Genomic DNA, 113,695 nt, shown 5'->3' on the forward strand with positions numbered 1-113,695 from the left:
GCGCTCGTCGCCGCCGCCGACGTGCGCCGCCTGCGCTCCCTTCTCGCCCAGGCGAGCACGGGGGAGATCCAGGTGGTGCAGGCCGGCGACTGCGCGGAGAACCCGGCCGAGTGCACGCCCGATCACGTACTGCGCAAGGCCGGCCTGCTGGATCTGCTGGCCGGCGCTTTGAAGATCATCACGCAGGCGCCGGTGCTGCGGGTCGGCCGGATGGCCGGCCAGTTCGCCAAGCCGCGCTCGCGGCCCACCGAGATGGTGCACGGCAGGGAACTCCCGGTCTACCGCGGGCACATGGTCAACCGGCCCGAGCCGGACCCGGACAGCCGCCGGCCCGATCCCCGGCACCTGTTGACCGGCTACGCGGCCGCCAGCGAGGCGATGACCCACCTGGGCTGGCTCAACCCGGTCCGCCGGTCCGACATCTGCCCGCAGGTCTGGACGAGCCACGAAGCTCTGCTGCTCGACTACGAGGTGCCGATGTTGCGGCGCGATGAGGACGGCCGCTCGTTCCTCGGTTCGACGCACTGGCCGTGGATCGGCGACCGGACCCGCCAGGTCGACGGCGCGCACGTTGCGATGATGGCTGAGGTCATGAACCCGGTCGCATGCAAGGTCGGCCCCAGCATGACCGCGGACGAGCTCGTCGCGCTCTGCGACCGGCTCGACCCGTGGCGGGAACCGGGACGTCTCACGCTGATCGCACGCATGGGCGTCGACCGCGTCGGTACGCACCTGCCTCCGCTGGTGCGGGCGGTGCGCGCGGCCGGGCACCCGGTCATCTGGCTGTCCGACCCCATGCACGGCAACACGGTGTCGGCGTCGGGTGGTCACAAGACCCGCTACCTGCAATCGGTGATCCGGGAGGTGCGGGAGTTCCAGGTGGCCGTCCGGTCCTCGGGCGGCGTGGCCGGCGGCCTGCACCTGGAGACCACGCCGGACGACGTTCTCGAATGCGTCGCGGACGAGAGCGCCATCGGACTGGTCGGTGACCGGTACACGACCCTGTGCGATCCGCGGCTCAATCCCGAACAGGCCCTCGCGGTCGCCTCCGCCTGGCAGCGGTGAGCGCGCCACCAGCGCGCTGAAGACAGTCCCCCGATCAGAAGCGGAAAGGCTGCCGAAGTTGGAAAACAAGATCGCCATCGTCACGGGAGCGGCCGGCGGCATCGGCGATGCCGTGGTACGGGCGCTGGGTCACCACGATGTCGTGGTGGCCGCGGTGGACCGGGACGCCGGCCAGCTGGCTGAGGCCGGCGCGAAGTGGATCGCCGACGGCGTACGAGTGGAGACCTTCGCCGTCGACGTCTCCGACAGTGTGGCCGTCGACGCCATGGTGGCCGCCGTGGAGGAGCGCCTCGGCCCGGTGGACTACCTGGTCAACGCGGCCGGTGTGCTGCGCCTGGGCGCGGTACGCGACCTGACCGACACCGACTGGCAGGAGACCTTCGCGGTCAACGTGCACGGTGTCTTCCACGTGTCCCGGGCGGTCGTCAACCGCATGGTGCCGCGCAACCGCGGGGCTGTGGTCACCGTGGCGTCCAACGCGGCCAGCGTGCCCCGTGCCGAGATGGCGGCGTACGCCGCGTCCAAGGCGGCCGCGACGCACTTCACGCAGAGCCTCGGCCTGGAGGTCGCCCGGTACGGGATCCGCTGCAACGTCGTGGCACCCGGATCGACCGCCACGCCGATGCTCACCTCGATGTGGCACGACGACAGCGGCCCACGGGGCACTCTCGAGGGCCGTCCCGAGGCGTTCCGGGTGGGCATCCCGCTCGGGAAGATCGCCACGCCGTCCGATGTGGCCGAGGCGGTCACCTTTCTGCTCTCCGACCGCGCCGCACACATCACCCTGCACAGCCTCACCGTCGACGGCGGCGCGTCCCTGGGTGCGTGACGCCCTGTCCCCGCCCCGACGCGGGCGGGGAGATGGCCGCACCGGTTGGTCCCAGCAAGCAGAGGAAGGTCATGGCAGGCATACCCCCCATCACACCGTATTCCATGCCCACCGCGGGCGACCTACCCGCCAACACCGCGACCTGGAGCATCGATCCGGATCGAGCAGTGCTGCTCATCCACGACATGCAGCGGTACTTCGTGGAACCCATTCCGGCTCAGGGCCCCCGGGATGAGCTGGTGCACAACATCGCCGCGGTGCGCCAGTGGTGCGTGGCCGCCGGCATTCCCGTGGCCTACACCGCCCAGCCCGGCGGCATGACCGAGGAGGAACGCGGACTGTTGCGGGACTTCTGGGGACCGGGGATGAAGGTGGACCCGGCCGACCGTGAGATTGTCGACCCGATCGGTCCCGCTCCGGACGACTGGCTGTTGACGAAGTGGCGCTACAGCGCGTTCCATCGCTCGGACCTCCTCGAGCGGATGCGCCGGCATCGCCGCGACCAGCTCATCATCTGCGGCGTGTACGCCCACGTCGGCGTGCAGATGACCGCCATCGACGCGTTCTCGCACGACATCGAGACGTTCCTGGTCGGTGACGCCGTCGCCGACTTCTCAGAAACACACCACCGCCGGACGTTGGAGTACGCGGCTGACCGCTGCGCGGTGGTCCTGACTGCCAAGGAGGTTCTCGCATCATGACCCACGACCTGCTGCGTACCGTCCTGCAGCCGGATCCGCCGCCGTTCGCGTTGCTGCACCGGCCGGAGTTCGGCGGCCGGGACGTGGTGGACGTGCTCATCGGCGAAACGTCGGCCGTGGACCGGCTGGCCGACCTGCCACTGGCCGACGACCCGGCGCCCGGGCACGAACTCCTGGCGCTGGTGCCGTACCGGCAGATCGCCGAGCGTGGCTTCGACAGCCCCGACGACGACACGCCGCTGCTCGCGCTGTCCGTCGTCGAGCAGGGCTCGGTGCCGGTTGCCGAGCTGCGCGCAGGCTTGCCGGACACACCGATTCACCTGGTCGACGGCCACTTCGACGTCCTGGACGACGAGTACGCCGAGACCGTGCGGCAGATCGTGCGCAACGAGATCGGTCAGGGCGAGGGCGCCAACTTCGTGGTCCGGCGCTCGTTCGTGGTCGACATCACCGACTACACCGTGGGCAGCGCGCTCACGCTGTTCCGCCGGCTGTTGGAACGCGAGTCCGGCGCGTACTGGACCTTCATCGTCCACACCGGCGAGCGCACCCTGGTCGGCGCGACCCCGGAGCGGCACATCAGTCTGCACGACGGGGTGGCGGTGATGAACCCGATCAGCGGGACGTATCGCTACCCGGAGTCGGGGCCGACCCTGGACGGGGTGATGGACTTCCTCGCCGACGGCAAGGAGACCGATGAGCTCTACATGGTCGTGGACGAGGAACTGAAGATGATGGCCCGGATCTGCCGGGACGGCGGCCGGGTGTACGGGCCCTACCTCAAGGAGATGGCGAGGCTGGCCCATACCGAATACATCATCAAGGGGCGGTGCGAGGAGGACCCGCGGCAGATCCTCCGCGAGACCATGTTCGCGCCGACGGTCACCGGCAGCCCGCTGGAGAGCGCGGCACGTGTCATCGCCCGCTACGAACCCCAGGGACGCGGCTACTACAGCGGGGTCCTCGCCCTGATCGGCCGGGACGAGCAGGGTGGCCGCACGCTGGACTCCTCGATCCTGATTCGCACCGCCGACATCGACCGGGACGGACGCGTCGGCATCGGCGTCGGCGCCACCCTGGTGCGGCACTCCGATCCGTACTCGGAGGTCGCCGAGACGCGCGCCAAGGTGGCCGGCCTGATCGCGGCGCTGGAGGCGGACGGTCCCACGAACTTCCATGCGCATCCGCAGGTCCGGGCCGCGTTGCAGCAGCGCAACGCCACCATCGCGCGGTTCTGGCTGGCCGATGACGCGGCCGGGCAGGACGAGCGGGAGCAGGTCCGGGCGGCCTTGACCGGCCGTCGGGTGCTCGTGGTCGACGCCGAGGACACGTTCACCTCCATGATCGATCACCAGTTGCGCTCGCTGGACCTGTCGGTCTCCGTCGTCCGGTTCGACGAGCCGTACTCCCTCGAGGGGTACGACCTGGTGGTGATGGGCCCAGGCCCCGGTGACCCGCGCGACATCACGCATCACAAGATCGCTCACCTGCGGCAGACGATCAGTACCCTGCTGGCCCAACGCCGGCCCTTCCTGGCCGTGTGCCTGAGTCACCAGGTGCTCAGCGACCTGCTCGGCTTCCCGCTGGTCCGGCGCGAGGTGCCCAGTCAGGGCGAACAGCGGGAGATCGACCTCTTCGGCCGCCGGGAACGCGTCGGGTTCTACAACACCTTCGCGGCGCATTCCACCGCGTCCGAGCTGGAGCTGCCCGGCGTCGGCACGGTCCAGGTGAGCCGCGATCCGCTGTCGGGTGAGGTGCATGCCCTGCGGGGTCCGCACTTCTGCTCGCTGCAGTTCCATGCCGAGTCGGTGCTGACCCAGGGCGGCGTCCGCCTGGTCGGTGAGCTGATCAGCGAACTGCTCGACGCGCCGGTGGCGAGCACCCGATGAAGGTCGTGGTGGCCTGGTGGGACCTCGACGCCTCGACGCAGACCATCGAGTCGCTGCGGTCCTTCCTGCGCGACGAGGCGGTCGACGCCTGGTCGGGGCTGACCGGGCTGCGGCTGAAGCTGTGGGTCGCGGACCGGCGACGCAACAGGTGGGGCGCCGTGCAGGTCTGGCAGTCCGACGGCGACCTGCAGCAGCCGCTGCCCATGCGGGCCGCGGAGCTGATCGGCTACCCGCCCACACATCGGGAGGTGTTCGACCTCGAGGCCGCCGTCGGCAGCCTCACGGCCGAGAACGCCACCGATTCCGTACGGCCGGTGGCCGCGACCGACATCTGACGAACTATTCCGATTACCTTTGTCGATCCCCCGCCAAACCGCCCACACTGGACCGGTCAATCGGCGGTATCGGGGCCGACAGACCCGTTCACCCACAAGGGAGTACACGACTCGTGACAAACGTCGCCGTCATCTACTACTCGTCCACCGGCAACGTGCACCAGTTGGCCCGCGCCGCAGCCGAAGAGGCCGAGAAGGCCGGCGCCGAGGTGCGCCTGCGCCGCGTCGCGGAGCTCGCGTCGGAGGAGGTCATCGCGACCAACCCGGCATGGGCCGAGCACCGCACCGCCACCGTCGACGTCGAGGAGGCCACGCTGGCCGACCTCGAGTGGGCCGACGCGATCCTGTTCGGGACGCCGACCCGCTTCGGGCTTCCCGCGGCGCAGCTCAAGCAGTTCATCGACGCCACCGGCGGTCTGTGGTTCCAGGGCAAGCTGGTCAACAAGGTGGTCTCGTCGTTCACCTCGACGTCGCAGACCCACGGCGGCCAGGAGAGCACTCTCCTGGCGCTCAACAACACCTTCTACCACTGGGGCGCCATCATCGTGCCGCCGGGCTGGGCCGACCCGGTGCAGTTCTCCGAGCACAACGGCAACCCGTACGGCGTCAGCGGGGTCTCCAAGAACCAGCCGAGCGCGGTGCACGAGGACAACCTCGCCGCGGTGGCGTTCCAGGCGCGCCGGACGGTGGAGATCGCGGACGCCCTCAAGCGGGGTCTGCAGCAGAGCTGAGCCCGCAGCCGGCCAGCTTGACAGTACGGAGGGGATCGCCACTCGGCGGTCCCCTCCGTCGTGTCGCCCTCCGGCCGCGGTGGTCGCCGCGGTCGGCGTGGTGGCCGTCTTCCTGGTGGGTCCCGCCGCGGCACGGACGGGCTGGAGGCGTCATCGTCTGGCCGGGCCGCACGCGTCGTGGACGAGCCGGACACACAGCAGGGCCCGACCGCCGCGGCGGTCGGGCCCTGCTGTGTACGGGTGGTGTCAGTCCCGGATGACGGTCTTGCTCTTCATCAGGAACTCGCCGAGGAAGCCGTCATGCGGCACACCCGGCTCGATCCAGTAGGTCGGGTGGTCCCCCCGGTACACGTTGCTGATCGAAGGTTCGTCGACCAGCGCGTCGAAGAGCGTGTCGTCGCCGGTGAGCGCGGTCAGCACCAGGGTGTTCCGCAGTGCAGCGACGCCGTCCTCGCGCGTCCACGGCGCCACCCAGACGCACGGGAAGGGCAGCTCCACGCCGATCGTGCGCACGTCGAGCCGATCGAGCTGGTGCACGGCGGGGCGCAGTACGGCGCTGCCGTCGCCCAGCTCGTCCACGATGCCGTCCCCACCGGTCCACGCCCGCGTGCCCTCGGTGAACTGGAAGAGGTATTTCTCCAGTCGCCGCGCACCGTCCACGTGCTGGACGGCCAGGCGGGCATCCTCGTGCTCGGGCGGCAGGCTCGGCAACGCGCCCAGGCGCTCGGCCAGCGCCCGAGCGAGCGGGCCGGGGTCGCCCTCGACCAGCACGGCGGTGGTGTTCAGGCAGGCGACACCGCCGTGGTGGGCGATCGAGTCGACGATCGTGTCGAGGTGCCGCCGCCAGTCGGCATCCGCGGTCACCAGGATCTTCGACCGTCCCGGTCCCTGGGTGAGCACCCGGCTGTCCGTGGCGTACTTGCGGACCACGTCGTCGCCGCCGTAGACGATGCTCCGGTCGGCGCCATCGAGCACCTCGTCGGCCGCGTCGTGGTCGGTGGGCAGCAGGAGGACCTGCTCGGCACCGAACCCCGCCGCGCGCAGCGCCCACACCAGCCGGTGTGGGGTGAAGGGTTCCCGGCGCGACGGACGGACGGCGACCCGGTAACCCAGCGCCAGCGCCTCCAACCACAGCTCGTTGGGGCCGGGATGGTTGCCCGCGGCCAGCACGGCGAGCACCTCGCCGCGCCGGGTCCACACCGCCCGGCCCGACCGGGTCGCCGGGTCCCGCCAACCGCCGACAGCGCCATCGGGGCGTGCCCGGTACGCCGCGAACGTGGCCATCCGGGCGGCGTGCGCGATGCCCCGACCGGCCGTGCGTACCGTGGTGACCGGCACGCCGGAGACCCGGCTGACCGCATGGGTGTACTCGGCGAACGTGAGCCCGCCGATGGTGTCCTCGACGAACATGGTCGCGGCGCGTTCGAGCGCTGCCGCGCGTTGCTCCGCCGGCAGCACGGGCGTGCCGCGCAGCGCTGTCATGGACCGGGCGACCAGCAGCTTGGGGGTCAGGCTCAGCTCGGCGAAGGGGACGCCCGCCACGTCCGGGATGACCGCCCTGCGGCGGGCCCGGTAGGAGCCCGTCGCGGTCAGCGCGTCGAGCAGGACCGGCCGCTCGACCATCAGTAGACCCCTTCGATGACGGTCTCGTTGTCGAACTCCTTGACCGGCGCGATGTCGGCGATGGCGTCGCCGAGCAGGCCGGGCAGCGGCTGAATCCGGGTGCCGTAGTCGCGTTCCAGGTTGTTGGGCAGCAGCAGGCTCTTGCCGACGTAGTGCATGATCACGCGTCCCCGCTCGCCGTACGGGACCGGCTGGCCGGTCGCCTCGTCGACAACCTGGTACGTCATGTACGGCGAGAACGGGTCGTACACGCAGGGCTCGTCGTCGCTGAGCCCCGGGCGCTCGGTGACGTGTCCGAGCGTCATGGTGTTGCCGAACCCGCTGACGAAGGTGGCCTCCGGGAAGAGCTCGGTGCGGTACAGGTGCCGGGTGTCCGGATCCAGCTGGGTGCCCACCCACATGATGGCCCGCACCTTCTTGCGCACCAGCTCGACCAGGTCGTCGCGCCGGCTGAGCCGCTCCAGCGTCGGCGGGGTCAGCATCAACACCCCGATGTCCTGCGACTGCAACGCGTACGACAGCTGGTCGACCAGGTGTTCGGTGTATTCCAGCGCCTCCTCCTTGGCGCCGCGGCCGATGAGCTTCTTCACCCACCGCGGGTCGACGTCGACCGTGAACGGCACGCCACCGCGGTGCTTGACGAGCTGGATGAACGTCTCGCCCACCATGTGCGGTCCGGAGGGCACCACCATCAGCCAGTTCACGTCCCGCGGTACGCCGTGCGCGTCAAGCTGGGCGCTGCTGTGCGCGATCAGGACGTCGAGCCACTCCCGCAGCAGGACGACCCGCTTGGGCGCACCGGTGGTGCCGCCGCTGTCGTAGACGCCGACGATGTCCGGCGACGGGCCGTACCCGCGCGGGACGAGATCCTCCGCCCGGACGTCGCGCAGCTGGTTCGCCACGTTGGGAAAGCGCCTCAGATCATCGAAGGTACGTACGTCGGCGATCGGGTCGAAGTCCAGCGATTCGGCCTGGGCCAGCCAGAACCTCGATCCGGTCTCCGGCGAGAAGTGCCACCGCATGGCGGCACGCAGGAACTCCTGCTCGTTGGGCTGCTGATCGAACGGCAGCTCGAGGATGGGGTCTACGACGGGCGGCATGGTGTTCCTCCCAGGAAGGCCGCGAAGTGTTGGTGGTGAGACGGGGACGGCATCGGCCGTCAGACCGGGAGTTCGGTCGACTGCACGGTGTCGAGCAGCCGCAGGTCCTCGTCGGACAGCGCGAGGGAAGCCGCCGCGATGTTCTCCTCGAGGTGCGCGACGGTCGACGTGCCGGGGATGCAGCAGATGTTCGCTGCCCGGTGCAGCAGCCAGGCGAGCGCCACCTGGTACGGCGTCGACCCCAACCGGGCGGCGACCTGGTCGAGGGCCTGCCCGGTCAGCGTGGTGGCCAGCGGGACCTTGGCGTCGGCGCCGGGCTCCTTGTCGTGGAAGAGGGTGAACGTGCCCAGCGGGAAGAACGGCATGAAGGCGATGCCTTCCGCCGCGCAGGTGTCCACCAGATCATCGTGCGCACGACGCATCACGTTGTACTCGTTCTGCACGCAGACGACCGGAGCGATGGAACGCGCCTCCTCGAACTGGGCGACGCTCACGTTGCTCACCCCGAGATGCCGGATGAGTCCCTGCTCCCGCAGCTCGGCGAGAGCTCCGAACGGCTCGGCGATCGAGTCCGCGGGCGACAGGCCGCCGGCCTCCTCGACGATCCGCAGGTTCACCACGTCCAGGTGCTCCCGGCCGAGGTGACGGAGGTTGTCGTGGACGGCCTGGCGGAGCTCGGCGGGCCGCAGCGCCGACGGCCAGGCCGTGTCCGGAGTGCGGCGGGCGCCGACCTTGGTCACGATCACCAGATCGTCGGCGTACGGGTGCAGCGCCTCGCGCAGGATGTGGTTGACCTCGTGCGGACCGTAGTAGTCACTGGTGTCGATGTGGTTGACGCCGAGCTCCACCGCGCGGCGAACCACCGCGACGGCCTTCGCCCGGTCCGCTGGCGGGCCCCACACACCCGGGCCGGCGAGCTGCATGGCGCCGTAGCCCATCCGGCGGATCGGCAGCTCACCACCGAGCAGGAAGGTACCGGCGGCAGCGGCCACGGCGGTGTCGGTTCCGGACGTTGAAGTCATCGTGCTCTCCTCGCGGTTGCGACGCCCTGGCGGGCTCTCGCGACGACTCAATCGGTGCGGTCCCTGCATTGGCAATAGCGAAACGGTGATTCTGTCAGGTAATTCGCGTCGAAGAATTCTTTGTCAGGTCGCTTCACCGTGCGCTCTGGAGAGGACAAAATGGAGCGATGGCACAACACATGACTGATGCAGAATGGCGCGCATTCATTACGCACGGCACACGGACCGGCAAGCTCGCCACCGCCAGCGCCGACGGGGCACCGCACGTGGTTCCGGTGTGGTTCGTCGTGGACGGCGACGACGTGCTCTTCAACACCGGCAGGAATTCCGCCAAGGGACGCCGGATGGCTCGGGACGGGCGGGTGGCCCTGTGCGTCGACGGCGAGGAGCCGCCGTACGCGTTCGTCATGCTGCGCGGACACGCCACCCTCAGCGAGGATCTGACCGAGTCGCGGTACTGGGCGACCCGGATCGGCGCACGTTACATGGGCGAGGAACTCGCCGAACAGTACGGCGCCCGCAACGGCGTACCCGGTGAACTGCTGGTCCGCATGCGCATCGAACGCGTCGTCGCGTACTCGGGAATCTCCGACTGAACGACGCCCCCTCCCGATGCCCGGCATCGGGAGGGGGCGCGGGCACCATCCTTCAGCGGTCTCCCGCGGTTCCCTGTTCGGAACTGACGAGTGCGTCGATGAGACCGAAGAATTCCGCGATTCCCGGCCGGTTGGCGCCTTTGGCGCGCGACTCGGCGAAGTCTTCGGAGCTGGCCCACCAGACGATGTCCAACCATTCCTCGGCGGTCACCTGCACGAGGCGGGCCTCGAGGAAGCCCGTACGATCCGCCCGGAAGTCCGCCAGCATGGCGGGACGAGCGGCGCGCAGCGCCTCTGCCTTCGCGGGATCCACGCGGAACCGGGTCAGCTCCACCACAGCGGTCATGTCATCCTCCTATTCAGCCTGCGCGCGCCGGCGCAGGAACGTCGCGACCAGGACCAGGGCGACCAGCACGATCGCCGCGTCGATGCCCAACGCCAGATGCACCCCGCCGAGGACGGCCTCGGCCGTGGGCAACCGGTCCGCCTCCAGTTGGTGGATCCGGCCGACCGCCACGGCACTCATGACCGGGATGCCGACGGCGAGCGCCACCTGCTGCGTCATCGTCGCCAGCCCGGCCGCGAGCCCCTGCTCCTGGCCCGGCAGACCGGATGTCCCGGTGACCATGTAGGAGACGACCGCGGTCACGTGGCCGAACGCGCCGATCGAGAGCACGACCAGCACGAGCGTGAGGCTGGTTCGTGCGTCGGTGAACAGGAAGAGTCCGGCCGGTCCGACCGCCTGGAGGGCCAATCCGATGACCAGTGACCGGCGATAACCGAAGCGGCCGATGAGCCGCGGTGCGGTGACGCCGCCGAGGAACGCTGCCACGCCGACCACGCCGAAGGCCAGCCCGGTCGTCATCGGTGAGTGACCCGCAACCTCCTGCAGGTAGAGGGTGACCAGGAAGATCACCGCGGTCTGCATGGTGATGGCCGCGAGACCGCCGAGGTTACCCCAGCGCACGGTCGGCTTCCGCATGATCCATACCGAGGCCAGTGGGGCCGCCGACCGCAACTCGATCATCCAGAACGCGACGAGCAACACCACGGCGGCGGCCAGGCAGCCGAGCACGACAGGACTGGCCCAGCCCAGATCGCCGGCGCGCGACACGCCGTACACCAGGGCGACGAGTCCGCCGCAGACGGTCACCGCGCCGGCCACGTCGATCCGGGCGCGTGCCGCGGTCTTGCTCTCGGCCAGGGCGAACGGGGCCAGCAGCAGAATCAGGGCGCCGATCGGCACGTTGATGAGAAAGGCCCAGCGCCAACTCAAGAGGTCGGTGAGGAGCCCGCCGAGAACGGCGCCGACGGTGAATCCGGCGGACACCATCGCCCCGTTGGCACCCAGTGCCCGGGAACGCAACGGACCCTCCGGGAAGGTGATGGTCAACAGGGCCAACGCGGCCGGGGCGGACATCGCCGTCGCCACGCCCTGCCCGACCCGGGCCCAGATGAGCACCGCGGGGTCGTCCGCCAGTCCACCGACCAGAGAGGAGACCGCGAGCAGTGCCATGCCCAGCAGAAACAACAGCCGGCGCCCGAAGAGGTCGGCGATGCGGCCGAAGAACAGCGTGAATCCGGCGGCGGTCAACGCGAACGAGGTGGCGATCCATTGCAGGTTGTCGACCGAGAAACGCAGCTGCTCGCCGATGAGTGGAATGGCCACGTTCAACAGGGAGAGGTCGGCGGCGAGCAGGAACGTGGAGCCGAGCAGCAGCAACAGAGCGGTCCGTTGTCGTGTCGTCATGCGCTCCGCGGGGAGACCGTCGCTGCTCGCACCCGTTACTTGGTTAAGCGCAGACATGGGGAACCTTTCGCTCCGACGCCACGGCGAGGTTCGAGGGGAGTAGCTTGCCAGTGGGTCATCGTCCGGCGCAGGCCAGATGGTCGTCGACCTCATGAGCCATACTTCGTCACCTAGGCCGGACATGAGTTCCGGGGGACCGGCCCGAGGTGACGAAGTCCCAACCGGTCGGTTCCACTGCGGCGACAATTCGTGCCCACAATGCTGTCGCGGTGCCGGCGGCCCCTAACGGTCCCGGTCAAGGCCGCTGCTCTTGCGAGCCGACAATTCGGGGGCCCTTTCTGGTGTCCACCGGTGCCGAGCCGATCTGTACGAACTGCGAGTCAATTTCCTTCTCAGTAACGGAGGCCCAGGACGTGAGTGTCGTTCCCCGCGCCGGGCGGCGTGCCGCGATCATCCAAGGCCTGGGCACCTTCCTGCCGGAGCGTGTCGTCACCAACGCGGCACTGTCCGAGCGCCTCGACACGACCGATGAATGGATTCGTTCGCGCACCGGTATCCGGGAACGCCGGTGGGCGGAATCCGGCACGGCCACCGGGGATCTGGCGGTCGAGGCCGGCGCCCGGGCGCTGAAGGCGGCGAGCATGTCGCACGTGGACGTGGTGGTGCTCGCCACCACCACGCCGGACCACCCCTGCCCGGGCACCGCGCCCGCGGTGGCTGCCCGGCTGGGGCTCGGACACGCCATGGCGTTCGACGTCTCCGCCGTGTGCACGGGCTTCATCTATGCCCTGGCCACCGCGTCCAGCCTGATTGTGGCCGGGCTTGCCGAGAGTGCCCTGGTGATCGGCGCCGAGACCTACTCCACCATCCTGAATCCCGAGGACCGCAGCAGCGCGGTCATCTTCGGCGACGGGGCCGGCGCCGCGGTCCTGACCGCCGGTGACCTGGCAGAACCCGGCGCCCTGCTCGGCTTCGACCTCGGCAGCGACGGCGAACACGCCGACCTGATCACCGTTCCGGCCGGCGGCTCCCGGCAGCGAGCGCAGGACGTCGAGCCCGACCCGGCCGACTTCTACTTCACCATGCGCGGACGCGAAGTGTTCACGCACGCCGTGACCCGCATGGGCCAGTCGTCCAAGGCCCTGCTCGACCGGATCGGCTGGCCGACGGCGTCCGTCGATCACCTGGTAGGGCACCAGGCCAACGTCCGCATCCTGCAGTCGCTGGCCGATTTCCTGGACATCGAGCGGCGCCGGGCGGTGGTGAACCTCGACCGCGTCGGCAACACCTCCGCGGCCTCCATCCCGCTGGCCCTCGCCGACGCCGTACGCCTCGGCACCGTGCAAGCCGGTGACCGGGTGCTGCTGAGTGCCTTCGGCGGCGGTCTCACCTGGGGCTCGACCGCCCTGATCTGGCCGGAGATCGAGTCCTGCTGACCGCGACGTCCGAGGGACGGGCGACGCACCACCAGAGAGGTACGGAAGGAACCGCGATGACGGACATCATTGAATTCATCGTCTTCACCATGGTCGACAGGCTCGAGGTGCCGGCCGAGAAGATCGACCCGACGGCCGAGTTCGAGACGATGGAACTGGATTCACTGGTCCTGGTTCAGCTCGCCGTGGTGCTGGAGAAGGAATACGGCGTCAGCGTCGAGGACAGCGAGATCGCCGCGGTCAAGACCATTGAACAAACCGCGGCGCTGGTGGAGTCCAAGCGCGCACTGGTCTGATCCCGCGACACCTGGGCCCTGCTCCGTCAGAGAAGGGCCGGCATCCGGGCGACGACGGCGACCGCCCGGCAAGGAGAGGAAGTGGTATGGCACGGATCATCATTGCCGGCGGTGGGATCGGCGGACTGGCCGCCGCCCTCACCCTGTCCCGCCGCGGTCACCAGGCGGTTGTTCTCGAGGCGCGCGACTCGTTCACGGAACTCGGTGCGGGAATCCAGCTCGGCCCCAACGCCTTCGCAGCGATGGATCGCATCGGCGTCGGCGATCAGGTACGCGAACGTGCGGTCTTCATCGACGAGCTGCGCTTCATGGACGGCACCACCGACAAACAGATCGCCTCCATGCCGCTGACCGGCGAGTTCCGGCGCAGGTTCGGCAACCCGTACGCGGTGGTGCATCGCATCGACCTGTACGCGCCGCTGCTGGAAGCCTGCCGGGCCTCCGACGCCATCGAGTTGCGCACCGAGGCCGCCGTGGACGGCTACGAGCAGACCGAGGACGGGGTGACCGTCCGTCTGGCTTCCGGCGACAGCGTCACCGGCGCGGCACTCGTCGGTGCGGACGGGATCAATTCCCGGGTGCGGCAGCAGGTCGTCGGCGACGGCCTGCCGCGGATCTCGGGACACACGATCTACCGGTCGGTCATTCCGATGGCGCAGGTGCCCGAGCGGTTGCGGTGGAACACGGTGACGCTGTGGGCGGGGCCGCGATGGCACTTCGTGCACTATCCCATCGCGGGCGGGGAATACTTCAATCTGGCCGCCACCCGCGACGACGGCGCCACCGAGGCGGTCATCGGCGAGCCGGTGGACAAGGCGTACGTGCTGGAGCAGTTCCCGGCGGTGGGCGCGACCGCCCGGCAACTCCTCGACCTCGGTGAGAACTGGAAGTCCTGGGTGCTGTGCGACCGCGACCCGGTGCCGAACTGGGCCGACGGGCGCGTCGTCCTGCTCGGTGACGCCGCCCACCCCATGCTCCAGTACGCGGCCCAGGGCGCCTGCCAGGCATTGGAGGACGCGGTCGTCCTCGGGGATCTGGTGCCCGCCGACGGTACCGACTTCAGCGAGTCCTTCCAGAAGTTCACCGCGGAGCGACGGGACCGGACCCGCGCGATCCAGTTGCTGGCCCGGCGGATGGGTCGCCAGCTCTACCACCCGGCCGGACGGATGGCCGAGCAGCGCAACGCCCGGTTCGCCGCCCGCACGGCCCGTCAGCTGCACGACACGGTCGACTGGCTGTACGCGCCCGACCGGCTCTGACCGCGGTCGCCCGCAACCCGGTCCCGGCTTGGCGGACCGGATGCGGTGAACCGGCCCGGCGCAACGTTTGGATCTGAAAGGAACATCGTGAAATACGACGAGCTCTACATCGCGGGTGTCGGCTCCTGGTATCCCAAGCCGACACCGGTGCAGACGGCGATCGACGCCGGCTGGTATGACGACGCGGTCCAGCGCAAGACCGGTCAGGTGTCGGTGACGGTCGCGGGAGACGACGATTCGCATCCGGAGATGGCCGTACGCGCCGGCAAGCTGGCGGTGCGGCAGGCCGGCCTGCCGACGAGTGACTTCTCCCTGCTCCTGCACGCCACGTCGGGATTCGCCGGGTTGGACGGCTGGAACGTGGCCTCCTACCTGCAGCACCAGATCGTCGACGGCAGCGGCGTCGCGTTCGAGATCCGGCAGCAGTCCAACGGCGCGATGGCCGCGCTCCCGCTGGTGGCCGCACACCTCTCCGCCGGCCCCGAGAACGGCGCCGCGCTGATCACCGCCGCCGACCGGTTCGACCTGCCGGTGTGGGACCGGTGGCGCGCCTACGTGGGACTGGTGCTCGGCGACGGCGCGAGCGCCGCGGTCCTGTCCCGGCGCCCGGGATTCGCCCGGGTGCTGTCGGTGGTCACCGAGAGCCGTGCTGAGCTGGAGGGCGCTCAGCGGGCCAGCCTGCCCTTCCAGACGAATCCCGACCCCGCTGACCCCACGCTGTACCCGATCAGCCTGATCAACCGCATGCAGGAGTTCGCGGCGAGCCAGGGTGGGTTGTCGGCCATCTTCAAGCAGATGAACAAGGCGCTGATTAGCGCGGTCACACTCGCCGCCGAGGAGGCCGGCATGCGACCCGCCGACGCCGACCACATCGTCTTCCCGAACTTCGGCCGCACCATGTTGCAGCAGGAGGTGCTGGATCCCCTGGACCTGACCATCGACCGTACGCTGTGGGAATGGTCCCGGGAGGTGGGTCATGTCGGCGCAACGGACCAGTTCGGAGCGCTGGACCACCTCGCTCGTCAGGGTCTGCTCGAGCCCGGGCAGCGCATCCTGCTGACCGGAATCGGCCTGGGTTTCAACTGGACCTCGGCGGTGGTGGAGATCCTGGAACGCCCCGCCCGCGCGGAGTAGGGCCCGCTCCCGCGACCCGACTCGCGGGTCTTCGACTGCCGGACCGGCATCAGGCGACACCGCCCGCGGCCATCCCCCGTTGGCCGCGGGCGGTGTTCACATACGACGTCAGGAGAGTCACCTACCGTGTTGCGCTGGCTTACCGCAGGTGAATCGCACGGACCGGCGCTCGTCGCGCTGCTGGAGGGTGTTCCCGCCGGGATCGAGGTCACGAGTGCGGACATCACCCGGGACCTCGTGCGCCGCCGCCTGGGCTACGGGCGCGGCGCCCGGATGAAATTCGAGCAGGACGAGGTCGAGGTCATCGGCGGCGTCCGGCACGGGATCACCCTGGGCAGCCCGGTCGCCATCCGGGTCGGCAACACCGAGTGGCCGAAATGGCAGACCGTGATGGCGGCCGACCCGGTCGACCCGGACGTGTTGGCCGCCCAGACCCGCAACGCCCCGCTGACCCGCCCGCGCCCCGGTCACGCCGACCTGGCCGGTATGCAGAAATACGGGCACACCGACGCCCGTCCGATCCTGGAACGCGCCAGCGCCCGGGAGACCGCGGCCCGGGTCGCCGTCGGCGTGGTCGCCAAGAACCTGATCAAACAGGCCCTCGGCATCGACATCGTCTCGCACGTCATCGAGCTGGGCTCGGTCGCCGCCAAGACCGGCGTGATCCCCACCCCCGACGACGCCGACCGCATCGACGCCGACCCGCTGCGCTGCCTCGACCCGGAGGCCAGCGCCCGCATGGTGGCCGAGGTCGACGCCGCCAGGAAGGACGCCGACACCCTCGGCGGCATCGTCGAGGTGCTGGCCTACCACGTGCCGCCGGGCCTCGGCTCGCACGTGCAGTGGGACCGCAAGCTGGACGCCCGCCTCGCCACCGCGTTGATGTCGATCCAGTCGGTCAAGGGCGTCGAGATCGGGGACGGCTTCACCCAGGCCCGCTCGCGCGGTTCGGTGGCGCACGACGAGATCATCCCCGCAACGGGCGGCGTCAAGCGGATCACGGACCGGGCCGGCGGCCTGGAGGGTGGTATCACCAACGGTGAGCCGCTGCGGGTCCGCGCCGCGCTCAAGCCGATCTCGTCGCTGAACCGGGCGCTGCAGACCGTGGACGTCACCACCGGCGAGCCGGCCACCGCGATCAACCAGCGTTCCGACGTCTGCGCGGTGCCGGCCGGCGCGGTGGTGGCCGAGGCGATGGTGGCCCTCGTGCTGGCCGAGGCCGCGACCGAGAAGTTCGGCGGCGACTCGGTGGCCGAGATCCAGCGCAACGTCGCGTCGTACCTCGGCGCGCTGGTGATCCGCTGATGTTTCCGGTCGCGGTCCTGGTCGGCCCGCCCGGCGCCGGCAAGACCACCATCGGGCTCGGGGTCGCCTCGGCGCTCGGTGTCGCCTTCGCCGACACCGACTCGATCATCGAGGAACGGGCCGGCAAGCCGATCCCGGACATCTTCGCCGAGGACGGCGAGCCCGCCTTCCGTGTGCTCGAGCGCGAGGTGGTCGCCTCGTCGCTGGCGTCCTTCGCCGGTGTCCTGGCCCTGGGCGGCGGTGCCGTGCTGGACGAGGCGACCCGCAAGCTGCTTCGGGAGCACACGGTCGTGTTCCTGTCGGTCGGGCTTTCCGACGCTGTCCGGCGGGTCGGTCTCGGTGCCGGCCGCCCACTGCTGGCGACGGACCCGCACGCCACCATGAAGGTCCTGCTGGAACAGCGCCGCCGGCTCTACGTCGAGGTCGCCCGGCACACCGTCACCACCGACGGCCGCGAGCCGGTCGAGATCGCCGCCGAGGTCGTGGCCACGCTGCACCACCGCACACCGTGATCGGGGGCCACCCCGATCTGGCGATGTTGATCCGCGTGTCCGGTTCGGGACGTTGGCCCCGTGATTGCACCGCTGGAGGAGCGAAGCTCAACCCCCTGGCCGCGACCGGCGATAGGTAGGGGGAGCGATGGCGGAGGTGCGGAATGCAGATGTTGGTGGTGGACGACGACGTCGAACTCCGTGACGTGATCGCTGCGTGTCTGCGCAGCCACGGACATTCCGTGCTCCTCGCCGACAGCGCCGACGATGCGATTGCCGCGGTGGACCGGCACGGGATGCCCGAGGCTGTGGTGCTGGAGACCGGCAGCGACGGAGACACCCTGCTGCACCGGCTGCGCCAGCGCGTCCCGAACCTGCCCGCGCTGGTCCTGACGGGGCTGCGGAACCCGGCGGACCTGGCCCGCATCACCAGTGGGCGTGTGGGCTGTCTAGCCAAGCCGTTCACCGGCGCTGAGCTGTTCCGGGCCGTGGGCAAGCTGTCTGCCGCGGTGGCGTAACCCCCGCTTCGCGCTGAAATGTGGTTGCGTCGCGACCATCGCCTTGCAGATCATCACGCGGTGGACCTCCAAGACGCGGCGCGGGCCTGGCAGACCGATGGTTTCGTGATCCTTCCCGGCTTCATTCCGGCCGATGAGCTGAAATCCGCGGTCGGCGAGCTTGATCTGCTGTTCCCGTCGGCCGACGGTTTCCACGACGGCACGGACCCGCGCCGTGAACGCTTCCTCGGCGACGAGTTCGCCGGGATCGACACGTTGCCGTTCGCCAGCACCGAACTCAGCCTGCTGGCCGTGAACCATCGCGTGCTGACGCTCGCCGCGACGCTGCTGGGCACCGACGACATCCACATCTACGCCGCGGAAGCCTGGGCCAAATACACCGGCGCCTGCGACTACGACCAGGACATGCACCGCGACTACCTCAACCACACCGTCCTGGTGCCCAGCACCACGCCGGGCTGCCGGCAGGTGGAGATGTTCGTCTTCCTCAACGACGTACCTGAAGAACTGGGCCCGCCGCACCTGGTCTCCCGCAGGCACACCGCCGACCTGCCCGCCGTGCCCAACTGGTTCCTGCGCCCGGGCCAGGAAGGCACCTCGCGCTTCAGCGACGACTCCGGAAGCCCAGAACTCTACGGAGCCGAGGTCACCGGGGCGGGCCCGGCCGGAACGGTCATCGCCTTCGAGCCGGGGACCTTCCATCGGGGCACCCAGCTGACCGCGCCGCGCGGCGCCCGGTTCAGCATGCACCTGGGATTCCGGCCGTCCACCCTGCACTGGGGGCAGCGCGTGGCCTGGGCCGCGCGGAGCTTCACCAGCGAATGGGTCGACCTCGTGGGCAGTGCTACTGCGCGCCAGCTTCAGGCCTTCGGCTTTCCGCCACCCGGACACCCCTACTGGACGCCGGAGACGCTGGCCGGCATGGCACTGCGCTACCCGAGGCTCGACCTCTCACCGTGGCGCACTGTCGGCTGACGGGCGCTCCGGGGTGCCGTCGTTGCGCCCGGATCAGAGCCGCAGCAGCCGAAGGTTCCGAAACGTGGCAGCTCGGGCATCGAGGTCCAGGTCGGACCTTTTACCGTCGCCGAGCGCCGCGCCGAGCGCGAGCCCGCCTTCCGACTGCGGGGTGGCCTTGTCGCTGTGCAACAGTGGCCGGCCGTCCACCGAGACATCCAGGTGCGGCCCGTTGGCGACGATCAGAACTCGATGCCAGTCCAGCGGATCGTCCAGGATCGGCACCGCGTGGGCGAAATCAGTGGTGTAGACCTGGTCGGGAACGTCGATCCCAGCCGTGATCCGCTCCGGACACAACGTGATCCGGAGGCTTCCTTCCGTGGCGAGCCGCAGCCAGATCGCCGGGCAGTAGGCGGTATCCGTCGGGCGGGCGTCGACCATGATGACCATGTTGCTCCCGGCGAACGGGCCTCGACACAGACGTGTCGACGCCATGCGCGGAACGATCGCGAGGCCGTCCTCCTCGACGTGGCAGCCGGAATCCGGCCGCCAGCCACGCTCTGTGGTGGGTGTGTTGGCGAAGTCCTCGGCGAACCGGTTCGGCGGCTGGGTGATGGTGTCGGCCAGTGCGGGCCCGGCGGAGCGCGTCGGAGACAACCACTGCCGTAGGCCGGGAATCGCCACCACGGCGGTGAGCAGCACCACCGCGCCGAGGGCGAGCAGCGCGGCCGTCCGCCGGGAGCGCGGACGGCTTTCCGGTGGTGGACGGCGCCGCGACGGGGCGACGTCGCCGACCGTCAGCAGGCCGTCCAGCAGTTCGGAGGCGGTCGGCCGGTCGTCCGGCTTCTTCGTCAAGGCGGCGGTGACCAGGTCACGGAGCGGGCCGGTCAGGCCGGTCAGGTCCGGTTCCTGGGTGAGGATCTTGGCGGCGGTGGCGACCGGGGAGTCGGCCGCGAACGGGGTGCGGCCGGTCGCCGCGTACGCGACGAGGACGCCCCACGCGAAGATGTCCGCCGCCGGGCCGTCCGGGCGGCGCTCGTCCCCGGTCGCGAAGCGTTCCGGGGCCATGTAGGAGATCGTGCCGACCATCTGGTCCGGCCGGGTCAACTCGGTGCCGGAGTCCGCCGCACGCGCGATCCCGAAGTCGATCACTTTGGGGGTGCCCAGTGAGAACAGCACGTTGTTCGGCTTGAGGTCGCGGTGGATGACGCCGGCACTGTGGATCGCAGCAAGGGCGGTCGCGACCCCGACGGCCACGCTGTGCAGGCTTCCGCCGCGCAGCGGCCCGTTGCGCCGGACGAGTTGCCCCAGGTCGGCGCCCTCCACGTACTCGACGACCAGATACGGCGTCGGGTGATCCGGGTCGGCGTCGAGCACCGCGGCGGTGCAGAACGGCGGGACCTGGCGGGCCCGGTTCACCTCGCTGCGGAACCGTGCCCGGAACTCGGGATCGGCGCCGAGTTCCGGCCGGATCAGCTTCAGCGCCACCCGCCGCCCGTCGAGATCCTGCGCCAGGTACACCGCCCCCATGCCGCCCTCGCCGAGCCGGGCCAGCACCTCGTAGCCACCGAGCCGGCGCGGATCATCGGGCCGTAGGGGTTTGGTCACGCGCATGCACGCTACAAGCCGCGTCCAGCGCCGCGGGCGACCCTTGGTCCGGGAACGGGGCGGTACCGACGGATTCGCGATTATGTACGGACATCAGCCCATCGCCGCCTACCTCGGCTTTCACCGCTGACAGGGCGATGCAAGCGATCTGAAAGCTCCGCTGACTAGCGTCGATCTTGCACGCGGCGGACATCGGTGACGCAGGTCGATCGACGTCGGCACGTCAGGAGGGCGCTCCGCTCGGCCACAGCCGGTCGGCGGAACGTCACGCAACGGGGGAGGAACCACATGACCGTGCAACGCGAGGAGTCGTCCCGCATCGACGACACGATCGCGGCGCTGTCCACGCTGGCGTTCCAGCGAACGGTCGACCGGTCCACGGTGCACCGGGCGTCGATCTCGGAGGTGTTCATCACCGACGGCCGCAAGGTCTCGGATTCGGCGTACGTCGTCGCGGCGCAGGTGCCGCCGTCGCACGCGTACTACCGGGACCAGCTGCTGGACCGGACCGTGGTCGACCCGACTCTGCTGCTGGAGTGCTGCCGCCAGGCCGAGACGTACGGCGGGCACCTCTTCCAGGACATCGGCCCGGACGAGAAGTTCATCCTCCGGTCGTGGTCGATGCGGTTGCCGGGGCTGCTGGCGGCACCGTCGGCGAACCGGCCCGCCGAACTCGCGATGACGGTCCGCACGCGGGGACGGCAACTCGTCGGACAACGGACGGGCGGGCTGTCGTACGGCATCGGCATGTCGATCGACGGGATCGCGGTCGGCGACGTCACCATCGACGTGGCGTACCTGTCCGCGGAGACCTACACGTACCTGCGCAACCGGGGCAGGCGGGGCGCCGCCCCCTCGTCCGACGACGTCGCCGCGGTCGCGTCGAATGTCATCCCCGCCCGGGTCGGCCGCCGCGATCCGGCGAACGTGCTGCTCCGCGACGCGGTCGTGGACGCCGGGGAGGCCGTCGCCACGGTCCGGCCGGCCGTGGACAATCCGAGCACGTTCGACCATCCGCAGGACCACGTGCCCGGCATGGTCCTCACCGATGCGGCCCGCCAGCTGTGCGTCCTCGCCGGACCGCGCCTCACCGGGGCCGCCCCGGAGCGCACCACCATGGCCGGGTTCGACCTGTCGTTCGCCCGCTACGCGGAGCTGGACTCCCCGGTCGAGGTACGCGTCCACCCGGGCGGTGACCCGGATCCGGTCCTGGCCGCCGCACTTCCCGAGGTGCGCGCGTGGCAGGTGTCCGTCCACCAGCACGATGCCGTCATCGCCGGTGGCGTGCTGTTCACCACGACCCTTCCGCAGGTCGAGCCGCGACTGGCCGGTGCCCGGTGACCCGGGCCGCCGTACTCGCGGGACTCGGGGGCTGGGTGCCGCCGCGCGTCGTGACCAACGACGAACTCGGCCGGGAACTGGACACGTCGGACGCCTGGATCCACAGCCGTACCGGCATCCGCCGGCGGCACGTGGTCGACCCGGGCACGGCGACCTCCGACCTCGCGGTCGAGGCGGCCCGGCGCGCGCTGGCCTCGGCGGGGACGGACCGCGTCGACCTGATCGTCCTGGCCACCAGCACGCCGGACCATCCGTGCCCGGCCACGGCGCCCGCGGTCGCCGACCGCCTCGGCCTCAACGGGGTGGCGGCGTTCGACGTCGCCGCCGTGTGCAGCGGCTTCGTGTACGCGCTGGCCGCCGCCTCGGCGATGATCGGTCAGGGTCTGGCCGGGCGGGCGCTGGTGATCGGAGCGGACACGTTCTCCACGATCCTCGATCCGGCCGACCGGACCACCCGCGCGATCTTCGGGGACGGGGCCGGAGCCGTCGTGCTGCGCGCCGGTGACGACCGGGAACCCGGTGCCGTACTCGGCTTCGACCTGGGCAGCGACGGACAGCACAGCGATCTGATCACCGTCGCCGCCGGCGGGTCGCGTCAGCCCGCGACGGCCGGACCGGTCGAGGACGCCGCGCGGTACTTCCGCATGCGCGGCAAGGAGGTCTTCTTCAACGCGGTCCTGCGGATGAGCGAGTCCGCGCAGACCCTGCTGCGGACCGTCGGCTGGAATCCGGAGGAGATCGACCGGTTCGTCGCCCACCAGGCGAACATCCGGATCCTGTACGCCGTCGCGGACCAGCTCGGCCTCGACCGCCGCACCGTGGTGGCGAACCTCGACCGCGTCGGGAACACGGTCGCGGCGTCCATTCCGCTCGCGTTGCAGGACGCGGCCTGCAGGGGGGACCTCGTACCCGGTCAGCGCGTCGTGCTCACCGGCTTCGGTGGCGGCCTCACCTGGGGTTCCGCGGCGATCCGCTGGCCGGACATCGCGGTCGAACCGCTGCCCACGATCCACCCCGACCTGAACCACTCGAACTGAAGGAAGTGTCATGTCTGTTTCGAAAGACCGTCTGCGTGCCCTGCTCGACGAGCGGTTCGGCGTGCCGGCGGCCGACATCACCGACGAGGCGACGTTCGAGGAGCTGGCGCTCGACTCGCTGATCCTCGTCGAGTTCGCGCTGGTCGTCCGCAAGGAGTTCGGTATCGCACTGGACTCGTGGGAACTGGAGCCGTCCTTCACGGTCAAGGACGCAGCTGAGCTGGTCGATGCCAAGGCGGCACTGGTCTGATGTCACACGACCGACGGGGGCGTGGCGACATCGCGATCAGCGGCATCGGCCTGGTGACCGCAGCCGGGATCGGCGTGACGGCCAACTGGCAGCGGGTCATCGCGGGGACGGCCACGGCGGCGCAGGACGCCGCCCTGGCCGGCCTTGCGACGGACTTCTCCTGCCGGGTACCGGGCTTCGACGGCGACGCCCTGCTCGGTCGGCGACTGGCCTGGCGGCTCGACCGCTTCGTTCAACTGGCAATCGTCGCCGCCCGCGAGGCCATCGCCGACTCCGGACTCGACCCGGCCGCCTGGCCCGGCGAGCGGGTCGGCGTCGTGGTGGGCAACTCGCTGGGCGGCACCGAGACCGTCGAGCGCGCCCACCGGACCTTCTACGCCGGCGACCCGGACGATGTGTCGCCGCTGACCGTCCCGATGGGCATGGTGAACATGGTCGCCGGCTACGTCGCGATGGACTGCGGAGCGCGGGGGCCCGGGCTCGTCACGGCGACCGCGTGTGCCTCCGGCACCACCGCTCTGGGCGTGGCGCGGGACCTGTTGCTGTCCGGGGCGTGCGACATCGTCGTGGCCGGTGGTACGGAGTCCGCCCTCACCCCGGCGACGGTCACCACCCTGGGCCGGATGGGTGCCCTGTCCGTCCGGCGCTCGGACCCCGCCACCGCGTCGCGGCCGTTCGACATCGACCGCGACGGCTTCGTCGCCGCGGAGGGCGCGGGCATGCTCGTGCTCGAACGCGCCGGGGACGCGCGCAGCAGGGGCGCCCGGGTACACGCCCGGATCGCCGGGTACGCCGCCACCGCGGACGCCCACCACGCCACCGCGCCGGAGCCGACCGGAGCGGGCATCGAACGCGCGGTCCGCCTGGCGCTGGCGGACGCCGCGCTGGCCCCCGAGGACATCGACCACGTGAACGCGCACGGCACGTCGACGCCGCTGAACGACGTCGCGGAGGCCGGCGCCCTGCACCGGGTGTTCGGCGACCGCGTCGCGGTGACGTCGACGAAGGGCGTCACCGGCCATGCCCTCGCGGGAGCGGGCGCGATCGAGGCGGCGTACACCGCGCTTGCGCTGCGGGACGGAGTCGTCCCGCCGACCGCCAACCTGCAGCGGATCGACCCGCGGGTCGAGGTCGACGTCGTGGCCGGTGCGGCCCGCCGGGGACCGCTGACCGCAGCGGTGAGCACCTCCATGGGGTTCGGCGGCAACAACGCCGCACTCGTAATCACCCCGGCCTGAGCCGCCGGTCCAGAACAAGGAGAAACCGATGTTGACGAGGAAGCTGGGAAACACGGGGTACGAGGTCGGTGCCGTGGGCCTCGGCTGCATGGGCATGAGCTGGGCGTACCAGGAGTCCAGCCGGGACGACGACCGGTCGGTCGACGTGATCCGGGCCGCCCTCGACCTCGGGGTCGGCTTCCTCGACACCGCCGACATCTACGGCGACGGGCACAACGAACGTCTCGTCGGGCGGGCGATCGCCGGACGGCGTTCCGAGGTGGTGCTCGCTACCAAGGCGGGCCTCGTGGTGGACGACCTGCCGACCAAGGCGATGCACCGCGACGGCTCGCCGGCGCACATCGCGGCCGCCGTCGACGAGAGCCTGCGCCGGTTGGGCACCGACGTGATCGATCTCTACTACCTGCATCGGATCGACCCCGCCGTGCCGCTCGCCGAGACCTGGGGGGCGATGGCGGAGCTGGTTCGGGCCGGGAAGGTCAGGCACCTCGGCATGTCCGAGGTGTCCGTCGCGGAGGCGGAGCAGGCGCATCGCATCCACCCGGTGGCGGCCATCCAGTCGGAACTGTCGCTGTGGACCCGCGACGCGCTGGGCGGCGTGGACACCGCCGTAGCCGGACCGGCCGCGGCGGGCGCCGGTCAGGCGGGGTCCGGGGACGTGGTCCGCTGGTGTGCGGACAACGGGGCCGCGTTCGTGCCGTTCGCTCCGCTCGGACGCGGGTTCCTGACCGGAACGCTGCACAGTGCGACGTTCGAGGGCTCGGACTTCCGGGCGGGGTCGCCGCGCTTCCAGCGCGACGCCCTGGCCGCCAACCTGCGCATCGTGGACGTCATCCGCGCCGTCGCGGACCGGCTGGACGCCACCCCCGCCCAGGTCGCGATCGCCTGGGTGCTGGCCCAGGGCGGGCACGTCATCCCGGTCCCCGGCACCAAGAACACGCGATACCTGCGGGAGAACGCGGCCGCCGTGGACGTGGTGCTCACCGAGGCAGACCTCGCCGCGCTGGCCGATGCCCCGCCCGCCACCGGTAGCCGGTACTGAGCCCCGTCGGAGGACGACATGACTCGACCTTTGCACCTGGACGGCGTGCCCCTCGCGCGCATCGGCGTCGTGGGGTCCGGCCCGGTCGCCGACCGGCTGGCCGCGTCGCTGGCACACCACGGCGCGGACGTCGTCGCGCTGAGCGCCGACGCCGGTGGCTCCGACCCCGGGGCGTTGCGTGACGTGCAGCTCGTCATCGTGGGCGGGCCGGACACCCCTGCGGACACGCGGCGTGGCATCGCGCTCGCCGGACGGTTCGCCGCCCCGGCCGTCCCGGTCGTGACCACGTCGGTGCACACGCCGTACGCAGCCCTGGCGGGCCTGCTCGACCGGCCGGAACGGCTGGTGGTCGCGCGGCTCGGCGAGCCGCGCATCGGCCGGGTCGTGGAACTCGTCGAGGGCGGCGCGGACGCGCGGGTCAGCGACGCGGTCGCCGGGGTGTTCAAGCAACTCGGCCACACCGTGCTGCGCGTACGCGAGACCGGTGGTCTCGTCGTCGACTCCCTCGTGCTGGCGATGCTCGACCGGGCCGCCGGGGTCGTCGAGCGTGGCGAGGCCACGGCGGCCGAGCTCGACGACGCCATGCGGCTGGGCTGTGGGCTGCCCGAGGGTCCGCTGCGGATGCTCGACGGCATCGGCCTCGACGTGGCACTGGCGTCGCTCACGGATCTGTACGCCCGCCGGGGCCCGGCCGCCCCCGCCCCGACCCTGTTGCTGCGCCGCATGGCCGCGGCGGGGTTCACCGGTGAGGGCGGCGGCCGGGGATTCCACCACTATTCCGAGGGCCGTCCACAGGAGACGCCCGGCCGTGCCACGTCCGCCGAGCATGTCGTCCGGCCGGTCCGGCGGGTCGGCGTGGTCGGGGCGGGGACCATGGCGGCGGGGATCGCCGAGGTCTTCCTCCTCGGCGGCCACTCTGTCCGGCTGGTCGGCCGCAGCAGCCGGCGGGCCGCCGACGCCATCGGGGCCGTCCGCGAGGGACTTCGCCAGCGCCGGATCGCCGACCAGGAGGCCGAGGCGTACCTGTCCCGGTGCGAAGGCACCGCCGACCTCGCCGACCTCGCGGACTGCGACCTGGTCGTGGAGGCCGTCGCCGAGGACCTGACGGTGAAGCGGGAGCTCCTCGCCCGCCTCGGCCGGGTGTGCCGGCCCGGGGCGGTGCTCGCGACCACCACGTCCAGCCTGCCGGTCATCGAGTGCGCGATGGCGACCGGCCGCGCCGCCGACGTCATCGGACTGCACTTCTTCAATCCCGCACCCGCGATGGCCCTCGTCGAGGTCGTTCCCACGCTGCGCACCGCAGCGGACGTCCGCGCGACCGCGCTGGAGCTGTGCCGCCGGCTCGGCAAGCATCCGGTCGTCTGCCCCGACCGGACCGGCTTTCTGGTCAACGCGTTGCTCTTCCCGTACCTGAACGATGCGCTGCGGCTGGTCCAGGACGGCGTGGTGGAGCCCGCCGCGCTCGACACCGCCATGCGGTCCGGCTGCGGCTTCGCCATCGGCCCTCTCCGGCTGGTGGACGTCGTCGGAGCCGACGTCGCGCAGGCGGTCCTGCGGCGGCTGCACGACGAACTGGGCGGGGCCGCACTCGCCCCGGTGCGGCTGCTGGACGAGCTGGTCGCCGCCGGGGACCTGGGGCAGAAGGCGGGCCGTGGCGTACGCGACCACGTCCGGCGGCGGTCGCACGTGCCGAGCGTTGCGGGGCGGGCCGCATGACCACACCCGAGATCCTCTTCGCCGACGTCGACGAAACGCTGATCACGGTCAAGAGCATGCTGCGCTTCCTCGACTTCCATCTCGCCCGCGCGGCGGCCGGGTCACCCACGTACGCCGAGGTCGTCGGCGGGCTCGACCGCCGGGCCGCGGAAGGCGCGCCGAGGTCCGAGCTGAACCGCCTCTACTACGGCGCGTTCGCCGGTGCGCGCGCCGACACGGTGCTCCGGCACGGCCGGGAATGGTTCGACACCGAACTCGCGGCCGGAGGGTTCTTCCACGAGCCCGCGCTGGCGTTCTGCGGGGCGCTCCAGGCCCGCGGATCCCGGCTCGCGCTCGTGTCCGGATCCTTCGAACCCTGCCTGGCTCCGATCGCCCGCCACGTGGACGCCACGTGGACGCTCTGCGGCGGGCCGGTCGTGTCGGACGGCCGGTACACCGATGTCCTGCTGCCCACGGTCATCGGCGAGGGCAAGGCCGACGCGGTCCGCGCACTGACCTCGGCCACGAACGTGGACCCGGCCCGCTGCCTGGCGATCGGCGACCACGCCTCGGACCTTCCGATGCTGTCCGCGGTCGGTGCCGCGGTGGTCGTCGGCGACGACCCGGTCCTCGCGCGGGCCGCCACCCGGTACCGGTGGGACCGCCTGCCCGGTGTGGTCCACCGCGACCGGCCGCTCACCACCCAGACCACGGCCGCCGTCGCGGTCACGGAGGAGACGCTATGAGACTCGGAGCCGGAATCGGCATCCGCGCGGCCCACGCCTGGTTGCCCGGGTCCGCGGAGACGATCGACCGGGCCGTCGCCGAGGGCCGCCTGACCGCGGACGCCGCCGCCGAATCGGGGGTGACCGCGCTGCCCGTGTCCGCCGACGTCGCCGCGCCGGACATGGCGGTACGGGCAGCCGAAGCCGCCCTGGCGGACGCGGGTGTCGCCGCGTCGCGGCTCACGCTCGGCGTGCACGCGTGGATCCACCACCAGGGCCACGACTTCTGGTCGCCCGCCCACTACGTCGTGCGGGGGCTCGGCGCGACGCGGGCCGAGGCGATCGGCGTGCAGACCATGTGCAACGGCGGCGCCACCGGCCTCGGCATCGGCGCCGGGCGCCTGCTCGCCGACCCCGGCACCGACCTGGTGCTGGTCACCACCGCCGACCGGTTCGACGCGGCGTCGTTCGACCGGTGGTCGGCGGATTACGGCGTCTACTACGGCGACGGTGCCACCGCGATGGTGCTGGGCCGCCGCGACGACGCTTCGGACGTGCTCACGCTGGCCGCACTGTCGACCAGCACGCTCGCGGACGCGGAGGAACTGCACCGGGGCGACGATGAGTTCAGCGACGCGCCCCGGCAACACAGCGGCCGCATCGACGTGAAGCGCACCAAGAAGGCGTACCTGGAGCGGCTCGGCGCCGACGGTTTTCACCAGCAGGCGCACGACGCGCTGCGGCACATCGTCACCACCGCGCTGCACGACGCCGGTCTCACCGCGAACGACCCGCGGATCCGGTGGCTGCTGCTGCCCCGGGTCGGCGCCCGGACGCGGCGCGAGACGTACCTGCCCGCGGTCGGGTCGCTGACCCGTGCCGAGATCCTGGACCTCGGCCGGGCCACCGGGCACCTGGGCGCCGGTGACCTCGCCGCCAACTGTGCCGGGCTGGTCAGCGGCGGTCTGCTCGCCCGGGGCGAGGCCGCGCTCGTCATCAGCGCCGGAGCGGGCTTCAGCTTCTCCTGCGCCGTCGTCACCGCGCCGACCGCCGCCGGCTCGGGAGCCCGGCCGTGAGCCGCGCCGAGGTGCTCGTCGTCGGGGCGGGGCCGGTCGGCCTCGTCCTGGCCTGCGAACTCCTCTCGCGTGACGTCGCGGTCCGGCTCGTCGACATGGCGCCCGACAAGCCGACCCATTCGCGGGCCGCGATCATCTGGCCGCGGATCCTCGAGCAGCTCCGCCGGATCTCCGTGACCGGCACGCTGGTCGAGGCCGGGCACCGCGTCGACGCGGTGGCGTTCTACTCCGACCGGCGCCCGCTCGGCGAGGTGTCGATGGCGGAGCTGGGCGGCACGCCGTACCCGTACGGCCTCACCATTCCGCAGGACCGCACCGAGCGGATCCTGACGCAGCGGCTGCACGCGCTGGGTGGGCGGATCGAGCGCGGCGTCACGCTGGAATCGCTGGGCCAGGACGCCGAGTCGGTCCACGGGGTGCTGCGCCACGCGGACTCCTCCACCGAGGAGTTCGTCACCGGCTGGCTCGTCGGTGCGGACGGTGCGCACAGCACCGTACGCAAACTGCTCGGAGTGCCGTTCGACGGCGACGCACCGGAGATCACCTTCGCGGTCGCGGACGCGGCCGTGTCGGGTGGTCATTCCGTGCGCAAGATGCACTACTTCTACTCCCGGGCCGGTGCGTTCGGCCTCGCCCCGCTGGACGACCGGACGTTCCGGATGGCCATCAGCATCCCCCCGCGGCAGCCCGGCGACGGGCCGCCGTCGCGGGAGCTGTTCCAGCAGATGCTCACCGCCCGCGGCTCCGGCGAGGTGCACGACCTGGAGTGGAGCAGCGCGTTCACGCTGCGGTGCCGGACCGCCTCCCAGTTCCGTGCGGGGCGGTGCTTCCTCGCCGGGGACGCCGCGCACATCATGAGCCCGGCCGGCGGCCAGGGCATGAACACCGGCATCCTCGACGCGGTCGACCTGGGGTGGAAGCTCGGCGGGACGATCCGCGGTGCGTTTCGGCCGGACATCCTCGACACGTACGACGCCGACCGGCGGCGGGCGGCCCTGCGCGTCACCGCCACGACGACCCTGCAGACCCGGTGGGGCCTGCTGTCGCGCCCCGCGCAGATCGCGGTCCGGGACACGGCGTACCGGCTCGCCCACCGGACCGGGGTGGTGCAAAGGGTGGCGGCGCCGGTGCTGAGCCAGCTCAGCGTCGGGTACGGGCGTGGACCGTCCGTACGGGAGCTGGTCACCCACCGGCCGCCCGGGCCGGGCGACCGGGTGCCGGCGTTCGTGCCGGACGACGCCGCGGTGCGGACCGGCCCATGGCCGGCCCTCGCCCGAGACGATCTCACCGTCCTGCTGTGGCGGGGACGCGCGAAACGGTCGTCCTGGGCCGCGCGGACCCGGGTGATCCGGGCCACCGCCCCGCCCGGCGTGCCCGTGGTCGACGTCGCGAACGACCCCGCATCCGTGGCCGACTTCGGCCCCGCGCCGCTGGCCCTGCTGGTCCGGCCGGACGGGCACGTCGTCCGGCGCCTCCCGATCGACGACCCCCTCGGACTGCACGGCGCGCTGGCGCCGTGGCATCGCCGCCACCGCTGAGCACCCCTGATCACAGAAGGACATCATGAGTACCCCTGCACGCAACCGTCCACAGGCGATCCTCACGCTGATCGCCGCCTGCCTCGTCGCCGTCCTGCTGCCCACCTCCCTCACCGGCACGTCCGTCGCCCTGCCCGCCATCGGCGCTGACCTGCACAGCGGCGTGGTGGGCCTGCAGTGGGTCATCAACGCGTACAACCTGACGTTCGCCAGCTTCCTGCTCGCGACCGGCTCGCTGTCGGACATCATCGGCCGTCGGCGGCTGTTCATCGGCGGCATGGTGCTGTTCGCCGTGTGCTCCGTCGCGGCCGGCACCGTGTCCAGCACCGCGGTCCTGGACGTCGTGCGAGCCCTCGCCGGGATCGGCGCCGCCGCGGCCGTGACCAGCGGCAGCGCGGCCATCGCCCATTCCTTCGAGGGGCACGCGCTGACCCGGGCGTTCGGCCTGTACGGCACGTGCTTCGGCGTCGGTATCGCGTTCGGCCCGATGATGGCCGGCGCCCTCACCGACAGTCTCGGCTGGCGCTGGTTCTTCCTCGTCCAGGCGATCGTGTCGGTCGTCGTGCTGGCCTTCGCGCTGGCCGTCCGCGAGGGCCGCAACCCCGGTCCCGTCACGGTGGACTGGGCCGGGACGTTCACGTTCACCTCGGCCCTGTTCCTGCTCACCCTCGGACTGATCGAGGCACCGCAGCTCGGCTGGGGGCACCCCCTGGCGGTGGCGGCGTTCGCCGGTTTCGCCGTGCTGCTCGGTGTGTTCGTGGCCGTCGAGCGGGGTCAGCAGCGCCCGATGTTCGACCTGTCGCTGTTCCGCAACCGGCGCTACCTGGCGCTGTGCCTGACGCCGGTCGCGCTGGCGTTCGGTTTCGTCGCCCTGCTGGTCTTCCTGCCGTCGTACTTCATGGCCGTCGACGGGATGCCGGCCCGCCAGGCCGGGCTCGTCCTGCTCCTGCTGACCGCGCCCACCCTGGTCATGCCGTCGGTCGCGGCGGTGGCCGCGAAGCGGCTGTCGACCCGTACGTTGCTGCTCACCTGCCTCGCCCTCGTCGCGGCCGGAACGGCCTGGCTCACCGTCATCCAGCCCGGGCAGGGCATCCTCGGCCTCGCCGGGCCGCTGCTCACGATCGGCATCGGCTTCGGCATCTCGAACGGAATCCTGGACGGCGCGGCGGTCACCTCCGTCGAGCCGGAGCGTGCCGGCATGGCCGCCGGGATGTTCAACACGATGCGGATCACGGGCGAGGTGGTGGCGATCGCCGCGCTCGGGTCGCTGCTGGTGAGCTTCACCCGGTCGGAACTGGCCAGCTCCGTCTCCGGCTCGGGCGCGACGTTCGGTGCCCCGACCGGTGACCTGGCGAACCTGACCGTCCAGGGGAATCTCGACGCGGCGGTGCAGCAGGTGCCGCGGACGCTGCAGGCGCAGTTCGCGTCGCTGGCCGAGGCGGCGTACACCGCCGCCCTGCACCACGTGCTGTGGGTGCTCGCGGCGGTGTGTGTGGTCGCGATCCCCGTCCTCGCCGTGCTGCTGCGGCCGGCCCGCCCCGGTGCGGCGGGCGTCGACGGTGCGGCCCTGCCCGAGACCGCGTCGGCCAACTGACCAGACATTCACCACCATCACGTTAGGAACACGACAATGCTTGCAGCCCGCTTCGACGAGTACGGATCGGCCGACGTCCTCCAGGTACGTGAGGTGCCCACCCCCACCGCCGACCCCGGACGGGTCCTGATCGATGTCAGCCATGCCGGCGTGAACTTCGCCGAGGTGATGTTCCGGCGTGGCCAGTTCCCCGTCGGCGTCCCACACGTCCCCGGCCTCGAGGCGGCCGGCACGGTCCGGGCCCTGGGCGAGGGGGTGACGGGCCTGCGGGTCGGGCAGCCGGTCGCGGCGCTGACCCTGGACGGTGGCGGCAACGCCGAGGTCGTCTCGGCCCGGGCGGAACTCGTGGTTCCCCTGGACGGCGACCTGGCGGGCCTGGACCCGGTGCTGGCCGCGGCGGCGCTGTGCAACGTGACCACGGCGTACGGGATCCTCGACGGGGCGGCCCGGCTGCGGGCCGGTGAGACCGTGGCCATCTACGCCGCGGCGGGCGGTGTCGGTACGGCCGCCGCCCAGCTTGCCCGTTCCATGGGGGCGTCTCTGGTGCTCGGCGCGGTCGGCAGCCCGGACAAGGTCGACTTCGCCATGCGGTACGGCTACGACGCGGTCACGACGTACGCCGACCTGCCGGAGGTGGTCGGCGACAACACCGACGGCGGGGTCGACCTGCTGCTCGACTCGGTGGGTGGTGCCGCCCGCGAGGCGGTCACGCCGATGCTGGCCCCGTTCGGGCGGCATGTCATCTTCGGCGACGCCGCCGCCGCGGACGCGACCTACCAGAGCAACGACGTGTGGTTCTCGAACACGTCGCGGGTCGGCTACAACCTCGGCGGGCTGGCGGGCAGCCGCCCCGCCGTGCTGCGCGCCCACCTGGAGGAGGGGCTGCGGGCGGTCGCGGAGGGTGTGGTGAAGCTCGACGTCACCGAGCTGCCGCTGGCCGAGGTGCGTGTGGCGCACCAGCACCTGGAGTCGAGGGCGTCGACCGGCAAGTTCGTGCTGCGGATCCGCTGAGCGACGCACCACGAGGGAGTACGGCATGGAGCGCTTCGTGACCACCCCGTCCGGTATCCGGCTGTGGGTGGAGACGATCGGCGACCCCGGTGCCCCGCCGCTGCTGCTCATCATGGGCGGTATGGCCCAGGCCATCATGTGGCCGGAGGCGTTCTGCCGGGAGCTGGCCGACGCGGGTCATCTCGTCGTCCGGTACGACCACCGGGACACCGGCAGGTCGTCCACGGTCGACGCGGCGCGCCATCCGTACTCCCTCGCCGATCTGACCGACGACGCGGCCGAGATCATCCGCCAGGTCGGTGGCGGACCGGCACACGTCGTCGGTCAGTCCGTGGGTGGCATGGTCGCGCAGCTGCTCGCGCTGGACTTCGCCGAACTGGTCCGCTCGCTGGTCCTGGTCGGGACGTCGTCCGATTCGTGCAGCGACCTGCGGCGCCCGCCGCGCGGCGGCCTGCCCGGGGTGGCCGACGAGATGATCGCGTTCGCGCGGGCTGTGGAACAGGACCCGCCGGGCACGCCGGAGGCGATGTTCGAGGCGCAGCTCACCAGCTGGCGGGTCCTCGTCGGCCCGCACGCCCCGTTCGACGAGGACGCGTGGCGCGACGTGCTGTGCCGGGCGCAGCGGCGGCGGCAGGGCCCGGACACGGCGGGCAACCACGCGGGAGCGCTGGACGCCAGCCCGTCGCGCGCGCATCGGCTCGGCCGCATCGCCGTGCCGACCCTGGTGGTCCACGGGCGCCGTGACCCGCTGTTTCCGGTCGAGCACGGGCGCGAGCTGGCCCGCGAGATCCCGGGCGCGCGGCTGGCGGAGATCGACGGTCTCGGGCACGTCTTTCCGCCACAGTGGATGCCGGTGTTGCGTGACCTCATCCTCGGCCACACGTCGCCCGGGTCCGGGGCACCACCGGGATCCGCCCCTTATCGCCGAGCTGCGGCAAAGGTCACAATGAACGGCACGTGCTGAGGTCGCGTCGCTGGGTTCATGGACCCTACTCTCGTCAAGCCACGGGAGGAGCGACGCGACCAGCATGGATTCTCAGGGCCCCGTCACCGCCTCGATCCGTGTCCTCGGCCCCCTTGAGGTGCGGGTTCGCGACGCACCCGTGCAGATCACCGCCGGCAAACTCCGCAACCTGCTGGCCTCGCTGCTGGTACGCCCGAACCAGGTCGCGTCCGTCGACCAGCTCGTGCAGTGGATCTGGGACGGCGCGGACGTCGCCAATCCGCGCGGCGCCCTGCACACGTATGTGCGGCGGCTGCGCGACGCGCTGCAGATCCCCGACATCCTGGAAACGGCACCGGGCGGGTACCTGCTGCGGGTCGAGCACGTCCAGCTCGACCTGGTGGAGTTCCGCCGCCTGGCGGCCGCGGCCGACCGTACCGACAATGTCCCGGAGCGGGCCCGTACCCTGCGCAGCGCGCTGGGGTGGTGGCGCGGCCCCGCACTCGCGGACATTCCCTCGGAGACGCTGCGCCGCGACCTGGCCGACAGCCTCGCCGCGGAACGGCTACAGGTCCTGGAGAAGTGCTTCGACGCCGAGCTGAGCCTCGGGCGCCACGACGACCTGGTCCGCGAGATCCGCGAGGCCGCCATCGACAATCCGCTGCACGAGCGCGTGTGGGCGCAGCTCATGCTCGCGCTCTACCGCTGTGGCCGGCAGGCCGAGGCACTCGACGTCTACCAGCAGATCCGTGGACTGCTGATCGAGCGGCTCGGCACCGAGCCCGCCGAACCGCTGCGTGACCTGCACCAGCGCATTCTGGTGGCGGACCCCCGGCTGGTCGAGCCGGTGACCGCGGACCCGGGTCCGGTGGCGGTGCAGGTGCCCTCGCAGCTTCCCGCGGCCACGGTCGGATTCGTCGGGCGCGACCGGGAACGCCACGAGGCGCTGACCGTGCTCGCCCGCGACGGCGAACGGACCGGGGTGCCGATCGTGGTCCTGTCCGGCCCGCCCGGGGTCGGCAAGACCTCACTCGCGGTCCAGGTGGCGCACCAGGTCCGGCACGCCTACCCGGACGGTCAGCTCTACGTCAACCTGCGCGGGTTCGATCTCGGGCCGCCGCAGCTGCCGACGTCCGTGCTGGCGCAGTTCCTGCGGGCGCTCGGGTTGCACCGCACCGCCATCCCGCTCAGCCTGGACGAGCAGATCAACCTCTACCGTTCCCAGCTCGCCGACAAGCGCACCCTGGTGGTGCTCGACAACGCGGCGGACCTCGACCACATCACCCCGCTGCTGCCGGGCGCGCCGGGCTGCGCCGTACTGATCACCAGCCGGCGCCGCCTGGGCGGTCTCGTGGTGACCAACGGCGCGCGGGTGTTGCAGGTCGGCATGCTCGAACCCGGCGAATCCCGGCGGCTGTTCATCGGCATGCTCGCGGCGGCGGACGTCGCCGTCTCGCCTGCCGTCGCCGACGAACTCGCCGAACTCTGCGCGCACCTGCCGCTGGCCATCAGCATCGCGCTGGCGAACCTCGTGATGGTGCCCGGTTCGGACCCCGCCCAGTACCTCGCCGACCTGCGCGAGGGCAACCGGCTCGCGGCCTTCACCCCCGACGACGGGGCCGAAAGCGCCGTGTCGGCCACGTTCGCGCTGTCGTACGAGGCGTTGGAGCCGGCCGAGCGACGGGCCTTCCGGCTGCTGAGTCTCGTGCCCGGGCCGGACTTCACCGCGGACGCGCTCGCCGCCCTGGCGGACCTGACCGTGGCACAGGCCCGGCGCCTGCTGGACCGCATCGCCACGGCCAACCTGCTGCACCAGCACGCGCCGGGCCGGTTCCAGTTCCACGACCTGCTGCGCCGGTACGCCCGGGAGCGGCTGGACGAGCAGGATGTGGCCGCGCCCGCGCTGGAGCGACTCGGCTGGTGGTACCTGTCGATGGTCGACGGGGCCGCCGATCAGTTGCACCGCGAATTCGTCCGGCTGCCGTTCCCGCCGTCCGGACCGACCGGCCTGCCGCGCCCGAGCGACCGGCACCAGGCGATGGCCTGGCTGTTCGCGGAGCGTCCGAACCTGGTCGCCGCGATCAGCCACTTCGCACACACCGAGCTGCGCCACTTCGCGTGGCTGCTGGCCGACGGCCTGCGCGGGTTCTTCTGGACCGGCAACTACCGGACCGACTGGCTGGAGTCCACGCAGACGGCGCTGGCCGCCGCGATCGAGCAGGGCGACGAGGACGGCACCGCGGCGATGCTGCGCAGCCTCGCGAACCTGCACAACACGCTCGGCGACTACGCCCAGGCGATCGACCACCACCACCGGGCCCTGGCCATCCACCGTCGGCAGGGGCGGCAGGAGGAGAGCGCGGCCACGCTGAACAACATCGGCCTGGCGTACCTCAGCACGGGCCGCATCGACGAGCTCGAGGCGGTGTGCCGGGAGGCCCTGGCGATCGAGGAACACCTGGAGTCGCCCCGCTGCGGCTCGACCACGCTGGGCCTGCTCGGGGCCGTGCACTGGTCGCGCGGCGAGATCGGTGCCGCGATCGACATGTTCGGCCGGTCACTGCACGTCGCCCGCGATCTCGGCATCCACCACATCGAGTCGTACGGGCTGCGCAGCCTGGGCCTGGCCCACCAGGCGCTCGGCGAGCCGGACCAGGCGCGGCGGTACCTCGACGAGGCGCTCGAGGTCGCCGCCCGCATCAAGTCGCTGTACGACCGGAGCATCGCGCTGTACGGGCTCGCCCTGACACACCGCGACGAAGGTGACGTCGCGACCGCCCGCGACTACGCCGAACGGGCGTTGCTGGCGTTCGAGGAGTGCGGCGACCGGACGTACGAGGCGGAGACCATCTGCGTGCTCGCGATGCTCGACGGCGACGAGGGCGACTGGACCCGCAGTGTCCAGCGGGCGGAGCAGGCGCTGGCCGCGGGGCAGAAGGTCGCCCACGCCGACGGGATCGCCACGTCGCACGCCTGGCTCTCCGTGGCGAACCACCACACCGGCCGGTCCGGCCCGGCAGCCCGGCACGCCGAGACGGCCCGGCAGATGCTGCTCGACGGCGTGAACCGGGTGACCGAGACGCGGGTCTGGTTGCTGCTGGCCGAATCGGCTCGGCTGGCCGGTGACGAGCGTGCCACCGCGACGTTCGCGCACCGGGCACACGCGCTGGCCCGCCAGACAGGTCAGCGCCGGTTGGCGGAACAGGCGGAGCGGCTCACCGCCGCGACGGTCCTGACGGACTGACCCCCACCGCTCGTCCCCGAAAGATCAGGAGATCGCTGTGACCACGACGGAAACCCTTTCGCCGCGGGCGGATGTGCCGCACCAGCGGCGGCGCTACGGGCTGTTCGCCGCCGCGGTCGGCAACGCCCTGGAGTACTTCGACTGGACGACGTACGCGGTCTTCGCGCTGGTGATCGCGCCGCTGTTCTTCCCCGACCGGGACCCGGCCGCGGCCGTCCTCGCGACACTGGCCATCTTCGCCGTGGGGTTCTTCCTGCGGCCGGTCGGCGGCCTGCTGCTCGGACGGTACGCCGACCGGCACGGGCGGGCACCCGCCCTGGCGCTATCGGTGCTGCTCATGTCCGGCGGGAGCCTGATCATCGGGCTCGCCCCCGACTACGGCCGCGTCCACCTGCTGGCTCCGGTGCTGCTGCTGGTCGCCCGTGCCATGCAGGGTCTGTCCGCGGGCGGTGAGGCCGCCGCGATGACGACGTACATCGTGGAGCGGGCACCGGCGGGGCGGCGGGGCGTGCACGCGAGCGTCATCTACGCCAGCACCACCCTCGGCGTGCTCGCCGCTACGCTGACCGCGCTCGTGCTGCGCCAGACGCTGTCGCCCGCAGACCTGGCGGCCTGGGGCTGGCGGGTGCCGTTCCTGCTCGGCGCGGTGGCCGGTGCGTTCGGCTTCGTCCTGCGCCGGCGCCTCGCGGAGACGCCGGTGTTTCAGGAACAGGCGGACCGGCCCGCGCCGTCGACAGCCGACGCCTGGCGCGGCACCGGCAAGGCCCTGGCGCAGGTCGTCGGTCTGAGCGCCGGCGCGACCGTCACGTTCTACACGTTCTCGGTGTACCTGCCGTCGTACGCCCAGCGGGTGCACCGGGTGCCCGCCGCCGAGGCGCTGTGGGCGTCCGTGGCCGCGCACCTGGTCTTCGTGGCGGCGCTGCCCCTGCTCGGTCTGCTGTCGCGCCGGTGGGGACGCCGGGCCCTGCTGATCACGTTCGGTGTCGGTGCGGCCGTCCTCACGCCGGTGCTGCTGCGCTGCCTGACCTCGTCGGCGTGGTCGCTGTTCCTCGTCATGGCGGTGGCGCTCGTCTTCTTCGGCTGCGGCGCGGTGACGATGCCCGTCGCCATCGTGGACATCCTCCCGGCGGCCGTGCGGTCCACCGCGATCGGGGTGGTGTACTCGCTGACCGTGGCGGTGGCGGGCGGCTCGGCCCCGTACCTGATCGAGTACCTGGCGGCGCACGGGCACGAGGCCTGGTTCGCCGGGTACGCGGCGCTGCTCTGCCTGCTCACCGCGGTGACCGCGGTGACGCTGCGGCGGCCCGCGGGCGGGCCGCCGCAGCACTGATCAGACGCGCAGCGCGGCGATCGACCGGCGCGCCGCCCCGATGGTTCCGGTGGGCCCGTGGCCGGGCAGCAACCGGGTGTCGTCCGGCAGCGGCCGGCAGATCGCGGCGGCCGAGGCCGCCAGGCGGTCGGGGTCACCGATCGGCGGCAGCGCCCGCCCGAGCGCGTCGGCCAGCAGCGTGTCGCCGGTCAGCAGCACCGGCGCGTGCTCGTGTTCGCCCGGATCGGCTGGTGCGGAGCCGACGGCGAACATCACCGAGCCGAACGTGTGGCCCTGCGCCTCGATGACGTCGATCTCCAGCCCGCCGAGGCCGAGGGTCTTGCCGGGGGCCAGTTCCTGCACGTCGGCTGGTTCGGCGCCCGGGTATCCGGCCAGCAGCTCGCGCGGGAAGTCGGCCGGCAGCCCCACCCACGGGTCGGTCAGCATCGGGCGGTCGCGTTCGTGCACGTACACCGGGATCCGGTACTCGGCGCAGACCGGCACCACGTCCCAGGTGTGGTCCATGTGCCCGTGGGTGACCAGGACGGCTACCGGCTCCAGCCGGTGCCGCCGGACCAGGTCGGCGACGCCCGGCGCTGCCTGCTGGCCGGGGTCGACGATCACGCACGGGCCGCCCGCCCCGGCGGCCAGCAGGTAGCAGTTCGTCTCGAACCCGCCCGCGGCGAATCCTTGGATCAGCATGTGTTCCCCCCAGTCGACTACGAGCGCCGATACGCTAGCGCGACCCGGTGTACCGGATGCCGACGCCTAGGACAAATGCGACGGCCGTCGCATCGAACCGGCCGGGTGTCACGCTGAGGGCGGGGCACTTTCTCGACCGGACCGCGCGGCGGGACCTACTCCTCGTCGTTCTTCGGTTTCCGGCTGAGCACGGTCACCGCCGTCCAGATCACGTCGACCACCAGGACGACGGTCCAGATCCTCCCGGCGTTGTAGAACATCTCCGCGCTTCCGGCCAGGGCCGTGTCACGCTCGCCCGACTGCAGGTCGACCGCACCGGTGGCGAGATCGACGAGCCATGACAGACCGAAGACGGCCAGAGCCACCTGCGCGACCAGGTAGAGGGCCGCGTGCTCACCCAGTTTCCCGAACCGCGACCGCGGGTTCCCGGCCTTCTTCATCTCGTCCGGCTTCATCTCGTCCGGCTCAGTCTCGTCCGGCGCAGGAGGATCCGCCTCGGACACCCCGCCCCGATCCGCGAGGGGGGCCTGCGCGGCGACCCTGCCGCTGCGCTCCGCCTCGAGGGCCTGAACCGGCAGGTCACTCGACGATGCCCCGGCCGGTTTGTCGGCGACGCCCAGGGCCCGCAGCGACCAGGGCACGATTGCGGCACCCGAGACGACGACCGCGGCCGCCGCCAGGCAGGCGATCGGCCACGGCGCCACCTCGTACAAGGCGCCGGCGGCGAGGGATCCGGCCATGGACCCGAGCAGGACCGCGGATTCGTACAGGCCCATGCCGCGACCGACCCGGTCACCGGAGGCCTCCGCGATGACGGCCTGCTGAATGGGGATCACGGCCGCCCAGGCGACCCCGCTGAGCACCCACAGCGCCGCGATGACCACCGGGTTCGGCGCCCACGCGAGCCCGGCCGCGAAGGTGGCGCTGGCCAGCGACGCCACCGCCAGGGCGCGGCCCCGGCCGACGCGCAGCACGAACCGGTGCAGGTGCACGGGGAGCACGGCCATCGCCACCGCCCCGGGCAGGAACACGTAGGCGATCTGGACGACCTCCAGGTCGAAGTCGCGTTGCAGGTGCATCAGCAGGAGCAGTCCGATGCCGGCTTCCGCCGCCATGGTCACCGCGACGCCCAGCAGCATGGGCCGCAACCGGCGGACGATGCTGCCCGGCACGGGTGGGGCCGGTGCGGCCACCCGGCGCGGAGCCCCCAGCAACGCGACCGCGGCCAGCAGGCATGCGCCGCCGCACGCCAGGAACACCGTGCGATACCCGGCCGCGCCGAGGAGGGCGAGGCCCGCGACGAAAGCGACCCACGCCCCGGTCTCCTCCGCGGCGGACAGCCGCGGGTACACGGCGGTGTCCTCGGCCAGCCGCTCGCCGATCATCGCGCGGACGGATACCCAGAGGAGGGCGCCGCCAACGCCGCCGAGCGCCGCGGCCACGTACGCGATCGGCAGGCTCGTGGCGACGGCGTACCCGCTGCACGCGAGCGCATACACCAGCGCGCCGGCCGCGGCGATGTAGCGGCGCTCGGCTCTGTCGGCCAGCACCCCCGCCAGCGGGCGGGCCACCACCGACACCGCCAGTTCGACCGCGACGAGCAACCCCACCTGGGCGGGGCTGGCGCCGAGCGCCGCGCCCGCCCACAGCGGCAGGAGGAAGTCGAGCAGTTCGACGGGCCCGTTGGCCAGGGATGCGGCCAGCAGGACGCTTTCTTCGCGGCGCTGTGCAGGGTTGGCGGTCTTCGGCGCCCCGGTCATGTCAGTGACCCATGCCCGTTCCGCCGTCCACGGGCAGGACGGCGCCGGTGACGTATCCGGCCTCGTCGCTGGCGACGAACCGGACGACACTCGCCACCTCGTGCGGCGCCGCCGGGCGCCCCAGCGGCACCATGGCCAGCAGCCGTTCGCGCTGGTTCGGCGCCAGCACCGCGGTCATGTCGGTCTCGACGAAGCCGGGCGACACCACGTTGGCGGTGATGCCGCGGGAGCCCAGCTCGCGGGCGAGTGACCGGCTCAGCCCGATCAGTCCGGCCTTGGCGGCGGCGTAGTTGGACTGGCCGATCGCGCCGCTCGTCGCCACCACCGACGAAATGAAGACGAGGCGGCCCCACCGGGCCCGCAACATTCCGCGGGCGGCACGTTTCGCCAATCGGTACGCACCCGTGAGGTTCGTGTCGACGACGTCGAGAAAGGCCTCCTCGGGCATCTGCAGAATTAGTGAGTCGGCGGCTATCCCGGCATTCGCGACGAGGATTTCCACGGCACCGTCGAATGATTCCTCGACCTGCGCGAAGCATTTCTCGACCGACTCCGCGTCGCGTACGTCGCAGGCCACGGCGAACAGGCCGTCCGGCGGGGGGCCGGTGCGGTACGTGACGGCGACCTGGTCACCCGCGTCCTGGAAAGCCCGGGCCACCGCCAATCCGATGCCACGGTTGCCGCCCGTGACCAGGACCCTGCGGTTCATGTCGCCGTTCCTTTCCCGACCGTCAGCGGTTCGCGGTGCCCGTGCCCCGGGCGGCGAGGAAGATCCCGTAGCCTACCTCGAGGGCACCGATCACCATGAGGACGACGCCCACCTTGGTCAGCGTGAAGACCGGGATCTCGATGTCACCGGCATACCGCCACAGCAGCAGGCCCACCACGAACGTCGCCGAACCAGTCGCCAGGTTCTTGCCCATTGCACTCATCGCTCCGCCTTTCGATCGGCTGGGTCCAGGTGCGCGATCGCGCCTGCATTCGAACCTATCGGGTTCACCGAACAAGCACCTCCGGCCGGGGTTGTACCGGTCGATACTCCGAATGGTGTAGCCCGCGGCCGGGTCTAAATGGCGAGCTGCGCGCGGAGCGCGGCATCGTCCACTTTGCCATTGTTGTTGACCGGGAATTGTGCCAGCACCCGCACCGCATTTGGGTGTTCGTACGCGGCCAGCACGGCGGTCAGCCGATCGCGCCAGTAGTGCGGGGTACGCCCTGCCGGGTCCGCGACGACGAATGTCAGGTTGGCGCCCCGCCTGCCGTTCTCGCTGGCCAGCACCTTGACCGGGGCTCCGCACGCCTCCGCCCTGCGTTCCAGCCCCTCCGGGTAGAGCGTGTATCCGTTGCGGTGCACGGCCTGGCGCCGGCCGTGGACGTGCAGGTTGCCCTCGGCGTCCAGCAGGCCGATGTCCTCGGTGCGGTACCACTCGCCCTCGGCGCTCGGGCGGAAACCGTCGGCGGTGAGGTATCCCGCCATCATCCCCGGGGACCGCACCAGCACCTCGCCGACTACGCCTGCGGGCACCGGCTGACCGTTCCCGTCGGCGATCCGCACCCGGACCCCGGGCAACGGGCGTCCGCAGCCGACCGGGTTGTCCACGGTGGCCAGCGCCACGTTGCCGAGTTCCGTGCTGCCGTAGCCGTCCAGCAGCGGCCGCCCGGTGGCTTCGCGCAAGGATGCGGCGAGCGGCGCGGGCAACGGCGCACCGCCCACACACCACATCCGTACGGATGTCAGCAGTTCGCGCAGCTGCGGGCGGCGCGCCAGCATGCCCGCGAGCAGGTGGTAGGTCGACGGGGTGGCGTCGAGCACCGTGGCGCCGTACCGCACCGCCGTGTCGACGGCGCTGTCGAGCCGCCGGTACGGGGCGACGACCAGGGTGCAGCCGCTGAACCACCAGAGCAGCAGCAGCGACAACCCGTACTGGTGGGAGAAGGACAGCCACGGCGCGAGCACATCGTCGGGGCGGTATCCCAGGGCGGCGCGGGTCCGGTCGGTGTTGTCGCGCAGCGCCGGGCCCGGTTTGACCACGCCCTTGGCCGGCCCCGTCGTCCCCGAGGACCAGAGGACGGCGGCGTCCGCGCGCTGCAGCCAGTCCGCGAAGTCCAGGCCGCCCGGCGGCCGGACGGTGCCGGCCGCCGCGACGATCTCGGCGATGTCCCACGTGGGCGGGATGGCGCCGGAATCCGGCGCGACCTCGTCGGTGAGGGCGACCACGGCGCCCGCGACGTGTGCCGCCGACGCGGTCTCCTCGAGCAGCTGCTGAGGGTCGACCACCACCAGGGAGGCGTCCGCGTGCATGAGGGCCAGCAGGCACACCACGAGCGACGCCGAGTTGTGCCCCTTGACCAGGACGCGGTCACCCGGGCGCAGGCCGCGCCGGCGCAGCTCCGCCGCCACGGCGAGAACCCGGCCGGTGATGTCCGGTCCGATCTGTGGCTCCTGGGGGTCGATCAGCGCGGGCGACGTCGCAGCGCTCACGGCATCTCCCGGGCGGTGGGGGCGAGCAGCGGCAGGAACGGGGTGCCGCCGCACACGCTGGAGACGGCCAGCAGCACGCCCGCCGTGCCGGTGGCCACGTCCATCGAGATCCGCGACAGGCCCTCGCCGGGGAACACCATGCCGCCCTGCCAGCCCAGCGCGTGCCGGTCCAGCAACCGCAGATGCCGCAGGGCATCGGCGGCCGGGTCGAGTCCGGCGCCCCGCAGCAGCTCGGCGGCCGGGCCGCGGCCCAGCTCCGCGAGCACCGCGAGCAGCCCGGCCCGGCCGTTGCCGAGGTGCGGCTCGATGACGAAGTCGGGGCGGCAGGCGCCGGCCAGGGCCGGCAGCGCCTCGGCGACGCGCCGGTCCGCGCCGTGCGGCAGGGCCGCGGCGGCGGCCAGGGCGATCCCCGCACTGCCGATCTCCAGGTACGGCAGGGTACGGAAGCCGCCGCCGACCTGTAGCGTGGCGTCGGCCGCGGGGACACAGAGGTCCAGGTCGCGGTGCAGCGCACGCAGCGCGGCGGTGCGGAACCGGTCGTCGGGCGTCCCGGCCGCGTCCAGCGTCTCGTGCAGACGCAGCAGGAACATCGCGACCCCGGACCAGCCCCGCAGCAGCCCGCCGTTGCTGCCGGCGTCGCTGTGCGCGGCGCCGCCGGGCAGGCGGCGTACGTCCACCCCGTGCGCCCCGTCGCTGTGCACGATCTCCACCAGCCGCTCGCCGATGGCCCGGCACCGCGGGAGATGCCCGCCGTCCGGCTCTCGCCGGGCGAAGTCCAGCAGGGTCAGGCCGAGCCCGGCGAGGCCGCTGAACAGGCTTACGTCGCGCAGGTCGGGCAGCTGCCGCACCGCCCGGTCGAGCACCGCCCGCGATGCGTCCTCGTGACCCAGTTCGGCCAGCACCCAGGCGATGCCGGCGGCCCCGTCGAAGAAGCCGGCGCGCAGGTGGGTCGCCCGCTGCACGCCCGAGAGCAGCCAGCGCTCGTGCTCGGGGCGCCGCCCGGCGCCGGTGACCGCGAGCGCCCAGAGCACCCCCGCGGCGCCGTACCCGAAGCCGAGGCCGTCGAGGACGAACTGCTGCGGATCGCCGGGGAACAGCCGGTCGTCGCGGTCCGCCGTGGCGCTGGCCAGGATGCCGTCGGCCAGGGCGCTACGGATCTGCGGCCAGTCGCGTGGCGCGTCGGCGAGGCGGACCGGCGGGTGCCCGGTCACGGCGGTACGCGTCGCCTTGCGGTCGCCGCCGAGCGCGGCCCGGATGCCGGCGGCGTACCCGGCCGGCAGGTCGAAGCGCTGCGTCACCTCGGCCAGCAGGGATTCCACCTTGTCGGGGGCGAGGCTCAGCAGCGTGGTCAGCGGCAGGAACAGCCACAACCGCAGGACGGCGAGCGCGTGCCGGTCGATCTCCAGACCGCGCTTGCCCCGGCCCACGAAGCCCGGGTACCCGATGACCGCGGTCCGGTTCTCCGCCGCGTCGAACGCGACCTCGAAGTCCACGAGGGACACCCGGTCGTCGTCGGTGACCAGGATGTTGGCCGGGTGCAGGTCCCCGAAGACCATCCCGCGGGCGTGCACCGCGTCGAGCACCTCGGCGACGCGGTCCGCGACGGCGAGCGCGCGGGCGGTGTACCGGTCCCACGCCGCCGGGTCCGGATCCTGCTGCGTGCCGGGATACTCGCGGGCCACCCAGCTCTGCAGGTTGACGCCCGGCATCTGTTCGACCGCGAGGAAGTGGTGCTCCCACAGGGGGAACGACTCGTAGAGTTCGGGTACGCCGGGCACACCGGCGAGCCGCCGCAGGGCACGGGCCTCGTCGTGCAGCCGGGCCACCGCATCGCGGCCGGTGCCGTCCAGACCCGCCAGCGGGCGCCCCTCCTTCAGCACCACCGGCCGCTGGTCGGCGAGGCGTCGGCCCAGGTAGACGCCGCCGCCGTTGGAGAAGTGCAGCGCCTTCTCCACGCGGTACGCCCAGTCCGGCGCGGCGTTGCGGGCGCGCAGGTGGGGTTCGAGGACGTCCGGCAGGCTCACCCAGTCCGGCACCTCGAAGGCCGGGCGGCGCCGGTCGGGCACCAGGGTGCCGTCGGGGCGTTCGATGGCGTACTGGACGATCCCGTCCTCGTCGGTGCAGAACCGGGAGACGAAACCGCCGTAGCGCACGAACAGCGGGCCGTCGCCGTAGCGCAGGTCGCTGAGGATGTACGGCCCGGTCTCCCCGGCGAGGATCCCGGACAGCTGCTCCAGCACCGTGGTCAGCACCGCCTCGTCGGCGGGGTAGATGGCGGCGAGCTTGCCGCTGGACGCGCGCGGCGCGTACTTGAAGCTGGTGGCGCGGTGGGCGTTGCGGGTGCCGAGGAACTTGAACGCCACCCCGGCCTGCACGCAGTAGTCGAACACCTTGTCCAGCACGCGGTCGGCGTTCGGCAGGCCGGCGGAGACGTGCACCTTCCAGCCCTGCGCGGGCAGCGGCCGGTCGGCGGGGCTCATCGAGACCCAGATGTCGCGTTCGGTGCGCCGCCATCCGGGCGGCGTTTCCCGCCGGGTGACCGCGAACTCGCCGTCGTCGGAGTACCACCGGCTCGGCGTGTCGAAGAAGATCGGATCGGCGAGGCCGTACGCCTCGAGTTCGTGTTTCACGATGCCACCGTGGTGCCGTCGGAGACGGGGAACCGGGCGAGGGAGGTGGGCCCGCCCTGGGCCAGGTACTCGGTGAGGGTGCGCCGTGCTTCGGCCTTGTCCGCCGCCGGTACGAGGTCGGGCGCGCCGAACTCGGGGTGGATCGCGGCGGCCCGCCGGACCTCGGCGTAGTACTCGTCGCGCAGCATCGACCAGATCGCCGCGTCGTGGTACTCGCCGTCGAGGAAGTAGTGGTCCCGGAGGATGCCCTCCAGGACGAACGCGGCCCGGGCCACCATGCGCATCGAGTGCTTGTTGAACAGGGCGGTGACGACCTGGATGCGGTGTGCGTTGCAGATGTGGAACAGGTAGTCGACGAGCAGGGCGCTGGCCTCCCCGCCGTACCCCTCGGCCCAGCGCTGCTGGTCGCCGACCGCGCTGCCGATGGAGTAGCCGCCGGGGGCGCCGTGGGGCCGCCAGCTCACCACCCCGATCGGGTCTCCGGAGTGCGTGACCACCATGAGGTGGCGCACCGTTCCGGTGCGGTTGATCTGCTGGATCTCCTCGGCGCTGAGCACCTCGTTGTCACCGGCGAGCACCGCGGCGGCCGACAGTGGCCGCACCCAGCTCGCGATCAGTGCGTAGTCGTCGGTGTCGGTTGGCGGGCGCAACTCGACGAACTTGCCTCGCATGCCGTTCCCCCTTGGTGGGTTGCTCAGTCCTGCCAGCGGCGCAGTACCAGGACCGCGTTGTGGCCGCCGAATCCGAACGAGTTGCTCAGGACGGTGTGCACCGTGCGGGCGCGGGCCGCTCCCGCGACGTAGTCCAGTTCCGGGTCCTCGGGATCGGTGCAGTTGATGGTGGGTGGCACCAGGCCGGTCTGCATCGACCGCACCGCGGCGACGGCCTGCATGGCTCCGGCGGCGCCGATGGTGTGCCCGGTCATCGACTTGATCGCGCTGATCGGGGTCCGCAGCGCGTGCGGGCCCAGGACGGCGCGCAGGGATGCGCTCTCCATGGTGTCGTTGAGCTTGGTGCCGGTGCCGTGCGCGTACACGTGGTCGATCTCTTCGGGTGCCGCGCCCGCGTCCGCCAGGGCGAGGTGCATGGCGCGGCGGGCGCCGAGCCCTTCCGGATGCGGGGCGGTGAGGTGGTGTACGTCCGTCGTCGCGCCGTATCCGGCGACCTCGGCCAGGATCGGGGCGCCGCGATCGCGGGCATGCTGCGCCGATTCCAGGACCACCACCGCGGCCCCGGCGCCCATGACGAAGCCGGTGCGCTGCCGGTCGAACGGCCGGCTGGCCTGCTCGGGCTCGTCACCGCCGAGGGCGAGCGCGCCCGCGCGGGCGGCCGCACCGATGTCGAGCACGTTGATGGGGTCGTCGGATCCACCGACGATCATGGCGTCGACGGCGCCGCTGCGGATCATGCCGGCGGCGTCGCCGATGGCGGAGGTGCCGGAGGCGCAGGCGGTGGAGACCGAGCCGGACGGGCCGCAGGCCTTCGCGCGCATGGCCACCTGGAAGGCGGCGTTGTCCGGCGAGGCCACCGCGGCGACGTACGGGCTGACCCGGTCGTAGCCCTGCTGCTCGATGATCCGCAGGGCGGACTGGAGTGTTCCGCCCGCACCGTAGCCGCTGCCGATCAGTACGCCGGTGCGCTCGGCGCGCGGGCCGTCGAGGTCGAGTTTCGCTTGCGCCACGGCTTCACCGGCGGCGACCATGGCGAACTGGGCGAAGCGGTCGAGCCGGCGGGCTTCGGCGCGCGACAGGTACGGCCCGGGACCGAAGTCGGCGACGTCGCCCGCGATCCGTACCGGCAGCCCGCCCGCGTCGAAGCGGGTGATCGGGCGGACGCCGCTGCGCCCGGCGAGCAGTGCCGCCCAGAAGCTGGCGGTGTCGTGTCCCACGGGCGAGACCACGCCGCAGCCGGTCACCACGACCCGCGTTCGCTGGGGACGCTGGTGCGTCGAGTTCATGCGCAGCTCCTCCATCGGCCGGACGGCCGGCTCGTCATTCGGGCGGTGGCCGGTCAGCCGCCGCGGGTGGTGGGGTCGGGCTCAAACGGCCGGTGCACGGGTGTCGTGGACACCCGTGCACCGGCTGGTTGCGTCGGCCCGTGGCCTCAGCAGCCGTTGCTGATCGTGCTGCCCGGAAGGGCGGCCTCGGCGGCCGGAACCTCGAGGGTCTGCAGGGCGAGAACCATGTGGATCACCTCCTTCCGTGGGGGCGGGTGTGCGGTGGTCGGCGCGGAGATCAGCAGTTGTTGCTGATCGTGCTGCCGGGGAACGCCGCCTCGGCGGCCGGAACCTCGAGGGTCTGCAGGGCGAGAACCATGTGGATCACCTCCTTCCGTGCTCGATATGAGCCTGTCACAAAGATTTACAACAGTCAACAGTGGAGTCAACTACTATGACTGAGCGGCGGTCATCTCTGTCATGACGCGTCGCGGGCTCAGCGTGACCGTCTCGAATCGGGCCTTCGTGACCCGGCCGAACATGGTGCGCGGTCCCACCACATAGACCCGTCGTGCCCCGCCCGCGGTCAGGCCGTCCGTGATGGTGCTCCACCGCGCCGGGGCCACCCAGCCGTCGAGCAGGTGCACCTTGACCGTCTCCCCGTCCCGCAGCAGCGACCCGTCGATGTCGGAGACCAGCGGGATGCGGCACTCGCGCCACGTGAACCGGTCGTACTCGGCCGACACCAGCTCGCGCAGCGGCGCGACGCTGGGACAGTGCTCCGCCCTGGTCAGGGTGTGGAAGGCGCGTCCGCCACGGTCGGCGACCCAGGTCTTGAGCAGGTCGATGGTCGGCATGGTCGCGGACACCGCCGAGATGCCGTTGTCGAACTCGACGGACAGTTCGACCAGCCGGCCGTCGTCCGCGAACTCGTCGATCATCGTGCTGACCTGGGCGCGGCTCAGGCCGCCGAAGAAGAAGCAGCCCACCGGTACGGGCAGCGACGCGAAGTACGCCACCTCGTGCCGGGTGCTGCGGTGGATCAGTGTGGTGCTGTCCGCGAGGCTGAGCGCACCGGCGTACACCGCGGCGACCAGGCCGCCGAAACTCTGTCCGGCGGTCAGCGCCGCCCGCAGGCCCGACCGCTGTTCGGCCAGGTCGGTCAGGGCCAGATACAGCGCCAGGAACGCCTGCTGGAACACCTCGGAGTCGTTGATGGAGGCGTCGCGGAACGCGGCCACGAGGTCGTACCCGAGGATCTCCCCGACCTCGGCGTAGCGGCGCCGGGCGTACGGCGAGTGCAGGATGAAGTCCGCCACCGAGCCGTAGTTGGCGGGGACCAGACCGGGAAAGAACACCGCGTCACTCATGGCGGGTCCCCAGATGCTCGGCGACCGCGGCCGAGATCAGGATGGGTGCTATCCGCAGCCGGCCCTGGTGCGCCGCGTAGTTGGCCATCGGCCCGAAGCCGCCGAACGGGGCGTTGCCGTCATCGATGCTGGTCAGCGGCGCGTTCACGGTCACGGTGTGGCGTCGGCGCAGACTCTGCGCCAGCTCCGGCGCGTCGCCGTAGACGCTGGCGCCCAGGGCGCGCTCGGCGAAGATGCCGGTGCTGAGGGTGCGCGCCAGCGCGTCGGGATCCGAGTACCGCAGCACCTCGAAGACGGGTGTGAAGAACTCCTCCGCGCCGGTGCGTCCGGTGAGGTCGCCGACCAGCACCGCCGGGTCCAGCCGCCGGCTGCGGAAGTCGACGTTGCCGCCGTGCACGATCCGCTCGCGGTTGCGCGACAGGTAGACCGCGGACGCCTCCAGCGCGTCGGCGTAGTGGATCGTGCCGTAGTCGGCGCCGGGATCGTCGTTCGCGCCGAAGCGCAGCTTGCTGACCTCGTTCACCAGCAGGTCGAGAAAGCGTTCCGCCACGGACCGGTGCACCAGGAACAGGTCCGGCGCCAGGCAGTCCTGCCCGGAGTTCAGCGTACGGATGGCGACCGCGTCCCGGGCCGCCTGCGCCAGGTCGGCCCCGGGCGCCACGATGAACGGGTTGACGCCCGCGCCGAGGAACAGGAAGAGCTGCTCGGCGGCGAGCTGGGGGCGGATGCGCTCGGCGTTCTGGTACGCGCCGGTGAACACCACCACATCGGCCGCGGCCACCGAGTCGTGCAGGTAGACCCGCTGGCTGACCGGCCGGGCCTCGATCGGCGCGCGGTGCAACGGCGCGAGGAGGCGGTGCAGGGCCAGGGTCTCCTCGCGGACGTCGCTGGCGGGACGGAAGTGCAGCTCCTCCGCGAACAGGCTGGGAACCAGCAGGTAGAGCACGTACGAGTAGAGGACCACGTTGGACGGCATGAACGCGGCCAGCCGCCGGACGGTCACCGGGCGGTGGCGCCGTACCTCGTCGAGCGCTCCGGCCAGCGTGCGCACCGCGGCGTCGAGTTCGTACTCCGCGGCGCGGCGCAGGGAGAACCGGCACAGCAACGACAGGACCTCGGCGGGACGCCGCGCGAGGTAGTCGTGGACGGCCCGGAGCCCGTGGAGGCGGTCGGCGAAGACATCGCCGTCGTGGTCGCCGAGGGGCGCGCCCGCAAGCGTGGTGGTCGCGGTCACGAGCTGCCACCCCGCAGGCTCGCGCGCCGGTCGGGCAGCACCGCGTTCGGCGCGTGCCAGGTTGTCTTGCCCATGGTGGACAGCTCCCTCCTGGCGGATCCGTGACTGCATCCAGGGGATCCGCGCTTGACATGACTGCATGTTAGAGGGCAGTCATATCATGTGACAAGCTTGACTGATTCGTGACTCCAGGCTGGACGGTGAAGCGCCGCAGCCCGGGATGCAGCAGTCCCCCGGCGACCAGCACCGCGTAGCAGACGGCCATCCCGACCAACGTGGCGTTCAGGCCCGCCCCCGCCACAGCCACCGACACGGCGCCGACCGCGGCGGGGGCCGCGACGGCGGTCAGCGCGGCACGGGCACCGGCCACCCGGCCGAACGCCGCGGGCGGCACCCGCTCCTGCAGCACCGCCACGCTGACCGCCTCGATCGGGGCGCCCAGGACTCCCGCGACCACGATCGCGCCGAGCAGCACCCCGACCGGCGGTCCCGACGCGAGCAGGGCCAGCAGCGCGATCACCACCAGGTGCCCGGCGAAGAACGCGGCCCGGCGCGGAACGCGGGTGGCGAGCATCCCGTACCCGACCGCCCCCAACAGCGCACCGATGCTGAACGCGCTCACCATCGCCCCGAGGCCGGCCGCCGTGCCGAGCACCTGGTGGCTGTACGCGACCAGCACGATGGTGACCAGGGCGGTGCCGAGGGCGTCGAGCACCGTGCCGTAGGGCACCAGAGCCCGGATCAGCGGATCACCACGGAGCACCGCGATGCCCTCGCGGAGCTGGTTCAGGTAGACGCCCGGGGGCCCGGGCCGGGCCGGGCCGCGCCGGCGCACCCCGGCGAGCAGCACCACCGCCGCCAGCAGGCAGGCGGCCGCGTCCACCAGCAGCAGGGTGTCCGATCCGGATGTGGCCGCGACCAGTCCGCCGAGCGCCGGGCTCACCAGGAAGATCAGGTGCCCGATGCCCTGGAAGGCGGAGTTCGCCGACTCCAGCGGCGTGCCCCGGGCGCGGGCGAGGTCGCCGATCAGTCCGGTGAGGGCGGTGGTGCCCGGCCCGTCGAGCGCGGTGGCCGCCAGCGTCAGGCCCACCAGCAGCGGAAAGCTGAGCGCCGCGCTCGCGTGCAGCACGACGATCGCGCCCATCGCCGTGCCACCCACGACCAGCGAGAGCATGGCGGTGCGCCGCAGGCCGATGCGGTCGACGAGCGGGCCGCCCAGCATCCCGCACACCGCGGAACCGGCGGTGCCCACCGCCGTCACCACGCCGACCTCGACCAGTTCGCCGCCGGTCTGCAGCACGAACCAGGGCAGGCCGATCAGCGTCATGGCCTCGCCGAGCTGACTGATGCCGTAGGCCAGCAGCAGGGCCGGGAATCCGGAGTGCGGCGCGGCGGCACGGTGGCGCCCGCGCGATCGCGCGGGCCGTGCATGCCGGAATCGGGGGCGGGCATCGGCGGCGCCCGCCCTGGGGGACCGTCCGCCGATGGCTCCTCCCGCCGTCAGTGTTCACGCAGTCAGGTATTGCAACTGAGCATGACACATAATTACGATCGGAGTCACAACCATGATCCAGAGGAGTCAACATGTCTGACACCGACGTTCGGACGACGTTCGCCCAGATCCTGGCGGACGTGGTGGAGGTGCCCGCGGAGAGCATCACCGACGACCAGCTGCTCATCGACGATCTCGACGTCGACTCGCTGTCGCTTGTGGAGATCATGATGCTGGTCGAGGAGCAGCTGGGTGTGAAGCTCGACGACGAGAGCGTCGCCGAACTCCGTACGGTCGGCGACGTCGTCGCGCGGGTCGAGTCGTCCCTGGTCCGGGCGTAGCCGGCCCGGCATCGTCATGACCGAGGCGACCGTTGCACCGCTCACCGAATTCATCACCCCGAACGAGCGCATGGCGCGCGTCGACATCCGGGTGATGGCCCACCGGTGCGCCCACGCCCTGCGGACCGCGGTCCGCCGGCCGGACGACCCGCTGACCGAGATCACCGGTGCCTTCAACAAGGGCGCGCTGATGTTCGCGCTGGCCGGAGACGCGGCGGAAGCGGAACACTCGTGCCGACGGCAGATCGCGGTCCTCGGACACGCTCTGACGGACCCCAGGTCGCGGGCGGTCGCGGCGGCCAACATCCTGCGCCCGTGGGTCAACATCGGGCGCCTGCGGGTACGGCAGGGCCGGTGGCGCGAGGCCCTGCCGTACTTCGCCGATGTACGGGCGTTGCTCGACCTCGAGGCCGTCGACGTGGGCGGCGTCAAGGTGTCCCGGCGGCACCTCGCCGAGCTGGCCGACCAGCCGTGGTACGCCGACCTGCGGTACTGGGCCCGCTACGTGCTCGTCCGCGACATCACCGAGGCGCACCTGCGCGGCCACGCATATGCCGAACTCGCCGACATCGTCGCCGGCTGGCGGCACGATCCCGAGCTCGCCGCGATGGCCCTGGCAACCGAGGCGCGCGCCATGGCGGACGCCGCCGGGCACGGCCCGCGGTCCTGGTCGCTGGCCGGGCACGTAGGCGCCCTGCGGCGCGCCGGGGTGCGCTCCGGCGCGGAGCTGGCCCTGGTCGTGCACGACGGTTTCCGCATGCCGTCCGGGCCCTGGGCGAACGGCGACGGCTACGCGGACGCCGACCGGACACTGGCCGAGCGCCTGCCCGCCGACCTCGAGCACGCCGGACTGCTGCTGCGTCTCGGGCAGCTGCTGCACCGCCGCAACCGCCCGGACCTGGCAGCCTGGTACCTGCGGCGGGTGCTGGACATCGCCCGGGCCGCGGGCGACGAGCCGCTGGAGGTCGACGCGGCCACCGCGCTGCTGGCGGGTGATCCGGCGGACCGGGAGGCCCTGCAGGCCAGGATCACCGCGCTTGCGGAGAGCACGCTCTACTTCCCGGTCCGCCGCCGGGCCGGGTCCGCGCCGCTGCGGGCCGCGGACGTGGCGGAGCTGCGTACCCTGCGTGACGCGGAGCTGACCCTGGTCGAGACGTTCGCGGCCCGCACCCGACCCCTGCCGGTGCACTGACCAGGCCGGACTCCCGTACCGGCGACGGCGGGGGAGTCCGGCCGGTCCGTCAGTTGCGGGCCCACGGTTCCGGTTGATCGGTGTGCAGGCGCAGCTCACGGGCCAGCACCGCGGCCTGTACGCGGCTGCGCAGATTCAGCTTGGTGAGGATCCGGCTGACGTGCGTCTTCGTCGTCGTGCTCGCCATGCCGAGCGCCTCGGCGATCTCCCGGTTGGACAGCCCCGCCCCGATGTGCGCCAGCACCTCCCGTTCCCGGGTGGTGAGTTCGTCCAGCCCGTCCGGCGACTCGGTGGTCGGCGGGGCGTACTGGTGGGCGAACGCGTTGATCACGCGACGGGTGACCTCCGGGGCGATCATCCCCTCCCCGCGCGCGATCAGGCGGATCGCCTCGATCAGTGCGTCGGCGTCGGTGTCCTTGAGCAGGAACCCGGCGGCGCCCGCCCGCAGCGCGCCGTAGACGTACTCATCGAGGTCGAAGGTGGTCAGGATGAGCACGTCGGTGAACTCCACCAACTGGCGGGTCGCCGTGATGCCGTCCATCCGCGGCATCCGGATGTCCATCAGCACCACGTCCGGCTGCAGGTGGCGGGCGAGCGTGATGGCCTCCTCGCCGTTGGACGCCTCGCCGACCACCTCGATGTCGGGGGCTGCGCTCAGCACCAGGACCAGGCCGGCGCGGACCGCGCCGTGGTCATCGGCGACCAGCACCTTCGTCGTCACTGACTCTCCTCTCTACGGGCAGGCTGACCCGGACCTGGAACGCGTGCTCGGCCGCCCCGGCGGTGAAGGACCCGCCGAGCAGCGAGGCGCGCTCGCGCATCCCGATCAGTCCCGCTTTCGCGCCCGCCGCCTCGGCCGGGATGCCGGAGGTGGTGCCGATCGGGTTGACGACCGTGAGCACCACCTGATCGGGCTGGTAGTCGACGGTCATGTCGGCCTCGCCGCGACCGTGCTTCACCGCGTTCGTCAGGCTCTCCTGGGCGATCCGGTAGGCGGCCATGTCGACCGCCACCGGCAGCGGACGGGGGGTGCCCACGGTGTGCATCCGAACGGCGAGACCGGCCTGTTCCACCTGCCGCACCAGGCCGGGGACGTCGTCGAGTCCCAACGCGCCCATCGGCGCGCTCGTGTCGTTCATCCGCAGCAGGTGGATCGACTCGCGCAGCTCGGCCAGCCCGCGTACGGCGCTCTCCCGGATCACCGACAGGGCCTGCAGCATCTGCACCGGCCGGTCCTCGCCCAGGGAGAGCGCGCCGGTGGAGTGGATCGCGATGATGCCGAGGTGGTTCGCCACCACGTCGTGCAGTTCCCGTGCCATCCGGGTCCGTTCGGCGGCCACCGCCTGCCGGTTGTCCAACTCGGCGAGGCGGGCCACCTGCTCCGCGTTGCGCCGTTCGGCCTCCGACTGGTCGCGGTGTTCCCGCAGGGTGAGCCCGCTCCACACCGGCAGGACCAGCACGATGGCCAGCAGGACGCCGGTCACCGCGGCGCCCGCCTTCTGGTAGGTCAGCATGGAGCCGATCATCACGCCGACGGTGAGCAGCCCACCGATCCACAACAGCACCCGGGACAGCCGCCGGGGACCGTGCACCGCGGCGTCGTGCAGGATCTGGCTGAAGATCACCACGGTGGCCAGCGACGGACCGATCGCCACGTCGACCGCCGTTGCGGCGGCGCCCAGCGACAGGCCGACGATCGGCATGGTCCGGGTCAGCCCGGCGGCGATACCCGCGATGGTGGCGGTGACGAGCAGCCACCCGGAATGCGGCTCCTTCTCGTTCGCGCCGAGGACCGTGAGTAACGCCGCGCCGCCGATGCAGGCCGCGGCGACCAGGACGTCGCGCCGGCTCAGCCGCATGGGGGTCATCGCATCATCCTGCTCCACGGCCGGACGGTCGGCTGCGATCGTGGCCGGGCCCTGCGCTTCGACCGGGGCCACCACCATACTCAGGCGATCGTGATCGGCAGCTCGGAGAGCCCGCGCAGGGTGAGACGGTCGCGCCGCACGGCGGGACCCGCCTGAGCGATCCGCGGGAAGCGCCGCGCCAGGTCGGCGAAGGCGATTCGGGCCTCCAGCCGGGCCAGGGCGGCGCCGAAACAGAAGTGTGGGCCGGCGCCGAAGCTCAGCGGCTGGTTGTTCGCGCGGGCCGGATCGAAGACCTCCGGCCGGTCGAAGCGGCGCTCGTCCCGGTTGGCGGCGCCCAGCAGGGCGACCACGAGATGGCCGGGAGCCAGCGACACTCCACCCAGCTCGGTCGGTGCGCCCACCACCCGCATGACGAGCTGGACCGGGGATTCAAACCGGAGGACCTCTTCGACGTACGCGGGGCTCAGCCCTGGATCGGCCCGCAGCCGATCCAGCAGCTGCGGCTGTTCCAGCAGCAGAGCCAGCCCGTTGGAGGCCAGGTCGTTGGTGGTGGCGAACCCGTTGACCAGCACCAGCGCGATGTTGGACAGCAGTTCCTCCGGGCTGAGCCGGTCATCGCCGGTGTCGGCGTTGCTGACCTCGATCAGGCCACTGATCAGGTCGTCGGCGGGGGCACGCCGGCGGTGGGCGATGAGCTCGGTGAAGTAGTCCATCATGGCCGCCGCGGCCGTGTCGGCGCGGTCGAGGTCCTGGCGGGTCTGCGTCAGTTCGAGCGTGGCATCCAGGTCGAAGGCCCACGGCCCGAACTGCGCCCGGTCCTGCTCCGGGACGCCGAACATGTCGCCGATGACACTCATCGGCAGCCGGTAGGCGAACGCGGTGTTGAAGTCGACCGTGCTGCCGTCGGCTCCGGCGTCCGCCAGCTCGTCGAGCAACTGGGTCACCCGTGCCTGCACCGAGGCGTGCATCGCGGCCACCCGCCGTGGCGTGAACGCCCAGCTGACGAGCTTGCGCATCCGTTCATGCCGGGGCGGGTTGGTGAACAGCATCGAGTCCTGGGTGAGCCGGGACGAATCCCGCAGGGCCTCGTCCCCGAACGTCGCCGCGTACCACTCCCGGTCGCCCACCCGGAAGTCGGCATCGCGCACCACCCGGTCGCAGTCCGCATACCTGCTGACCATCACCCAGCCGGTGTCGGTGTCGAGCGCGGGCTCGTGGTCGCGCAGCACCGCGTAGTGCGGATACGGGTCCAGCCGCCCCGGCGTCGTCAGCAGCGCCCGGGAGGCCCGCTTCGCGGCATACGTCAGCACCATCTCGTCGACCTCGCTCATCCCTGTACCGCCGGAAAGTCGCCGGCGAGTTCGTCCAGTCCCGGGGCCACGTCGTCGAGCCGGACGTCGACCACCACCACCGCGGGCCGTCCCCGGCGGCACCACCGCAGGCCCTGCCGCAGCGCCGGCCGCAGCGCGTCGCGGTCGGCGACCCGTACGGTCCACTCGCCCGCGGGCCCGTCCGCTCCGGCGGTGGATCCGGCGACCGGCCGGGGGCGGGTGAAACGGAACCGGCTCCGCCCTCCGCTGTGCTGAGTGAGCTGTTGTTGCAGCCACCCGTAGCCGCCGTTGTCGAGCACCACGTAGAGCACACCGGCGCCCGCTTCGACGGCGGTGGCGAGGTCGCTGCGGAACAGATTGAAGGCGCCGTCGCCGACCAGGGCCACCGTGGTGCGCGCGGGAACGGCCAGCGAGACCCCGACCGCCGCCGCGGCGCCGAAGCCGAGGCTGGTCTGTTCGCTGGGTGCCACGAACGTGCCGCCGGTGTATGCCGGCCAGAAGTACGACCACATGTCCTGCAGGCCGTTCTCCTGCACGAGAATCCGGTCCGGCGCGAGGTCCTGCACGGCGGCCAGGATCTCGACGATGCGCAGGTGCGGACCGGCGGCAGCCTCCGTCAGTCGGTCGGTGTGCTGGGCCAGCGCGGCGCCGCGTACGGATGCCGGACCGGCCACGTGGGGGGTGCCGGGGCCGGCGGGTCCCAGGCCCTCGAGCAGGGCGCTCACCGTACGCCGGACGTCGGCCAGCACGATCGGGCCGGGCCGGTCGTGGACGACGTCGGCCTCGGCCACGTTGATCTGCACCACGGGCGGTGCGGGGCAACGGTGCTCCCAGCCGAACGTGGCGGTCTCCTCCAGGCGGCTGCCGAGGGCCACGACCAGATCGGTCCGCGCCCAGAGGTCGGTCGTGGCGGGGTGCGCGTAGAGACCGGCGAGGCCGCAGAAGTGCGGGTGGTCCTCGTCGACCACCCCGCGCCCGGAGGCGGTGGTGATCATCGGCGCGCCGAGCCGTTCGGCCAGCCGCTCAATGATCCGGTCGGTGTTGCGGTGCCGGGCTCCGCCGCCGATGAGCAGCATTGGACGGTCGGCGCGGCGCACCGCGGCGAGCGCCGCCGCGTACGCGTCCGGGTCCGGGGCCGGACGGTGCGCCGGTGCCCGGCGCCACTCGCGCTCGGGCACCGGGCCGCCTCCGATCTCCTCGGGCAGTTCGAGATAGACCGGGCCGGGGGCGCCGTTGGCGGCGACGAAGAACGCGCGTTCGAGCGCGGCGCCGAGCCGTTGCGGGGTATCCACGCGGTGACACCACTTGACGAGCGGGCGGACGATGCTGAGCTGGTCCAGCTCCTGGAAGGCGCCGGTGCCGCGCCGCTCGGCCGCGGTGCCGGTCGCGAGCAGGACGACCGGGACGCGTGCGGCGTTGGCTTCGAGGAGGCCGGTCACCGTGTTGGTCACCGCGGGTCCCTTGCCCACCACACACACCGCCGTGGTGCCGCCGGCGAGCGCATGGCCGATCGCCATGAACATGGCGTTGCGCTGGTCACGGCTGAGCACCATCCGCATGTCCCGCTCCTCGAGGGCGGCGAGCAGATGGAGATCGTCGGAGGGAAGCCCGAAGAGGGTTTGTACGCCCAGCTGGTGCAGGCCCTCGACCACGGCCTGCCAGCCGGAGCGGTACGACCGGTTCGCATTCACGGGGTGTCCTCGATCTGTCATGCCCGACGTCAATTCGTCGGGGGCCGGGCACGGGTGAGACTTCGGGGGTGCGTGCCAACCTTGACTCACTTTACAAGAGCCTGTCAATATTTGACAGCCGGGTCCCGAGCCCGGTGACCGGTAATGCGAAGTGGGTACTCCGTTTGGGGCTCGACACATCACCCGGCGCGTCCATTTAATGACTGCGTGGTGTGTTATAACGTTCCCTGGTGTTTTTCCGTTCGTTGCCCGGTTCACGGGGCGCCCGTCGCGGCAGCACCGGGCCGCATGACAGCGCGGCTCGCCGCGTCACGGGCCGTCGCCGCGTGACCGGGTCCGTCGGCCGTACCTGGATCGTGCCGGCGCCGCACGGCGCCGCGCCCGTCCGGCCCGGTGCCGTGGCCCTGTACGATCCGGTGGCTGCAGCCGCGGCGGCGCACGCCCGGCCGTGGTGACGGCGCCCCAGCGCGCGGAGGTTGTCGTGATCGTCCAGCCGGCCTTCGGCCAACGTGTCAAGCAGCTGCGCCGGCAGCTCGGCCTCCCGCAGGCCGAGGTCGCCGGGACGGAGATGTCCGCCAGCTACATCTCGCTGGTCGAGAGCGGCCGCCGTACCCCGAGTGACGAGATGGCGCGCATCATCGCCCGCCGGCTCGGTGTCGAGGTGGCGGAACTCGCCGCGCCCCCGGATCCGCCGGTCCGGCCGGGGCGCCGGATGAACCTGGCGAGCCGGTTGGTCGCCGCGGGATCCGTGCGCGCCGGCGGCGATCTGGACTCCGCGCGCTCGCTGGCCGAGGCTCTGGTGGCCGACATCGACAGCCCCGACGATGACGATCTCTCGTGGGAGGCGCGCTGGCTGCTGGCCGAGATCCTCGCCCAGCAGCACGACTTTGCCCGGTACGACGGCGCGCTCGAGCAACTGCGTACGCATCCCTTCACCGCGGACTCGCCCGAGCTGCTCACCCGGGTGGCCGCCGCGACGGCCGAGCATGCGCGCCAGCGCGGCCGTCTCGAGGCGTGCGTCGCCACGGCCGAGACCGCGCTGGTCGTCGCGGAGGGCCTGCCCGTGACGGCCCCGGAACGGCTCCAGCTCGAGACGACCCTGCTGGCCGCGTTCGCGATGGGCGAGGAGGTGCGGCAGGCCGAACCGCTGGCGGCCCACCTCATGGAGGTGCTTCCCGACGTCGCGACCCGGTTCGCCCGCAGCAACATCCTGTGGACAACCGCGGCGGTCCGGTTTCTCGGCGGCGTTCCGGGTGCCGCCGCCGAACTCATCGAGCAGGCGTTGGCCGAGGTCACACCCGCCGCCGACCTGGCCCGGTGGGCGGCGCTGTGCCGGTCGGCCGCCGCGATCCGGTTGGGCGGTGACGGCGGCCTCGACCCGGTGTGGGAGCGTCTGCGGCGCTCCCGGCAGGCGTTCGAGCTGATCGGCGCGCCGGTCGATCTGGCGGAACTGGCCGGGCTGGAGGCGCTGGCGCACCTGAAGGACGCGAACCCCGACGCTGCGGTGCAGAGCATCGACTCGGCGCCGGCCGACCTGGGCGACGCGTCGCCCGTACGCCGTGCCGGGGTGTGCATCGCGGTCGGCCGGGCACGGGCCGGCGCCGGGCAGCAGGGCCAGGCCCTGGCCGCCTACCGTCAGGCTGCGGAATTGTACGAGGAATCGGGCATGTACAAGTCCGCCGTGCGGGTCTGGCGCGAGCTGAACGGTGTCGTCGAGGCGGGCACGTCCATCGAGCCGGCAATGGCGGGCTGGCCGGCCGTCATGCTCCCGTAGTCGATTTGCCACATCCGGACGTGGCATTGATCGTCGGGAGTGGCCACGGCCGCCGTGACCGACGTGGACACCGGGATGTCGCGGACGTACACGGCCTCCTGGGCGGCGGCCCACCGGGTCGTGTTGCACGCGGCGCTCTCCGCCGAACTGGTGTCCAGCGTCCCGGCCAGGCTGATCCGCCGGCCGGTGAGCCGCAGTGCGGCGTCCTTGCGGGACCAGAACTGGGACAGCTGCAGTCGGCGGCGATCCGGCGGCGCCTGCCGAAGTAGTTCCTGTTCCGCCGGGGTGAGCAGGCCCAGCAGGTGGGAGGAGTTCGGAGCCACCCGGCTGACGGCCGCCGACACCCGGCGGTCGCGGGCGACGGCGATCAGGACGTGTTCCCCGTCGCGGCTCACATCCATGCAGATCCCGCCGGGCAGGGTGAGCGGACGGCCCAACGTGCGGGAGTCGAGGTGCACCCGCAGGGCGGGGAAACCGGCCAGCGTCAGCACCCGGTCCATGAGGTCGCGGACCGACGCGCCTCGTGAGCCGTCCGGTGCATCCGCGGCAGACCCGTCATCCCTCAGGGTGCTGCAGAAGACATTAATCTCCTGTGCGCACAACGAAATACATGCAAGGCTTTCCGCACTCAACACGCGACCCCCCGTAATGGTCTTGGTTCAGTGATTCTCTGCATTATTAAAGGATGTTCACGCTACTCGGCGTGTATCGATGCGCCGAGGACTATACCTGAACGGTCAACAGGTGCGCGACGAGGGGAATGGCCCGCCCGTATCTGCAAAATGCGGATGGTTGACCGCATGACAACCCGTCATGGGACCGCCCGCCGCTCCGGTCCGACGCCTGTCTGATGGGGACGGTCGGGTCCGGTCGTCCGCGCGGCGAACGCGGCGCCGCCGATGGCGGGAACCCGCTCGCGACGGGGGACGTCCGGACCGCCGCCCCGGGTGCGGACCGTTTGCTGGGGATAGGGGCGTATTCCGATCACCGATACCTTCACGATGTGACGCGCCTGTGGCATCGCCACGGTACGAGCCGCGGTCGGCCTCCGCATCGGACAAAGGATGTACGTCCCCATGCTTCCGGAGGGTGACTTCGCGGCGCCGCCGGATGTACGCGCTGGACGCAAGCGGTCCTGCCGGGCGGCGCACGGAGTAGGCGCAACCGCGTACTCCGGCATATCGAAGAGGGACCGACGCGCGTCATCATCGAGTGCGCAGTTGGATTTCTCTTGACTCATCTTGACTCGCCTCAGTCAAGATGGCACGATGCCGTCACCCCAATACTTGGAGTTCCCGACCATGCGCCTTCTCGACGGCAAGAACGTATTAGTCTCCGGCCTGCTCACCGAGTCATCCATCGCATTCCACGTGGCGCGGGCGGCACAGGAACACGGGGCAACCGTCGTGACCACCGGATACGGTCGGCTGAGCCTGGTCCGCCGGGTCGCCAACCGGCTTCCGCGGCCCGTACCCGTCATCGAGCTGGACGTCACCGACGAGACGCAGCTCGCCGGGCTGGCCGGTGCGGTGCGTGAGCACGTTGCCGAGCTGCACGGTGTCGTCCACTCCATCGCCTACGCACCGTCTGCCGCGCTGGGCGGAGGCTTCCTCACCACCGGGTGGACGGACGTCGCGGCTGCGCTGCAGGTGTCCACCCACTCCCTGGTGTCCCTGACCGGAGCGGTCCGTGACCTGCTGAATCCCGGCGCCGCCGTCGTCGGCCTCGACTTCGACGCCACGGTCGCCTGGCCGGGTTACGACTGGATGGGCGTGGCCAAGGCGGGCCTGGAGTCGGCCGCCCGCTATCTCGCCCTCTACCTGGGAGACGCGGGTATCCGTACCAATCTGGTCGCGGCGGGGCCGCTGCACACCGTGGCGGCCAACAGCATCGGCCGCGCCAGGGACAACGAGGACTTCGGGCAGCGCTGGAGCGAGCGCGCACCCCTGGGCTGGAACACCAAGGATCCGGAACCGGTGGCGCGTACCTGTGTCGCCCTGCTCTCCGACCTCATGCCGGCGACCACCGGCCAGATCGTGCACGTCGACGGCGGGGCACACGCCGTCGGCCACCCCTGAGTCGCCGCCGTGGCGCCCATCGCCCGATTCACCGGGATCGACGATCTGGTCGGCCGGGACCTGCTCGGCACGAGTGACTGGGTTCTCGTGGACCAGCAGCTCATCGACCGCTTCGCCGACGTCACCGGCGATCGGCAGTGGATCCATGTGGATCCGGAGCGTGCCCGCCGGGACGGCCCGTTCGGATCGACTATCGCCCACGGCGCGCTCACGCTGTCGCTCTGCGTGACGTTCCTGGAGGAGATCTTCAGCGTGGACGGCGTGACGTACATGATCAACGGCGGCTTCGACCGGGTCCGGTTCCAGACTCCGGTCCGGGCGGGGTCGCACGTGCGCGGTGTCGTTCACCTGCGGCATACCCGGCGGATGGCCGCCGGGGCGAGGGTGGTCGTGCGGACGACCGCGGAGATCCAAGGCGAGCGGCGACCCGCCTGCGTGGCGGATCACGTGCTGGTTCTGCAGATGTGACTCAGGGCAGGTACCGCCATTCCAACCCCACCCTGCGGCTGGCTGCGATCGGGCCACCTGAATGGTCGTGCGGGCGAGTCCCCCTCACCCGCGTCCGGCATGCACCACGACGAACAACCCCCGTGCGGTGCCGTCCGGCAGCTGCCAGCAACCGGCGACATGGCCGGTCGCGTCCGTGGGAACGACCGCGGCGGGACGCAGGACCCGGAGCAGGCGCAGGGTCGCACCGTGCGGTCCACGCAGCTCGGTGCCGGTGTGGTCGTCGAGCACAGCGGCAGTGAAGTCGGCGCCGACGAGTCCGTCACCCGTGTAGGCGCGAGTGACCTCCCGGTCTGGAGTGTTGCTGGTGCTCTGGTGCTGCGCCTGCGCCCGGCCCTCGATCAGGGACAGCAACTGGGCGACCAGCACCGGGTCGTGGCAGCCGTCGTAGGCCCAGCGCCGCCCGAGGACTCCGTGCTCCATCGTCCCGACGAGGGCGTGCTCGGCCCCGTCGAGCGGGGCGCCGCGATAGGTGAGCGGCACCAGGTAGGCGACCGGCTGAGCGCCGGAGGCGTCCGTGACCACCAGGAATTCGATGCCCACCTCCCCCTCGGGGTCGTCCAGGCGGAAACCACCGGCCTTGGCCAGGTCCGGTTCGCCGTCCCCGATGTACCAGGGCCGGGAGGGTAGCCAGGGAGCGAGGAGTTCGAGCTTGGTGGGCGTGAGGGTGGTGGTGTGGTGGATGACGGCCATGCCGACGATTCTGCCCGTGGCGGGAAAGCGACCTCCAGCGAGATTGCGACTCGGGTGCGCGCCTGTCCGCCCCGGACGGGCGATGTGCGGGAAGATGCCGAGCAGGGTGAGGAGGCGAGGCGATGACGGAGGCGTCCCCGGCGGCGATCTCCATTGTCCCGGCCAACGAGGCGACCGGGCACGACCTGGCAGCGATCTTCGGGGTACGCGGGGAGGCGTCGCGCTGCCACTGCCAGTGGTTCAAGATCCGGGATGCCCAGTGGGGCTCGGTCCCGGCCGGGGAGAAGGCGCGGCGCCTGCGGGAGCAGACGCACTGCGGTGATCGTACGGCCGGCGCGACGAGCGGTCTGGTCGCGTACCTCGACGGCGAACCGGCCGGCTGGTGCGCGGTCGAACCGCGAACCGAGTACGTGCGCCTGCTCCGCAGCCGGGTGCCGTGGAGCGGCCGCGACCAGGACCGTACGGATGCCGGGGTGTGGGCCGTGACCTGCTTCGTCACCCGGACCGGGTTCCGCCGTCGCGGGATCAGCCGGGCGCTGGCGGCCGCCGCGGTGGGATTCGCGCGCGAGCGCGGTGCCCGGGCCCTGGAGGGGTACCCGATCATCACCCGGCCGGGCCAGACCTTCGGCTGGGGCGAACTGTACGTCGGCAGCCGCAACATCTTCGCCGCCGCCGGGTTCACCCAGGTCTCCACGCCGACGCCCCGGCGCGCCGTGATGCGGATCGACTTCTGCTAGCGGCGCCCGCGCGCCACCCGATGGTGGTATGCGGTGGTGAAACGCGCCGAACGCCAGGGGACCAGCGTAATGTCGGCACTACGCTGAGGAATCGCGTCGGGAGCGCTCCGATGACCGTACTGCTGCTGGCCGAGGACGACCCCGATCTTCGCGATGGGTTGCAGCGCCTGATGCAGCGGGCCGGCTTCGAGGTCCACGCCGCGGACAACGGCAGCAGTGCGCTGCACCTCGCGGCCGCCGTGTCGCCGGATGTGGTGCTCACCGACCTGGACATGCCGGAACTCGACGGCCTGGCGTTGTGCCAGGCGGTCCGTGGCATGCCCGAGATCGGCGACATCCCCGTCGCGTTGCTGAGCGGCCGGTTGCGCTCGGCGGACACGGATCTGCGCGCCGCCGGTGTCTGCGCCGTCCTGCTCAAGCCGATACCGAACGCAGAGCTGGTCGATGCGGTGCACGCACTCGCGGCGTACGGGCGGCATCCGCACGACACGCCACCGTGCCACCCCGGCCCCGGGCCTGCCGAGGAGGCGGGGCGCCGCGCGGCGGCCGTTCCGGCGGGCGGCGGCCTGCCCCGGCGTGATCGGCGGACCGGGGGCGTGGCCGCGGATCCGCTGGCAGACTCGCGGAATGAGCTCTGACAAGGCCGAGGTGCTCGCACGTACGGGCAGTCATGCGGTCGTGCACCTGCCGGGCCGCGCGTTCCCCGGCATCCACGTGCCCGGGGACGGCTTCGCGGCGCTGCACCTGCACCTTGCCGCGGCCGCGCGGGCGCTGCGCGTGGAGCCGGGAGATCCGGACGCCCTGGGCGAGCTGGATCATGTGGTCGGGGAGGTGGGCGCCGTGCTGGAGGCGTACGAGCGGACGCTGGCCGAGCGGGGCATCCGGCGTCCGTACTGATCTCGTCGTACCCCCGGCCTAGCGTGGCCCCATGATGGAGACCGCCGACGAGCTGGCCGACCTGCAACGGCTGCTCGATGCTTCACACACCACGTCGACCGAGCATCTGCGGGGCATCATCGACGCGGATCGCAGGCTGACGGCACACGATCTTGCCGCGTTGCTCACCGGCATGCGGGTGCTCAGTGTCGCCACCGTGACCGCCGCCGGTGAGCCGCGCATCAGCGCGCTCGACGGCCACTTCCTGCACGCCACGTGGACGTTCAGCACGAGCGCGACGGCCGCCAAGGCCCGCCATCTCCAGGCGCGGCCCGCGGTCAGCGTCGCGCACATCGACGGGGAGGAGATGGCCGTCTTCAGCCACGGCCGGGTCGAGGTCATGTCGCCGCAGGATCCGCGCTGGGGCGAGACCATCGATCATTGGACGGCGCATTACGGCAGCTCACCCCTGTCGTGGGGGGACGAGATCCGGATGTATCGCCTGCGCCCACACTGGATGGTGGGTTACGCCTTCAAGCGCACCGAACTGCTCGCCTCGCGCGGCATCACGGGCTGAGGCCACGAAAGCGATGGACGTTCAAATCTTCGACGCATTTCATTGCGAAGATCGGTGTCGCCCAGGGTGAGCGCGGCGTGGCGCAGGGGAATGAACGGTGCGGCCGCCGCCCGCCGGGGCGGGGTTGAGAGCCGCAGGCTGCGTGTGCAAGGGGGGCCGCAGTCCTGCGCGCGGGGGTGGGGCCGCCCAGCGGTCCCGCCCCTGCACTCGCCGGGGCTAAACTCCGCAGGTGGTCGAGGCGCCGGAGTGGGATGTCGCCGTTGTCGGAGCGGGGCCCGGGGGTCTCGCGGCGGCCTGCGCCGCAGCGTCGGCCGGAGCCCGGACGGTGGTCCTCGAGCGCGCCGCGCACCCGCGCTACAAGACGTGCGGGGGCGGCCTCATCGGCACCTCACTGGGCATCGCCGCGGCCCGGATCGCGGTGCCCGCCCGGGACACGGTCGCCGCGATCACGTTCGCGTGCAACGGGCGGCGGGCGTTCACCCGGCGGGCCGGGGACACTCCGCTGCTGACGATGGTGCGCCGCGACGATTTCGACCTCGCCTGGCATGACGCGGCGCTCGCCGCCGGTGCCAAGGTGCGGCAGAACTGCCAGGCCAGGAGCATCACCCAGGACCAGGCAGCCGCGTCGATCGGGCTGGCGGACGGCTCGACGGTCACCGCGCGGGTGGTGATCGGCGCCGACGGTTCCGCGGGCATCACGTCGCGCCACGTCGGGGTCACGTTCGACCAGCAGGATCTGGGGCTGGAGGTCGAGGTCGTGCCGGATTCCGCCCAGCGCGCCGCCTGGCGGGGCCGGGTGTTGCTGGACTGGGGGCCGGTGCCGGGCTCGTACGGCTGGGTCTTCCCGAAGGACGACGAGCTGACGGTCGGCGTGATCATGGCGAAGGGTCGCGGCGGTGACACGAAGGAGTACCTCGGGCGGTTTCTGCACCGGCTGGGCCTGGCAGACCGCCCCGTCCGGCGCGATTCCGGCCACCTGACCCGGTGCCGCAGCGGGGACGCGCCGTTGCGCCGGGGTCGCGTCCTGGTCGTCGGCGACGCCGCAGGCCTGCTGGAGCCCTGGACCCGTGAGGGGATCAGCTACGCGCTGCGCTCCGGCACGTGGGCGGGACAGGCCGCCGCGACCGCCTGCAGCCGGCCGGCCGAGGCGGGGCCGCTGGGGGAATACGAGCGGCTCGTGGCCGACGAGTTGCAGCCGGAGATGGCGGCCGGGCGCCGGTTGCTGGACGTCTTCGAGCGCCATCCCGGCCTGGTGCACGCGGCGATGGCCACCCCGCTGGGTTGGCGGGCGTTCACGGCGTTCTGCCGCGGCGAGCTGTCCATGGCCCATGTCCTGCGCAGGCCGTCGATCCGGCTGGCGGTGCGCGCTCTGGGTGGCCCGGCCCCGGCGCCTGCCACGGAGGACCGGCGGGCTCGGTGGCCCGCGAATCCGTCAGGGTGATCACCACCCGGTGCGACGTCAGTACAGCGGTGGTGGCTCGGTGGGATCGGCGGCGCGCCGGTTCCAGGGGGCCCACCGGACGGCGGCCGCGTATCCCTCGTGCCGGGCGGCCCGTGCCTGCCGACCCGAGAGTGGCCCGCTGCGCCCCTGGCTGAAGTCCGGACCGACCAGCCGGGTCTCCCACCACGAGCCGTGGAGGCGGCGCCGTACGCCCTCCCACAGCCCGCCCTCGACGTGCGCGTAGATCTCCCGGTGCAGATCGTCGACGAGTTGCTTGGGATCCTCGTCGCAGGTGTCGCAGCCGCACACCGGCAGCGCCAGTTCGTGCCAGCGGCCGAGGCGTACCGTGAGGCCGGGGAAGTCGGTGAACCCGATCGCGACCGGCCCGGCCACGGGGGCACGGGGGATCAGCCGCACGATGCGCACCAGCGGGCCGTCCGCGCGCCCCTCGAAGGGTTCCCTGGTCTCCCGCCGCTCGACGGTGTACCGCTCGGTCAGCTCGTCCAGCAACACTTCGGCCGCGTCGTGGAGCAGGTCGAAGCGCCCCGGATCGGTGACCCGGAGGTACGTCTCGGGCGGCGGGTCGGCGTCCCCCATCTGGGCATTATGCCGCGGCGGCTGAGCCACGCTCAGTCGAACGGGAACCCGGGGCCGCCGTAAACGGCGGCCGAAGGTGCGTGCGATCCGGGGCTGCGGACCGCGCGCACCATGATTACCGGGTCAGTTGAAGGTGAACTCGCCCGCGGTGACGCCGTCGACGAAGGCGATCCACTCCTGTTCCGTGAACGCGAGGGCGGCGGCGCCGGGATTCTTGGAATCGCGGATCAGGTAGGTGTCGTCGACCTTCGCTACCTCGACGCAGGTGCCGTTGCCGCAGCGGGAACTCTTCCGCCACTGGGGTTCGATGCTGTCGCTCATGTGCGCGTCCTTTCAAGGAATCCCCACGGACCAGCGCACGCACCGGCCTGCGGGTCGGTGAGTCTTACTGCTTATTCGGGTCGCCCGGCGGGCTGTGTTCAGCCGCGCGCAGGGCTCTGATCCGGTCACGGACGAAGGCGACGGTGGTCGCCTCGTCCGTGGCCGCGCTCCATACCTTGTCGTACCGGTTGCGGTGCCGTGAGGTGGTGGCGAGGTCCTCCACCAGCTCGTCGGTCAGACCGTTCTCCCGGTACAGCACCGCGTTCTCGGGTACGTCCTCGCCCAGGACCAGTACCTCGAAGGCGGCGTTGTTGGTCATCGGTGTGTCCACGGCGAACGGGATCATCCGCAGGTGGACGTGGCCGCTGGCGGCCAGGTCGACGAGCTGTTCCAACTGCTCGGCCATGACCGCGTTGCCGCCGATCGCCCGCCAGAGCACCGATTCGTCGATGAGGATGTAGATCTGCATGTGGTCGAGCCGCGCGTCCAGGGTCTCGCGGCGGCGCTGGCGCGCCTCGACCCGGTAGCGGATCTGTTCCTGGCTCAGCTCGTCGTCCCACTTGCGCATGAGCGCCTCGGCGTACGCGGGCGTCTGCAGCGGTCCGGGCAGGTGGTAGAAGCAGTAGTACCGGATCGCCGCCATCTCGGCCTCGAACTCGATGAGCCGCCGCAGCGGATCCGTGAGGTGTTCGCGGAATTCCGGGGCCTGCCACCAGAAGCGACGCTGCCGGGTTCGGGCGATCTTGGCGGCCTGTAACAGGTCGTTGATGCGCGCGCGGTCCTTGATGCCGAGGTACGTCAGCAGCGGGCGGAGGTCGTTCGGCGCGATGCTGACCTCGCCGCCCTCGATGCGGATGACCTTGCTGAGTGACCATTCCATCTCGTCGGCGACCTGCTGCTGGGTCAACTCCGCCGCCTCGCGGGCCTCGCGGAGTGCCAGGCGTACGCGCCGCCTGGCCACGGTGGGCGAGTCACCCTCAGCCATGAGTCCTTCATCGTCGATGAGAATCGAGGTTGCCTGCGGCAATCATGCCACCTCGCTGGATGCCAGCTTGCATCCAGCGAGGTCGCGCGTCATCTTACTTACTGTCATATCAGAACGAATCTGGGTGCGCATAAGTTCACCGAAAAGTAACGGACTCACTCGTTGGGGTGGCCGGGCGGCGATCAGGTGACAACCAGGCCGTAGCCGGCCGTCGGTGGCCGAGCAGCCTCCATCGACCGCCGCAGACCGCGACTGACCTGGTTGAACACCCGCAGGTCGGACTGTGCGTACAGGACTACGTCGCGTCCGCGGTAGGTCGCCTGTAGCCGCCAGGTCCGTGATCGCGTCCGGGCGAGGGTCACCGCGAGTGCACCCGCTGTCGCGACGGTCAGCAGGCCCAGCACGAGGGTCGGCGGGTTGGTCAGCGTGGCCCAGCCGGCGGAGGCCAGCAGGACCGCGCCGCCCGCCATGATCGGGTACGCGTGCGTGGCGGGCTGCCTGCTGACCATGACGTGCCGCAGCTCGCGGATCTCGAAGACCCGGGTCGAAGTGGTGCGCCACACGAAGTGCTCGTCCGTGACCACCGCGTCCGGTCCGCGGTAGTAGGTACGTGTGCTCATCGCGAAACTCCTCTCCGCCGCTTCTTGCGAGGGGAGGAGAGCCGAGCCACCATTGGCGCTGAGAGAGTCCCCCGCCTCGCTCGTTACCACCAGGCGTAGCTCCAGAGGCGACAACGGCACCCGGTTGCCGCCGGGTGCCGTTGCGTTGTCTCCCTCCAACTCCGCCCTGTTGCCTGCATCCTCCAGTACAGCACGCCACCCGTCTGATCGCTACACTCCAAGTTGCCATGTCGCAGACTGCGTACAAGCTGAGTGGTGACCACGTCTCGACGGCGCATCCGCCGGCCCGGCGACCTGGGAGAACAGGCGCCGGATCCGGCCTGCGGAAGGCTGCCCGTCCATTGCGGAAGCGTGAGACCATACGCCGAACGAGACCCCGCCACGGCGCCGCGAGAGACAAGAGGAACGCCGCACCGTCGGCGCGACCACCGCCAGCGCCGGCACACGTCAGCGCCACGCCAGGGACCAAAGACTCGTTTCATCGAGAGGCTCGTCGGGTAGACCGGACATCGATACATCCCGCAGCCGCGGCAGGCACAGCGCGGCCCTACCGCCGGACACATCCAGGACACCGCAGCTTGGGGAGGCTGAACAGGGCATGGAGAGTCGACTGCGGATCGGGGGCGAGGCGGTGCAACCGGTGCTCGTCATGTTCCCGCTAGGACTGTTCGCGATGGCCGTCATCTTCGACGTCGCGGATCTGCTCGGCGCCCCGCAGTTCCTCGGCGCTCTGGCGTACTGGAACATCGTCGCGGGCCTGGTCGGCGGCGTACTCGCCACAGTGGCCGGTGCCATCGACGTGGCCTACGTGCCGCACCGCACCGCCGCCAAGCGGGCCGGGGTGCTGCGCATCCTGGGCAGCATGGGCGTACTGATCCTCTTCACGGTCATCCTGATCCTGCGCATGCGGACCCCCGACCGGGTCGCGGGCGGTGGCCTGCTGGCGGTCGAACTGCTGGCCCTCGCCGCGGCCGGTTTCGTCGCCTGGCGCGGCAGCGACCTCGTCGCCCAGCGTCGCGAGCCGGTGCTCGCCCGGGCCCAGCCCCGCCACCGCGGCTACTGAGCGCGGGCCGCCGCGGCCGCGATCCACGCCTCGTCCTCGGCCTTCTTGCGGGCGATCCCGTTCGCGCCGTCGTAGCGGACGAACGCCGGCAGGGCCGCCGCGAGCGCCGCGGTGCCGACCACGCAGAGCACCCCGCCCACCCAGATCGAGCCACCCACGCCCAGCCGGGTTCGCGCCATCATGCCGGAGCGCAGCTGACCCAGCAGCGGGCCGGTGGTGTAGGACAGCATCTCGATCCCGGCCAGCCGTCCCCGCAGGTGGTCCGGGATGGTCTGGCTCCAGATGATCATGCGGAAGATGCCGGAGACCATGTCGGCGGCCCCCGCGAACGCCAGGCAGAACAGGGTGAGCCAGAGCATGTGCGACAGGCCGACGCCGACGATGCCGACCCCCCACAGCGCCGCCGCGATGATCACCATGAGGCCGTGCCGGTGCACCCGGCCGGTCCAGCCGGAGCCGACCGTGGCCAGCAGCGAGCCGACGGCGGGGGCGGCGTACAGCAGGCCGAGCACCTTCGGGCCGCCGAGCTGCATGGCCAGGAACGGATAGAGGGCCTGGGGCATGCCGAAGAACATCGCGTTGATGTCCACCAGATAGGTGCCGAGCAGTTCGGGGCGGTTCTTCGCGTACTTCAGGCCGGTGGCCACCGAGCGGATCGAGGGGCGGTCCGCGTCCGGCGGGGGCGGGACCGCGCGGACCAGCGACAGGCAGATCAGCGAGACCGCGAAGGTGGCCAGGTCGATCGCGTACACCCAGGCCAGGTCGACGGTGGCCAGCAGCACCCCGGCCAGCGCGGGGCCGCCCAGCTGGGCGATCTGCATCCCCAGCGACTGCAGCGCGCTGGTCGCGGGGATCTCTTCGGGCGTCACCAGCCGGGGCAGCATCGCCTCCAGCGCGGGGCGCTGCACGCCGTCGATGGCGGCGGTCGCCGCGGCGACCAGGTACAGCAGCCACAGGTGCGGACGGTCGGACAGGGCGTTGACCAACAGCACCCCGCACAGGGCCGCGAGGGCGAGTTCACCGCCGCGGACCAGCAGGCGGCGGTCCAGGAAGTCGGCCAGCGCGCCGCCCACGAACGCCATCACCAGCAGGGGCACCAACTCGAAGACGCCGAGCAGGCCGACGGCCAGCGGGTCGTGGGTGATGGCCGCGACCTGGAACGGGATCGTGACGTACGTAATGAACGACCCGAAGCCGGACACCGCGCCGCCCGCGAAGACCAGGCGGAAGTCGCGGGAGCTGCGCAGCGGGGTGAGGTCCAGCCCCAGCCGCCGCCGGGGTCGGTCGGTCACGCCCGGGATCGTGTCACGGACCCGGTGTAGTGGCCGAACGATTTTCGCGTTACTTGATGACCATGGTGCCGGTGCGCTGGAAGGCGGCCAGATCCGCGAGCGTCTCCTGGATGACCTTGGACTGCGGGCCCGGCAGCGCGTCCAGCGGGAAGAACCCGGCGTCCACCGACTCGTCCGTCACGGTCTGCAGCTCGCCCTCCCACGCATGGATCCGGAACGACATCATGATCTGCTGGTACGTGTGCCCGTAGTCATTGGTGTACGTGTACCGGCTGTAGAACGCGAACGGGGTCAGCGACGTGGCGCGCAGCCCGGTCTCCTCCCACACCTCCCGGATCGCGCAGTCCTGCATGCTCTCGCCCAGCTCCATCGCGCCCGCCGGGATGGCCCAGCGCCCGTTGTCGGACCGCTGGATCAGCAGCAGCCTGTCCGCGTCATCGAGAATCACCCCGCGCGCGCCCACGAACAGCAGGGTGTCGCCGTCGCCGACACTCGCGCGCACCCGCCCCAGATACGATTCAGCCCACGTCAATGCCACCCGTGCAGCCTAGTCAGGCGGACTTCTTCGCCGCCTTCTTCGCGGTGGTCGTCTTCTTCGCCGGGGCCGCCTTCTTCGCCGTCGCGGCCTTCTTCGCCGTCGCGGTCTTCTTGGCCGCGGTGGTGGTCTTCCCGGCGGTGGTGGTCTTCTTCGCGGCGGTCTTGCCCGGCGCGGCCTTCAGCGGGGTGGCCTCGATCGCCCGTGCCCGGGCCTCCGGGGACTCGCCACGAGCCGCCTTGGCCCGCTCGACGGAGGCCTTGAGCGCCGCCATGAGATCCACCGCGGCGGCCGGTGCCTCCTCGGCCTCCTCCGGCGTGACGACCTCCCGGCCCTCCACCTTGGCGTCGATGACCTCCTGTAGGGCGGCCCGGTAATTGTCCGTGAACTCGTCCGGCTTGAAACTGCCCGCCATCGAGTCGATCAGGGAACTGGCCATGGCCAGCTCGGCGGGGCGGGTCTCGACGTCGTCGTCCAGGAAGCCGAAGTCCGGGGTGCGCACCTCGTCCGGCCAGAGCATCGTGTTCAGCACCAGTACGTCGTCGCGGACCCGCAGCGTGGCCAGCTGCTCGCGCTGGCGCAGCGCCACCTTTACGATGGCGACCCGGTCGGCGTCGGTGAGGGCGTCGCGCAGCAGCACGTACGGCTTGGCGGCCTGGCCCTCGGGCTCCAGGTAGTAGGCCTTCGCGTACATGATCGGGTCGATCTGGTCGGCGGGAACGAAGGCCAGCACGTCGATCGCGTGCGAGGTGGTCAACGGCAGGTCCGCGAAGTCGTCGTCGGTGAGGATCACCATCTCGCCGCCGCCGATGTCGTACCCCTTGGCGATGTCGTCGTAGCTGACCTCTTCGCCGTCCACGGAGCAGACCCGCTTGTACTTGATCCGGCCGCCGTCGGTGCGGTGCACCTGATGGAACCGGATGTCCTTCTCCTCCGTGGCCGAGAAGAGTTTGACCGAGATCGACACGAGGCCGAACGACACCGCGCCCTTCCAGATCGCCCGCATGCCCCGCCCTCCCGCCGTGGCAGCCGTTCCGGTCAGACCCGGGCTGAGCTGCCGGAATCGCGTTGATACCCGATCAGGATCGCATCACCGACACGGCTGCGTAAGGTGTTCGCACCTGCCTATGGTGATCGAATGGCCGGTGCACCGCTGTCCCCGATGCTCGCCACCGCGGGCGTCCTGCCGGCGGGACCGGGGTGGAGCTACGAGTTCAAGTGGGACGGCGTGCGCGTGCTGGCGTCCTTCGCGGGTGGGCCGCCCCGGCTCTGGGCCCGTTCCGGCACGCTGGTCACCGTGGCGTATCCCGAGGTGGCGGGGCTGGACCTGCCCGCCGGGACGTTGCTGGACGGCGAGATGGTGGTGCTCGACACCAGCGGGCGGCCGTCGTTCACGGCGCTCGCGGAGCGGATGCACGTGCGCGACACCGGGCGGGCGGCCCGGCTGGCCGCCGGGCTGCCGGCCACGTACATGATCTTCGATCTGCTCCGGTACGGCGACGAGGCGCTGCTGTCGCTGCCGTACGCGCAGCGCCGCGCCCGGCTGGAGGCACTGGAGCTGGAAGGACCGCACTGGACGGTGCCGCCCGCCTTCCCCGACGGGGCCGCCACCGCGGCCGCCGCCCGGGAACACTCCCTGGAAGGGGTGGTCGCCAAGCGGGTGGACGCGCCGTACGTGCCCGGTGCCCGGTCCGCCGACTGGATCAAGGTCAAGTTCGACCGGACCGGCGACTACGTCATCGGCGGGTGGCGCGCCGGCGTCCGGCGCCTCGGCGGCCTGCTCGTCGGCGTGCCCGGCCCGGACGGCCCGCTGCAGTTCCGTGGCCGGGTGGGCGGGGGCATCGGCGCCGCCGCCGAACAGGAGCTGCTGGCGGCGCTGCGGCCGCTGGCCGCAACGGAGTCACCGTTCGCGCCCGGCGCGGTGCCCCGCGAGGATTCCCGCGGCGCACACTGGGTACGCCCCGAACTGGTGGCCGAGATCCGGTACGGCAACCGCACCCCCGACGGGCGGCTGCGGTTCCCCCGGTTCCTGCGACTGCGCCCGGACAAGACCCCCGGGATGTGTGCGGAAGAGGAGGAGGACGAGCGTGCCTCGTGAGCGCTTCGTCGTGCACATCGACGGGCGCGACCTCGAACTGTCCAACCTCGACAAGGTCCTGTACCCCGCGGCCGGGTTCACCAAGGGTGAGGTCATCGACTACTACACGCGCATCGCCCCGGTGCTGCTGCCGCACCTGGCCGACCGGGCGCTGACCCGGATCCGCTACCCGAACGGGGTCGATGCCGCCCACTTCTTCGAGAAGAACGCCCCCGGCGGCACCCCGGACTGGGTACGCCTGGAGACCCTGCCCGTGCCCGGCTCCACCAAGAGCCGCGAGACGATCGACTTCGTGGTGGTCGACGACCTGGCCACGCTCGTGTGGGTGGCCAACATCGCCTCCCTGGAACTGCACACCCCGCAGTGGCGGATCGGCGCCGACCCCGACCTGATGGTGGTCGACCTGGACCCGGGTGAGCCCGCCGGGCTGCGGGAATGCTGCGCGGTCGCGGTGCTCGTCCGGGACCGGCTGGCCACCGACGGCGTCGCCGCGTATCCGAAGACCTCCGGCAAGAAGGGCATGCAGCTGTGCTGCCCGATCGCGGGCACGCAGTCCGCCGAGCACGTCAGCGGGTACGCCAAGCGGGTCGCCGAGGAACTGTCCACGCAGGTCCCCGGCTCGATCACGGCGCGGATGACGAAGGCGATCCGGCCCGGCAAGGTGTTCATCGACTGGAGTCAGAACGCCGCGGCGAAGACCACCGTGGCGCCGTACTCGCTGCGCGCCCAGCCCACCCCGACCGTGTCGACGCCGCTGACCTGGGCGGAGGTGGAGGCGGTCGCGGTCGGGGACGAACCGGCTCGCCACTTCACCGCCGGGCAGGTCCTGGACCGGGTCGACGAACACGGCGACCTGCTGGTGGACCTGCTCACGCCCGGACCGGCCGTGCCCTGAGCCGCGGTGGCACCGCTCTGGTTTGCTGGCGATCATGCTCGACGCGGCGATCATCCTGAACGTCCTCAGCCAGCCTGACCTGCTGGCGGTCCTCGGCATCACCGTGTTCGCCGCGTGGCCGGTGGGGGCCCGGCTGGCCCGTGCCTGCGGGCGGCCGCGGGCCCTGGGCGTGTGGTTCGTGCTCATCGCCGGTGCCGTACTGGCCGCGACCGCGACCACCGGCGCCTCCCACCCGGCGCCCGATGCCGGGTCCGACGCGCTGCACGCCTATCTCGGCCAGTTCGTGCACCCGAGCGTGCTCGCCGCCGACCTGCGCGGCTTCGCCGGCACGGACGAGAAGCTCGCCAACATCGGGCTGTTCCTGCCGCTGGGACTGCTCGGCACGCTGCTGTGGCGCCGACCGGTCGCGGTGGTGTGCGGCGGGGCGCTCGCCAGCTTCGGCATCGAGCTGTGGCAGGCCCTAATCGGGCGCGGCGGTGACGCCGCCGACGTGCTGCACAACACGGCGGGCGCACTGGCCGGGACGGTGCTCGGCCTGCTCCTGCTCGCCGGCCGCCGCCGGGCCGCCGGCAGCCGGGCCGCCGGCCGCCGGCGCGGCGCCCGTCAGTCGATCTGAGGCAGCGGCGGGCCCAGCACGTCGTCCGCGTCGACGATCGTGTACGCGTACCCCTGCTCGGCCAGGAAGCGCTGCCGGTGCGCGGCGTACTCGGTGTCGATCGTGTCCCGGGACACCACGGTGTAGAAGTGCGCCTGGCGGCCGTCCGCCTTCGGGCGCAGCACCCGGCCCAGCCGCTGCGCCTCCTCCTGCCGGGAGCCGAACGTGCCGGACACCTGGATCGCCACCGCGGCCTCGGGCAGGTCGATGGAGAAGTTGCCGACCTTCGAGACGACCAGCGTGCGCAGCGTTCCGGAACGGAACTCGTCGAACAGCCGTTCCCGCTCCTTGTTGGTGGTGGCGCCCTGCACGATCGGGGCGTCCAGGTATTCGCTCAGCTCGTGCAGCTGATCCAGGTAGCCGCCGATCACCAGGGTCTGCTCGTGCGCGTGCCGGGCCACCAGCGCGCGCACCACGGGCAGCTTCGTCCGGGCGGTCGACGCGACCCGGTAGCGCTCCTCCGCCTCGCTCACCGCGTACGCCATCCGCTCCGCGTCCGTCAGCGTCACCCGGACCTCGACGCACTCGGCGGGGGCGATCCAGCCCTGCGCCTCGATGTCCTTCCACGGCGCGTCGTAGCGCTTCGGCCCGATCAGCGAGAACACGTCGCCCTCGCGGCCGTCCTCGCGGACCAGCGTCGCGGTCAGGCCGAGGCGCCGCCGGGCCTGCAGGTCCGCGGTGAACCGGAAGATCGGCGCGGGCAGCAGGTGCACCTCGTCGTAGATCACCAGACCCCAGTCGCGGGCCCCGAACAGGTCGAGGTGGGTGAACGCGCCGCCCCGCCGCGACGTCAGCACCTGGTACGTGGCGATGGTGACCGGGCGGATCTCCTTGCGCTCCCCGGAGTACTCGCCGATCTCCTCCTCGGTCAGCGACGTCCGGGCGATCAGCTCCCGCTTCCACTGCCGGCCCGCGACCGTGTTGGTCACCAGGATCAGCGTGGTCGCCTTCGCCACGGCCATCGCGGCCGCCCCGACCAGGGTCTTGCCCGCCCCGCACGGCAGCACCACCACCCCGGAACCGCCCGCCCAGAACCCGTCCACCGCCTCCTGCTGGTACGACCGCAGCTGCCAGCCGTCCTCCGCGAGCTCGATGTCATGGGCCTCGCCGTCCACGTACCCGGCCAGGTCCTCGGCGGGCCAGCCCAGCTTGAGCAGCGCCTGCTTGAGGCGGCCCCGCTCCGAGCCGTGCACCGCGATGGTCTCGTCGTCGAGGCGGGCGCCCAGCATCCCGGCCAGCTTCTTGCTCTTGGCCACCTCGATCAGCACGATCTTGTCCAGCCCGCGCAGCACCAGCCCGTGCACCGGGTCGTTGAGCAGCTGCAGGCGGCCGTACCGGTCCATCGTGTCGGCCACGTCGACCAGCAGGGCGTGCGGCACCGGGTACCGGGAGAACTTGATCAGCGCGTCGACCACGCTCTCCGCGTCATGACCGGCCGCGCGGGCGTTCCACAACCCCAGCGGCGTCAGCCGGTACGTGTGCACATGCTCCGGGGAACGTTCCAGCTCCGCGAACGGCGCGATCGACATCCGGCAGGACTGCGCGTCGGGGTGATCCACCTCCAGCAGCAGGGTCTTGTCGGACTGCACGATCAGGGGTCCGCCGCTCACCACGTGCCCTTCCACGAACCAGCGATGACCCTCCAGTCTGACACGGCCGCGCCGGGTGAACGCGGCCCGCGGCGACCAGCCGTACCGCCGAGGCTGCTGGCCGCCCTTGACCCGGCGTGCAAAGCTTCAGGCCCGGGCGGATCCCGCCCGGGTGGCAACGGCGGACGACCGCGTGCGCGAAGCCAACGGGGGCGCGCGGTCCGCCGTGCCTTACCGCTGCCCGCCGTTCACCTCCGCTCGTCCTCCTCGGGCACCGCTGCCGTGATCCGGTGCAGCGCGAAGGTGTGCAGCGTCTCCGTCCGGTCGTCCTCGGCGCGCAGGTATCCCGCGCTCAGCGACACCGGCCGCACCAGCCGCGACAGGGTCGCGCCGTGCGAATCCACGTACCCGACCCAGACCCGGGCCTTGTCCCGCACGGCCTGCTGCAGCACCGCCATCGCCTGACCGTGCGCCTGCACCGCGGTCAGCCCGGGCACGCCCTGGCCGTGCGCGGCCCGGACCGTGACCGGCGCGCGCCGCGCCGCCCGGGTCGCGATGTCGCCGCGGCGGATCTGCTCCACCACCCCGGCCAGCCGTGGCCCGGCCAGCTGCGGGGGCCCGGGCTGCTCGGCCACCTTCGCCGCCAGCGGGGTACGCGACGCCGCCCGGCGCACCTTCGGCCGGGTCAGCACCGCCGCGCCCCCCGCATCCTCCGCCACGGGCGCGTATCCCGCCTCCCGCAACGCCCCCAGCAGACGCGCCACCGGGTACGCGGTGACCAGCACGGTCGGCGCGATCCGGCGCAACGCCATCGGGGCCAGCCGCTTGTCCGCCAGCGCCCCGGCCAGCAGCGCCTCGTCGTCGCTGCGCAGGTACGCCCCCGCCGACCCGGTGCGCAGGCCGCCGTGGGTGCGCGCCGCGTCGTCGATCAGGTACGTCAGCGCCTGCGGCACCGGGGTGCGCGAACGCCGCTGGAACAGGGCGTGCAGGTCGGCCGCGCCGTACCCGACGTCGAGGGCGTGCCGGACGCTGGCCGCGGTGACCCGGTGCACGCTGGCCCCGCCGGCGGACTCGTGCTCCGCCACCACGTCGAGCTCGGCGGCGAGTTCCGGCTCGGGCGGTCCCGGCACGACGACGGACAGGTCCGCCTGCACCAGCACGTGATCCACCGGCGCGGGCAGCAGTGCGTCCAGCACCCGGACCACGTCCGACCCGGCCGCCGAGGGCTGCGCGTCGAGCCCCAGCGGGTCCGGGTCGGGCTCGGCCTGGTCGTCCAGCAGCAGCCGGCCGTACGAGGTGATCGCGCCGAGCGCGGCCACGCCGAGGGTGACCGCGCCGGCCAGCGCGTCCCGGTGCGCGGCCTCCCGGCCCCGCGCCCGCCGGGGCGCCTGCCAGGCCAGCTGGCCCAGTACCGCGTCGACGCTCGGGGCGGTGCCCGCCGGTAGGGCGGTCAGGACCCGCAGCGCCTCCCGGCGGGCCTGCGGCGCGCCCGCCCGTTCCGCGTCCGGTGACAGCGGGGTGATCGGGCGGTCCCGTTCGTCGCGCTGCCCGATCAGGCTCGGCTGGCGGGTCATGGCCAGCCAGGACCGGGCCAGTGTCTCCCAGCGCTGCGCGATGCCGGTGGCCCGCCACAGGTCGTACGTGCCGGTCGGCAGGAAGATCTCCTCGACGCCGCCCGCCCGGCTGACGTACACGCCGCGCGGAGCGCCGGAGGCGTCCGCCTCGCCGAGCAGCCCGGCCGCGTACGCGACCTCGAGCAGCATGGCCGTGGACGCCTCGTCCTGGCCGGTGGCGCGGGCGAGGCGCTTGAGGTCGCGGACGCCGAGCCCGCCGGTCTTGAGCACGGGTGCGGGCTCGGCCCCCAGCGTCTCCAGGATCGTCTCGGTGATCCGCACCGCCTCCATGACCTGCCCGGCCCCGGCAGAGTCCACCGACTTGGCCTCGCGCACCGCCGACGGGGGCGTCGGGGCGGTCGGGCGCAGCGGTCCCAGCGGGCCGGTGTCGCGGCGCAGCAGCAGGCCGATCTCGCGGGGCAGCTCCACCAGCTCCCCGTCCGGGCGTGGGGCGCGACCCGCCTCGCCGACCGGCACCAGCACGTGATGCTCGACCAGCCAGCGCACCGGCTCGGCCATCGCCGCCGCGTTCAGCGCGCCGATCGGCGGGCCCGCGGCCAGCCGCTCCAGCACGGCCCGGGCCGCCGGGGGCGCGGCCAGCACGGTACGGCGCAGCTTCGCCCGGTCGGCGCACAGCGCCGCGGCCAGCGGGTCCAGGTAGTCCGCGGGCCGCCCCAGCCCTGCCGGGTACGGCGAGGTCACCTCGTCCACGGCGCCGATGACCTGGAGTTCGTGCTCCGGCCCGTGCAGCAGGAAGCGGGCGCGCAGCCGGTCCACGGCCGCCCGTACGTCGTCGGCGGGGGCCGCCGCGGCCAGCTCGGTGATCGCCTCCACCGAGGTCAGGATGGTGTCGGGATCCCGGCTGAGCCGGGCCGCGTCGAGGATCTGCAGGGTGAATTCGTCGAGCGCGTCCAGGCAGCGGGCGACGGAGCCACGGGACTGTGCCCGCACAGCCAGCGCCGAGATGTCGGCGGGCAGGGGCACGACGAGGTCGGGACGCAGCTGGATCAGCGCCCCGAGCGCCACGTCCGGTAGCGAGCGCAGCTGGTCGGCGAAGGTGGTGGCCATCGCGTTCCACGCTAGCCGCCATGGGACGATGGTGACGGGCCCAGGGCGTGGGCTCGGACGCATTGAGGAGGGACGTAAGGTGGCAGAGGCGAAGGTAGCGGGCACCGCGGTGACCGACGGTGGGGCTCCGGGCAGCCGGGCCCGCACGCCGAAGGACGGGCACCTGGCGGTGTCCGAGCTGGTGTCGGACCGGGCCGCCGCGCCGTCCCCGTTCGGCGACGATCAGAGCTTTCCGCTGCCGGTGGAGCGGCTGACGTACACGCCTTCGACCACCTCGTGAGTCTCGCGGTCGGCTTCGACCTGGACATGACGCTGATCGACTCGCGGCCGGGCATCCGGGCGACGTACCGCGCGTTGACCGCGGCGACCGGGGTGCACGTCGACGCTGACCTCGCGGTGACCCGGCTGGGGCCGCCGCTGCGGCAGGAGCTCGGCGAGTGGTTCCCGCCGGAGGACATCGAGCACGCCGTCGCCACGTTCCGGGCGTTGTATCCGGACCACGCGGTCGCCCCGACCGTGCCGATGCCCGGCGCGGTCGAGGCGCTGGCCGCGGTCCGCGAGCTCGGCCTGCGGACCGTCGTCGTGACCTCGAAGCTGGGACGGCTGGCCGGACTGCACCTGGCGCACCTCGGCCTGCATGCCGACGTGGTCGCCGGTGACCTGTTCGCGGAGGGCAAGGCGGCCGCGCTGGTCGAGCACGCGGTCCGCTGGTACGTCGGGGACCACGTCGCCGACATGGTGGCCGCCACCACCGCCGGGATACCGGGGGTCGGTGTGGCCACGGGTCCGTGCAGTGTCGACGAACTGCGCGCCGCCGGCGCCAGTCACGCGCTGCCCGACCTCATGGATTTCCCCCCGCTGCTGCGGGAGATTGCGGTTGGGTCCGGCCGCGCGGCTGGATAGCCTTGCCGTGAGCGCATGTGTCCATTGAGTGAAGTTGAGGTCAGCGGTGCCCACGGGTCGAGTGAAGTGGTACGACGCGGCGAAGGGATTCGGCTTCGTCACCAGCGATGAGGGTGGCGACGTCTTCCTGCCCAAGGGGTCGCTGCCCGCCGGCGTGGCCGAGCTGCGTGCGGGTCAGCGCATCGAGTTCGGCGTCGTCGACAGCCGCAAGGGCGCCCAGGCGCTGGCCGTGAAGGTGCTGGACGCGCCGCCGTCGGTGGCGGAGCTGCGCCGCCGGCCGGCCGAGGAGCTGCACGGCCTCGTCGAAGACATGATCAAGGTGCTGGAGGCGAAGGTGCAGCCGGACCTGCGCCGGGGCCGCTTCCCGGACAAGAAGACGGCGCAGAAGGTCGCCCAGCTGGTCCACGCGGTCGCCCGCGAGCTGGAGGTCTAAACGGTCAGCGGCTCGATCAGGGGGATGACCCCGACCGCCGCCGCGCGTTCCAGCAGTGCGTCGGCGGCGGCGAGCCCCTCCGCGCCCAGGTCCAGGGTGTACTCGTTGACGTACAGGTCGATGTGCTGGCGCACCACGTCCAGCTCCATCTCCTGGGCGTGCTCGAGGACGAAGTCCCGGCTGGCGTCCGGGTTCGCCCACGCCATGCTGACCGAGGTGCGGATCCACTCGGCGGCCTCGTGCGGGTCGACGGCGCCCTTGCGGGCCAGGATGGCGCCGAGCGGGATGGGCATGCCGGTGTCCTTCTCCCACCACTCGCCGAGGTCGACCAGTTTGGTGAGGTCGTACTGGTGGTAGGTGAAGCGGGCCTCGTGGATCACCAGCCCGGCGTCGAACCGGCCGGTGGCCACGCCGGGCATGATCTCGTGGAACGGCACGGCGGCGATCCGGGCCGGGGCGCGCCAACCGGTCCACAGCCGGAACATCAGGTACGCGGTGGTGCGGTCACCCGGCACCGCCACGGTGGCGCCGCGCAGGTCGCCGTCGGCCCAGCGGTCGTCCCCGTTGGTCAGCACGAGCGGTCCGCAGCCGCGCCCGAGCGCGCCGCCGCACGGCAGCAGGTGGTACTTGTCGAGCAGCCAGGGCAGCGCCGCGTAGCTGACCTTGACGAGGTCGAACTCCCCCTTCTCGGCGGCCCGGTTGGTCACGTCCACGTCCGCGAACGTCATGTCGATCGCGGGCGCCCCCGGCACGAGGCCGTGCACCAACGCATGGAAGACGAATGTGTCGTTGGGACACGGCGAAGCCGCCAGGGAGAGCGCCACGCATCCGACCGTAACCCGCCCACGGTCCCGGGCGCCTCAGCAGGCGCATGTCTGCCCCGCCACACCACACTCCGGACGTGCGGGACCCGGGTCGGGTGGTCAGGCCGGCAGCCCGGACAGCGCCCGGGCGGCCCGGGTCAGCGCGGCCAGTGCCTCGGGGATCCGCCACGCCTGGCGGTCCCGGGGACCGACCGCGTTCGAGATCGCCCGCAGTTCCGCGAACGGCGTCGCGGCCCCGGCCGCCGCGCAGGCGACACCGTAGCCCTCCATCGCCTCGGCGGCGGCGTCCGGAAACCGGGCGGCCAGGGCTGCCGCGGTCGCGGCCGTGCCGGTGACCGTGCCCAGCGTGAGCACGTCGCCGGGCACCGCCTCGGGCAGGACGGCCGCCAGCGCCTTGACCAGGGTCTCGTCCGCGACGATCGCGCTCGTGCCGAAGCCGAGCTGCTCGACCGGCAGGAACCCGTCGGCAGTCTCGGCGCCCAGGTCAGCGGCGATCGCGCGGACGCCGAGCACGGTCGCACCGACCGCGGCGCGGCCGGGAAAGCCGCCGCCGATCCCCGCGCTGAGCACCGCCCGGTACGGCGTGTCCGCCGCTTCGGCGAGGGCCAGCAGCCGGGCCGCCCCCGCGGCGGCGGCTCCGGGTCCCACCCCGACCGGCTCGACCCGGATCCGGGCCGGGTCGGCACCGGCGCGTACGGCGTCCGCCTCCGCCGCCACGGCCGTGACGACGAGCAGGTCCGGCGTGCTCACCGCTCGGCCTGACCGGCATCGGCGTCGCTGGCGCCCGTGGTGCCGTCGCGGCGCGCGGCCGACGACGGCCGGTAGACGTGATAGCCGGGCGGCGCGAGCCCCGCGCCGGCCGCCTCGGCGGACTCGCTGGTGCGGGACGCGGGCGCCTGCGGCGAGGCGTTCTCGGTGGTGGTGGCGGTCGGGTCGGCCGGGCGCCGGCCCGGCGGCACGACCTCGGAGGTGTCCGGCTCCGACCGGGCTGCGCGCCGCCGCCAGCGGCCCCGTCGGCGGCCTCGCGCGTCGCCGGACGGGTCCGGGTCTCCGGCCGGGAGCGTGCCCGGCGACGCCGCCCGGATCCGGGACCCGTTCGGTGCGGGTGGGTTCGCGGCGGCCGGGCCGGCGCGTGACTCATCGGCGCATGACTCATCGGCGCGTGACTCATCGGCACCGTGCACAGGAGAGTCATCGCTGGGCGCCGCCGGGTCCGGGCCGATCGTGGCGGTGTCGTCGACGGTGGCGTCGGGGCGGCCGAGCAGGTGGTCACCGTGCAATCGGCCCGCCACCACGGCCGCACGGATCGCCGCGGCCACCGCGAACGAGGCGGCGACGATCATGCCGACCCGGCCGTCCATCGGGATGATGCCGACCGCGCCGCCGACCACCCACGCCAGCATCAGTACGGTCTCGGAGTGCGCGAACGCGCTGGCGCGCAGCCGTTCCGGCACGCGTTCCTGGATGCTGGCGTCCACGGCCAGTTTCGAGATGCCGCTGAAGATCGCGGTGACCAGCGCCAGCAGCGCCACCATCACCAGCCCGTAGAAGATCGTGGCGAGCACCGCGACCCCGGCCGTGATGGTGAGCCCGCTGGACTGTAGTGCGGTGGGGCGCCGGATGTGCAGCTTGGTGCCGACCGCGGTGGACAGGAACGTGCCGACGGCCAGCGCGCCACCGATCACCGCCACCGCGCCCTGGCTGCCCACGTCCCGGCCGAACAGTGTGGTGTCGAGCTGTCCCGCCTTGACCGCGAACGCGAAGTAGAGCAGCAGGAAGCCGTACAGGCAGCGCAGCGTGGCGCTGCCGACCAGGGTGGCGATGACCAGCCGGCCCGACAGCGGGCGGTCCGGGCCCCGGCGCAGCCGCAGCGCCGTACGGATCGGGCGGGGGACCTCCTCGGGCGGGTCGGAGTCGGCGCGCGGGGGCAGCCGCAACGCGACCACCATGCCGACCAGGAACAGGATCGACGACACCCGCAGCGGCCACTGCGGACCGAACCAGAACGCGCCCAGCCCCAGCGGGGCCACCATCGCCCCGGCGAACGTGCCGTACACGCTGGCGCGCGCCCCGACCTGGGACAGCCCGATCCCGTCGGGCAACAGCCGGGGTACGGCGGCGGAGCGGGCCACCCCGTACGCGCGGGACAGCGCGAGCACCCCGAACGCTGCGGGATACAACCCGAGGCCGTGCAGGTGGTCGGAGATCAGCCAGGCGAGGAACGCGCGGCCGAGCATCGTGGCGGCCAGCGCCCACCGGCGGCCGTGCCGGAAGTGGTCGAGCAACGGTCCGATCACCGGCGCCAGCAGGGCGAACGGCACCATCGTCACGAGCAGGTAGATGGCCACCTTGCTGCGGGCCTCGCCCAGCGGCACGTTGAAGAAGATCGTGCCGGCCAGCCCGATCGCGATCAGGGTGTCCCCGGCGCAGGACAGCGCGTGCAGGTCGAACAGGCGCACCATGCCGATCTCGTGCGCGGCCCCCCGCGCCCGGGCGTCGCCGACCCGGCGGGTCGCCCACCGGCCACTGCGTACGGAGCCGCGGACCAGCAGCCGCCCGGCCTTGAAGCCGGTGCCGAAGGCCCGTCCTATGCTGGTTAGCAGTGGCATTGCCTCATCCTGACTGATGGCGGCGACAGGTGTCGCGTGCCAATGGTCCGTGATCTGGGGGAGTCGCTGTAGCGACCCGCCACCGATAGGGGACAATGATCGGGTGACCAGGAGTACCGCCGCCCGCGCCGCCCGCCTCGACCAGGTCTGCGCCGATGCCGTCGGAGTGGCCCGCGGGGCCATCACCGACGTGGATGCCGCCGACGTCGGCGAGCATCTCGAGGCGGTGCCCGAAGGGGACCGGGTCGTCACGCATTTCTTCGAAAGTCACCTGGCCGGGTATCGCGGCTGGCGGTGGGCGGTCACGGTGACCCGGGTGCCGCGCAGCCGGCATGTCACGGTCTGCGAGACCGTGCTGCTGCCCGGCCCGGACGCGCTGCTGGCCCCGGGCTGGGTGCCGTGGCACGAGCGGGTGCAGCCGGGCGACCTCGGGGTCGGCGACCTCATGCCGACCGCACCGGACGACGAGCGTCTCGCCCCGGGATACGTGCTCAGCGACGACCCCGCGGTCGAGGAGGTCTCCTGGGAGGCGGGCCTGGGCCGGGCCCGGGTGATGTCCCGGGAGGGCCGGGTCGAGGCCGCCCAGCGCTGGTATGACGGCGACGCCGGGCCGGAGGCGCCGATCTCGACGGCCGCCCCGCGCACCGCCCGCTGCGGCACGTGCGGCTTCTACCTGCCGCTGGCCGGAACGATGCGGCAGATGTTCGGGGTCTGCGGCAACCTGTACGCCCCGGACGACGGCAAGGCGGTCAGCGCCGACCACGGCTGCGGCGCCCATTCCGAGGCGCTGCTGGGCTCGTCCGAGCAGCCGGTCGACGAGCTGCCGACGGTGTACGACGACAGCGAGGTCGAGCCGGTCGCGGTGAGCCGGGGCCCGGGTTCGGTCGAAGCGGGCGAGCCCGCCGAGCCGTACGGGCATTCCTAGCCCGGGTCGGTCACGCGGAATTCGGGGTGGCTCAGGGCGCGCCGACGACGCCGGTTCGCGTCGTGTCGCAGCATCGTGAGAAGGCCAGGAATGCCCAGCAGGAAGCCGGCGATGCTGATCCACAGCCAGTCGGTGTGACCGTGGGCCTTCAGCCAGTCGTGGTTGAGCAGCAGCACGAGACTGGCCACCGCGAACGCCGCAATCCCGGCGAGGGCGAACGGCACCATCGGCGGGTCGAGCGGCTCGATCCGCGGCTTCTCGCTGGTCACTCACCCTTTGTAACACAGCTGATCTTCCATCGACCCGTAGCGCACTGACACGATCATCTGCATCGATCCCCACACCGGGAGGACGCCCTGTGTCTGCGAATCGTTTCGACCGGTTCTTCGAGATCTCCGCGCGGGGTTCCACGCCGGAGCGGGAACTGCGCGGCGGCCTGGTCACCTTCTTCACGATGGCGTACATCGTCGTGCTCAACCCCCTGATTCTCGCTGCCGGGGTGGACGCGGACGGCGCGAAACTGCCGGTCGCGGCGCTGGCCGCGGGTACGGCGCTGGTGGCGGGCGTGATGACGCTCGTGATGGGGGTTTTCGCCCGGTTCCCGCTGGCGCTGGCGGCGGGCCTCGGGGTGAACGCGCTCGTGGCGTACGAGATCGCACCGGAGATGACCTGGGCGGACGCGATGGGGCTGGTGGTCATCGAGGGGGTGGTGATCGCGGTCCTGGTGCTGACCGGCCTGCGCACCGCGGTGTTCCGGGCCGTGCCCACGCAGCTGAAGACCGCGATCGGGGTCGGCATCGGCCTGTTCCTGATGCTGATCGGGCTGGTGGACGCGGGTCTCGTCCGGCGCGTCCCGGACGTGGCGAACTCCGTGGTCCCGGTCGAGCTGGGCGTGAGCGGCCGGCTGACCAGTTGGCCGGAACTGGTCTTCGTGCTCGGGGTGCTGCTGACCCTGATCCTGTTCGTACGCCGGGTCCGCGGGGCGATCCTGATCGGCATCCTGGCCACGACCGGGCTGGCGATCCTCGTGGAGGCGGTCGTGCACGTGGGCCCGGCGTTCGTGGACGGCGCACCCAATCCTGGCGGGTGGCGGCTCAACGTGCCGAAGCTGCCCGAGACGATCGTCAGCACCCCGGACCTGTCGCTGCTCGGGAAATTCGACGTGCTGGGTTCGTGGAGCCGGGCGGGCTGGCTGGTCGCGCTGATGTTCGTCTTCACGCTGCTGATCACGGACTTCTTCGACACGATGGGCTCGATGGTGGCGGTCGCGCAGGAGGGCGATCTGCTGGACGCCGAGGGCATGCCGCCGCGTACCCGGGAGATCCTGCTGGTCGATTCGATCGCCGCGGCGGCGGGCGGCGCGGCCAGCGTGTCCAGCAACACCTCGTACGTGGAGAGCGCGTCCGGCGTGGCCGAGGGTGCCCGGACCGGGGTGGCCAGCCTGGTCACCGGGGCGTTGTTCCTGCTGGCCATGTTCCTGGCCCCGCTGGTGGTCGTGGTGCCGTTCGAGGCGGCGTCGACCGCGCTGGTGGTGGTGGGCTTCCTGATGCTGGCGGCGGTCCGGCAGATCGACTGGACGGACTACGAGATCGCGGTCCCGGCGTTCCTGACCATCACGCTGATGCCGTTCACGTACTCGATCTCCAACGGGATCGGCGCCGGGGTGATCTCGTATGTCGTGCTGAAGGTGGCCGTGGGCCGGGCCCGTCAGATCCACCCGATCCTGTACGGGATCGCTGCGCTGTTCGTCCTGTACTTCCTGCGGGGTCCGTTGGAGGCCGCGCTGCTGTAGGTGCGTTAACGTGCCCGGTGACGGTGGTCATACGCAAATTCGGATGTCGTTAGCCAAGCTCATTAGCTAGGCTAACCAATGTGATGGGGCGGTCTGTGGCGGCGGAACGGGAGACACCAGAGCAGCTGGCCAAAACGCTGCGCGAGGCGATCACCCGGCTCAACCGGCGCGTCCGCCAGGCCCGTCCGGTCGGTGACCTCACGTTCAGTCAGCTCTCCGCGCTGACCAGCCTCCAGCTGGCCGGTGCGCTGACCCCCCGGGAACTCGCCGACACCGAACGGGTCCAGCCCCCGACGATGACCAAGATCGTCGGGAAGCTGGAGGAGCAGGGACTCGTGGCGCGTACGCCACACCCTACGGATCGTCGTCAGGTCATCCTGGCCCCGACCGAACAGGGTAGGGCGGTGTACGCGCAGTTCGAGCGGGCCCGCAACGAGTGGCTGGCCACCCAGCTGGCCGAGCTCGCCCCGGACGAACGCGACACCCTGGAACGCGCGGCGCGGATCCTGCAGCAGGTCGCCCGCGGCTGAGGTCGCCGCCTCCGGTCGTCCCGTCACACGACGATGACGCGTACGACCCGACAGGAGGCGCACCCGAGTGCGGGCAGTGCTGAGCACGACCTTCCGGTCCCTGCAGGTTCGCAACTACCGGTACTTCGCCACCGGGCAGCTGATCAAGCTGGTCGGGGTGTGGATGATGTTCACCGCCCAGGACTGGCTCGTGCTGGACCTGTCCGGGAACTCGCCCGGCGCCCTCGGCGTCGTCGCGGCGCTGCAGTTCCTCCCCGTGCTGGTGCTCACCCTGTGGGGTGGCACCCTGGCCGACCGGTACGACAAGCGCACGCTGCTGATCCTCGCCAACGCCGTGTTCGCGGTCACCGCGATGGTCTTCGCGGTGCTGGTCGCCGCCGGGGTGGTGGCGCTGTGGCACGTGTTCCTGTTCGCCGCGTTGCTCGGGGTCGCGAACGCCATCGAGACCCCGGTCCGGCAGGCGTTCGTCTCCGAGCTGGTCGAGCTGCCACTGCTGCCCAATGCGCTCGCGCTGTCCGCGGCGACGTTCAACTCCGCCCGCATCGCGGGCCCGGCGCTGGCCGGGATCGCGCTGGCCACTCTGCACACGGGCCCGGTCTTCCTGATCGCCACGGCGCTGTCGATCGCGCCGGTGTTCAGCTACCGCCGGATGCGCACCGCCGAGCTGTACCGCGAGGAGCGCGGCCGCAAGGCCGGGCAGGCCGGATTGCTGGACGGCCTGCGGTATGTGCGCGACCGGCCGGACCTGGTGCTGCCGATCGCCCTGATGGCCGTGGTCGGCATGATCGGCTTCAACTTCCCGGTCACGCTCGCGGCCCTATCGAAGATCAACTTCCACGCGGGTCCGTCGTCGTTCGGGCTGCTCAGCACCGGCCTCGCCGTGGGCGCGCTCGGTGGGGCACTGGCGGGCAGCGCTCGGCGGGCCCGGCCCAGCATGTACGTCGTCCTGGGCGCCGCGCTCGCGTTCGGGCTGCTGGAGTTCGCGCTCGGCTTCGCGCCCACCTTCGCGGTCGCGGTGCTGCTGCTCGTCCCGACCGGATTCTGCTCGATGTACCTCGCCCAGGCCGCCAACCACCGGGTGCAGATGGGGGTCGACGCGGCGTACCGGGGCCGGGTGATGGCGCTGTACGTGCTGGTGTTCCTCGGCTCCACGCCGATCGGGGCGTCGCTGGCCGGGTGGTGGGGCGAGCACTTCGGGGTGCCCGCCAGCATCTGGCTCGCCGGGCTGATCTGCTTCGTCGCGGCGCTGGGCGCACTGGCCTGGCAGTTGATCTCCAGCGGCGAGCGGCTCCGGCTGCGGGTCAGGCCCCGCCCACGGCTCACCCTGGTCCACCCGGCGCCCACCGCCGAGGCGGACGTGGCCTCCGCCGAGTCAGCCCCGTCCGCCGAGTGTTCTCGCCCGGCGGCCGCGGCTTGACGAGGAGCCGGGTAACCGGCTCGTCCGGACAGCTTCCTCAGTCGGTGGTTACCAGGTCAGGCGTCAGGGCGCCGGTCCATGACAGGGTGTGCAGCCAGCGCTCCAGCGTGGCGATCGCCTCGTAGATGTCCTTGCTCGTCCACGTTGCGGTTTGATGATCCCAATCGGGATCCAGCAAGGACAGCCGGTAGCAACCGTCCCAGCTGGGCGTGCCGATAATCGCGCCCTCGCCATTGCTGCCGTAGCAGCCCAGGTCGACCTGGAGTTTCCGCCACGGCGATTCCGGGTCCGTCTCGTAGGGCTTGCCGTCCGGGGGCGGGCTCTTGACCAGCCAGAGCAGGTCTTCGCTGTCGCTGAACTCGCACTCACCGGACGACAGGCGGCGGGCAACCAGGCCGTTGTGCCTGACCTCCCATCCGCTGGGGATGCGGAGCGGGACGGTTGTCCATTCCTCGGTCAGGATCGCGCGCAGTGCTTCCGGCGCAGTCGGCGAGGGTTCGTAGACCATGATCGATACTGTATGCAAGCCTGGCCGGAGCCGCGGTCGGTCAGGAACTCTCGCGGGCCGCGGGGCCGCCGCCGAACAGGACATCATCCCAGCTCGGGAGGCGCTTGCGCGGCTTGTTCTCGTCGCCGTCGCCACCCGACTGACCACCCTGGCCGGCCGCCCGCCGCGGACGCAGCACCGCCAGCGACGGCACCGCCGGGACCTCCTTGGGCAGGTCGGCATCGTCGTCGAACGCGGACCCCGCACCGCCACCGAGCAGTGCGGCGGCGCCACCCGCCACGGGTCGGCGGGGCTCGGGGTGCGTCGCCGGCTCAAGACCGCGGCCGGTGCCGAGCGGGCGGTCCAAAGAGGCCAGCAGGGCGTCGCGGCCCGCGCGGATCGGGTCACGCCCGGGGCGGATCGGGTCGCGGGCGGGCCGGGGCGTATCGACGGCCGGGCCACTGGGCAGGCCGTGACCGCCGCGGGTGGGCTCCGCCGCCCGCGCCGGGCCGGGCAGGCCGTGGCCGCCGCGCTCCGGGGCCGGGTCCTGGCCGAGGATCTGGGTCGGCCGTTCCGCGCACAGATACTGCGCCATGTCGTCGTGCGGGGACACCAGCTGGCGGCTCTTGTCGAGGTCCCACACCGCCTGCGCGGTCGCCTTGCCGGACGGCCAGGTGGCGACGATGCGCCAGGTGCCGTCGTCGCGCCGGTACGCGTCCCAGGAGATCTTCTCGGTGTCGATGCCGTGCTGGGCCAGCCGGGTGTCCACCACCTCCGCCAGCGCAGCGCCGGAGTCGGAGGTCTTCAGCCTGGTCCGCCGGGCATGCTGGGCCAGCATGGCCCGCTCCTGCAGCACCGGGCCCGCGTAGCGCAGCACCCGGTCGACCGGGACGCCCGCGATCCGGGCGACGTCCTCCGCGGACTCGCCGGAGCGGATGCGGGACTGGATGTCGCGCGGGGACAGCGACGGCGTCGTCTCGGTGGTGACCACCGCGACGGCCGACCCGACCGGGGCGGGCGCGTGATGGTGGCCGTCGGTGTGCAGCGCGCCCGCGATCCGGTCGTCGAGCGGGAGCGCCAGGAGCCGTCCGACCTCGTCGGCGAGCACCAGGGCCTGACCGTCCTCGGAAAGGGCGACGAAGCGTACCGGCCGCATGCGTTGCCTCCGTCCCGTCGCTGGCCTTGCCTACCGGCGCCGACCGGCTCGGCGCCTGTGCTCCCGAGACTCAGTTACCCGGGCGCGTTTCGCCAACACCGTACGCCGACCGGTCACCCAATGGGAGTAAGCCACGCCGGGGACTCGTTGACCTGCGTTGATGATCTTCGGCTCTCCCGCGTCACAGTCGGGGCACGACGTAGTCTATGCATGCGGTCAGCGCCTCCACATCGGCCGGGTCCACCGTGGGGTACAGCGCGATCCGCAGCTGGTTGCGCCCCAGCTTGCGGTACGGCTCCGTGTCCACGATGTCGTTCGCCCGCAGGATCTTGGCCAGCCCGGCCGCGTCCACCCCGTCCGCGAAGTCGATCGTGGCGACCGCGTTCGAACGCAGCGCGGGATCGGTGACGAACGGGGTGGCGTAGTCGCTGCGGTCGGCCCAGCCGTACAGCGCGGCGGCGCTCTCGGCGCTGCGCTTGGCCGCCCAGCCGAGGCCGCCCTGGGAGTTCATCCAATCCAGTTGCTCGGCCGCCAGGAACACCGTGGCCAGCGCCGGAGTGTTGTACGTCTGCTCCAGCCGGGACTGCTCGATCGCGGTGACCAGGTCCAGGAACTGCGGGATGTAGCGTCCCGTGCCCTTGATCTCGAAGGCCCGCTCGATGGCGGCCGGGGACATCAGCGCCAGCCAGATGCCGCCGTCGGAACCCAGCGCCTTCTGCGGGGCGAGGTAGTACACGTCCGTCTCGGACACGTCGACGTCCAGGCTGCCGCCGCCCGACGTGGCGTCCGTGAGCAGCAGGGCACCCGGGTCCGCACCGGCGACCCGGCGCACCGGCACCGCCACGCCGGTCGAGGTCTCGTTGTGCACACTGGCGTACGCGTCGACGCCCGCCTCGGCGCGCAGGTAGGCCGCCTGGCCACCCGGGGCCCGGTGCACGGTCGGCTCGGCCAGGAACGGCGCGTCCGCGACCGCCTTGGCGAACTTCGCGCCGAACTCGCCGAACTCCGCGAACTGCGCCTTGTCCCGGACCAGCCCGAACGTGGCGGTCTCCCAGAATGCGCTCGTGCCGCCGTTGGAGAGGATCACCTCGTAGCCCGCGGGCGCGGAGAAGAACTCCGCCACCCCGCGGCGCAGCCGCGCCACCTGGTCCTTCACGGTCCGCTGCCGGTGCGAGGTGCCCAGGTACGTGCGGGAGACCGCGGCCAGCGCCTCGGCGCCCTCGGGGCGGACCTTGCTCGGCCCGGAGCCGAACCGCCCGTCCACCGGCTTGAGTTCGTCGGGAATCCGGATGCCGTCAGCCACGAGTCCTCCCAGAGAGGCGTTGATCAAGGGCGCCGTTGCAGACGCCCATCCTCCCATCGCGAGTTGATCAGGCGTTGTGCGGTACCGCGTCCCACCCCTCGACGTCCTGCGGCTTGCGGGTGCCGGGGCCGACGTAGAGGGCGCTGGGGCGCACGATCCGGCCGAGCTTCTTCTGCTCCAGGATGTGCGCGCTCCACCCGGCCACCCGGGCGCACGTGAACATCGAGGTGAACATGTGCGACGGCACCTCGGCGAAGTCCAGCACCACCGCGGACCAGAACTCCACGTTGGTGGCGAGCACCCGGTCGGGCTTGCGGGCCTGCAACTCGGCCAGCGCGGCGCGTTCCAGGGCCTCGGCCACCTCGTACCGGGGTGCGCCCAGCTCGCGGGCGGTGCGGCGCAGCACGCGGGCGCGCGGGTCCTCGGCGCGGTAGACGCGGTGGCCGAAGCCCATCAGCCGCTCGCCGCGGTCGAGCACGCCCTTCACGTACCCTTCGGCGTCGCCGCTGCGCTCCACGGCCTCGATCATGTGCAGCACCCGGGAGGGCGCGCCGCCGTGCAGCGGGCCCGACAGGGCCCCGATGCCCGAGGAGATGCAGGCGGCCGCGTCCGCACCGGTGGAGGCCACGATGCGGGCGGTGAACGTGGACGCGTTGAGCCCGTGCTCCGCGGCCGAGATGAAGTACGCGTCGACCGCCTTGACGTGCCGGGGGTCCGGCTCGCCGCGCCAGCGCTTCATGAACCGTTCGACGATCGTCGTCGCCTTGTCGATGTCCTTCTGCGGCACGGCGGGCAGGCCCAGCCCGCGGGCGGCCTGGGCCACGAACGACAGCGCGGTGACCGACACCCGGGCCAGGTCGGAGCGGGTCTGCTCGTCGTCGATGTCGAGCAGCTGGTTGAGCCCCCAGTACGGGGCGAGCATGGCGACCGCGGACTGCACGTCGACGCGGATGTCGCCGGAGTGCACCGGCACCGGGAACGGCTCGGCGGGCGGCAGGCCCGGGCCGAACCGCCCGTCCACCAGCAACGCCCACACGTTGCCGAAGGACACCTGACCGATGAGATCCTCGATGTCGACGCCCCGGTAGCGCAGCGCGCCACCGGCCTTGTCGGGCTCGGCGATCTCGGTCTCGAAGGCGATGACGCCTTCCAGTCCCGGTTTGAAGTCGGACACGTCGCCTCCTGGAAATGGCCCCGTGAAGCCGTGGGTGTTTCATCTTGCCCGCGCTGACCCGGCCGGTCGAGCGGCGGGGAATGTGCCGTCTGCGACACCTAGTCTCGCCGAGGAGACGCGGCGGCGGTGGCGACTTAGGTTCGATGGGGAAATTGTCGAAGGGGACCAGGTGACACGCGAACCACCAGCGCCAGCCGTGATGCGGCGCGACTACACCGAACGGGGACCGCTGCGCAGGCACGACCTGGCGGCGGACTGGCGGGTCCAGTTCGGCCGCTGGTTCGCCGAGGCGGTCGCGGCGGGACTGCCGGAACCGAACGCCATGGTGCTGGCCACGGCCTCCCGCGGGGGGCGGCCGTCGGCCCGGACGGTGCTGCTCAAGGGGTACGACGACCACGGTTTCGTGTTCTTCACCAACTACACGTCCCGCAAGGGGTCCGAGGCCGCGGAGAACCCGTACGCGAGCCTGGTCTTCCCGTGGTTCCCGATGCAGCGGCAGGTGATCGTGGTCGGGGCGGTGGAGCGGGTGGGGCGGGCGGAGACCGACGCGTACTTCGCCGAGCGGCCGCGCGGATCGCAGCTGGGCGCGTGGGCCAGCCCGCAGTCGCGGGTGGTGCCGGACCGTGCCGCGCTGGAGGCGGAGCTGGCCGCGGCCCGGGACCGGTTCGGGGACACCGGGGCCGTGCCCGCCCCGCCGCACTGGGGTGGGCTGCGGGTGGTGCCGGAGACCGTGGAGTTCTGGCAGGGTCGCGCCGACCGCCTGCACGACCGGCTGCGCTACCGGCACACGGGCGCGGCCTGGGTGGTCGAACGGCTGGCGCCGTGACCCAGGAGGCGGTGACCGAGCCGGGCGTGACCGGGCAGCGCGTACCCCGGCAGGGTGGGAAGCCGGACGTGGAGATGGACCGGAAGCGGCGCCGGTGGGTGATCGACACCCGGCCGCTCGGGGTGGCGCCGTACCGGCGGATGTGGGCGGGCAACGGGGTCTCGTTCTTCGGCTACCAGTTCACCGCGGTGGCCGTGCCGGTGCAGATGTTCGCGATCACGAACTCGTCGGCGTGGGTGGGACTGCTGGGCGTGGCCGCCCTCGTACCCCTGTTGATCTTCGGGTTGTGGGGTGGGGCCGCGGCCGACGTGGTGGACCGGCGGCTCCTGCTGCTGGCCAGCTCGACGCTGGCCTGGCTGGCCACGCTCGCCCTGCTGGCGCAGGCGCTGCTGCGCCTCGACAGCGCCTGGCTGCTGCTGGCGATCACCGCGGTGCAGTCGGTCGGTTTCGCGGTCAGCTCGCCCGCCCGGCAGGCGATAATCCCGCGGATCGTGCCGGGCGAGCTGGTCCCGGCCGCGAACACACTGGCCTACACCACGACCACGGTGGGCGGGGTGCTGGGCCCGCTGGCCGCGGGCCTGATCTTCGGGACCTTCGCCACGGGTACGGGCGTGACGGTCGCGTACGCGGTCGACGCGCTGCTGTTCACCATCGCCTTCTGGGCGGCCTGGCGGCTGCCCCCGATCCCGCCGCTGGCCGGACCGGCCGATGAGCCGCGCCCCAGCGCCGGGCTGCGCGGGATCGCCGACGGCCTGCGCTTCCTGGTGACCAAGCCGGTGCTGCTGCTGTCGTTCGCGGTGGACATCGTGGCGATGGTGTTCGCGATGCCCCGGGCGCTGTTCCCCGAAGTGGCCGCGGAGCGGTTCGGGGGCGGCGCGGCGGTCGGCTGGCTGTTCAGCGCGATCGCCCTGGGTTCGGTCGTGGGCGGACTGACCTCCGGCTGGATCGGGCGGATCCGCCGCCAGGGCTTCGCCCTGGTGGTGGCCGTGGTCGGCTGGGGGGTGGCGGTCGCGCTGTCCGGGCTGGCCCGCAGCCTGTGGCTGATGGTGTTGCTGCTGGCCGTGGCCGGGGCCGCGGACCTGGTCAGCGCGGTGTACCGGCAGTCCATCCTGCAGACGTACGCCCCGGACCGGTTGCGCGGACGGCTCCAGGGGGTGTTCACGGTCGTGGTGGCCGGTGGCCCCCGGCTGGGTGATCTGCGGGCGGGCGCGACCGCTGGCGTGGTCGGCCCGACCGCGTCCTGGGTGGGCGGTGGTCTGCTGGCAGCGGGCCTGGCGGTGGTGCTGGCGCTCGTTTTCCCGGCGCTGCATCGCTACCGCCCGCCACCTGGCGACGACGGTGGGACCCGATAGTGTCCAGTCATGACGAGCGTCGTTCCGGCGAAATCTGGGTTGCAGTGGACGATCGAATCAGGTGAGCACCGGGCGACCCTCGCGGAGGTCGGCGGCGTGCTGCGGGCATATGAGGTGGGCGATCGGGAGGTCGTCGACGGGTTCACCGAGCAGGAGCTGTCGCCCGCGTCCGCGGGGCAGGTGCTGGCGCCGTGGCCCAACCGGATCCGCGACGGCCGCTACACGTTCCACGGGGTGACCCACCAGCTGCCCCTCACCGAGCCGTCCCGGAACACCGCCATTCACGGACTGGTGAACTGGGTGCGCTGGCGCCTGGCCGAGCAGGCCCCGGACGCGGTGACGCTGGAGTGCGACCTGGCCGCCCAGGCGGGCTACCCGTGGTCGCTGGCGCTGCGCACCCGGTGGAGCGTGGGCCCCGGCGGGCTGCGCTGCGACCAGGAGGTCACCAATACGAGTGACACCGAGGCGCCGTGGGGCTACTCGGCCCACCCGTACCTGCGGCTGCCCGGGGTGGCCGTGGACGACATCATGCTGCGGGTGCCGGCGCGGACCAGGATCCTGGCCGACGGTCGCCTGCTGCCGATCGGGGCCGTGAAGATCGCCGGCTCGGAGTACGACTTCACCGCGCCGCGCCGGATCGGCGACCTCATCCTGGACACCACGTTCGGTGACCTCGCGTACGACGCGGACGGCGGCTCGTCGGTGACGATCGCGGCACCGGCGGGCGACGCCCAGGTCACGATCTGGGGGGACCGCCACTTCGCGTGGTGGCAGGTCTTCACCTCGGACACGCTGGGCGGCGAGCGGTTCCGCCGGTCCGTGGCGATCGAGCCGATGACCTGCCCGCCGGACGCGTTCCGCTCCGGCCGGGATCTGATCGTGCTCGGCCCGGGGGAGGGCTGGGCGGCGTCATGGGGGGTGCGACCGTAGTCATGGACTTCGACGAGGTGATCCGCAAGCGGCGGATGGTGCGTACGTACGACCCGGACCGGGCGGTGCCGCCGGAGCTGGTCGACAAGATCGTCAAGCACGCGCTGCGGGCGCCGTCGGCCGGGTTCTCCCAGGGCTGGGGCTTCCTGGTGCTGACCAAGGCCGAGGACCGGGCGCGGTACTGGCAGGTGACCACGGAGGGCCGCCTCGGCGACGCCCCGGCCGACGAGGGCTGGCACGGCTCGTGGCTGGACCGGATGCGCGCGGCCACCCTGATCGTCATCCCGATGTCCAACAAGTCCGCGTACCTGGAGCGGTACGCCCAGCCGGACAAGGGCTGGACGGATCGGGACGAGTCGCACTGGCCCGCGCCGTACTGGCACATCGACACCGGCTTCGCGGCGCTGCTCATGCACCTGACCGCGGTCAACGAGGGGCTGGGCTCCTGCTTCATCGGACTGCCCGCCGCCCGGGTCGAGGCGTTCAAGGAGGCGTTCGGGGTGCCGGCCGAATTCACCCCGATCGGGGCGCTCACGGTGGGTTACCAGCTGCCCGATAAGAGGTCCCCGTCACTACGCAGGGGGCATCGCCCGGTGGACGATGTGGTGCATCATGGCCGGTGGGCTGGGTAGAGGACGGGCCGGAAACGGAAGGGGCGTGCCGTCGTGATCTTCAAAGCGGTGCGGGACGGTGCCCCGTACCCCGACCACCACACCACGCTGAAGATGTGGGCGGAGATCCCGCCGCGCCCGATCCGGCTGGCCGACCTCATCACCACCAAGCGGGAGCTGGCGCTCGACAAGCTGCTGGCCGAGGACTCGACGTTCTACGGCGACCTGTTCCCGCACGTGGTGGAGTACCAGGGCGCCCTCTACCTGGAGGACGGGCTGCACCGGGCGCTGCGCGCGGCGCTGCAGCAGCGCAACCAGATTCACGCCCGGGTCCTCGTCCTCTGACGTCGGCTAACGTCAGCGGCATGGCCGTCTCCGCGTTCGACCTCCTCGACCTCGACTCCCTGCTCACCGACGAGGAGCGCGACGTCCGCGCGCTCGTACGCCGGGTCGCCGACGACCGGGTCCGCCCGTACGTGGCGGACTGGTACGAACGCGGCGAGGTCCCCGTCCGCGACCTGGCCCTGGAATTCGGCAAGCTCGGCCTGCTCGGCATGCACCTGAAGGGGTACGGCTGCGCCGGCTCCTCCGCGGTCTCGTACGGGCTGGCCTGCCTGGAGTTGGAGGCGGCCGACTCCGGGGTGCGCTCGCTGATCTCGGTGCAGGGCTCCCTGGCCATGTACGCGATCTGGCGCTACGGCTCCGAGGAGCAGAAGCAGCGCTGGCTGCCCGGGATGGCCGCGGGCGAGCTGATCGGCTGCTTCGGGCTGACCGAGCCGGACCACGGCTCCGACCCGGCGGGAATGGCGACCCGGGCCCGCCGCGACGGCGCGGACTGGATCCTCACCGGCGGCAAGATGTGGATCACCAACGCCCCCGTCGCGGACGTGGCGGTGATCTGGGCCCGCGCCGAGGAAGGGGTGGTCGGTTTCGCGGTGCCGACCGACACCCCGGGCTTCGCGGCCCGCGAGGTGCGGCACAAGATGTCGCTGCGCGCCTCGGCCACCGGCGAGATCACCCTGGACGAGGTCCGGCTGCCCGAGGCGGCCCGGCTGCCCGACGCGCGCGGGCTCAAGGCCCCGCTGTCCTGCCTGACCGAGGCCCGGTTCGGCATCGTGTGGGGTGCGCTCGGCGCGGCCCGCGACTGCCTGGACACCACGCTGGCGTACGCGAGCAGCCGCGAGCAGTTCGGGCGCCCGATCGCGGGTTTCCAGCTGACCCAGGCGAAGTTCGCGGACATGGCCCTGGAACTGCAGAAGGGCTTCCTGCTGGCGATGCACCTGGGCCGCCGCCACGACGCGGTGGGGCTGCGCCCGGAGCAGGTCAGCGCCGGCAAGCTGAACAACGTCCGCGAGGCGATCGCGATCGCGCGGGAGTGCCGCACGATCCTCGGCGCGAACGGGATCAGCGGCGAGTACCCGATCATGCGGCACGCGAACAACCTGGAGAGCGTGCTGACCTACGAGGGCACCTCGGAAATCCACCAGCTGGTGCTCGGCCAGCAGTTGACCGGGCTGAGCGCGTTCGCGGGCTGAGCGGCGCCAGCCGGGCGGGTGAACAGTGGCCGTCGGTGCGAGGGCCCGGGTTTCGCCTCATCCGTACCTTGGGTAGCAACACCAGGGGGTGAGGGCGATGGCCGAGCGCCGAGACATCGACGACCCGACGAGGGAATATCCCGCCTACGAGCCGGGCCGCGCCGAGCCGCCCGGCCCGGATCAGGCCCGTCCCACCGGCGCCGGGCCGGACCCGGCTGAGCCAGGGCCGGGCGTTGCTGGGCCCGCGGGGTCCGGTGCCGCCTGGCCCGACCCGGCGCCGGTGGGACGGTCCGGCTTCGCCAAGCTGCTGATCTTCACGGGCGCGGTCTTCGCCGTGCTGGTCGCGGCGTGCCTGGGCCTGCGGGCGGCGCACGTGCTGCCGAGCTTCGACAACCCGTTCTCGGACCGGACGACCGACCGCAGCCAGCCGGTGCTGCTGCAGTCCATGCGCGACCTGAGCCGGTTCGTCGCCGCCGACGGCACCTTTCAGGTGATCGTCGACCTGCAGGAGAGCAAGGAGAACGTCCCGGACTTCCTGCTGAACCAGCGCACGCTGTTCGTCGGCTCCGGCTCGGTCGAGGCGTACGTCGACTTCGGCTCCCTCGGCGGCGACGCGCTCCAGGTCGACAACGACGACCATTCCGTACGCGTCACGCTGCCGGCCCCGCAACTGTCGTCGGCCGCGCTCGACCTGGACCGCAGTTACGTGGTGGCCCAGGAGCGGGGCCTGCTCAACCGGATCGGCGACGTGTTCCGCGACGACCCGGACGCCCAGCACCGGGTGTACGCCGAGGCGCAGCGGCGGATCACCGAGGCGGCCCAGGGCAGTGGGCTGGACCGACGGGCGCGGGAGAACACCGAGAAGATGCTGACCAGCCTGTTCGCCCGGCTCGGTTACACCTCCGTCACGGTCACGTACGCGAACCCGTGATCACTCGGTGGGCATGAGCACCCAGAGCACCACGTAGATCAGGAACTGCGGGCCCGGCAGCAGGCAGGACAGGACGAAGGCCAGGCGGACCAGGCTGGGCGAGATGCCGAAGCGGTGGGCCAGGCCGGAGCAGACCCCGGCGATCCACCGGTCGTTGCGGGGCCGGGTCAGGCGGTTCACGGCATGTCCTCCTTCTGTGGTGGTCCGGCGGGCGCCGCGACCACCGTCGACGGTAAGCACCCCGCGGGAGCCGTCCCTCAGCCCGCGGGTGGAGATCTGGCGGACACCTCCCGTAAGGGGGACCCGTACCCGCTGCCACTCGTTGTTAACGTGGGGGTCGGCTACGACGTCCATGAGGAGGCGCGCGGTGATGCAGCGGTGACCCAGGCCGTGCTCTGCGGCAGCACGGGCAACGACCTCGACCCGGACGCGGCGGCCCGCCTTGCCGACAGCCTGACCGCCGCCCTGCTCGAGGCCGGCGCGACCGTGCTGGTGTCACCCGCGAGCGCCGAGGACGTGCCGGCCCAGTTGCGCCACCTCGCCCAGCTGGCAACGGAGTACAGCCCGGGCGCCGGGGACGATGGCGGTCAGCGGCTGCTCGTGGTCGCGGACGACCTCGTCGCCCATCACAGTCTGCTATGGACGCTGGCGACCGAGCCCGCCGGGCGCAGCACCGCCCTGGTGGCCCCGGCCGAGCACGGCGACCTGCGCGAGGATCGCGGTCGGCTGGTGCCCGCCCCGGACGCCGACGGCACGGTCCGGTTCCTCGGCGCTCTCTGCATCGCCCCGGCCGACCTGCCGCTGCTGGCGTCCGCCGCCACCCGGGCGGCGGACACGCTGACCGACTCCGCCGACGGCGCCGGCTCCGACCCCGCGAGCGGGGTGGTCACCGGCGTCCGCAACGCCGTGGACGCCCTGCTGCCCGTGCTGCTGGACGCCGGGCTGGTGCCGATCGCCACCCGGGTCCGGCTGCTGCGGGCCACCCGGGTCGGCACGGACGCCGAGCTGAGCGCGGCCCGCGCCGAGGTCGCCGCGGTGGACGAGGACGCGGCCCGGCTGCGGGAGGCGGTCAAGGAACGCGACGACTTCTTCACCACGTACGCGGTCAGCAGCTGGTCGCCGGTGGTCACCCGGGCGTGTGCCCGGATCGGCCTGACCCCGACCGGGGTGACGTGGCTGTCGGTGCTGTTCGCGGTGGCCGCCGCGCTGGCGTTCTGGCAGGCGTCGCGGCCCGCCATGATCGCCGGGGCGGTGCTGCTGTACCTCGGCTTCGTGCTCGACTGCGTGGACGGGCAGCTGGCCCGCTACACCCGGCGCTTCGGCGCGTTCGGCGGCTGGCTGGACACGATGGCCGACCGGGCCAAGGAGTACGTGGCCTACGCCGGGCTGGCCGCCGGGGCGGAACGCATCGGGCTCCCGTACGCGTGGCCGCTGGCGATCGCGGCGATCGTGCTGCAGACCGTCCGCCACATGACCGACGCCTGGTACGGCGTGCTGCACGACGAGGCTGCCGCCCGCCGCGGCGCCGGTACGGCGGGCAACGAGGGCGCGGGCGGGGTCGGCGCGCGGCTGAGCCGGGCCTCCAACCGGGTGCAGGCGGACACGGGTTCGATGGCGTACTGGCTGAAGCGGATCGTGGTGTTCCCGATCGGTGAGCGGTGGGCGCTGATCGCGGTGCTGGCGGCGCTGGCGAACGGGCGGGTCGCGCTCATCGGGGTGCTGGCCTGGGGCGCGTGCGCGTTCGCGTACACGCTGGGGCTGCGTTCGTTGCGGGCGCTGTCGATGCGCGTCGCCGTGCTGGACCGGCCGGACCGGGCGCGGCACCGCGACGACGGCCCGCTGGTCCGGCTGGTCCTCGCGCGGGCGGGCTGGTCCGCGCCGCTGGCCCTCGCGGCGGCGGCAGCGCTGGTGCCCGCGGTGCTGAGCGTGGTGCTGCTGGTCGCCACGCCGCCGGTCGGGGTGTCCCGGGTGGCGCTGGCGGTGGCGGCGGTGCTCGTGCTGGGTGCCGGGCTGGCGGCACGGGCGCCGCACGACGGGCCGCTCGACTGGCTCGTGCCCGCGGCGCTGCGCGCGGCCGAGTATCTGACCGTCGTGGCGGTCTCGCTGGTCGGCGGAGTGTCCACGCCGGTCACGTACGCGCTGTTGTTCGCGCTGGCGCTGCGGCACTACGACGTGACGGCACGGATGGAGAAGGCGGCGCCCGCGGCCGCTGCGACGGGCGCGGTGCTCGGTTGGGACGGCCGGGTGCTGCTGCTGACCGTGGCGGGGGTGGCGGGCCTGGCCACGGACGTCGAGGCGGTGCTGGCGCTGTGGGTGGCGGGCGCGGTGGTCGTGCAGGCCGTTGTGGACCGGCGGGCGGCCCGCTCGTAACGCAGCGCATCGGACGGTTCGCTGCCGCCGTGACGGAGCGCGATGGCCCGTTCCACGCGCAGCGTGAACGTTGATCTCCGTAACTACCTGGTGACAGTGTGCGAATGGAACGTTCACCCGATGGCTGCGCGTCGATACCGATGGTCACAGTAGGCCGGATCGCTCGGGTGAGGCCCGGATCATGGGTCGCGCAGCTGCAGGAGGTGGACGGTGTCGACCGTCTCGCTCAAGGACGTCACCAAGGTCTGGCCCGGTGGCACTCTGGCCGTCGACAAGGTCAGCATGGAGGTCAACGACGGCGAGTTCCTCGTGCTGCTGGGTCCGTCCGGGTGCGGCAAGTCCACCGTGCTGCGCATGATCGCCGGGCTGGAGGACCCCACCGCGGGCGAGATCCTGCTCAACGGTGAGCCGGTCCTGGACGTGCCACCGCGCGATCGCAGCATCGCGATGGTCTTCCAGGACTTCGCGCTGTATCCGCACATGACCGTCGGCGACAACATCGGCTTCCCGCTCAAGCTCTCCGGGGTCGATCCGGTCCCCCGGATGGAACGCATCGGCGACGTGGCCAGCGCGCTCGGCATCGCCGAGGTACTCGGGCGCAAACCGGGACAGCTCTCCGGCGGCCAGCGCCAGCGGGTCGCCATGGGCCGCGCGATCGTGCGCCGCCCGGGCCTGTTCCTGATGGACGAGCCGCTGTCCAACCTGGACAGCGGCCTGCGCGCCGAGCTGCGCGCCGAGATCACCGGGCTGACCCGCGAGCTGGGCGTCACCACGATGTACGTGACCCACGACCAGGCCGAGGCGCTGACCATGGCCGACCGGGTGGCGATCATGCGCCGGGGCGTGCTGCAGGACATCGGCACCCCCACCGAGGTGTACGGCCGCCCCGCCACCCTGTACGTCGCCGCATTCCTCGGCGCCCCCCGGATGAACCTGCTGGAAGCCCAGGTGTACGTGCACCTCGACCGGTACGTCGCGCTGAACTTCGGCGAGCAGGCCCTGTACCTGCCGTGGACCGACATCCGGGCCCGGGCGGTCGCCCGCTACCACGGCGAACGGATCGTGGTGGGGGTGCGGGCCGAGGCGCTCACCCCGGTGTCACCGGACACCCGGGGCGACGTGCTGCACGGCCGGATCCGCTTCCTGGAGCACCACGGGCACGAGTCGCTGGCGTTCCTGGACATCGGCGCGACCGCGATCGTCGTCGACGAGCTGGGCGCGACGGTGCCGCGGGAGGCACTGCCGGGCGGGGCGCTGCGCCGTTTCGGGGGCGCGCTGCAGCGCCTGGCCGGGCGCGGCGGGTCTGCCGTGGCGACCGTCGAGCCCGGCGGCGGCCAGCGCACCAGCGTGCTGAACGACCCGGGGCGTCATCACCGGCGTCCGGCGGAGCTGGCGGTGCGGCTGGCGCCGTACCCCGCCGTGTCGCCGGGGTATCCGCTGTCGGTCTCGGTGCGCATGGATGCGTTGCATTTCTTCGACGACCGCGGGGACCGGATCGACATCGGCTGGCGCTGAGGACTGTCGAATTCTTGACTCCATGGTCTAACCTCACCCGCACGTCGATGCGATGGCGTATCGACGTCGCTTCCGTGAGGGGTCAGCATGGCTAATTCGTCCGGGTTGCTCGTGATCGAACGCATCCTGCGGGACCGCCAGGGCATCTGGCAGCAGGTGGTGGAGGACCGGGGGCTCACCCGCCTGACCGGTCAGATGTTGATCAGTACGGTCATCGCGCTCGCCTGCTACGGCGCGGTGCTCGGCTCGTTCCACAGTGTGCTGATGGCGTTGACCTCCGCGCTGAAACTGCCGCTGCTGTTCCTGGTCACGCTGGCCATCTGCCTGCCCACGCTGTACCTGTTCAACCTCGTCTTCGGCGCCCGGCTGTCGGTGCGGCAGTCGCTGTCGCTGGTGATGGTGGCGCTGACCGTCACCGCCATGCTGGCCGTCGCGTTCGCGCCGATCAGCCTGTTCTTCCTCATCACGGCGCCCGACTACGGCTTCTTCAAGCTGCTCAACGTGGCGATCCTGGCGCTGTCGGCGCTGGTCGGGCTGCGCTTCCTGACCGGCGGCATGAAGGTGCTCAACGACCACGGCCTGCTGGCCCCCCGGCCCGCTCCGGCCCCCGCTCCCGCCACTACGCCCCCAGCTCCCGCCGCGGCGGTTCCGCCCACCGACCCGGCCGGTCCCGCCGACCCGGCCGGTCCCGCCGGCCCGGCCGTGCCCGCCCCGGCGGTCACCGTGCCCGCCAACGGCAGCGGCGGCACCGCCACCCTGACCGTCCCGGCGCAGGCCCCGGTGCAGGTGCCGGCGGGCTACCAGCTCGTCCCGAACCCGCACCTTCGACCGGTGCCCCGTCCCCAGGCCACGGCCACGCCGCCCAGCATGGCGCTGCTGTACGTCTGGATCCTGCTGTTCGGCTTCGTCGGCACCCAGCTGGCCTGGACGCTGCGGCCGTTCTTCGGCAGCCCGGGCATGAAGTTCAGCCTGTACCGGGACATCGACGGCAACTTCTACGCGGAGATCTTCCGGACCATCGCGCACCTCTTCTGAGCCTCCCGGTCGGATTGTCGCCTGCCGTGCCGGCGCCGCAGCGCGTAGGCTGCTCGCTGGTGGAGGAGAGAATTGGCTCATGCGCGAGCCAGGAGACGCTGCGGCCGACTGCCGGGAGGCAGGATCCGGCCGCGGGTCCGGCCGCGTCGCCCACCTCCGCAGGGCCGGTGCTGCTCGACCGTACGTTCGGCCGCGACGACATCACGGCGGTCCGGCACGAGGTGACCGACCGCCTCACCGCGGCCGGTATCGCGGGTGACCGCCTGCACGGGTTCGTGCTGGCGGTCAACGAGGTGATCACGAATGTCGTGCTGCACGCCGGCGGTCACGGGCGCATCGTCGTCTGGGTGACCGCCGGCTCGGCGTGGTGCACCGTGACCGACTCCGGGCCGGGCATTCCGGAACGCTTCCTGGGCCGCCCCGGAGTGCCGGAGGCGTTCGAGGTCGGCGGCCGGGGCATCTGGCTGGCACACCAGTTGTGCGACGAGGTCACGATCGCCACCGGCCCGATCGGGACCACCATCGGGCTCCGGATCGGCCTGGGTCCAGCTCACCGGCCCTGAGTGGAGCAACGAAGCCCCACCCCCGACTTAACAAAGCGGAATCGCCGGGAAAATGTGAGCGGGCCTTTCCGCCGCGAAGCGCGGGCGGCGCGACTACATTGGGCCAGTGCTCGGACTTCCACCTCATGTCACCGCATGCCTCTTCGACCTTGATGGCGTACTGACCCAGACCGCGCTCGTGCACAATGCCGCCTGGAAGCAGACGTTCGACGCGTTCCTGCGCACCTGGTCGGCCGAGAACGGGCAGGCATTCGTGCCGTTCGACGACGGCACCGACTACCACCGCTATGTCGACGGGCGGCAGCGCGCGGACGGCGTGCGTAGTTTCCTCGCTTCCCGGGGTATCACCCTGCCGGAGGGCACACCCGGCGACGGTCCCGACGCAGTGACCGTCAACGGCATCGGCAACCGCAAGAACGAGCTGGTCCTGCAGAAGATCAAAGAGGGGGCGGTGCAGGTCTACCCGGGCTCGGTGGACTACCTGAACGCCGCGAAGTCGGCCGGTCTGCGCCGCGCCGTCGTCTCGGCCAGCGCCAACTGCAAGGACGTGCTGGCGGCCGCCGGCATCGCCGACCTCCTGGAGGCGCGCGTGGACGGCGTCACCGCCCGCGAGCACCAGCTGCCCGGCAAGCCCGCCCCGGATACCTTCCAGTACGGCGCAAAGCTGCTTGACACACCCCCCGAACATTGCGCAGTGTTCGAGGACGCCCAGGCCGGAGTGGCGGCCGGGCGCGCGGGCGGCTTCGGCATCGTCGTCGGGGTCGACCGGGTGGGCCAGGCTCAGGCGCTGCTCGACCACGGCGCCGACATCGTCGTACAAGATCTTTCCGAACTGCTCACGCGCTGACAGCGTTGACAGATTCACAGACTCTCTTCATCGCGTTACGAGAGGCACTACCGTGATCCGTGAACGGGCCTATCCCGTCGACCCGTGGCACATCCGGGAGACCCGGCTCGACCTGGACCTGCTGGCCCAGTCCGAGTCGGTCTTCGCGCTGTCCAACGGCCACATCGGGATACGCGGGAATCTCGAGGAGGGCGAGCCGCACGGCCTGCCCGGCACGTACCTGAACTCGTTCTACGAGCTGCGGCCGCTGCCGTACGCCGAGGCCGGGTACGGCTTCCCCGAGTCCGGCCAGACGATGATCAACGTGACCAACGCCAAGCTGATGCGGCTGCTCGTCGACGACGAGCCGCTCGACGTCCGGTACGGCGAACTGCGCTCCCACGAGCGCGTCCTGGACCTGCGCGCCGGGACCCTGGAACGCACCGCCGAGTGGGTGTCGCCCTCCGGACAGGCGATCCGGATCCGCACCGTCCGGCTGGTCTCGTTCACCCAGCGCGCCGTGGTCGCGTTCCTGTACGAGGTCGAGCCGCTGGACGCCTCGGCCCGGCTGATCCTGCAGTCGGAGCTGGTCGCCAACGAGCAGCTGCCGCCCACGAGCAAGGACCCGCGGGTGGCCGCGGTGCTGGATCACCCGCTCGAGGCCGAGGAGATGCTGGAGCAGCGCACCGGCGGCCTGCTGGTGCACCGCACCAAGGCCAGCGACCTGCGGATGGCCGCGGCCATGGAGCACCTCGTGGAGGCCCCCGGCCGCCACGCGGTCACCACCGAGGGCCATCCCGACTGGCTGCGCACCACCGTGGCCTGCAAGCTCGAACCGGGCCAGCGGCTGCGCGTGGTCAAGCTGGCCGCGTACGGGTGGTCCAGCAACCGCTCGCTGCCCGCCGTCCGCGACCAGGTCGGCGCCGCGCTGGCCAGCGCCCGGCTCGACGGCTGGGACGGTCTGGTCGAGGCCCAGCGCGAATTCCTGGACCAGTTCTGGGACCACTCCGACGTCAAGGTCGAGGGTGACCCGGAGGTGCAGCAGGCGGTGCGCTTCGGTCTGTTCCACACGCTGCAGGCGGGTGCCCGTGCCGAGCAGCGCCCGATCGGCTCCAAGGGGCTGACCGGCCCCGGCTACGACGGGCACACGTTCTGGGACGCCGAGACGTTCGTGCTGCCCGCGCTGACCTACACCCAGCCGTCCGCGGCGGCCGACGTACTGCGCTGGCGGCACTCGACGCTGGATCTCGCCCGGGAGCGGGCGCAGACGCTGGGCCTGCAGGGTGCCGCGTTCCCGTGGCGCACGATCCGTGGCCAGGAGTGCTCGGCGTACTGGCCCGCGGGCACGGCCGGCTTCCACATCGGGGCGGACATCGCCGACGCGGTGCGCCGCTACGTGCAGGCCACCGGTGATCTCGATTTCGAGCGTGAGATCGGGCTGGAACTGCTCGTCGAGACCGCCCGGTTGTGGCGGTCGCTCGGCCACCACGACCGGCACGGCCGGTTCCACATCGACGGGGTCACCGGGCCGGACGAGTACACCGCCGTGGTGGACGACAACGTCTACACCAACCTGATGGCGCAGCAGAACATGTTCGCCGCCGCGGACGCCTGCCAGCGCCACCCGGAGGTGGCCCGCAAGCTGGGCGTGGACGACGAGGAGTCGGCGTCGTGGCGGGACGCGGCCGCGTCGGTGCACATCCCGTACGACCGGGAGCTGGGGGTGCACCAGCAGTCGGAGGGCTTCACCCGGCTGCAGGAGTGGGACTTCGAGAACACCCCGCCGGAGGCGTACCCGCTGCTGATGAACTACCCGTACTTCGACCTGTACCGCAAGCAGGTGATCAAGCAGGCGGACCTGGTCATGGCGATGTACGTGCGCGGCGACGCCTTCACCCCGGAGGAGAAGGCCCGCAACTTCGCGTACTACGAGGCCCGGACCGTCCGCGACTCGTCGCTGTCGGCGTGCGTCCAGGCGGTGCTGGCCGCCGAGGTGGGGCATCTGGAGCTGTCCCACGACTACCTCGGCGAGGCCGCCCTGATGGACCTGCACGACCTGCACCGCAACGCCCGCGACGGGGTGCACGTCGCGTCCCTGGCGGGTTCGTGGGTCGCGCTGGTCGCCGGGCTGGGCGGGATGCGGGACTTCAACGGTCAGCTGTCGTTCGCGCCCCGGCTGCCGAGCCGGATCAACCGGCTGGACTTCTCGCTGCTCTGGCACGGCAAGCGGCTGCGGGTCGACGTGACGCCGGACGAGGTGACGTATTCGCTGCGTAACGGCGGCGGGGCGGCCCGGCTGGAGCTGGTGCACCACGGCAAGGAGATCGAGGTGACCCAGGTCAAGCCGGTGACCGTACCGATCCCGTCGGCGCCGCCGATCGGCGCCGCCCCGCGGCAGCCCGCGGGTCGCGCGCCGGTGCGCCGGGTCGGCGCCAGCGGCTGAGCCGACCACGCAGACGGCCCCCGTCCGCGCGGGACGGGGGCCGTTATGCGTGCGTCAGAGCAGCGACACGTGTACGTGGTCGGTGTGCGCGCTCGGCCCGTGGTAGGTGTGCCAGCCCGTGGCCGGGAACCAGATCTGCTTGAACCAGATGACGTAGTAGATCCCGAGCCGGTCCGCGTTGCGGACCAGGAACGCCATGAGGTTGTTGCCGTAGTTCTTCATGTCCGTGTTGTGCGCGACCGAGAACCCGCTCTTCTGCAGCGACCAGTCGCAGGCGCGGCCCTTCGGGTGCTCGAACGGGCCGCCGTCCCGGTGACAGCCGACGAATCGATTGAATCCCGCCTTCTTCACCTCTTTGTAGAGGTGGAAGGTGCGCGGTGTGATGCAGCCGCCCGTCGTGGGGTCGTTGACCGTGCACGATTCGGGGGAGAAGCCGCCGTCGGAGTTGCGCGGGGCCGGTGCGGCCTCCGGCGACTTGGCCACCACGAACCCACCGGTGAGGCTTTCGCCGCCGACCAGCGCGAGCGCCTTGTCGGCGCTCTCCTTCTGCTTCTTCATCGCGGCGAGGTTCTGCTGTTGCGCCTTGATCTCAGCGTCCAGCCGCGCCTTGGTCGTGGTGACCAGGTCGATCGCGGTGTTCAGCTCGTGCAGCTTCTCGTCGTTGATCGAGTTGATCTCTTCGAGCGAGATGGCCTTCCTGAGGAACGCGTCCGAGCTGTTCGCGTTGAGCAGGTAGCTCATGGCCGACAGGTTCCCGGTGCGGTACTGCTGTCCGGCCACCGCGCCGACCTCGGGGATCAGCAGGTCGCGCTTGGCCTCCGCGTTGCGCACATCGATGGCGAGCGCCAGCTGGGTCTTCGTCGACTTCGCGACCGCGGCCTTGGCGGCGACGAAGCGCCGGTTGGTGGACTCCATCACATCGCTGAGCAGCGGGGTGGCCTTGCCCTCGTCGGGCGTGGCGGTGCCGCTGCCGGGCGCGGCGCTGGCCGGCGCGGCCGGCGCCACGAGCATCGTCAACGCGACGAGTGGTGCCAGGGCCACGGTCAGCCACCGGCGGTGTCTAGCCGTCATTCTCTTCCTTCCACGTAACCGCCGACCGGGTTAGCTGACGGGTTCGGGACGGAAGCGATCCCTACCGCGCGGGTGGCGCGGATTCACCCCACAAACGTGGTTCCCCGGCTCGCCCGAGGGCGATTAGGCGGTGGCCTGCCGGCACCCTTGGGGGTGGTGCCTTCCTGGCAGTGACCGGCGGCCAGCTTACCTGACGAATCAAGGGGCCGACCGGTGCCAAATGCGTTACCAGCCAACAACTTTCCGTGACTCGCGCGAGGAAATCCTTGGTGCCGTGGCCGTAACGCCGGTCAATGTGAATCGTTGCGTTTCTCTCGCCGCGTCGACTCATTGTCAGCACTCGGTAACCGACAGTACGACCCCTGTCGATTCTGGCGAGGCTGGGTATTCTTCGACACGGTCTCCGTTTCATAACGACGCCAGGAAAGGCGTCGGCGGAAACCACCGCCTAATCGCCCACGGGCGAGCCGGGGAACCACGTTTGTGGGGTGAATCCGCGCCACCCGCGCGGTAGGGGCCACTTCCGTCCCGAACCCGTCAGCTAACCCGGTCGGCGGCCGACGGAAGGAAGGCATGTGCGGCACACCCCTGCCCGACGGCTGTGGGCGACGCTCCTGGCCCTCATGGTCCTCGTCGCCGGTCCGGCCGTCGCCGGTCCGGCTCCCGCCTCCGCAGCCCCCCGGCCGCTGGCCGCCCCGGGTGACACCGGTGACGACGGCGAGGGCGGCAGTAAATCCCTCATCGAGGCGCTCGAGTCGGCGTCGCGTGGATTCACCGACGCCAAGGACGCCCTGGCGCGGTCCAAGTCGCGCCAGGTCGAACTGACCGCCGCGCTGCAGCGGCTCGACACCGAACTGGGCCCGCGTCAGGCCGCGCTGGACGAGATCGTGGCGCAGAGCTACCGGACCGGGCGGCTCGGGCCGATGACCGCCCTGCTGACCGCGTCGGACTCCGGCACCCTGCTGGACCGGGCCGACACCCTGCAATCGGTCGCGGTGCGTCAGGACGCGGCGATGCGCGACCTGAAGCAGACCCGCGACGGCCAGGCCAAGGCGAAGCTGGCGATCGACGCCACGATCCGCGACCAGCAGAAGCAGCTCAACGTCATGGCCCGGCGCAAGGCGCAGGCCGAGGCGGCGCTGAAGGCCGCGGGTGGAGGCCAGGACGTCGCGGGGCCGAGCGGCGGCGGCAGCAGCACCAAGTCCGCCACGGCTCCCCGCAACCTGGGCACCGGCTGCACCGTGGACGACCCCACGACCACCGGCTGCATCACGCCCCGCCTGCAGTTCGCCATGGGGCAGGCGAAGAGTGCCGGATTCACGCACTTCGTCAAGTGCTTCCGGCACCAGAGCTTCGGGGAGCATCCCAAGGGGCGGGCGTGTGACTTCGCTGCCGACAAGGGCACCTTCGGTGGAGTGGCCTCCGGCGCCAGCCGCACGTACGGCGACCGGCTGGCGAACTACTTCATCGACAACGCCGACCGTATCGGCGTGCTGTATGTCATCTGGTTCCGCCGGATCTGGCTGCCCAGCAGCGGCTGGAAGGCGTACACCCGGGGCAACGGTGACCCGTCCAGCGACCACACCAACCACGTGCACCTGTCGGTGCGCTGAGCGCGGAACGCGAGGAGGCGGGACCTACCGGCGCATGTAGGTCTCGTACTCCTTCATCACGTCCTCGGTCGGGCCGTCCGCGCGGATGACGCCGGACTCCAGCCAGATCGAGCGCTCACAGGTGTCCCGGATCGACTGCTCGCTGTGGCTCACCAGGAACACCGTGCCGGCCTCCTCGCGCAGGTCGCGGACCCGCTGCTCGCTGCGGCGGCGGAACTTGGCATCACCGGTGGCCAGCGCCTCGTCGATGAGCAGCACGTCGTGCTTCTTGGCCGCCGCGATGGCGAAGCGCAGCCGGGCCGACATGCCGGACGAGTACGTCTTCATCGGCAGGGAGCTGAAGTCGCCACGCTCGTTGATGCCGGAGAACTCGATGATGTCGGCGGTCTTCTCTTTCACCTCGGCCGGGCTCATGCCCATCGCGAGGCAGCCCAGCAGGACGTTGCGCTCGCCGGGCAGGTCGTTCATCAGCGCGGCGTTCACGCCCAGCAGCGAGGGCTGCCCGGCCGCGTAGATCGTGCCCCGGTCCACCGGTAGCAGCCCGGCGATCGCCCGCAGCAGGGTGGACTTGCCGGAGCCGTTGCTGCCGATGAGCCCGATCGCCTCGCCCTTGTACGCGACGAAGCTCACGCCCTTGACCGCGTGCACCTCGCGGACCGCGCCGGACTTCTGACCCGTGACGATCCGTTTGAAGCTGGCCACCGGGCTGTTCGCACCGGCCGCCGCGGAGCCGTACACCCGGTAGACGACGTGGGCGTCGTCGGCGATGACGGTGGGTACCCGCCCGGTTGTCTCAGCCACGGCCGTACCCCTTCTCTCCGCGCCAGAAGTAGACGAACCCGCCGACGCCGACGATCAGCGTCCACGCGATCGACTGGATCCACAGCCGGGTCGGCGTGTCGGCGAGCGGGACGTCCTCCATCAGCGCGTGCCGCATCAGCTCGATGAAGACCAGCATCGGATTCGCCTCGACCAGGCGCAGCTGCCAGCCGTGCAGGTGCTTCTCGAACTGTTCCACGGAGTAGATGACGGCGGAGCTGTACATCCAGATGCGCATGATGAACGGGACCAGCTGCTTGACGTCTGTGATCTTGGAGCCGAGCCGGGCGGTCAGCATGGCGAGACCCATGTTGAAGATCGTCTGTAGCAGCAGCACGGGCACGATCAGCAGCCATTCGAACGTGAGTGGCTCGCCCGTGATCAGCACGATGCTCATGAGTACGGCCATGGAGGCGATCAGGTTGCGCGCCTCGACCAGCACGACGGCCAGTGGCAGGCTCGCGCGGGGGAAGTGCAGCGCCCGGATCAGGCCGAGATTGTTCGTGACCGCCACGACGCCGCCCTGCACCACCGACGAGGTGAAGCCGAAGACGAACACGCCGGTGCACAGGTAGGCGATGAAGTTGTCCATGTCCTTGGTGCCGGCCAGGATGACGCCGAAGATCAGGTAGTACACCGCCGCGTTGAACAGCGGCGTCAGCACCTGCCAGAGCATTCCCAGCCGGGTGTTGCCCAGCGAGGAGGAGACCTTGGCGTTGGCGTACGCCCCGATGAAGTGCCGGTAGGCCCACAGCTGCCGGATGTAGAGGGGGAGGCCGGGCAGGGCGCCGGCCGCGCTCAGGCCGTGCCGCTTGGCCAGCTCCTTCATAGGCAGACCGGTGTCGTTGCCGGCGACCGCCGTCTGGGCCATGGGGTGGCGCTCCGATCTCGTCGGCCGGGCTGAGATGTCCGGCCTCGGGGGTTTGCGCGTGAACACACTAGCGAGGTGATGTCGTTGAAACGGCATCGTATCG

General features: G+C 71.8%; 110 protein-coding genes and 2 riboswitches (1 of these 112 only partly in view). Of the genes, 65 read left to right on the forward strand and 45 right to left on the reverse strand.

The features are described 5' to 3' along the window. The 6 genes from ACMCNO_RS03875 to wrbA form a co-directional block, all read left to right on the forward strand. Positions 1–1,065: the 3' portion of a 3-deoxy-7-phosphoheptulonate synthase gene (locus ACMCNO_RS03875; RefSeq protein ID WP_412748034.1), read on the forward strand. It extends 108 nt beyond the left edge of the window; the window shows 1,065 of its 1,173 coding nt (coding positions 109–1,173); its start codon lies beyond the left edge, outside the window; it ends in the stop codon at positions 1,063–1,065. A gap of 58 nt (positions 1,066–1,123) precedes the next feature. Beyond that, positions 1,124–1,894 (forward strand): 2,3-dihydro-2,3-dihydroxybenzoate dehydrogenase, encoded by a 771-nt coding sequence (locus ACMCNO_RS03880; RefSeq protein ID WP_412748035.1) that lies wholly within the window; start codon positions 1,124–1,126, stop codon positions 1,892–1,894. A gap of 104 nt (positions 1,895–1,998) precedes the next feature. Then, complete coding sequence (locus tag ACMCNO_RS03885; RefSeq protein ID WP_412748036.1) at positions 1,999–2,595, forward strand: isochorismatase family protein; 597 nt, start codon at positions 1,999–2,001, stop codon at positions 2,593–2,595. Beyond that, the gene (locus tag ACMCNO_RS03890; RefSeq protein WP_412748037.1) at positions 2,592–4,484 is read left to right on the forward strand and encodes an anthranilate synthase family protein; all 1,893 of its coding nucleotides are present in this window, start codon (positions 2,592–2,594) and stop codon (positions 4,482–4,484) included. The genes ACMCNO_RS03885 and ACMCNO_RS03890 overlap by 4 nt, the downstream gene beginning before the upstream one ends. Beyond that, entirely contained in the window at positions 4,481–4,819 is a 339-nt protein-coding gene (locus ACMCNO_RS03895; protein ID WP_412748038.1) for a hypothetical protein, read from the forward strand. Before ACMCNO_RS03890 ends, ACMCNO_RS03895 begins: the two co-directional genes overlap by 4 nt. Before the next feature lie 113 nt (positions 4,820–4,932). Continuing rightward, complete coding sequence (gene wrbA, locus ACMCNO_RS03900; RefSeq protein WP_412748039.1) at positions 4,933–5,550, forward strand: NAD(P)H:quinone oxidoreductase; 618 nt, start codon at positions 4,933–4,935, stop codon at positions 5,548–5,550. 246 nt (positions 5,551–5,796) lie between these two features. Here wrbA and ACMCNO_RS03905 read toward each other — a convergent pair whose 3' ends face one another. Genes ACMCNO_RS03905 through ACMCNO_RS03915 form a run of 3 tightly spaced genes read right to left on the reverse strand, consistent with a single transcriptional unit; the run spans position 5,797 to position 9,295 of the window. Next, positions 5,797–7,173, reverse strand: coding sequence for an aldehyde dehydrogenase family protein (locus ACMCNO_RS03905; protein WP_412748040.1), 1,377 nt, complete (start codon positions 7,171–7,173; stop codon positions 5,797–5,799). Beyond that, positions 7,173–8,273 carry an AMP-binding protein gene (locus ACMCNO_RS03910; RefSeq protein WP_412748041.1) on the reverse strand — a complete coding sequence of 367 codons (1,101 nt, stop codon included), beginning with the start codon at positions 8,271–8,273 and terminating at the stop codon, positions 7,173–7,175. The genes ACMCNO_RS03905 and ACMCNO_RS03910 overlap by 1 nt, the downstream gene beginning before the upstream one ends. A gap of 59 nt (positions 8,274–8,332) precedes the next feature. Beyond that, complete coding sequence (locus ACMCNO_RS03915) at positions 8,333–9,295, reverse strand: oxidoreductase (protein WP_412748042.1); 963 nt, start codon at positions 9,293–9,295, stop codon at positions 8,333–8,335. A gap of 179 nt (positions 9,296–9,474) precedes the next feature. Here ACMCNO_RS03915 and ACMCNO_RS03920 point away from each other — a divergent pair, with 179 nt between their 5' ends. Next, positions 9,475–9,891 carry a PPOX class F420-dependent oxidoreductase gene (locus tag ACMCNO_RS03920; protein WP_412748043.1) on the forward strand — a complete coding sequence of 139 codons (417 nt, stop codon included), beginning with the start codon at positions 9,475–9,477 and terminating at the stop codon, positions 9,889–9,891. Between the two features lie 52 nt (positions 9,892–9,943). On the opposite strand, the gene ACMCNO_RS03925 is transcribed toward ACMCNO_RS03920, so the two are convergent. Further along, positions 9,944–10,237 carry an antibiotic biosynthesis monooxygenase gene (locus tag ACMCNO_RS03925; protein WP_412748044.1) on the reverse strand — a complete coding sequence of 98 codons (294 nt, stop codon included), beginning with the start codon at positions 10,235–10,237 and terminating at the stop codon, positions 9,944–9,946. Between the two features lie 9 nt (positions 10,238–10,246). Further along, positions 10,247–11,641, reverse strand: a complete 1,395-nt coding sequence (locus ACMCNO_RS03930) for an MFS transporter (protein ID WP_412748045.1) — start codon at positions 11,639–11,641, stop codon at positions 10,247–10,249. A gap of 413 nt (positions 11,642–12,054) precedes the next feature. On the opposite strand from ACMCNO_RS03930, the gene ACMCNO_RS03935 reads away from it, so the two are divergent. The 8 genes from ACMCNO_RS03935 (at position 12,055) to ACMCNO_RS03970 (ending at position 19,055) form a co-directional block, all read left to right on the forward strand. Next, positions 12,055–13,077, forward strand: a complete 1,023-nt coding sequence (locus tag ACMCNO_RS03935) for a beta-ketoacyl-ACP synthase III (RefSeq protein WP_412748046.1) — start codon at positions 12,055–12,057, stop codon at positions 13,075–13,077. 56 nt (positions 13,078–13,133) lie between these two features. Beyond that, positions 13,134–13,373, forward strand: coding sequence for an acyl carrier protein (locus ACMCNO_RS03940; RefSeq protein ID WP_412748047.1), 240 nt, complete (start codon positions 13,134–13,136; stop codon positions 13,371–13,373). Positions 13,374–13,459: 86 nt separating this feature from the next. Further along, entirely contained in the window at positions 13,460–14,632 is a 1,173-nt protein-coding gene (locus ACMCNO_RS03945; protein WP_412748048.1) for a 3-hydroxybenzoate 6-monooxygenase, read from the forward strand. 87 nt (positions 14,633–14,719) lie between these two features. Further along, a complete protein-coding gene (locus ACMCNO_RS03950) occupies positions 14,720–15,766 on the forward strand; it encodes a ketoacyl-ACP synthase III family protein (protein ID WP_412748049.1) in 1,047 nt (348 codons plus the stop codon). Positions 15,767–15,892: 126 nt separating this feature from the next. Further along, on the forward strand, positions 15,893–17,071 hold the full coding sequence (aroC, locus tag ACMCNO_RS03955) for a chorismate synthase (RefSeq protein ID WP_412748050.1): 1,179 nt from the start codon (positions 15,893–15,895) through the stop codon (positions 17,069–17,071). After that, on the forward strand, positions 17,071–17,583 hold the full coding sequence (locus ACMCNO_RS03960) for a shikimate kinase (protein ID WP_412748051.1): 513 nt from the start codon (positions 17,071–17,073) through the stop codon (positions 17,581–17,583). Before aroC ends, ACMCNO_RS03960 begins: the two co-directional genes overlap by 1 nt. Before the next feature lie 143 nt (positions 17,584–17,726). Further along, positions 17,727–18,080 carry a response regulator gene (locus ACMCNO_RS03965; RefSeq protein WP_412748052.1) on the forward strand — a complete coding sequence of 118 codons (354 nt, stop codon included), beginning with the start codon at positions 17,727–17,729 and terminating at the stop codon, positions 18,078–18,080. A gap of 60 nt (positions 18,081–18,140) precedes the next feature. Continuing rightward, a complete protein-coding gene (locus ACMCNO_RS03970; protein ID WP_412748053.1) occupies positions 18,141–19,055 on the forward strand; it encodes a phytanoyl-CoA dioxygenase family protein in 915 nt (304 codons plus the stop codon). A 33-nt stretch (positions 19,056–19,088) separates the two neighbouring features. Here ACMCNO_RS03970 and ACMCNO_RS03975 read toward each other — a convergent pair whose 3' ends face one another. After that, positions 19,089–20,642, reverse strand: a complete 1,554-nt coding sequence (locus tag ACMCNO_RS03975) for a serine/threonine-protein kinase (protein WP_412748054.1) — start codon at positions 20,640–20,642, stop codon at positions 19,089–19,091. A 288-nt stretch (positions 20,643–20,930) separates the two neighbouring features. Here ACMCNO_RS03975 and ACMCNO_RS03980 point away from each other — a divergent pair, with 288 nt between their 5' ends. The 14 genes from ACMCNO_RS03980 (at position 20,931) to ACMCNO_RS04045 (ending at position 38,706) form a co-directional block, all read left to right on the forward strand. Further along, the gene (locus tag ACMCNO_RS03980) at positions 20,931–21,983 is read left to right on the forward strand and encodes an AfsA-related hotdog domain-containing protein (protein ID WP_412748055.1); all 1,053 of its coding nucleotides are present in this window, start codon (positions 20,931–20,933) and stop codon (positions 21,981–21,983) included. Further along, the gene (locus ACMCNO_RS03985) at positions 21,980–23,020 is read left to right on the forward strand and encodes a beta-ketoacyl-ACP synthase III (RefSeq protein ID WP_412748056.1); all 1,041 of its coding nucleotides are present in this window, start codon (positions 21,980–21,982) and stop codon (positions 23,018–23,020) included. The genes ACMCNO_RS03980 and ACMCNO_RS03985 overlap by 4 nt, the downstream gene beginning before the upstream one ends. A gap of 10 nt (positions 23,021–23,030) precedes the next feature. Next, entirely contained in the window at positions 23,031–23,270 is a 240-nt protein-coding gene (locus ACMCNO_RS03990) for an acyl carrier protein (RefSeq protein ID WP_412748057.1), read from the forward strand. After that, positions 23,270–24,508, forward strand: a complete 1,239-nt coding sequence (locus tag ACMCNO_RS03995; protein WP_412748058.1) for a beta-ketoacyl-[acyl-carrier-protein] synthase family protein — start codon at positions 23,270–23,272, stop codon at positions 24,506–24,508. The genes ACMCNO_RS03990 and ACMCNO_RS03995 overlap by 1 nt, the downstream gene beginning before the upstream one ends. A 28-nt stretch (positions 24,509–24,536) precedes the next feature. Further along, positions 24,537–25,550, forward strand: coding sequence for an aldo/keto reductase (locus ACMCNO_RS04000; protein WP_412748059.1), 1,014 nt, complete (start codon positions 24,537–24,539; stop codon positions 25,548–25,550). 18 nt (positions 25,551–25,568) lie between these two features. Continuing rightward, entirely contained in the window at positions 25,569–27,266 is a 1,698-nt protein-coding gene (locus ACMCNO_RS04005; protein WP_412748060.1) for a 3-hydroxyacyl-CoA dehydrogenase NAD-binding domain-containing protein, read from the forward strand. Then, entirely contained in the window at positions 27,263–27,991 is a 729-nt protein-coding gene (locus ACMCNO_RS04010; protein ID WP_412748061.1) for an HAD family hydrolase, read from the forward strand. The genes ACMCNO_RS04005 and ACMCNO_RS04010 overlap by 4 nt, the downstream gene beginning before the upstream one ends. Then, positions 27,988–29,046, forward strand: coding sequence for a 3-oxoacyl-ACP synthase (locus ACMCNO_RS04015; RefSeq protein ID WP_412748062.1), 1,059 nt, complete (start codon positions 27,988–27,990; stop codon positions 29,044–29,046). The genes ACMCNO_RS04010 and ACMCNO_RS04015 overlap by 4 nt, the downstream gene beginning before the upstream one ends. Continuing rightward, complete coding sequence (locus ACMCNO_RS04020; RefSeq protein ID WP_412748063.1) at positions 29,043–30,584, forward strand: FAD-dependent monooxygenase; 1,542 nt, start codon at positions 29,043–29,045, stop codon at positions 30,582–30,584. The genes ACMCNO_RS04015 and ACMCNO_RS04020 overlap by 4 nt, the downstream gene beginning before the upstream one ends. A gap of 25 nt (positions 30,585–30,609) precedes the next feature. After that, complete coding sequence (locus ACMCNO_RS04025; protein WP_412748064.1) at positions 30,610–32,178, forward strand: MFS transporter; 1,569 nt, start codon at positions 30,610–30,612, stop codon at positions 32,176–32,178. Between the two features lie 36 nt (positions 32,179–32,214). Then, on the forward strand, positions 32,215–33,189 hold the full coding sequence (locus ACMCNO_RS04030; RefSeq protein ID WP_412748065.1) for a quinone oxidoreductase family protein: 975 nt from the start codon (positions 32,215–32,217) through the stop codon (positions 33,187–33,189). A gap of 25 nt (positions 33,190–33,214) precedes the next feature. Further along, complete coding sequence (locus ACMCNO_RS04035) at positions 33,215–34,153, forward strand: alpha/beta fold hydrolase (RefSeq protein ID WP_412748066.1); 939 nt, start codon at positions 33,215–33,217, stop codon at positions 34,151–34,153. A 64-nt stretch (positions 34,154–34,217) separates the two neighbouring features. Continuing rightward, complete coding sequence (locus ACMCNO_RS04040; RefSeq protein WP_412748067.1) at positions 34,218–37,376, forward strand: BTAD domain-containing putative transcriptional regulator; 3,159 nt, start codon at positions 34,218–34,220, stop codon at positions 37,374–37,376. Positions 37,377–37,413: 37 nt separating this feature from the next. Next, positions 37,414–38,706 carry an MFS transporter gene (locus ACMCNO_RS04045; RefSeq protein WP_412748068.1) on the forward strand — a complete coding sequence of 431 codons (1,293 nt, stop codon included), beginning with the start codon at positions 37,414–37,416 and terminating at the stop codon, positions 38,704–38,706. On the opposite strand, the gene ACMCNO_RS04050 is transcribed toward ACMCNO_RS04045, so the two are convergent. From ACMCNO_RS04050 to ACMCNO_RS04110, 13 genes are all read right to left on the reverse strand, one after another. After that, positions 38,707–39,387 (reverse strand): MBL fold metallo-hydrolase, encoded by a 681-nt coding sequence (locus ACMCNO_RS04050; RefSeq protein WP_412748069.1) that lies wholly within the window; start codon positions 39,385–39,387, stop codon positions 38,707–38,709. Between the two features lie 155 nt (positions 39,388–39,542). After that, positions 39,543–41,147: an MFS transporter gene (locus ACMCNO_RS04055; RefSeq protein ID WP_412748070.1), complete on the reverse strand. Its 1,605-nt coding sequence runs from the start codon at positions 41,145–41,147 to the stop codon at positions 39,543–39,545. 1 nt (position 41,148) lies between these two features. Continuing rightward, complete coding sequence (fabG, locus tag ACMCNO_RS04060; protein ID WP_412748071.1) at positions 41,149–41,856, reverse strand: 3-oxoacyl-ACP reductase FabG; 708 nt, start codon at positions 41,854–41,856, stop codon at positions 41,149–41,151. Positions 41,857–41,878: 22 nt separating this feature from the next. Beyond that, the gene (locus ACMCNO_RS04065) at positions 41,879–42,079 is read right to left on the reverse strand and encodes a DUF5708 family protein (RefSeq protein WP_412748072.1); all 201 of its coding nucleotides are present in this window, start codon (positions 42,077–42,079) and stop codon (positions 41,879–41,881) included. A 134-nt stretch (positions 42,080–42,213) separates the two neighbouring features. Then, positions 42,214–43,629: a class I adenylate-forming enzyme family protein gene (locus tag ACMCNO_RS04070; RefSeq protein ID WP_412748073.1), complete on the reverse strand. Its 1,416-nt coding sequence runs from the start codon at positions 43,627–43,629 to the stop codon at positions 42,214–42,216. Further along, a complete protein-coding gene (lanKC, locus tag ACMCNO_RS04075) occupies positions 43,626–46,259 on the reverse strand; it encodes a class III lanthionine synthetase LanKC (protein ID WP_412748074.1) in 2,634 nt (877 codons plus the stop codon). The genes ACMCNO_RS04070 and lanKC overlap by 4 nt, the downstream gene beginning before the upstream one ends. After that, positions 46,256–46,930, reverse strand: a complete 675-nt coding sequence (locus ACMCNO_RS04080; protein ID WP_412748075.1) for a GNAT family N-acetyltransferase — start codon at positions 46,928–46,930, stop codon at positions 46,256–46,258. Before ACMCNO_RS04080 ends, lanKC begins: the two co-directional genes overlap by 4 nt. Positions 46,931–46,953: 23 nt before the next feature. Next, a complete protein-coding gene (locus tag ACMCNO_RS04085; RefSeq protein ID WP_412748076.1) occupies positions 46,954–48,216 on the reverse strand; it encodes a beta-ketoacyl-[acyl-carrier-protein] synthase family protein in 1,263 nt (420 codons plus the stop codon). Between the two features lie 146 nt (positions 48,217–48,362). Next, the gene (locus ACMCNO_RS04090; protein WP_412748077.1) at positions 48,363–48,452 is read right to left on the reverse strand and encodes a class III lanthipeptide; all 90 of its coding nucleotides are present in this window, start codon (positions 48,450–48,452) and stop codon (positions 48,363–48,365) included. A 41-nt stretch (positions 48,453–48,493) separates the two neighbouring features. Continuing rightward, on the reverse strand, positions 48,494–48,574 hold the full coding sequence (locus tag ACMCNO_RS04095) for a class III lanthipeptide (protein WP_412753608.1): 81 nt from the start codon (positions 48,572–48,574) through the stop codon (positions 48,494–48,496). Positions 48,575–48,647: 73 nt separating this feature from the next. After that, complete coding sequence (locus ACMCNO_RS04100; RefSeq protein WP_412748078.1) at positions 48,648–49,565, reverse strand: ACP S-malonyltransferase; 918 nt, start codon at positions 49,563–49,565, stop codon at positions 48,648–48,650. Then, on the reverse strand, positions 49,558–50,799 hold the full coding sequence (locus ACMCNO_RS04105) for an aldehyde dehydrogenase family protein (protein ID WP_412748079.1): 1,242 nt from the start codon (positions 50,797–50,799) through the stop codon (positions 49,558–49,560). The genes ACMCNO_RS04100 and ACMCNO_RS04105 overlap by 8 nt, the downstream gene beginning before the upstream one ends. 142 nt (positions 50,800–50,941) lie before the next feature. After that, a complete protein-coding gene (locus ACMCNO_RS04110) occupies positions 50,942–52,303 on the reverse strand; it encodes an MFS transporter (protein ID WP_412753609.1) in 1,362 nt (453 codons plus the stop codon). Positions 52,304–52,383: 80 nt separating this feature from the next. Here ACMCNO_RS04110 and ACMCNO_RS04115 point away from each other — a divergent pair, with 80 nt between their 5' ends. Both ACMCNO_RS04115 and ACMCNO_RS04120 read left to right on the forward strand, forming a co-directional pair. Further along, positions 52,384–52,632: an acyl carrier protein gene (locus tag ACMCNO_RS04115; RefSeq protein ID WP_412748080.1), complete on the forward strand. Its 249-nt coding sequence runs from the start codon at positions 52,384–52,386 to the stop codon at positions 52,630–52,632. Between the two features lie 16 nt (positions 52,633–52,648). Continuing rightward, on the forward strand, positions 52,649–53,824 hold the full coding sequence (locus tag ACMCNO_RS04120) for a hypothetical protein (protein WP_412748081.1): 1,176 nt from the start codon (positions 52,649–52,651) through the stop codon (positions 53,822–53,824). Positions 53,825–53,873: 49 nt separating this feature from the next. Here the strand turns inward: ACMCNO_RS04120 and ACMCNO_RS04125 are convergent, their stop codons facing one another. The 4 genes from ACMCNO_RS04125 to ACMCNO_RS04140 form a co-directional block, all read right to left on the reverse strand. Further along, complete coding sequence (locus ACMCNO_RS04125) at positions 53,874–54,545, reverse strand: response regulator (protein WP_412748082.1); 672 nt, start codon at positions 54,543–54,545, stop codon at positions 53,874–53,876. After that, on the reverse strand, positions 54,517–55,710 hold the full coding sequence (locus tag ACMCNO_RS04130) for a sensor histidine kinase (RefSeq protein WP_412748083.1): 1,194 nt from the start codon (positions 55,708–55,710) through the stop codon (positions 54,517–54,519). The genes ACMCNO_RS04125 and ACMCNO_RS04130 overlap by 29 nt, the downstream gene beginning before the upstream one ends. Before the next feature lie 62 nt (positions 55,711–55,772). Further along, entirely contained in the window at positions 55,773–57,023 is a 1,251-nt protein-coding gene (locus tag ACMCNO_RS04135) for a cytochrome P450 (RefSeq protein WP_412748084.1), read from the reverse strand. Then, positions 57,020–58,714: a thiamine pyrophosphate-binding protein gene (locus ACMCNO_RS04140; protein WP_412748085.1), complete on the reverse strand. Its 1,695-nt coding sequence runs from the start codon at positions 58,712–58,714 to the stop codon at positions 57,020–57,022. Before ACMCNO_RS04140 ends, ACMCNO_RS04135 begins: the two co-directional genes overlap by 4 nt. Positions 58,715–59,040: 326 nt before the next feature. Here ACMCNO_RS04140 and ACMCNO_RS04145 point away from each other — a divergent pair, with 326 nt between their 5' ends. The 4 genes from ACMCNO_RS04145 (at position 59,041) to ACMCNO_RS04160 (ending at position 63,034) form a co-directional block, all read left to right on the forward strand. Then, on the forward strand, positions 59,041–59,169 hold the full coding sequence (locus ACMCNO_RS04145) for a hypothetical protein (RefSeq protein ID WP_412748086.1): 129 nt from the start codon (positions 59,041–59,043) through the stop codon (positions 59,167–59,169). Between the two features lie 26 nt (positions 59,170–59,195). Next, positions 59,196–60,488, forward strand: coding sequence for a helix-turn-helix domain-containing protein (locus ACMCNO_RS04150; protein WP_412748087.1), 1,293 nt, complete (start codon positions 59,196–59,198; stop codon positions 60,486–60,488). A gap of 1,301 nt (positions 60,489–61,789) precedes the next feature. Then, positions 61,790–62,566, forward strand: coding sequence for an enoyl-ACP reductase FabI (gene fabI, locus ACMCNO_RS04155; protein ID WP_412753610.1), 777 nt, complete (start codon positions 61,790–61,792; stop codon positions 62,564–62,566). 9 nt (positions 62,567–62,575) lie between these two features. Next, on the forward strand, positions 62,576–63,034 hold the full coding sequence (locus ACMCNO_RS04160; protein ID WP_412748088.1) for a MaoC family dehydratase: 459 nt from the start codon (positions 62,576–62,578) through the stop codon (positions 63,032–63,034). A gap of 84 nt (positions 63,035–63,118) precedes the next feature. Here the strand turns inward: ACMCNO_RS04160 and ACMCNO_RS04165 are convergent, their stop codons facing one another. Continuing rightward, complete coding sequence (locus ACMCNO_RS04165; protein WP_412748089.1) at positions 63,119–63,766, reverse strand: maltokinase N-terminal cap-like domain-containing protein; 648 nt, start codon at positions 63,764–63,766, stop codon at positions 63,119–63,121. Positions 63,767–63,888: 122 nt separating this feature from the next. Here ACMCNO_RS04165 and ACMCNO_RS04170 point away from each other — a divergent pair, with 122 nt between their 5' ends. The 5 genes from ACMCNO_RS04170 (at position 63,889) to ACMCNO_RS04190 (ending at position 67,397) form a co-directional block, all read left to right on the forward strand. Further along, complete coding sequence (locus tag ACMCNO_RS04170; protein WP_412748090.1) at positions 63,889–64,503, forward strand: GNAT family N-acetyltransferase; 615 nt, start codon at positions 63,889–63,891, stop codon at positions 64,501–64,503. A 110-nt stretch (positions 64,504–64,613) separates the two neighbouring features. Further along, positions 64,614–65,141, forward strand: a complete 528-nt coding sequence (locus ACMCNO_RS04175) for a response regulator (protein WP_412748091.1) — start codon at positions 64,614–64,616, stop codon at positions 65,139–65,141. Then, positions 65,131–65,400: a DUF6959 family protein gene (locus tag ACMCNO_RS04180; RefSeq protein WP_412748092.1), complete on the forward strand. Its 270-nt coding sequence runs from the start codon at positions 65,131–65,133 to the stop codon at positions 65,398–65,400. The genes ACMCNO_RS04175 and ACMCNO_RS04180 overlap by 11 nt, the downstream gene beginning before the upstream one ends. A gap of 31 nt (positions 65,401–65,431) precedes the next feature. Beyond that, entirely contained in the window at positions 65,432–65,956 is a 525-nt protein-coding gene (locus ACMCNO_RS04185; protein WP_412748093.1) for a pyridoxamine 5'-phosphate oxidase family protein, read from the forward strand. Positions 65,957–66,185: 229 nt separating this feature from the next. Continuing rightward, a complete protein-coding gene (locus ACMCNO_RS04190; RefSeq protein WP_412748094.1) occupies positions 66,186–67,397 on the forward strand; it encodes a geranylgeranyl reductase family protein in 1,212 nt (403 codons plus the stop codon). Between the two features lie 18 nt (positions 67,398–67,415). Here ACMCNO_RS04190 and ACMCNO_RS04195 read toward each other — a convergent pair whose 3' ends face one another. From ACMCNO_RS04195 to ACMCNO_RS04210, 4 genes are all read right to left on the reverse strand, one after another. Continuing rightward, positions 67,416–68,024 (reverse strand): DUF6226 family protein, encoded by a 609-nt coding sequence (locus ACMCNO_RS04195; RefSeq protein WP_412748095.1) that lies wholly within the window; start codon positions 68,022–68,024, stop codon positions 67,416–67,418. A 93-nt stretch (positions 68,025–68,117) separates the two neighbouring features. Continuing rightward, entirely contained in the window at positions 68,118–68,315 is a 198-nt protein-coding gene (locus ACMCNO_RS04200) for a DUF397 domain-containing protein (protein WP_412748096.1), read from the reverse strand. Positions 68,316–68,379: 64 nt separating this feature from the next. Further along, positions 68,380–69,300 carry a helix-turn-helix domain-containing protein gene (locus ACMCNO_RS04205; protein ID WP_412748097.1) on the reverse strand — a complete coding sequence of 307 codons (921 nt, stop codon included), beginning with the start codon at positions 69,298–69,300 and terminating at the stop codon, positions 68,380–68,382. Between the two features lie 182 nt (positions 69,301–69,482). After that, a complete protein-coding gene (locus ACMCNO_RS04210; protein ID WP_412748098.1) occupies positions 69,483–69,920 on the reverse strand; it encodes a DUF6232 family protein in 438 nt (145 codons plus the stop codon). Between the two features lie 598 nt (positions 69,921–70,518). On the opposite strand from ACMCNO_RS04210, the gene ACMCNO_RS04215 reads away from it, so the two are divergent. Continuing rightward, complete coding sequence (locus tag ACMCNO_RS04215) at positions 70,519–70,983, forward strand: DUF2231 domain-containing protein (protein ID WP_412748099.1); 465 nt, start codon at positions 70,519–70,521, stop codon at positions 70,981–70,983. On the opposite strand, the gene ACMCNO_RS04220 is transcribed toward ACMCNO_RS04215, so the two are convergent. From ACMCNO_RS04220 to ACMCNO_RS04230, 3 genes are read right to left on the reverse strand one after another with little or no spacing between them, the layout of a single operon-like run. Further along, entirely contained in the window at positions 70,977–72,275 is a 1,299-nt protein-coding gene (locus ACMCNO_RS04220; protein WP_412748100.1) for an MFS transporter, read from the reverse strand. The genes ACMCNO_RS04215 and ACMCNO_RS04220 overlap by 7 nt on opposite strands. A gap of 49 nt (positions 72,276–72,324) precedes the next feature. Next, positions 72,325–72,813: an NUDIX domain-containing protein gene (locus tag ACMCNO_RS04225; RefSeq protein WP_412748101.1), complete on the reverse strand. Its 489-nt coding sequence runs from the start codon at positions 72,811–72,813 to the stop codon at positions 72,325–72,327. 13 nt (positions 72,814–72,826) lie between these two features. Further along, a complete protein-coding gene (locus tag ACMCNO_RS04230; protein WP_412748102.1) occupies positions 72,827–73,816 on the reverse strand; it encodes a Ku protein in 990 nt (329 codons plus the stop codon). 132 nt (positions 73,817–73,948) lie between these two features. Between ACMCNO_RS04230 and ligD (ACMCNO_RS04235) the strand changes: the two genes are divergently transcribed. The 3 genes from ligD (ACMCNO_RS04235) to ACMCNO_RS04245 are packed head-to-tail and all read left to right on the forward strand — an operon-like array spanning position 73,949 to position 76,419. After that, positions 73,949–74,908: a non-homologous end-joining DNA ligase gene (gene ligD / locus ACMCNO_RS04235; RefSeq protein WP_412748103.1), complete on the forward strand. Its 960-nt coding sequence runs from the start codon at positions 73,949–73,951 to the stop codon at positions 74,906–74,908. After that, on the forward strand, positions 74,898–75,803 hold the full coding sequence (ligD, locus tag ACMCNO_RS04240; protein ID WP_412748104.1) for a non-homologous end-joining DNA ligase: 906 nt from the start codon (positions 74,898–74,900) through the stop codon (positions 75,801–75,803). The genes ligD (ACMCNO_RS04235) and ligD (ACMCNO_RS04240) overlap by 11 nt, the downstream gene beginning before the upstream one ends. Before the next feature lie 22 nt (positions 75,804–75,825). Further along, entirely contained in the window at positions 75,826–76,419 is a 594-nt protein-coding gene (locus tag ACMCNO_RS04245) for a VanZ family protein (protein WP_412748105.1), read from the forward strand. Here ACMCNO_RS04245 and ACMCNO_RS04250 read toward each other — a convergent pair. Then, positions 76,407–78,068: a DNA repair helicase XPB gene (locus ACMCNO_RS04250; RefSeq protein WP_412748106.1), complete on the reverse strand. Its 1,662-nt coding sequence runs from the start codon at positions 78,066–78,068 to the stop codon at positions 76,407–76,409. The two genes, ACMCNO_RS04245 and ACMCNO_RS04250, sit on opposite strands and share 13 nt — an antisense overlap. Before the next feature lie 227 nt (positions 78,069–78,295). Beyond that, the gene (locus tag ACMCNO_RS04255) at positions 78,296–80,728 is read right to left on the reverse strand and encodes a helicase-associated domain-containing protein (protein WP_412748107.1); all 2,433 of its coding nucleotides are present in this window, start codon (positions 80,726–80,728) and stop codon (positions 78,296–78,298) included. A gap of 79 nt (positions 80,729–80,807) precedes the next feature. Here ACMCNO_RS04255 and ACMCNO_RS04260 point away from each other — a divergent pair, with 79 nt between their 5' ends. From ACMCNO_RS04260 to ACMCNO_RS04270, 3 genes are read left to right on the forward strand one after another with little or no spacing between them, the layout of a single operon-like run. After that, positions 80,808–81,008: a hypothetical protein gene (locus ACMCNO_RS04260; protein WP_412748108.1), complete on the forward strand. Its 201-nt coding sequence runs from the start codon at positions 80,808–80,810 to the stop codon at positions 81,006–81,008. Next, positions 81,005–81,631 carry an HAD family hydrolase gene (locus ACMCNO_RS04265; RefSeq protein WP_412748109.1) on the forward strand — a complete coding sequence of 209 codons (627 nt, stop codon included), beginning with the start codon at positions 81,005–81,007 and terminating at the stop codon, positions 81,629–81,631. The genes ACMCNO_RS04260 and ACMCNO_RS04265 overlap by 4 nt, the downstream gene beginning before the upstream one ends. A 46-nt stretch (positions 81,632–81,677) precedes the next feature. Further along, positions 81,678–82,064, forward strand: coding sequence for a cold-shock protein (locus ACMCNO_RS04270; protein ID WP_412748110.1), 387 nt, complete (start codon positions 81,678–81,680; stop codon positions 82,062–82,064). Here the strand turns inward: ACMCNO_RS04270 and ACMCNO_RS04275 are convergent. From ACMCNO_RS04275 to ACMCNO_RS04285, 3 genes are all read right to left on the reverse strand, one after another. Beyond that, positions 82,061–82,888, reverse strand: coding sequence for a 1,4-dihydroxy-6-naphthoate synthase (locus ACMCNO_RS04275; RefSeq protein WP_412748111.1), 828 nt, complete (start codon positions 82,886–82,888; stop codon positions 82,061–82,063). The two genes, ACMCNO_RS04270 and ACMCNO_RS04275, sit on opposite strands and share 4 nt — an antisense overlap. Before the next feature lie 99 nt (positions 82,889–82,987). Next, a complete protein-coding gene (locus ACMCNO_RS04280; protein WP_412748112.1) occupies positions 82,988–83,638 on the reverse strand; it encodes a futalosine hydrolase in 651 nt (216 codons plus the stop codon). After that, entirely contained in the window at positions 83,635–85,497 is a 1,863-nt protein-coding gene (locus ACMCNO_RS04285) for an MFS transporter (protein WP_412748113.1), read from the reverse strand. The genes ACMCNO_RS04280 and ACMCNO_RS04285 overlap by 4 nt, the downstream gene beginning before the upstream one ends. 85 nt (positions 85,498–85,582) lie before the next feature. On the opposite strand from ACMCNO_RS04285, the gene ACMCNO_RS04290 reads away from it, so the two are divergent. Further along, complete coding sequence (locus tag ACMCNO_RS04290) at positions 85,583–86,422, forward strand: DUF3027 domain-containing protein (protein ID WP_412753611.1); 840 nt, start codon at positions 85,583–85,585, stop codon at positions 86,420–86,422. Here ACMCNO_RS04290 and ACMCNO_RS04295 read toward each other — a convergent pair. Further along, entirely contained in the window at positions 86,419–86,649 is a 231-nt protein-coding gene (locus ACMCNO_RS04295; RefSeq protein WP_412753612.1) for a DUF2530 domain-containing protein, read from the reverse strand. The two genes, ACMCNO_RS04290 and ACMCNO_RS04295, sit on opposite strands and share 4 nt — an antisense overlap. 131 nt (positions 86,650–86,780) lie before the next feature. Here ACMCNO_RS04295 and ACMCNO_RS04300 point away from each other — a divergent pair, with 131 nt between their 5' ends. From ACMCNO_RS04300 to ACMCNO_RS04310, 3 genes are all read left to right on the forward strand, one after another. Then, positions 86,781–88,214 (forward strand): NCS2 family permease, encoded by a 1,434-nt coding sequence (locus ACMCNO_RS04300; protein ID WP_412748114.1) that lies wholly within the window; start codon positions 86,781–86,783, stop codon positions 88,212–88,214. Between the two features lie 83 nt (positions 88,215–88,297). Further along, positions 88,298–88,744: a MarR family winged helix-turn-helix transcriptional regulator gene (locus ACMCNO_RS04305; RefSeq protein WP_412748115.1), complete on the forward strand. Its 447-nt coding sequence runs from the start codon at positions 88,298–88,300 to the stop codon at positions 88,742–88,744. A 67-nt stretch (positions 88,745–88,811) separates the two neighbouring features. After that, positions 88,812–90,161 carry an MFS transporter gene (locus tag ACMCNO_RS04310; RefSeq protein WP_412748116.1) on the forward strand — a complete coding sequence of 450 codons (1,350 nt, stop codon included), beginning with the start codon at positions 88,812–88,814 and terminating at the stop codon, positions 90,159–90,161. A gap of 37 nt (positions 90,162–90,198) precedes the next feature. Here the strand turns inward: ACMCNO_RS04310 and ACMCNO_RS04315 are convergent, their stop codons facing one another. The 4 genes from ACMCNO_RS04315 to ACMCNO_RS04330 form a co-directional block, all read right to left on the reverse strand. Beyond that, positions 90,199–90,669 (reverse strand): hypothetical protein, encoded by a 471-nt coding sequence (locus ACMCNO_RS04315; RefSeq protein ID WP_412748117.1) that lies wholly within the window; start codon positions 90,667–90,669, stop codon positions 90,199–90,201. Positions 90,670–90,709: 40 nt separating this feature from the next. Beyond that, positions 90,710–91,804, reverse strand: a complete 1,095-nt coding sequence (gene sepH / locus ACMCNO_RS04320) for a septation protein SepH (protein WP_412748118.1) — start codon at positions 91,802–91,804, stop codon at positions 90,710–90,712. A 181-nt stretch (positions 91,805–91,985) separates the two neighbouring features. Then, complete coding sequence (gene serC / locus ACMCNO_RS04325) at positions 91,986–93,107, reverse strand: phosphoserine transaminase (RefSeq protein WP_412748119.1); 1,122 nt, start codon at positions 93,105–93,107, stop codon at positions 91,986–91,988. Between the two features lie 67 nt (positions 93,108–93,174). After that, the gene (locus ACMCNO_RS04330) at positions 93,175–94,281 is read right to left on the reverse strand and encodes a citrate synthase 2 (protein ID WP_412748120.1); all 1,107 of its coding nucleotides are present in this window, start codon (positions 94,279–94,281) and stop codon (positions 93,175–93,177) included. 169 nt (positions 94,282–94,450) lie between these two features. Here ACMCNO_RS04330 and pdxH point away from each other — a divergent pair, with 169 nt between their 5' ends. The 7 genes from pdxH to ACMCNO_RS04365 all read left to right on the forward strand — a co-directional run bounded on the left by pdxH (position 94,451) and on the right by ACMCNO_RS04365 (position 100,466). Next, positions 94,451–95,107: a pyridoxamine 5'-phosphate oxidase gene (pdxH, locus tag ACMCNO_RS04335; RefSeq protein WP_412748121.1), complete on the forward strand. Its 657-nt coding sequence runs from the start codon at positions 94,451–94,453 to the stop codon at positions 95,105–95,107. Positions 95,108–95,181: 74 nt separating this feature from the next. Further along, a complete protein-coding gene (locus ACMCNO_RS04340; protein ID WP_412753613.1) occupies positions 95,182–96,459 on the forward strand; it encodes an MFS transporter in 1,278 nt (425 codons plus the stop codon). A gap of 9 nt (positions 96,460–96,468) precedes the next feature. Then, complete coding sequence (locus tag ACMCNO_RS04345; RefSeq protein WP_412748122.1) at positions 96,469–97,389, forward strand: aldose 1-epimerase family protein; 921 nt, start codon at positions 96,469–96,471, stop codon at positions 97,387–97,389. Positions 97,390–97,391: 2 nt separating this feature from the next. Then, the gene (locus ACMCNO_RS04350) at positions 97,392–98,021 is read left to right on the forward strand and encodes a nitroreductase family protein (RefSeq protein ID WP_412748123.1); all 630 of its coding nucleotides are present in this window, start codon (positions 97,392–97,394) and stop codon (positions 98,019–98,021) included. Between the two features lie 33 nt (positions 98,022–98,054). Beyond that, positions 98,055–98,345, forward strand: coding sequence for a type II toxin-antitoxin system VapB family antitoxin (locus ACMCNO_RS04355; RefSeq protein ID WP_130510434.1), 291 nt, complete (start codon positions 98,055–98,057; stop codon positions 98,343–98,345). 20 nt (positions 98,346–98,365) lie between these two features. Further along, a complete protein-coding gene (locus ACMCNO_RS04360; protein WP_412748124.1) occupies positions 98,366–99,535 on the forward strand; it encodes an acyl-CoA dehydrogenase family protein in 1,170 nt (389 codons plus the stop codon). 97 nt (positions 99,536–99,632) lie between these two features. Continuing rightward, on the forward strand, positions 99,633–100,466 hold the full coding sequence (locus tag ACMCNO_RS04365; protein WP_412748125.1) for a DUF4230 domain-containing protein: 834 nt from the start codon (positions 99,633–99,635) through the stop codon (positions 100,464–100,466). On the opposite strand, the gene ACMCNO_RS04370 is transcribed toward ACMCNO_RS04365, so the two are convergent. After that, complete coding sequence (locus ACMCNO_RS04370) at positions 100,467–100,646, reverse strand: PspC domain-containing protein (RefSeq protein ID WP_412748126.1); 180 nt, start codon at positions 100,644–100,646, stop codon at positions 100,467–100,469. Positions 100,647–100,649: 3 nt separating this feature from the next. Between ACMCNO_RS04370 and ACMCNO_RS04375 the strand changes: the two genes are divergently transcribed. The 6 genes from ACMCNO_RS04375 (at position 100,650) to ACMCNO_RS04400 (ending at position 109,218) form a co-directional block, all read left to right on the forward strand. After that, positions 100,650–102,836 (forward strand): DUF5941 domain-containing protein, encoded by a 2,187-nt coding sequence (locus ACMCNO_RS04375; RefSeq protein WP_412748127.1) that lies wholly within the window; start codon positions 100,650–100,652, stop codon positions 102,834–102,836. Between the two features lie 210 nt (positions 102,837–103,046). Further along, positions 103,047–104,351, forward strand: coding sequence for an ABC transporter ATP-binding protein (locus ACMCNO_RS04380; RefSeq protein WP_412748128.1), 1,305 nt, complete (start codon positions 103,047–103,049; stop codon positions 104,349–104,351). An 87-nt stretch (positions 104,352–104,438) separates the two neighbouring features. Then, on the forward strand, positions 104,439–105,386 hold the full coding sequence (locus ACMCNO_RS04385) for a hypothetical protein (RefSeq protein ID WP_412748129.1): 948 nt from the start codon (positions 104,439–104,441) through the stop codon (positions 105,384–105,386). 59 nt (positions 105,387–105,445) lie between these two features. Beyond that, positions 105,446–105,949, forward strand: coding sequence for an ATP-binding protein (locus ACMCNO_RS04390; protein WP_412748130.1), 504 nt, complete (start codon positions 105,446–105,448; stop codon positions 105,947–105,949). Positions 105,950–106,055: 106 nt separating this feature from the next. Further along, positions 106,056–106,796 carry a beta-phosphoglucomutase family hydrolase gene (locus ACMCNO_RS04395; protein ID WP_412748131.1) on the forward strand — a complete coding sequence of 247 codons (741 nt, stop codon included), beginning with the start codon at positions 106,056–106,058 and terminating at the stop codon, positions 106,794–106,796. A 52-nt stretch (positions 106,797–106,848) separates the two neighbouring features. Further along, positions 106,849–109,218 (forward strand): glycoside hydrolase family 65 protein, encoded by a 2,370-nt coding sequence (locus ACMCNO_RS04400; protein ID WP_412748132.1) that lies wholly within the window; start codon positions 106,849–106,851, stop codon positions 109,216–109,218. A 54-nt stretch (positions 109,219–109,272) separates the two neighbouring features. On the opposite strand, the gene ACMCNO_RS04405 is transcribed toward ACMCNO_RS04400, so the two are convergent. After that, the gene (locus ACMCNO_RS04405) at positions 109,273–110,289 is read right to left on the reverse strand and encodes a coiled-coil domain-containing protein (RefSeq protein ID WP_412748133.1); all 1,017 of its coding nucleotides are present in this window, start codon (positions 110,287–110,289) and stop codon (positions 109,273–109,275) included. Positions 110,290–110,291: 2 nt separating this feature from the next. Further along, positions 110,292–110,429, reverse strand: a riboswitch (cyclic di-AMP (ydaO/yuaA leader). A gap of 295 nt (positions 110,430–110,724) precedes the next feature. Next, a riboswitch (cyclic di-AMP (ydaO/yuaA leader) is annotated at positions 110,725–110,861 on the forward strand. Between the two features lie 3 nt (positions 110,862–110,864). On the opposite strand from ACMCNO_RS04405, the gene ACMCNO_RS04410 reads away from it, so the two are divergent. Next, on the forward strand, positions 110,865–111,902 hold the full coding sequence (locus ACMCNO_RS04410) for a coiled-coil domain-containing protein (RefSeq protein WP_412748134.1): 1,038 nt from the start codon (positions 110,865–110,867) through the stop codon (positions 111,900–111,902). Between the two features lie 24 nt (positions 111,903–111,926). Here ACMCNO_RS04410 and ACMCNO_RS04415 read toward each other — a convergent pair whose 3' ends face one another. Beyond that, entirely contained in the window at positions 111,927–112,703 is a 777-nt protein-coding gene (locus ACMCNO_RS04415) for an ABC transporter ATP-binding protein (protein WP_412748135.1), read from the reverse strand. After that, positions 112,696–113,592 (reverse strand): ABC transporter permease, encoded by an 897-nt coding sequence (locus tag ACMCNO_RS04420; protein ID WP_412748136.1) that lies wholly within the window; start codon positions 113,590–113,592, stop codon positions 112,696–112,698. Before ACMCNO_RS04420 ends, ACMCNO_RS04415 begins: the two co-directional genes overlap by 8 nt. Between the last annotated feature and the right edge of the window lie 103 nt (positions 113,593–113,695).

It is taken from the genome of Krasilnikovia sp. M28-CT-15 (genome assembly GCF_047159595.1).
Taxonomy (GTDB): domain Bacteria; phylum Actinomycetota; class Actinomycetes; order Mycobacteriales; family Micromonosporaceae; genus Actinoplanes.

Bases quoted from the DNA above. Each gene is read 5' to 3' on its own strand.
- ACMCNO_RS04385 (WP_412748129.1), top strand. From the start codon at position 104,439: ATGGCTAATTCGTCCGGGTTGCTCGTGATCGAACGCATCCTGCGGGAC.
- ACMCNO_RS04200 (WP_412748096.1), bottom strand. From the start codon at position 68,315: ATGAGCGACAGCATCGAACCCCAGTGGCGGAAGAGTTCCCGCTGCGGC.
- ACMCNO_RS04340 (WP_412753613.1), top strand. From the start codon at position 95,182: ATGGACCGGAAGCGGCGCCGGTGGGTGATCGACACCCGGCCGCTCGGG.
- ACMCNO_RS04035 (WP_412748066.1), top strand. From the start codon at position 33,215: ATGGAGCGCTTCGTGACCACCCCGTCCGGTATCCGGCTGTGGGTGGAG.
- ACMCNO_RS04345 (WP_412748122.1), top strand. From the start codon at position 96,469: ATGACGAGCGTCGTTCCGGCGAAATCTGGGTTGCAGTGGACGATCGAA.
- sepH (WP_412748118.1), bottom strand. From the start codon at position 91,804: ATGCGGCCGGTACGCTTCGTCGCCCTTTCCGAGGACGGTCAGGCCCTG.
- ACMCNO_RS04295 (WP_412753612.1), bottom strand. From the start codon at position 86,649: ATGGTGCCGTTCGCCCTCGCCGGGATTGCGGCGTTCGCGGTGGCCAGT.
- ACMCNO_RS04135 (WP_412748084.1), bottom strand. From the start codon at position 57,023: ATGAGCGAGGTCGACGAGATGGTGCTGACGTATGCCGCGAAGCGGGCC.
- ACMCNO_RS03885 (WP_412748036.1), top strand. From the start codon at position 1,999: ATGCCCACCGCGGGCGACCTACCCGCCAACACCGCGACCTGGAGCATC.
- ACMCNO_RS04000 (WP_412748059.1), top strand. From the start codon at position 24,537: ATGTTGACGAGGAAGCTGGGAAACACGGGGTACGAGGTCGGTGCCGTG.
- ACMCNO_RS04365 (WP_412748125.1), top strand. From the start codon at position 99,633: ATGGCCGAGCGCCGAGACATCGACGACCCGACGAGGGAATATCCCGCC.
- ACMCNO_RS04175 (WP_412748091.1), top strand. From the start codon at position 64,614: ATGACCGTACTGCTGCTGGCCGAGGACGACCCCGATCTTCGCGATGGG.
- ACMCNO_RS04350 (WP_412748123.1), top strand. From the start codon at position 97,392: ATGGACTTCGACGAGGTGATCCGCAAGCGGCGGATGGTGCGTACGTAC.
- ACMCNO_RS03930 (WP_412748045.1), bottom strand. From the start codon at position 11,641: ATGACGACACGACAACGGACCGCTCTGTTGCTGCTGCTCGGCTCCACG.
- ACMCNO_RS04065 (WP_412748072.1), bottom strand. From the start codon at position 42,079: ATGAGTGCAATGGGCAAGAACCTGGCGACTGGTTCGGCGACGTTCGTG.
- ACMCNO_RS04015 (WP_412748062.1), top strand. From the start codon at position 27,988: ATGAGACTCGGAGCCGGAATCGGCATCCGCGCGGCCCACGCCTGGTTG.
- ACMCNO_RS04100 (WP_412748078.1), bottom strand. From the start codon at position 49,565: ATGAGTGACGCGGTGTTCTTTCCCGGTCTGGTCCCCGCCAACTACGGC.
- ACMCNO_RS04315 (WP_412748117.1), bottom strand. From the start codon at position 90,669: ATGGTCTACGAACCCTCGCCGACTGCGCCGGAAGCACTGCGCGCGATC.
- fabG (WP_412748071.1), bottom strand. From the start codon at position 41,856: ATGAACCGCAGGGTCCTGGTCACGGGCGGCAACCGTGGCATCGGATTG.
- ACMCNO_RS04305 (WP_412748115.1), top strand. From the start codon at position 88,298: ATGGGGCGGTCTGTGGCGGCGGAACGGGAGACACCAGAGCAGCTGGCC.
- ACMCNO_RS04360 (WP_412748124.1), top strand. From the start codon at position 98,366: ATGGCCGTCTCCGCGTTCGACCTCCTCGACCTCGACTCCCTGCTCACC.
- fabI (WP_412753610.1), top strand. From the start codon at position 61,790: ATGCGCCTTCTCGACGGCAAGAACGTATTAGTCTCCGGCCTGCTCACC.
- ACMCNO_RS04180 (WP_412748092.1), top strand. From the start codon at position 65,131: ATGAGCTCTGACAAGGCCGAGGTGCTCGCACGTACGGGCAGTCATGCG.
- ACMCNO_RS04255 (WP_412748107.1), bottom strand. From the start codon at position 80,728: ATGGCCACCACCTTCGCCGACCAGCTGCGCTCGCTACCGGACGTGGCG.
- ACMCNO_RS04210 (WP_412748098.1), bottom strand. From the start codon at position 69,920: ATGAGCACACGTACCTACTACCGCGGACCGGACGCGGTGGTCACGGAC.
- ACMCNO_RS03890 (WP_412748037.1), top strand. From the start codon at position 2,592: ATGACCCACGACCTGCTGCGTACCGTCCTGCAGCCGGATCCGCCGCCG.
- ACMCNO_RS04285 (WP_412748113.1), bottom strand. From the start codon at position 85,497: ATGCCACTGCTAACCAGCATAGGACGGGCCTTCGGCACCGGCTTCAAG.
- ACMCNO_RS03940 (WP_412748047.1), top strand. From the start codon at position 13,134: ATGACGGACATCATTGAATTCATCGTCTTCACCATGGTCGACAGGCTC.
- ACMCNO_RS03965 (WP_412748052.1), top strand. From the start codon at position 17,727: ATGCAGATGTTGGTGGTGGACGACGACGTCGAACTCCGTGACGTGATC.
- ligD (WP_412748103.1), top strand. From the start codon at position 73,949: ATGGCCGGTGCACCGCTGTCCCCGATGCTCGCCACCGCGGGCGTCCTG.
- ACMCNO_RS04025 (WP_412748064.1), top strand. From the start codon at position 30,610: ATGAGTACCCCTGCACGCAACCGTCCACAGGCGATCCTCACGCTGATC.
- ACMCNO_RS03980 (WP_412748055.1), top strand. From the start codon at position 20,931: ATGACCGTGCAACGCGAGGAGTCGTCCCGCATCGACGACACGATCGCG.
- ACMCNO_RS04230 (WP_412748102.1), bottom strand. From the start codon at position 73,816: ATGCGGGCGATCTGGAAGGGCGCGGTGTCGTTCGGCCTCGTGTCGATC.
- ACMCNO_RS04040 (WP_412748067.1), top strand. From the start codon at position 34,218: ATGGATTCTCAGGGCCCCGTCACCGCCTCGATCCGTGTCCTCGGCCCC.
- ACMCNO_RS03910 (WP_412748041.1), bottom strand. From the start codon at position 8,273: ATGCCGCCCGTCGTAGACCCCATCCTCGAGCTGCCGTTCGATCAGCAG.
- ACMCNO_RS03995 (WP_412748058.1), top strand. From the start codon at position 23,270: ATGTCACACGACCGACGGGGGCGTGGCGACATCGCGATCAGCGGCATC.
- ACMCNO_RS04375 (WP_412748127.1), top strand. From the start codon at position 100,650: ATGTCCTCCTTCTGTGGTGGTCCGGCGGGCGCCGCGACCACCGTCGAC.
- ACMCNO_RS04405 (WP_412748133.1), bottom strand. From the start codon at position 110,289: ATGACGGCTAGACACCGCCGGTGGCTGACCGTGGCCCTGGCACCACTC.
- ACMCNO_RS03960 (WP_412748051.1), top strand. From the start codon at position 17,071: ATGTTTCCGGTCGCGGTCCTGGTCGGCCCGCCCGGCGCCGGCAAGACC.
- ACMCNO_RS04010 (WP_412748061.1), top strand. From the start codon at position 27,263: ATGACCACACCCGAGATCCTCTTCGCCGACGTCGACGAAACGCTGATC.
- ACMCNO_RS04095 (WP_412753608.1), bottom strand. From the start codon at position 48,574: ATGGTTCTCGCCCTGCAGACCCTCGAGGTTCCGGCCGCCGAGGCGGCG.
- ACMCNO_RS04420 (WP_412748136.1), bottom strand. From the start codon at position 113,592: ATGGCCCAGACGGCGGTCGCCGGCAACGACACCGGTCTGCCTATGAAG.
- ACMCNO_RS03990 (WP_412748057.1), top strand. From the start codon at position 23,031: ATGTCTGTTTCGAAAGACCGTCTGCGTGCCCTGCTCGACGAGCGGTTC.
- ACMCNO_RS03920 (WP_412748043.1), top strand. From the start codon at position 9,475: ATGACTGATGCAGAATGGCGCGCATTCATTACGCACGGCACACGGACC.
- ACMCNO_RS04080 (WP_412748075.1), bottom strand. From the start codon at position 46,930: ATGCGAGGCAAGTTCGTCGAGTTGCGCCCGCCAACCGACACCGACGAC.
- ACMCNO_RS03925 (WP_412748044.1), bottom strand. From the start codon at position 10,237: ATGACCGCTGTGGTGGAGCTGACCCGGTTCCGCGTGGATCCCGCGAAG.
- ACMCNO_RS03905 (WP_412748040.1), bottom strand. From the start codon at position 7,173: ATGGTCGAGCGGCCGGTCCTGCTCGACGCGCTGACCGCGACGGGCTCC.
- ACMCNO_RS04120 (WP_412748081.1), top strand. From the start codon at position 52,649: ATGACCGAGGCGACCGTTGCACCGCTCACCGAATTCATCACCCCGAAC.
- ACMCNO_RS04115 (WP_412748080.1), top strand. From the start codon at position 52,384: ATGTCTGACACCGACGTTCGGACGACGTTCGCCCAGATCCTGGCGGAC.
- ACMCNO_RS04205 (WP_412748097.1), bottom strand. From the start codon at position 69,300: ATGGCTGAGGGTGACTCGCCCACCGTGGCCAGGCGGCGCGTACGCCTG.
- ACMCNO_RS04030 (WP_412748065.1), top strand. From the start codon at position 32,215: ATGCTTGCAGCCCGCTTCGACGAGTACGGATCGGCCGACGTCCTCCAG.
- ACMCNO_RS03915 (WP_412748042.1), bottom strand. From the start codon at position 9,295: ATGACTTCAACGTCCGGAACCGACACCGCCGTGGCCGCTGCCGCCGGT.
- ACMCNO_RS04085 (WP_412748076.1), bottom strand. From the start codon at position 48,216: ATGAACTCGACGCACCAGCGTCCCCAGCGAACGCGGGTCGTGGTGACC.
- ACMCNO_RS04185 (WP_412748093.1), top strand. From the start codon at position 65,432: ATGATGGAGACCGCCGACGAGCTGGCCGACCTGCAACGGCTGCTCGAT.
- ACMCNO_RS04170 (WP_412748090.1), top strand. From the start codon at position 63,889: ATGACGGAGGCGTCCCCGGCGGCGATCTCCATTGTCCCGGCCAACGAG.
- ACMCNO_RS04050 (WP_412748069.1), bottom strand. From the start codon at position 39,387: ATGCTGATCCAAGGATTCGCCGCGGGCGGGTTCGAGACGAACTGCTAC.
- ACMCNO_RS04055 (WP_412748070.1), bottom strand. From the start codon at position 41,147: ATGACCGGGGCGCCGAAGACCGCCAACCCTGCACAGCGCCGCGAAGAA.
- ACMCNO_RS04005 (WP_412748060.1), top strand. From the start codon at position 25,569: ATGACTCGACCTTTGCACCTGGACGGCGTGCCCCTCGCGCGCATCGGC.
- ACMCNO_RS04215 (WP_412748099.1), top strand. From the start codon at position 70,519: ATGGAGAGTCGACTGCGGATCGGGGGCGAGGCGGTGCAACCGGTGCTC.
- ACMCNO_RS03945 (WP_412748048.1), top strand. From the start codon at position 13,460: ATGGCACGGATCATCATTGCCGGCGGTGGGATCGGCGGACTGGCCGCC.
- ACMCNO_RS04165 (WP_412748089.1), bottom strand. From the start codon at position 63,766: ATGGCCGTCATCCACCACACCACCACCCTCACGCCCACCAAGCTCGAA.
- ACMCNO_RS03895 (WP_412748038.1), top strand. From the start codon at position 4,481: ATGAAGGTCGTGGTGGCCTGGTGGGACCTCGACGCCTCGACGCAGACC.